The organism is Staphylococcus sp. HMSC072E01, from assembly GCF_001814125.1.
Lineage (GTDB): Bacteria > Bacillota > Bacilli > Staphylococcales > Staphylococcaceae > Staphylococcus > Staphylococcus hominis.
In genome coordinates this window covers 230,686-344,026 of the sequence record NZ_KV814990.1, presented here as the reverse complement: position 1 = coordinate 344,026, position 113,341 = coordinate 230,686, and the positions used below count along the sequence as shown (strand labels likewise).

The following is a 113,341-nucleotide window of genomic DNA, read 5'->3' as shown; positions in this document are numbered from 1 at the left end:
TGTCGAATGGTCGGCTTAATAGCTCACGCTATGCCGACATTCGTCTACAAGTTTAGTTAAGGGTTCTTCTCAACTTCAATAAATTTTCTCGGCATAAATGCGTGTCTAATCTTTTTTAGAACGACTAATCAAAAAATAATCTAAAAAATCACAAACCAAAATTAAAAAAATAAAAAAGCCTAAATACTCTCTCGATTTGTGAGAAAGTATTTAGGCTTTTTGAATTAATAAATTTCTTACTTCTTATGTTTATTTAACAATTAGTACTGGGACAGAACTTCTTTTAGCAATCTTATGTGTAACATCTCCTAAAACATGTTTAATATTCAAATCGACTCTATGATTACTCATAATTACTAAATCAAATTCACCATTATTTATATCTTTAGAAGTAATTTTTTCTAAGATTGTATCTTTAATATGCCCAAAATCTACATCTATTTTATATTGAATATCTCTTTTTTCTAATTCACGTAAAAATGGAGTGAGTTTTTTTTCTTTTTCTCTAATAATATCTTCTTTATGCTTATTATAATACTTGACACTAATTGCAAGATCATTTTCTGTTACAACGTGATAAATTACAACAACTGAATCTTCATCGGTGACTTTTTCTAAATAGTCAGGGATAGCACTAAAATCATTTTCGAAATCATAGGGTAATAATATATTTTTGAACATCTACACCAGCCTCCTATTACTTATTATTTAGATGTCTATTACTTATATACCCTAAATATATATGCTTATTCTGATTCTGTTGCAAAGTAAAAAATATAGCTAACCACTATTTGAAATTTTAGGATACTTTTTTAGAGCATTTAGAGAGATTTATAGAATAATAAACAGGTTAAAAAGTAATAGGAAAAATAGGATTTGAATAAAAAAATCAATCCTATTTATAGGATTGACGTCGACTGAAGCCTATGAAATCAACTAAAATAATAGTATTCAGACAATTTAAAGTGGTCTTGTAACAATTGTAAATAGTATGCAATATTAGAGGTTATAGTATCGATCAATTCTTATTCAATATTAACTATAAGTATTGTTATATCAGCGTTTATGATAATTTTAAAAAGAGCACTTAATTAAAAGAAAATAGAGATATAGATGTATTCTAATATTGATTGGACCATTTCAATTAATATTATTAAATAAGCAGTTAACATAAGTGATAATTATCAGAAGTTCCGTCACTATAACACTAATTATTATCCTTTCTTTAAGATTGAGAGATAGTAAAAAAGTTAACTACACTTGTAGCTAACTTTTTTTGTTCGAAGAAAATAAAAATGCACCTAAGAATAATAAAGGGAAAATAATGAATAGACGAGTGATAAAAAGGTTTTTGCCAATAATGATAGGTAAAAATATATAAATAATAAAAGATAATATGAAACAAAGAAAATATATTTTTTTATTTGTACTCATGTCATCACACCTCCAGTATTATTGTATTATAACTTTTTTAATTGTTCTTTAAGTTGCCAATCTCCGCTATTAGTTCAGAACATTACCTAAAGATTGCTACCAATCTAAAAATATAATACTAATGTAGGAGGCTAATAGATAAATGATAACTTTTATATACCAACTTATTTTATTTTTTATAATTATAGGAACGTATGCTTTAATGCGTGGAGGATATATGGATATTGAATGGAATTTTTTATTATCTATGTATGGCATGTTCGTTGGATACTTGGTAATGTTCTATTTTTCGATTTATACTAATACTGACTTTAGTAGAAGAACAATAAAAATAATAACAACAATCAGTATTATTTTAACATCTATTATCTTAGTTATTTTGGGACATTTACTGTTTATTTTACTAACAGAATAAAGATACAAAATAAGAATATTCTTCTTAATATAGCTAATACAGATAAGATTAATCAAATAACAGCTAACGATTTTACTTTATTATTCTAATCACTTATTTGAAAAATGGGAGTTTTTTTAATGAAAAAAACAAAAAAGTAACCATTAATACTACCTTTCATGTAATTAACTGTATAATGATCTTTATCGTAGCCGCATTGTTTAAAAAAATAAGTTTTATCAAACACCATGATATTTTATGTACGATACTTTATATAATAATTATGCTAATAAGCGCAGTAGTGATATACAATGTTCATTTATACTTTTTAAAAAAATTAAAAAATAATTCATGAAGAAAGCTCTTTTTTGTTAAATTTATACCATTGTATAAATATCATTTGAAATAAAAAACGCTTGAATTCTTTTCATCGTCTCTTTCCAATAATATGGATGAATAGAAAATTCCATTTTGCTATATGAGACCTTATCAATACGTCTATTTTCATTATTACTTTCTTGTTATTGTTTTTTATTTGTTTTTTGTCTCTGTGTACACGCGACCATACAGTAAATAATAAATAGTTACTAAAAAATTGCAGGCAAAAATATACAATATTGATATTAAAAATATAAAATGGGAATCGGCTATGTTTGGAATTGTTATATATTCTATAATTTTTTGTATATATATCAACGAAGCAATAGCCTTCAAAATAATAATGACGATTCTTTTATCATATTTTAACCACTTGGGAGAGAATCTCATTAGTAATACACTTAATATATGCATAGTTGTACAAACAAGTAATGTTATAAAACCGATATACCAATATTTATCTAAATAATATTGATGTTCAGCGGCTACAAAAAAATATAAATTATAAAAAGTTAGATACGAGACATAGAGACTTAATATATTTACTATTAAATATCGCTTCGCTTTATTTATGGGATTATCAATTTTCTTTTCAAAAAATTGGAATAGTCCAAGCAAATTAACAACTAATGCAAGACCTGTAGTAATGATTAGATAATTAGGTGTTCTTTCAAGTGTAAGATCAAATTGATATTGTATATATGAGAAAAATATAAACAATAATGAGAATATATTTACTACTTGTATTGCTGGTTTTCTTAAACGATTTAATGATTCTTCCAATTTATTTAGCCACCTTTATGAAAATATTGAACTGATGGATGTCCCAAAATGTTTTACATTATTAATGCTATCAGACATTAAATTTTTGAAACTCTTCAACATAACAAAATTTCTTATGACGCTCACTTTTTCATTAGCTTTATCCTTAACAATATCAGTAGCAGATTTACCACTGAAAAATTTCTATTCAGACAAGAGTAATATGCCTGTAACGACTACTAAATCTAATCCCGCTCCTATTGGTCTAGCAATATTTGCTCCTATAGAAGTTGAGAACTATGTTGATACATTTGAGAATCTTTTAATTAATATATATAACATTTTGATAATATGAATTTATGAATAATTAAAAAGGAGCATTTTAGGTATGAAGCAATATATGTTATCAAAAGTATTGTTAAGTGTATCTATTGTAACAGAGTCTGTTGTAGCTCCAATAGTAGTATCTAATGCTAATCAAATTCATGCAGCTGACAAACAAGATGGTATTAGTAACTTAACTCAAAAAAATAAAAGTGTTCTACATTTATCTATTACCGATAGTAATATTACTGGTAAAATAAATGATAATGAAATCTTAACACTATCAGATGGTAAGACGACAAAACAAATTGGTATAAATGTACTTTAGGTACAGCTACTGATGCTGTTATTGACGGCATATCTGGTGGCGTTACTGGTGCTACAGCTTACATGTTCTTTCTCAATTAAGGAAAAATGAAGTAGTTCAGTTCTAGGTAGCGGCAATGCTAAAAATGAAGAAATATATTTAGATATTGAAGAGAATGGCAATATTTTAGAAGTAAAAGAGTCTCTTACAATTTAAAAATTGTAGAGACTCTGAATATAAACTTGAGTTTAGTTAGCATATCTACTAAATAGTAATTGATTTGTGAAATATTCTTTAGGTTCGATTGTTTTTTTAATTTTACCTGTTTCTTTTAACCATAATTGTAAATCATTGTAAAAGTCAGAACTCATTGATAAATCGTTAGTGAAACATTTTGCTGTGGCTTGTATTGTGGATTTGTTTAAATCTTCACTTACGTCTGTATTCGTATATGAAGAATAGATATTAATTGCTTCTTCAAGGTTAGTCTTAATGTATTGAATTGCTTTTTGTATAACTTTAATAAATGTTTTGATTTTTTCTTCTTCAGAGTGTAACTTATCAGGGGTAGTGATAAAAATTAATTGGCAAAAGTCAGGAACATTGTAATCTTTTAATGCGAAATAATCGACATTTAATCCTTTACTTTTTGCTTCTAAAATTTCAAAGTTTTCAAAGATAAGTGTTGCTGCATCTGCTTTATCATTTAACAATGCATCAGTATGATAAAAACTATTATTTACTGGTATAATATCACCATCTGTATATTGAGCACCATCAGTTTCAATCATGGTTTTTGCAATAGCAATACCACCAAGACCTGTAGCTCCTGGATACTGGAGACGTTTGCTAATTAAATCTTTTGGTGTTTTAATACCTTTATCTTTTTTATACATTATACTGCCATTGGTATGTAAGAATCTTGCGAAGCCTACAACATTTTGGTTGGATGCTTTATCTTCTACTAAATGGATAGGTTCTGTAATTGCGATATCCATTGTACCTTTTTCGATTTCATCTAAAGCATCAAAATGTTCTTCAGGTTCAATCATCTCAATCTCTAAATTTTGTTCCTTAAACCATCCTTTTTCTATACCTAAAATTAATGGCATGTGATCAGGATTTAAAAACCATTCTAAACCAACTCTTAATTTTTCCATAAAAAAATCCTCCAATAACTCAATTTTCTACGCAAAAAAGTGAATACTGAAAGACGTCAAGTAATATGTAAGTCACTTTCCTACGATGGTACTAACCAACAGGTTTAAGGGTTGAAAGTAAGTACTTTCTCTCAGCAATCAATCGCACCCCTAGTGAATATGTTGTTATATACATTAACATAATATATATTCTAGGTTAATTAAATCTGATATTTTGTTTACATTTACTTTATCAGATTATTTCATTTGTATATTTATATCATTTTGTCGATCATTTCATAATGTATAAGATAGATATATTTTGAAGTAATTAAGTAAAAAATAAACGAATTTTTCAATTTAATTTAAAAATTTAAAAAATTCCGTGAAATATATTTCGTTTTTTAGTAAACTGTCTACTAAGGAAGAAAGTAAGTAGTGAGATATTGTTTGATTTGAAGCCATACCTCACATCTAAATTAAATATAAGGGGATGACAGTAGACTATGGATTTATTAATTGGTACGTTGTTTTTAGTTTTAGTCTTAGTGATTTTTACGTTATTTACATATAAAGCACCTAGTGGTATGCGTGCGATGGGAGCTTTAGCTAATGCAGCCATTGCGACATTTTTAGTAGAAGCTTTTAACAAATATGTAGGTGGAGAAGTATTTGGTATTAAATTTTTAGAACAACTAGGTGACGCTGCGGGAGGTCTTGGTGGTGTCGCTGCTGCTGGGTTAACGGCCTTAGCTATTGGTGTTTCACCTGTGTATGCATTAGTTATCGGAGCTGCTTGTGGTGGTTTAGACTTACTTCCAGGGTTCTTTGCTGGATATATTGTAGGTTATCTTATGAAATATACAGAAAAATATGTTCCAGATGGTGTGGATCTTATTGGTTCAATCGTTCTTCTTGCACCACTTGCACGTTTAATTGCGACGGGTTTAACGCCTGTAGTGAATAATACATTACTAAAAATTGGTGATATTATTAAAAGTAGTACAGACACAAATCCGATTATTATGGGGATTATTCTTGGAGGCATTATTACTGTTGTAGGTACAGCGCCGTTAAGTTCAATGGCTTTAACCGCCTTACTTGGTTTAACTGGCGTGCCAATGGCCATTGGTGCTATGGCTGCATTTAGTTCGGCATTTATGAATGGTACGCTGTTCCATCGTTTAAAATTAGGAGATCGTAAGTCAACGATTTCAGTAAGTATTGAACCGTTATCTCAAGCTGATATTGTCTCTGCGAACCCGATACCAGTGTATGTGACAAACTTCTTTGGAGGAGCTGTTGCAGGTTTAATTATCGCTTTATCTGGTATGATCAATGACGCAACAGGTACAGCAACACCCATTGCAGGATTCTTAGTGATGTTTGGTTTTAATAGTCCAATGAAAGTGATTATCTATGGTGTTGTAGTGGCCATTGTAGGTGGTTTAGCAGGCTTCCTTGGTTCTCTTGCATTCAAAAAATATCCAATTGTTACAAAACAAGATATGATAGATCGTGAAGCAAAAAGAAAAGTTAAAACAGCATAAATATGAGTGACTTCTTTGTCGAAATATGGCAAAGAAGTTTTTTTGTTGTACGTTTTAAATTTTCTATCTCATATTTTTTGTGTAATAATATAATAAAAAGTTACACATATTGTAACGTTCATACACATGATGTGTATTGAATTTTCAATACTAAACCTCTGACAAAGGAGTGGGCTAAGATGCAAAATTTAAGAAATAGAAATTTTTTAACATTACTTGATTTTTCAAAAAAAGAAATGGAATTCTTACTTAATCTCTCTGAAGATTTAAAACGTGCAAAATATGCTGGTATTGAACAACAAAAACTTAAAGGTAAAAATATCGCTTTAATTTTCGAAAAAAATTCTACACGCACACGTTGTGCGTTTGAAACAGCAGCTTATGATCAAGGTGCTCATGTGACGTATCTTGGGCCTACAGGTACACAAATGGGAGTAAAAGAAACGGCTAAAGATACAGCTCGTGTTTTAGGTGGGATGTATGACGGTATCGAATATCGCGGATTTTCTCAACGTACTATTGAAGAAATTGCAGAATATGCTGGTGTTCCGGTTTGGAATGGTTTAACGAATGAAGATCATCCAACACAAGTGCTTGCTGATTTTTTAACTGCAAAAGAAGTATTAAAAAAACCTTATGAAGATATTCATTTCACATATATTGGTGATGGACGCAATAATATGGCAAATGCATTGATGCAAGGCGCAGCTATTATGGGAATGACATTCCATCTTGTGTGTCCGAAAGAGTTGAGACCTAAAGATGAGTTACTAAAAACATGTCAGTCATGGGCTGATAAAAACAGCGGTACTATTTTAGTGACTGACAATATTGACCAAGGGGTGAAAGGATCTGATGTGATTGCTACAGATGTGTGGGTATCGATGGGTGAACCTGACGATACTTGGGAAGAACGTATTAAATTATTAGAACCTTATCGTGTAACAAAAGAATTAATAGAAAAAACAGGCAATCCACATACCATTTTTGAACACTGTTTACCTGCTTTCCATAATGCAGAAACAGAAATTGGTAAACAAATTAAAGAAAAATATGGTTTGAATGAAATGGAAGTCACAGATGAGGTCTTCGAAAGTGATCGTTCTGTTGTCTTTCAAGAAGCCGAAAACAGAGCACATACGATTAAAGCAGTAATGGTGGCAACTTTAGGCGAATAGAGAAAAAAGGGGGACCTATGGATGTCTAAAATCGTGGTCGCATTAGGTGGCAATGCTTTAGGGGAATCACCGAAAGAACAATTAGAGCTTGTAAAAGGAACAGCTCAATCATTAGTTGGTTTAATAAACAAAGGATATGAAGTTGTCATTAGTCATGGGAATGGACCACAAGTGGGAAGTATTAATTTAGGATTAAATTATGCAGCAGAACATGAACAAGGCCCGCCTTTCCCATTCCCTGAATGTGGCGCAATGAGTCAGGCGTATATTGGCTATCAAATGCAAGAAAGCTTACTTAACGAACTCCATACTTTAGGTATCAATAAAGAAGTTGTAACACTCGTAACACAAGTCGAAGTAGCGAGCGATGATCCAGCGTTTCAACATCCAACGAAACCTATTGGCTTATTTTATACAGAAGAACAAGCAGATAAAATGAGACAAGAAAAAGGATATACATTTATGGAGGATGCAGGACGTGGGTATCGTCGCGTTGTGCCTTCTCCTCAACCTATTAATATTGTTGAACTTGATAGTATTGAAACACTCATTAAACATGGCACGCTTGTCATTGCAGCTGGTGGTGGCGGTATCCCAGTTGTTAAGGAACAAAGTGGTCGTTATCAAGGTGTCGATGCAGTCATTGATAAAGATAAGACAAGTGCATTACTTGCAGCTCATTTACAATCGGATCAATTAATTATTTTAACAGCTGTTGATTATGTTTATATTAATTATGGAAAAGACAATCAAGAAGGACTAGGTGACGTCACAGTCGATGATATGAAAGGATATATTGCCGATAATCAATTTGCGAAAGGCAGTATGTTGCCAAAAGTAGAAGCAGCTCTTCAATTTATTGAAAAGAATCCCAAAGGTAGTGTGTTGATTACTTCTTTATCAGGTTTAAATGATGCGCTAGAAGGTAAAATTGGTACACGTATTACAAAATAAATAGTTATATTAAATCGCTTGAGCCTAATATATGTATTTTACATATGTAGGCTCAAGTTTTTTTATGAGTTACTCAAATATCTAATAGTTACAAGTTCTACTTCGGATTGTCTGAGGTTATATTCATAGACCATTTCATTTTAAAACATCCTTTGATTTAATTAAAGAATAATGTAAACTTATTATTATATAAAGTTTACAATTATGAGTTTTATTAGTGTATTTTAAAAGATAGGAGTGACAAACATCATGACATTAAATCTAGCAGAACGTGTATTGAATGGAGAAGCGTTAACTAAAGAAGAGTGTCTAAGTCTATTTCAAGACGAGACGATTGATACGTTTGAATTATTAAATGAAGCCTATATAGTAAGAAAACATTATTACGGTAAAAAAGTAAAACTGAATATGATTTTAAACGCGAAAAGTGGCATATGTCCGGAAGATTGTGGTTACTGTGGTCAATCTGTCAAAATGAAAGAAAAACAACGTTATGCTTTAGTGGACCAAGAACAAATTAAAGCAGGAGCAAAAGTCGCCACTGACCATAAAATTGGAACGTATTGTATTGTAATGAGTGGACGTGGTCCTTCGAATAAAGAAGTAAATCATATTTGTGATACGGTAGAAGATATTAAAGCTATTCATCCACAACTTAAAATTTGTGCGTGTTTAGGTTTAGTCGATGATGAACAAGCGACACAATTAAAAGAAGCCGGTGTTGATCGTTATAACCATAATTTAAATACAAGTGAACGTTACCACGATGAAGTTGTGACAACACATACATATGAAGACCGCGTGAATACGGTTGAAATTATGAAAGAACATAATATTTCACCATGTTCTGGTGTGATTTGTGGCATGGGAGAAACAGATGAAGATATTATCGATATGGCATTTGCGTTAAAAGAGATTGATGCAGACAGTATTCCAGTAAACTTCTTACATCCGATTAAAGGTACCAAGTTTGGTGGGTTAGACTTATTATCTCCAACAAAGTGTCTACGTATCTTGGCTCTGTTTAGATTAATCAATCCTACTAAAGAAATTCGAATTGCGGGTGGTCGCGAAGTCAATTTACGTTCACTTCAAGCAACTGCACTTCAAGCAGCTAACTCTATCTTTGTAGGTGATTACTTAGTAACAGGCGGACAACCTAATGAGCTTGATTACCAAATGATTGAAGATATGGGATTTGAGATAGATGGGTAGTGATATATAGATAAAAAAACGTTCTCACTAAAAAATAGGGAGAACGTTTTTATTTTTGTTATTACAGTTTAATACTACATAGTAATGCGTCAGTTAAATGCATATAAATGTATGTTTATGATTTTTCCGAATGATCATTATTTAGGGTTTTACTATCTTTTTCACGTTTTTCAAGAGGAATAGAGTAATCTTTATCGTCATTAACATATGACATTTGGAAATGTTTTGTATGTTCTCGTCGTAACGCACGCATCATAGATATCGTCATCAATAATAAAATAATTGAAAATGGTAAGCCAGTTACAACAGATGCTGTTTGTAGACTTGTGAGTCCACCTGCAATGGTCATTGCGACTGAAATCGCACCAATTAATAAACCCCAAATGACTTTATGTTTTATTTTTGGATTCTCACTACCCCCTGTTGCCATTCCTGCAACAATATGTGTTGTTGAGTCAGCACTTGTGACAATGAATAAAAAGATTAACAAAATGGCAAGACCGCTTGTAATATCAGATAATGGAAATTTTGATAATAATTCAAATAAAGCAACCGTATAATCTTTATCTACAAGACTAGCAATTTTATCGCCACCCATAGCAAATTTGACAGCCATACCACCGAAGCCACAAATCCAAACGAATGAAATGAGTGGAGGTACTATAAGCACACACATAATAAATTCTCGAATGGTGCGACCGCGTGATACACGTGCCACGAAACCTCCAATAAATGGTGACCAAGAAATAACCCATGCCCAATAGAAGACAGTCCATTGTTGAATCCAAGCATTGTTATTTGTATACGGATCAATACGTAAACTATATTCGACAAAGTGTCTTATGTAGTCTCCGATAGCAAGTGTGTAAGATTCAAAGATAAATTTTAAATCCCCGAAGATAAGCATAAAGACAAGTAATAAAGCGCCTAATATAATATTAAGGTTACTCAGCCATTTTACACCTCGTCCTAGACCTGTAATACCAGATCCAATGAAAATAATCATCATTAATACTGTAATCGAAATTTTAGTGATATTGTTATTTGGTACCTGGAAGACATGATTTAATCCACCACTAATTTGCATAATACCAAGTCCAATTGATGTTGCTATCCCCATTACGGTAGCAATAATTGCTAAAATATCAATGACATTTCGAAAAGGACGTTTGTAGGCTTCACCGAAGACAGGTTCCATAGCAGTAGAAATTAAACCATCTCGTTTTTTACGAAATTGAAAGTATGCGACGATAAGCCCAGCCATTGCAAAAATAGACCATTGTGAGATTCCCCAATGAAAAAAGGTATAACCCATAGCAAGTCTTGCGGATTCAGGAGATTGATCTGGCGCTTTTCCAGGAAACGGTGAGTGAAGATAATGTGTGAGTGGTTCAGCTCCCCCCCAAAAGACTATGCCTACACCCAAACCCGCAGAGAATAACATACCAAGCCATGACATGAAAGAAAATTCTGGTTCTTCATTATCGTCTCCTAATTTGAACCGACCATATCTAGAAGCAGCTAAAGAAATTAGAAAAATATCTAAAATAAATATAATAAGTAAGAAAAGCCAACCAAAAGTATTTGAAATAAAATCGTACATCGTTTGAGCATGTGTACCAAATGTTTTAGGAAATATACCAGCAATTGCAGTGATAATAATAATAATAGACACTGAAATGATATAAACCAGTCTGTTATTTCTTTTACGTTTGTCATTCATGAATCAATTAAGTCATCCCTTTATAAATTAGTTGTTTTGATTATACATATAATTATGAATATTTTCAAAATTCATTTTAATCGTTTATATATTATTTTAAAGAAAGTTAACATTAAATTTGAAAATTTTTTCCAAAAGAAGAAATTGCCTAATGATGACAATATGAAATGATATAATATCTTTGAAATGATAAGAAATTTTATAGAAAAGAAGGGGTATCATGTCTCAATATGTCATTACAAATGGAAGAATTTATACGGAAGCACAAGTTATTGAAAAAGGGTATCTTGTCGTAGAAAATGGCAAAATTAGTGATATTCAAAAAGGTGATTATAAAGGCCATTTAAATCAAATAGATGTAGCAGGAAAGCATGTGTTACCAGGTTTTATTGATATTCATATTCATGGTGGCTATGGAGAAGATGCGATGGATGCATCGTATGATGGCCTAAATCATTTAGCTAAGCAATTATTGTCTGAAGGTACAACAACATTTTTAGCAACAACGATGACGCAATCTGATGAGAATATTGAAAAAGCATTGAACAATATTGTCGCTTGTTATGAAAATCAAACGCTAGGTGAAGCGGCTGAAATCGGTGGTGTACATTTAGAAGGACCATTTATTTCTGAACACAAAGTAGGGGCACAAAATCCTAAATATGTACAACGTCCCACTGTTGAAAAAATTCGACATTTTCAAAAAGTAGCGAAAGGTTTAATTAAAATCATTACTTTTGCGCCAGAAGTCGAAGGTGCGCATGAGATGTTAAATGAATTGCGTGATGATATCATCTTTTCAATGGGACATACTGTCGCCACATTTGAAGAAGCAAATGAAGCAGTAGAACGAGGTGCGAAACATGTAACGCATCTTTACAATGCTGCAACACCTTTTGAACATCGGAATCCAGGTGTGTTTGGTGCCGCATGGACCAATCAAAGTTTAAACACTGAAATTATTGGTGATGGGATTCATTCACATCCTGCTGCTGTAGATATTGCATATAAGCAAAAAGGACATACTCACATGTATTTAATTACAGATGCCATGCGTGCCAAAGGTATGAAAGATGGTGAGTATGATTTAGGTGGACAAAATGTGATTGTTAAAGGGAAAGAAGCACGTTTAGAAAATGGCGCACTTGCAGGCAGTATTTTAAAAATGAATGAAGGACTGCATAATTTAATTCAATTTACGCATGATAGTTTAGATCACTTATGGCGAGTGACAAGTTTAAATCAGGCCATTGCGCTTAATATTGATAAGCAAAAAGGAAGCTTAAGCATAGGAAAAGATGCAGATATCGTAATTGTAGACGACCATATACAAGTGGATACAACGATTAAATCAGGTACCATTCATCATTTTTAAGACTACTCGCATGGTAAAAAATGAATAATTTAGTATCTCTTTATCTTTTTAGGTTTATATATATGAAGTTTAGTGTATATACATAGTAAATCTACATAATATATGAATTCGAAGTAAAGGAGGGATAGATAATGCAAAATGATTTGAGATTTCCAAGTGCCAAAAATTTCTTTACTACTTTAGGGTGGTTATCAGTCATTGCTTTATTAGCAGTTGTAGTGGTCAATGCGCTTTATAATAGTTCTTTTAAAAGTTGGTCAGATATCAGTGTGAAATTCACTCAAACGGATTTAATTTTCTTAATTACTTTCGCAATTATTGCGATAGTTTGTATTATTATTTCATTGCTTTTAAAATTATTTAAACATCCGTAGGACGTAAAGTTAAAATATTAAAAAGGACAGAACTCGAGCGTTCTGTCCTTTTTAGTGGTTTAAATAATTAAATATGACATCATCAATGATAATGTCTACATTCGGATGCGTTTGTAAAATAGAGGCAGGTAATGTTTCAGTTTTCGGTCCATTCATTAAACGCTCAATAGCTTCTTGTTTACGTTCTCCAAAAGCTAATAAAATGATACGTTTTGCGCGCATAATAGATTGTAATCCCATAGAAATGGCTTGTTTTGGAACATCATCAATCGTATCAAAATGAATACTATTTGCTTTAATCGTAGAATCAGTTAAATCTACAACTCGTGTTTGACTATCAAAAGATGTACCTGGTTCGTTGAAACCGATATGGCCATTTTCTCCAATACCTAATAATTGAATATCGGGTTGTCCTATAGAGAATAGACGCTGTTCATAAGCATATGCTTCGTCTTCAAGATCAGGTGCGTCTCCTCTTGGAATGTAGATATGATCTTCATTCCATTCGTTATGATTAAATAAAAGTTCATGCATATATGTGTAGTAGCTTTGAGGGTGTGATGAATTAAGACCCACATACTCATCTAAGTTAAATGTTTTAATATCATTTAAATTCACACGATTTGCCGTTAATAATTCAGATAATCGTGGATAGATTTCTGTCATCGTATTACCTGTCGCTAATCCAAGAGTAGCTGTCGGCGTACTTTGTATTAACTTTAATAACTCAACTGCTACATAATCACTTGCGATAGATTTGTTTTTTAAATTGATCAATTTCATCATCTAAACGCCTCCATATGTTTATGAATGATTTTTTACTGCTTCAACAAATCGTTCGGTAATTTGTTTAGGTCGTGTGATCGCACCACCAACTACTGTACAATGAACTCCAAGTTCGCTCACTTTTTTATACATTTCAGGTGTGATGACATTACCCTCTGCAATGACTTTTGTGTTTACTTGATTAAGTACTTCTTTTAAAAATTCAAAGTCATTTTCATATAATATGTGACCCTTTGTATAAGATGTATACCCTCTTAGAGTGGTTCCAATATAGTCAAAACCTAATTGATCTGCATAAATAGCTTCTTCAGTCGTTGAGATATCAGCCATAATTTCAATACCAGGCGCTTTTTCTCTAATATATTTCACAAGTTCTTCAAGAGATTCTTTTGGACGTTTTTGTTTAGTGGCATCTAAAGCAATAACTTCACAACCGCTTTCAATGAGTTCATTTACCTCTTTTGACGTTGCAGTTATAAATACACTTGAGTTAGTGTAATCTCGTTTAACAATTCCGATAACTGGTAAATTGATCTCCTTGCGAATAGCTACAATATCTTCTATAGAGTTAGCACGTATACCTACTGCACCGCCTTGATAAGCAGCTAAAGCCATTTTTGACATAATGAACGAAGAATGTAAAGGTTCTTCAGGTAAAGCTTGGCAAGAAACGATTAATCCTTGTGGTAACATATCATTCACTCCGTAACATTTATATTTATAAATAGAATATATCGAGTTTGTGGTTATTTATACAATACTGTTGAATTGATTTACTCATATCATAACATTAAGAAAATTATTATCAATTTAAAATTATAAATTGAAAAATATTTTCATTTATAATAAATTAGATATAAGCTATTTAATTGAGTAAAGAGGATGATTGTAAAATGAAATTTGAAAATAGAGTTCAGCGTTGTCGTCATTTATTAACAAAAACAGATAAACGAATTATAGAATATATACAAAAGCATCCACTTGATGATAGTTTCTCAACAATTAATTCGTTGGCTTATGCAATTGAAACATCGCCAGCTACAATAACGCGTTTCAGTAACAAATTAAATTACGATAATTTTCAAGATATGAAGTTTAGTTTGCAACATGAAAAATCAGAGAAATCTGTAGAAAATGCACCATTAGTACAACTTATACATCGTTATCATCAAAATATCATTCAACAAACTGGAGAGTTTATTTCTGAGGAAAAAATTAAACGCTTAGCACATAATTTAAAAACATGTAGACAGGTGAATTTCGCAGGTTTAGGGAGTTCAGGTTTAACAGCAAGTGAATTTTATTATCGTGCCATGCGTATGGGTATAAAAGGTTTAGTATCCACAGATGCTCATCAAATGAAGATTTCTGCATCATTATTATCATCGAATGATATGTTTGTAGCAATTTCAAATAGTGGGGAAACAAGTGAGCTTATCGATGCGGCTAAAATAGCACGAAATCAAGGCGCTTATGTTGTTGTAATTACTAATTTTGAAGGAAGCACAATTACTAAAAATGCAGATTTAGTGCTGATTACGTCTGCGCAGTCCAATAATAATGATTCAAGATTTATTAATTCACAGATTGCAACTCACTTTTTATTAGATCTTGTGAGTTACATTCTTCTTGGAGATCCTTACATGCATAAACTCTATCAACAAACACGTCAAGTTGTTCTAAACCATGGGAGCAAATAAATAAGAGGACTAGAATGCGTAGTCCTCCATGTTTATAACTACTATTGTATTGCACCGTACAAAGCTGCATTATTACCACTTCGAGTCGTCTGAAGACGTGCTATTCCATAATGAGGCGGAAGGTAATAATGAATTTTAGGCTTAATATATTTTAATAGTTTATCTTTTTGAGAAGAGATACCTCCACCAATCAAGATAAGTTCAGGATCATAGATAATTTGTAATTGAGCGATACCTTCAGCTACTGAATGGCTCCACTCTTCTAAAATATTGATTGCTACAGTGTCACTTTCTTCAGCTAATTCAAATAATTTTGGTACGTTAGTGTCATACTTAAAGTGATGTAATAGCATTAAATCTTTTAGCGCTGAAGTTGAAGCCCTTTGTTCAAATGTTTTGTCATCGGAAGAACGATAAAGCAAATAACCAATTTCATTTGCTCGATGACGTGCACCTTGATAGATTCCAATAGATTTATTATAAAATGCACCGCCAATTCCTGTTCCTAAAGTAAGACAAAAGATGTTATTTTCTTCATAATTATGCAAAGAAAGTTCCCCAAGTAATGCTGCATCTACATCGTTGTAAACAGTTATATTTGAGGACAATTCCTTGAAAACATTTAAAAAATTTGTGCCATCAAAATTTTGAATAGTTGGTCCAGTGTAAACAATTTCTCCACGAGTTGAATCTACAACGCCAGCACTTGAGATACCAATGTGAGGATTTTTAAGCTGATATTTTTTTATAAATGCATCAATGATTAAGTATATTTCGTTCGTTATTAAAATGTGAATATTGTCTGGAGTAGCAATTGTTTTATAATCAATAATGTTTAATTCATTGTTAATTACTGCAAGTTTTATATTAGTGCCCCCGATATCAACTGCAATTTTATACATATAAAAAACCTCCTCAGTTTTCTTTATAACTACTATAAATCATTTTTAGTACTCTAGTTTTAATTTGAAAATTATTTTCATCAAATTTAGAATTATTTGTTAATATTTTTCATATAGTATTGTATAAAAATATGATAGCGTTTACAATTCGAAATATAAATAGAATATATTGCTGTTGAATTAATAATAAAATTATAAAAAATTCAGATCATATATTGGAGGATTTCGAATGGAAGAACAATTAAAAGGATTATATGCAGCGTTACTTGTCCCATTTGATGAAAATGGTCAAGTTAAAGAAGAAGGATTAAAACAAATCGCAAAGAATGCAATAGAAGTTGAACAATTAGACGGTTTATATGTAAATGGAAGTTCTGGAGAAAATTTCTTAATTAGTAAAGAACAAAAGAAACAAATCTTTAAAGTTGTAAAAGAAGCGGTTGGAAATGATGTGAAATTAATTGCTCAAGTAGGCTCACTAGATTTAAATGAGGCCATTGAACTTGGAAAGTATGCCACAGATTTAGGATATGACGCATTATCAGCAGTAACACCATTCTATTATCCATTTTCTTTTGAAGAGATTAAGCAATATTACTTCGATATTATTGAAGCAACGCAAAATAAAATGATAATTTATGCCATCCCAGATTTGACTGGTGTAAATATTAGTATCAATCAATTTAAAGAATTGTTTAATAATGAAAAAATTGTAGGAGTAAAATATACTGCGCCAAATTTCTTCTTACTTGAAAGAATTAGAAAAGCATTTCCAGATAAGTTGATTTTGTCAGGATTTGATGAAATGTTAGTTCAAGCAGTTATTTCTGGAGTAGATGGTGCAATTGGTTCTACATATAATGTGAATGGTCGTCGTGCACGTCAAATTTATGAGTTAGCTCGTGAAGGTAAAGTTGAAGAAGCTTATAAAATTCAACATGATACTAATAATATTATTGAAACAGTTTTAAGCATGGGTATTTACCCTACTTTAAAAGAAATATTAAAAACACGAGGCATCGATGGTGGAGTACCTAAACGTCCATTTTCACCATTTAATGAAGCAAATCGTAAAGAATTAAATCAATTAATTGAAACTTATAGCTTGTAATTACGACACAATTTAAACGACAGAATATAAACAAGGGGTGATCCTTATGCAACATATAGGATTTGGGTTATGGAATTGGATAGCAGTTATCGTCTATCTTGTAGCAATGTTATTAGTAGGTGCCTATTTTACTAAACGTGCAAGTCAAGATACTGATAGTTTCTTTAAAGCAAGCGGACGTTTACCATCGTGGGCAATTGGCTTTTCTATTTATGCGACTACATTAAGTGCAATTACGTTTATGTCTACACCTGAAAAAGCTTTTTTAACTGATTGGGCCTATATAGCAGGAAATATTGCAATTGTAGCAATCATTCCAATATTAATTGCTTTTTATGTTCCATTCTTTAAAAAATTACATGTAACTTCAGCTTATGAATATTTAGAAGCACGATTTGGACCAAGTATACGTTTAATTGGATCATTATTATTTATTATTTTTCACTTAGGTCGTATCGCAATCGTTATTTATTTACCAACTTTAGCAATAACTGCTGTATCTGATATTAATCCATATCTTGTAGCAAGTTTAGTAGGTATTTTATGTATTTTATATACATTTTTAGGTGGGTTCGAAGGAGTCGTTTGGAGCGATTTTATCCAAGGTGTCATTTTACTTGGTGGAGCACTGCTTATCATTATCATCGGTGCTTTTGAAATAAAAGGTGGATTTGGCACAATTGTACATGATGCTATTGCGAATAAAAAAATTCTTAGCGTAGATAATTGGAAACTTAACTCAGCAGCAGCGACGCTCCCAATTATTTTCCTAGGAAATATTTTTAATAATTTACATCAATATACAGCGAGCCAAGATGTAGTACAACGTTATCAAGCATCAGAATCTATGGAAGAAACCAAAAAATCACTATGGACAAATGGTGTCTTAGCATTAATTTCAGCGCCTATTTTCTATGGCATGGGTACGATGATGTATTCATTTTATCAGCATCAAGAAACATTGCCTAAAGGTTTTAATACATCATCAATTGTTCCATATTTTATTTTGACTGAAATGCCCCCATTTATTGGTGGATTACTTATTGCAGCAATATTCGCTGCAGCACAATCAACAATTTCATCGAGTTTAAATTCAATTTCAGCATGTACTTCTGAAGATATTAAACATCGCTTCTTTGGAAAAAGGGATGATAAATCAGAAGTGAAATTTGCTCGATTAATTATTGTGATAGCAGGTTTATTAAGCTATGGTATTTCGATGTATTTAATTGCAGCAGATTCTAATAATTTATGGGATTTATTCTTACTTATTACTGGATTATTTGGTGTGCCGTTAGCTGGAATATTTGCAGTTGGGATATTCACAAGACGTGCAAATACATTTGGTGTCATTGTTGGACTATTTGCAGGAGTAATTATCGCTTATTTACTTCATGGAATAGGTGGAGGAAACTCACCATTTTACGTATCAATTATTTCATTTTTAGTTGCTTTTATTTTAGGTTATATCGTAAGCTTGCTTGTACCATCTAAAAATGTAAAAGATATTACTGGTTTAACGATTTACGACAAAAATAAACCTTCTACATATATATCTAAAATAGCAAAAAGAAATTGATTTTTAATATTAAGAGAGTAGGAAAATGAATTCATTGTCAATTCAATCTTACTCTTTTTTCTATGCTATGATAAATTTATATACATCACTTATATTGGAGAATAACAATGAAAATAATAAAAATTGTTGGTATGTTTCTTTTAGCGATAATCATTATGGTTATTTCTCAAACAATCGCGCTATTATTTGATACATTGATACCATTTTATGGAATTGGTACGATTTTATCGAGTATCACTTATATTTTACTTACATTTTTCGTCGTAAGATGGATAATTACTCATGTATTTAAAGGAGCGTTATCTTCATATCGAATTACAAAACCTGTATTTCATCCGATTTATTTGATTTTAGGAATTGCATTACCGTGTGTAGTATATGCGATTTACTTTATTTTTATACCGGGAGATTTTAAAGTACATCATTTTAACTCAATCAGTAAGACGATACACGACTTGAGTTACATTATTTTTATGCAAGCTGCAGCTGGTGCTATTGTCGAGGAAATAGTGTGTCGAGGCCTTTTAATGGGCTATATTGAAAAGAAAACGAACATTCGAATAGCAATCGTTGTTACTTCACTGTTCTTTGGTGTGATTCATTTATTGAATGGTGCTTTAAATGTTACAAGTTTCCTTTTATTGTTAGCTAGTGGCACTTTAGTTGGTGTGATGTTTGGTATAGCAACATATCGATTTAACACCATTTGGGCGAGTATCACCTTACATTTCTTTTGGAATGTCTTTCAAGTCGTTTATATCACTACAAAAGAAACTGACTATAACGTCTTTCAATATGTTTTACGTTTTAAAAATATGGTGCTTACGGGAGGACAGTTTGGTTTTGAAACATCTATCGTCTCTACCATAGGCTATACCATTGTGATTATTATTCTGTTAATGTGCCGTAGTCCATATAAAGAACGCATTCAAAAGTAGTCGTAATTGTTCTATACTTAAAGTAAAGATAAATAAACGTAGTTAAGGAGAAAAGTTATGAAAAAGATAGTGATAGTAACGCTTATTCTCATATTATCTATTGGCTTAGTGGGATGTAATCGATTGTCTAAAGAGAATAGTGACCATTCGGACAAAGCGGATACACAAGAAGAACATTCAACAGAGGAAAATAAAAGTTCTGATGATCAAGATATCAGTCTAGAACCAGATACAAAGATACCAGATCATGTTTTTGAAAAAACATCAGTACGACATACACAGATTTCTGAAAAAACGATTAAAAAAGATATTAAAACGTATATTAACATTGATAAAAAAATTAATGATACGATGAATACATATAAAATGAAATTATATTCCAATCAAAAGTTATCCAATACAGAAGTAAATAAATTAAAAAAACTTGTTCAATTAGAGACTGAGAATGATACAAATTTTGGACAATACATTCAAAGTAATCAGATGCCAAATAATGACTATGTAATCTATACTGATAAAATAAGTCGTTATATTTCAACAGCCAATCGCATAGAGCAAAAAAGTTTAGAAATATCATTAAAATCGGATGATGATACATCTATTTTTAATGATATTGAGCAAGTGAATAAAGATCAAGACATTGTAAATGATCGAGAAAAACAAGATATTGCAAATTTCTTGGAAGATAAAAATATTAAAACTGAAGCGTTTAATGAGGATTCAAATCATATTGATATAGATTAATCGAATGAATTAAAAAAGGAGTGGGCCGACGAATTCAAAATGAATTCCGTTCCACTCCTTTTTTGGCGAGATAGTTGTCGACTTCATTTAACTGGTATACTTTTTTAGCTAAACATTGCGATAAAGTAACTCACAATAATCACAATACCCGTCACGCCATTATGAATCATATGAACCATCATACTATCTCTAACGTTATGACGACGATGATAAGCGAGATAAAAAATCATCGCCATTGTGATATACATTAAAACAGCTATCCAATTTGAAATACCATGTTGAGAAGCGAAAATAAGTGAAGATAAAATAAATGGTAACCAAAAACTGCTACGTTTAAATAGTGTCTCTTTAAAGATACCTCGATAAATTAATTCTTCTAAATAGGGAGCTACAAACGTAAGGGTAAGTGCAAATACAATGACAGGAAACGCTTGCCCAAGTTGATCGGGAGAAGGTTTCGCGCTTTGAAAGTTACCAAGTAATGCCTTATCATTTTCTGTTTGTGCTTGACCTGTTATTGCCATCATTAGAAAACTCATTCCAATGACAACAACGCGAAGTAATAGTGCCCATCCAATATTAATCATAATATCTTTGCGTTTAAACGGTTTAATTGGCTCATATGTATGCCGTTGATAATAACGTCTAACCAGCCAAATAACGACAGCGGCTAACATCATAAATAATAGTGTTGCTAGTGTTCCACTTGTAATATCCATTTTTGCAGAAAAGTTAGTAATAAATAAAATAAGAACAATAGGAATCTGAGCAAGTAACATCCATCCTATAAAAATAAGAACATTTAAGAAGCGATTTCCTTTAGGATAGTGTTCATCATTTTTATGGTGGTGAGAGTCGATGTTTGAATCTGAATGCATACGTGTTTCTGTAATACCTTGTTGAGTCATGGTTGTATCACCTCTAATGTTTTTATTTGAACGACGTATACTACAACTTGAACATAACATACTCTGATTTCAACCTACAACTCACTTTGTAAAAGAATTGAACTATTTATGAAAAGAGTGAGATAAAACGCATTATGAATTTGTTGTCCCACTCTTTATTTTGAACTAACCAATATTTAAATGTTTACCAGGCAAAGCTTGTAATACATATGAATCATGCGTAATGATAATTAACTGTAAATGTTGAAATTCTCGTAACATTTGTAAGATGATATCTTCGTTCACCACATCTAAATTTGTTGTTGCTTCATCTAAAATCAAGACATCTGGTTCTACAAGCAATGCTTTTGCTATCCATAGCCTTTGGAATTGGCCACCACTTAAAGTACTCACTTTTTTACCAAGTAATTGTGATTCTAACTTACATTGCAACATGACTTCTTTTATTCTGTCCTCATGTATAGCCTTAGGATAATGAAAATGAATTAAAGGTTGTTTTAATATCCAATGAACAGTTTTATTTGGATCAAGTGTACTCGAATGATATTGAGGCACATATTGGATATGTTTCATCCATTTGTGTTGTGAAATATGGCCAAGTTCTAAATCGTTATATATGAGTGTACCTTGATAATTTGAATCTAATCCTGCAATAATTTGAGCCAAAGTAGACTTTCCGCTTCCACTTACGCCACTTATCAATAAATGATCGTGTGTCTCTAATGTATAATTAAAATTTTTAAATATCTGTTTATTAGAAAAAGCTTTATTTAACTGTTTAATCTGTAACATATTGATATCTCCTATTAGCTAGTTCAATCAATTGCTTCGTGTAAGCATGCTGAGGATCACGTAAAATATCAGAAGCACGCCCTGTTTCTACAATGTTTCCGTTTAGCATGACACTAATATGCGTTGCATAGTTTAAGACTAAGTTTAAATCATGAGTTACAAATAGCACTGTCATATCATGTTCTGTCACTACATGATGTAGTAGAGCCATTAAACTATGACGATTGTGTTGATCTAGCGCACTAGTCGGTTCATCTGTAATTAAAAACTTTGCTTCTCTTACAATAGCCATGACAAGTGCAACTCGTTGTGCCATACCACCACTCAATTCAAAAGGATACTGATAATAAATGGATTCAGGTTGGTCCAATCCGAGATGTTTAAATTGACGTAATACAAATGCTTTTTGCTGATCACGTGTTAATGAAGATGACATAGAGTCAAACAATGCATCAAAGTGGCGGTTGATACGAACATTTTGGAAAAAATTGCGATTCGCATCTTGGAACATTGCATCCGTTTGTGTTAAATCGAGATGAATCTCACCACGATAGGTTAAATCATCTTCTTTCATATTCAGTACAGTACGTGTAAGTAAAGATTTACCACTCCCACTTTCTCCAATTAAACAATGAAAGCTTCCTTTTTCAATCTTTAAATGTATCTGTTTAAGTAATGGTTCATGTTTGTGATAAACAGATACATCATTGATATAAAGGACTGTATCTAATGAATGTGACGACGATTGAGTATTTGACATATGAGTGCGAACCCTCCTAATAAGACACCTGGAAAGATAAATAACCAGGGCGCAGAATAGAAATAACTTTTACCGTCATGTAAAATGGCGCCTAATTCAGGAATAGGGGGTTTTACTCCTAAACCAATAAAGGCGAGACCGGAAATACTTAACATTAACTTACCAAAATCTGCAGTAACAAGTGCCATAATGTCGCTGATGAGATGTGGCACAATGTGATGTATTGTAACTTGGAACTTCGACATCCCACTAAGTGGCGCAAATTTAACGAACGGTTGTGTCATCGTGTCACGTGCTAAATTTCTGAAATACCGCAAATAGCGACCGAGCCAGCCGATGATGAGTGCAAGACATAATCCTACTACAGAATTATTAATAAAACCAAGGACGACAAGCGCGATAATGATAGCTGGTAAAGCGATTAACATATCTGCAAGTGCCATAATGATAGAATCTAACCATTTACCTACTATAGCTGAAATAAGACCAATAATCAGTCCAAGCACGATTGTCCCTATCATAATGAATGCAGTAAGACCAAGTGTAATCAAGCTACCTACAAATAGTCGTGTTAGAAAATCTCTACCCAAATCATCCGTACCAAGTAAATGATGTAAACTTGGGGGACGTAATGCTTGAGATTGATGAATTTGATTTGCTTTATCATATAGGACATGAGCGAGTATAACTAAAATGACTATCGTAATAGGCCATATGAAACGCTTAATCTTCATACGTTACTCGCCCTCCTAACGTTTTCGACATATTCAAACGAGGGTCACTTTTTTCTAGTAAAATATCACCCAGGAAATTCAATATCATAATGATTGTAATCATCATCATTAGAATACCTAGAATGAGTGGATAATCCCGAAGATTAATACTAATAATAAGCAATTTTCCTAACCCTGAAATACTAAAAATGACTTCTAAAATAATGACTCGACTGAATAAACGAATAAAATTATTAATTGTAATCGTAAGTAATGGCGCTAAGATGTCTTTAACTTGTACGTAAATACGATCTTTTAATTTAAACTGACGTAATGAGGCAAGTTGGTATGCTTCCTTACGAAGTGTACGTTTAAATAGATGACTGCTAAGTAAAACCATATGACTCCCTTCAACTAAGACTAAAATAGCGATAGGTAGAATAAAGTATTCAAAGCTATAACTTCCAACAAATGGTAGAAGATGCCATTTCACACCGAAATAGTAAATAAAAATAATGGCTAACCAATATTCTGGTAGTGATGTCACCACTTGAGACGCATGTAATATGAATGTAGACCACTTTTTCTTAGGATAATTTCCACAGAGATAGCCAATAATATAGCCAAGTGGAAATAAGATGATGGCTGAGATAAAAATAAGTTTCAAGGTAGGAGCAACGGCTTTAGCAATACGATCAGTGACAGGCTCGCCGTTACTAAAGCTCGTGCCTAAATCTCCTGTAAATGCATGACCTAGCCATTGTAAATAACGAATAGGCAATGCTTGGCTTAACCCAAGTTTATCTTGAGCCATCTTAATTCGTTCATCTGTAATTTGTGCCACACCATGTTCATGTAGATATTGAATCGCTGGATTTCCAGTTGTATGTTCAAGTAGCACAAATAAGATAAACGAAATAATAATGAAATATAATATAAGTTTAAGTAAATGTTTAATCATACTAATCATGATGAGATACCTTCAATTTATCGTAATTAATGGGTGCATCCGTTTGTCCCGAGAATTCGAATTGCTTAATCTTAGGACTTGTAACAAACACTTCGTTTGGATAAGCAATCGGCACTTCAAGATATTGTTGATCGATGCGATGTGAGATGTGATTAAATGCACGTTGTTGATCATCCTTATTGGTAATGGTTGAGAAGCGGTTAAGCATTGTTGTTAACTGAACATCGTTTGCGAACATGCCGGGCTTATTTCCGTCTTGCTTAAAGCGTGCATTTAAAAAGTTATATGGCATGAGCGCATTCGTATAAGAACGATAGAAAATAAGATCATAATCTTTTCGGATAGTGAGTGTTTCATAATACGTTTGGGCATCTAAAACGTTAATATCCAAATGAATACCTACGTTTTTCAAATCTTGTTGCATAATTTCTGCTTTTGTTTTCCATTCAGGAAATTCATCAGTTTGAAGCGCTAATTTTAAAGAAAGGTCTCGTCCATTTTTTTCAAAGTAGCCCCGATCATTTTTTTTATAGCCTAATTGTTCTAATAAGCGTGTCGCTTGAGTGGGATTATATGAATGGGTTTGTTGATTTGTGTCATTCACGAATTCTACGCCGTCTTGGAATAATCCTTTAAGCTGCTTATTTGATGATAAATGATCAGTATTAATCGCTTTACTAATTGCTTCACGTATTGTTTTATTTTTTAGGAACATGACTTCTGGATTAAAGGCCATGAACTGTGTTTCTGTACTTGGATATTGTTTTACCTTTAAATCTTGATTACGGTATGATTCCTTGATTTGTTGAGGAGTCAAATGTCCTAGAGATCCCCCAGTAATATCGATAGAGTGACTTTCAATCGCAAGATGTCGTGAATCGCTATCTTCAATAGTTTGAAATATTAAGTCATAATCCAGTGGATGATGGTTGCGATAATATGGATTTGGTTTAAAAGACACAGTCTCATTTGTTGAATTTGCTACTTTGAATGGACCTGTACCAATCGCTTTTTCAAATTGACCTGTCGTTTTACCATCTTTGACGGCATTTGGACTCATGATACGAAGGGGGCGGACTTGTGATAACTCATTTAATACCTGATTAGATGGTGTTTTTAAATGAATGTCTACGGTATAGTTATCTTTAAGAGTGACCGATTTCAGTTTATCCAAGGTTTCCATAGGATTCGTTTTATCGGTTGCTTTCGCACGTTCAATTGAAAATTTGACTGCTTTTGCGTTAAAAGTTGACCCATCATTAAATTTAATGTTGTGTTTTAAATGGAATGTATAATCTTTTCCATTATTAGATACTTCCCAAGATTTAGCTAAACCAGGCTCAATCTTTCCATTTTCTCCATATGTAACAAGAGGTTGATATATTGCACTGTAGACAGGCATCGGAACATCAAACGCTTGTGCATCTAACTGGGTCGGGTTAAATTCTCGTGCAAGAGATACTTTCACTTCTTTGTGTTGATGTTGATCATGTGTACATCCAGTTAATAGTAGGGAGGCACACATTGCGAATGACAAAAGCAGATGCTTTTTCAAATTTAAAACCTCTTTCAATTTATATTCGTCACTTATTAATGATACATGGAAACATTTATTTTGAAAATAAAAATGTCTACAAAATTATATGTTTTGTAGACAAATAAAATCGTTTTAATTATAGAAATTGTATCTTACATATCACTAATCATCTTATTTTCTAATGTGTTTCTCCTAAAGCTACTTTAACATCAGGGTGGTCTGAAATCGCATTGATTGCTGCTGTAAGTCCTTTTGTAATCGTATCTAAAGACATCGAAGGTGTATTAGGTTTATCTATGACTTGTTCTGGAATAAAGGGCACATGGATAAAGCCAAATCGTAAGTTAGGATAATACTTATCTGCAAGGTAGCCTAATTGATAAAGCACATGATTGCAGACAAATGTGCCTGCGGTATTCGATAAACTTGCTGGAACACCCGCTTTTTTAATTGCTTCGGTCATTGCCTTAACAGGATGATTTGAAAAGTAAGCTGGCGCTCCATCTGGATGAATGGCAACATCAATGGGTTGATGTCCTTTATTATCTGCAATACGTGCATCATCAATATTAATGCCTACACGTTCAGGTGTAATATTGAAACGTCCCCCTGCTTGTCCAATCGATAATACCACGTCGTAATGATGATGTTCTAATTCATGTTGAATCACATCTTTTGATTTGTGAAATACAGTTGGGATTTCTAATGTTGTAATGGTATGTGCCCCAATAGTAGGGTCCAGTTGTCTAACCGCTTCTAATGCCGGATTTACCTTTTCTCCGCCAAACGGATCAAATGCAGTAACTAAAATATTCATAAGAAAACATCTCCTTTAATTTTTTACAGTTTAATACGTAAGGTATAAACACTTATTTACATCATTAAACAGATGATGATATAAGGCAACGTAAAAGATATATGAACAGTTTGTGAATCATTTAAAATTAAGAATAAAATTAAACTATAAGGGTAAAATAATTATGTAAAAGGAGTGGTATTATGACAAAAACAGCAGTCATTACAGGTTCAGCAGCAGGATTAGGAAAAGGAATTGCTCAACGTTTAGCCAATGATGGATTTAATATTGTGATTCAAGATATTAATCAAAAAGCTCTAGAAAAAACAGAACAAGAATTTAAAGAGAATGGATATAACGTGGTAGCATTTCATAGTGATGTTTCTAAGAAAAAAGAGCAAGAAGAATTAGTTCAATTTGCAGTGGCAGAATTTGGTCAAATTGATGTATTTGTAAATAATGCTGGTGTAGATGCGGTATCACCTATTTTAGATATTACAGAAGATGAATTGGATAAATTATTCCATATAAATGTATATGGCACGTTATTTGGAATTCAAGCGGCAGCAAAACAGTTTATTAAGCAAAATAGTAAAGGTAAAATCATTAACGCATGCAGTATTGCAGGACATGAATCTTATGAGGTATTAGGTACATACTGTGCTACTAAACATTCAGTACGTTCTCTCACTCAAACTGCAGCGAAAGAATTAGCTGAAAAAGGGATCACGGTGAATGCATATTGTCCTGGAGTTGCTAAAACTGAAATGTGGGATCGTATTGATGCTGAAATGGTTAAACTAGACAGTAATCTAAAACCAGGTGAAGCATTTGAACAGTTCTCATCAGCAATTAAACTCGGACGTTATCAAGAACCACAAGATGTGGCTTCTTTAGTGTCATTCTTAGCATCATCAGATTCAGATTATATTACTGGACAAGCCATTTTAACTGATGGTGGACTAGTTTATAGATAAAATAAAGAATGATAAAAGTGAAAAAATAATAAGCCTCTCTTACAATTTAATGTAAGAGAGGTACTTTATTAGATTTAAAAATATGTTAGTCATTCACTTTTTCAGTATATAACCCTTTGTTCTTTCTCGAAAAGACTATCAAATCGTCACTATGTATTAAGTCATTGGTGAGTTGTAATTCTGTAATGGTATTCGAGTCATAATATTTAATATAGAGGGTTTTTGTCGTTAAATTAAAAACAGTTTGATATAACGTATAATAAAATCTATTGTCTGAAGGACGAACAGCGCCTTTTGGTACACTCACATGGTCTAAAATTCTAAATGCATCTAAGATAGGATGGTCATCGCTATTTGGTAATAAGTGATGAACAAGATAAGCTGCGCGAACAAAGCGTTCGCCAGATGTATAACCTCCAGGTAAACCGAATGTGCCATTCATATTCCCTAAGTTCAATTGTTTTGAAAATGTATTGTCAATGTTATATGGTGTCACATGCATATAGTGTTTCAAATTTTCATAATGCCAATTTAAATCTGGGTTATTTGTGAGCACGCCAATTGGATTATCAATCACGACGATGCGACCATCATTAAATGTCACTTCCACAGTGCGCCCTGTCGCATCAGATAAATGATAATGTAATGGAGGAACTTCGTTAATATCACTATATGAATAGGCTACAACGTTAACTTGTTCCGCATTTTCAATAAATTCTTCAATCGTTTTGTTATAGCCAAGCGCCCAGACAAGCACTTCTGTTTGAGAAATATTGATATAGCCGTCACGAATGTCTGTCGCATATGACGCATATCCACGATCGTATTGATTGGACATGGCAAGTCCATGTTCATTGACGCCATCTCCAAAAACAAACCCCTCCATATCAGAACCAGCACCTGCAAAGGCATATAACGTTTCTCCTTTATAGTCGACATGCGATTTAAAGGAGTATCCTCGAGGTTGAACTGCAGGAAAGCCGTTCAAAGGATAATCGTAATCCATCGTTCTTCCAAAAATAACATCTCCATTGCTGGCTTGAAATGTAATGCCTGTACACATATCGTCGTCTCCTCGTAAATTAATTTTTAATTGCTGTTTTAAAATATAAACCTAAAACAAATGTTAACACATAAGCAACGCTACTAATTACATATGCCCACATCACTCCTTGATTATCTACAACAAGAGAAATACCTAAAGTACCAAGTGAGAAAAATACACTGTTTAATAAATTATTCAGTATATAGGTGGATGTTAGGGCTTCTTTTGGTACTTCACGTTGTACAACTGAGTTTAAAGAAATATAGCGTGAATCTTCGAAAATTCCCATTAATAATGAAATTAGTAAAGCAAGTAACACAGATTTATGTAGGATAAAACTGGCATTAATCAAAGCTAATATGAGCGGAATATAAATAATAATAGGGTAACTTATTTTTGTGAAAAATTGATCTTTATCATTCATCCATAACCCAGCAATAATTGTCCCACTAAAGAAGGCAGCATTGATGAGTCCAAACCAAAAATCATCGACATGTAAAAATGTTCTCGTATATGTAAGAATAATTGCAGCAACCCAAATGGACGTTGCGACAGATTCGAAAATTATAGATAGATTTAGATATAAACTCAGTTTATTGGAATAGTTATGACGTAATACAGTTTTAAAGCTATTTAATATATTTTCTTTTTCATTATTATAAATATGCCGTTCTGAAAGTTGAATAATAAAGAAGTAGGATAGGATTTCTAGTACAAGCGCAAATAAAAATAAATATTTAGCGCCAATCAGACTCATCAGAAATCCACCTAATGCCCATGTCGACAATTGAACCATACTACTCATCATATTCATTAAAGCGTTCGCCGAAGTTATGTATTCTTTCTTTTCAATAAAAGGAATCATCGCGTTCTTAATTGGATTGGTAAATCCATCAAATAGAGCATTTATAAATAATAGAATAAAAATAAATATTGGAGATCGTTCGAACATAAGTAGACTTGCGATGATGGATAGACTCACAAGTTTAAGCCCTTGGAAAATCCATAATACTTGTTTTTGAGTAAAATATTGATAAATATAATTTGAAATAAAGCTACTAATAAAGAGACCAGAAGTAAAAATAATTGGAATCATAGAAGCGGCAGTCGTTTTTGAGGTCATACTATATACTACCGAAATTAAGCCGACAATGGTTAACACGTCTCCAGTATTTGCGAATAGCTGACTATAAAAAAGATGGAAGTAATCTTTACTGTGCTTCTTCATAACAATCACCTTATGTAAGTTTCAATTTAAGTTATTATAGCACAGTGGGTATGTAAAAGTACCCTTTAAAAGTAGGTTGATACTTATAAAGGGTACATGTCATTATGCGTGAATATGTTCAGGAACATCTATAAAGTTTTCTAAACGACGATTCCATTTCTCATCACTAATATGGTGTTTTGCAACGTAGCGATTACGCTCATGTTTGGCACAGTCATATGAACATGCGCCAAGATATTTTGCTTCATTTTCTTCGGATACTAAAATTTGTTTATTACATTCTGGATTTGCACAGTTAATATAACGTTCGCATGGAGTGCCATCAAAGTGTTCTTTACCAATCACAGTTTTATCTACATGGTTCACATCGACACTAATACGTTCATCGAAGACGTACATTTTGCCATCCCAGTACTCACCTTTTGTTTCTGGGTCTTTACCATACGTAGCAATACCGCCATGTAATTGTCCTACATTTTCAAAGCCTTCTTTTACAAGCCAGCCTGAGAATTTTTCACAACGGATACCACCCGTACAATACGTCACAATGTTTTTACCATCTAATTTTTCTTTATTTTCACGAATCCAATCTGGTAAATCTCTGAAGCGTGTAATATCTGGGCGAATGGCACCGCGGAAATGACCTAAGTCAAATTCATAATCATTACGTGCATCTAAAATAACAGTATCGTCATCTTCTAATGCAGCTTTAAACTCACTAGGTGAGTAATATTTACCAGTTGTCACACGTGGATCTACATCATCTTCTAAACCTAAAGCAACAATTTCTTTTCTAGGACGTACGTGCATTTTTTTGAATGCATGTCCCTCAGCTTCATCAATTTTGAACGTCATATCTTTAAAACGTTCATCTGCATGCATATGTTCAATATATTGATCTGTATCTTCTTTTGTACCAGATAATGTACCGTTGATACCTTCTGTAGATACTAAGATTCTACCTTTTAAGTTATGCTCTTTACAAAATGCTAAATGTTCGGTAGCAAATGTGTCAGGGTCATCAATTGTTGTATATTTGTAATACAATAACACTCTATAATCCATTTTCTGATTCTCCTCTAAAAGTTAATTTATCTGTATGTTAAACGTATCTAAATTGTTATTTATATAAAAATCGACATTATAATATTTTAACAAAATTATAACTTCTTTCAATATTTGCGCTCATAAATCAGTCAATTGACCTATACAAGGAGAATCATTTTACTTATTGAAATCGATTACATATAGTAAGCTTAAGTTTAGAATGTTTCAAGCGTATAATAAACTATGTAAATGAATGACATAAGGAGGCTTATTTAATATGTTGGATAATAAATTACCTAAATTAACGTATAGTGGTAAATCTAAAAGTGTGGTTCCTATTGTTTCTGAAAGTGAATTACAAACAGTTACAGCTGAACCATGGTTAAAAATTTCAGATGAAGGACTTCAACTTGAAGGACTTATTTTTGATAGAGCACATAACTTATTTTTATGTGAAGTATTTGGTGGAAAGATTTTTAAAGTTAATCTGCCAAGTAAAGATATTTCTGTAGCGTTTCAATCAGAAAAACAAAATCCAGCCGCAGTAAAAATTCATAAAGATGGACGACTGTTTACATGTTACTTAGGTGACTTTGAATCTACAGGTGGTATTTTCGCAACAGATGAACATGGAGAACACTTTGAAGACATTATTTCAGACATCAATACAGATTATTGTATTGATGATATGGTATTTGATAGTAAAGGTGGTTTTTATTTCACCGACTTTAGAGGGTATTCAACGAATCCTAAAGGTGGCGTCTACTACGTTTCTCCTGATTTTAAAACGGTGACACCCGTGATACAAAATATTTCTGTTGCTAATGGTATCGCACTTAGTACTGATGAAAAAGTACTGTGGATAACTGAAACAACGACGAATCGACTTCACCGTATTCAATTAGAAGATGATGGTGTGACTATTGCACCGTTTGGAGCAACCATACCGTATTATTTTACTGGTCATGAAGGACCTGATTCTGTTTGTATTGATAGTGATGACAACTTATATGTTGCAATGTATGGACAAGGCCGAGTTCTTGTCTTTAATAAAAGAGGGTATCCTATTGGTCAAATCTTGATGCCAGGTCGTGATGAAGGGAAAATGTTGCGTTCTACGCATCCGCAATTTATTCCAGGTACAAATCAATTGTTAATATGTACCAATGATATTGAGAATAATTCAGAAGGTGGATCAATGATTTATACAGTAGAAGGTTTCGCTAAAGGACATGAAAGCTATCAATTTCAATCGTAAATAGCTATAAATTACAATTAAAAACATCCTTACTTATCGTAGTGAGGGTGTTTTTGAATTGTATTATTGTAGATAGGATTTTAATTAAAAAAAGATAAGTATCATGTGAAACATAAATAGATATCGATTATACTAAAGAAAAGAATAGGACATACATCATGTATGAGAGGAGTATTGGATGAAAGACAATTGGATAACACATAAAGCAGATAGTCTCGTAGGATCATTCTATGACCAACAATCATCTCAATTTCAACAAGAAGGGTTTGAAACGACACTTTCCTTTGGAACAGCAGGTATTCGTGGTCAATTTGGTTTAGGTCCAGGACGTTTAAATCGATATACCATTCAACGTCTAGCTTTAGGAATTGCATATTATTTACAAGATAATATGACACAACCTTCCATTGTCATTCATTATGACATTCGTCATTTATCAGCAGAATTTGCAGACATTATCGCGCATATTTTAGCGTCTCATCATATTAAAGTATATGTATCGGATACATATCAAACGACTCCGCAGTTATCTTATGCAGTGAGATATCTTCAAACGTCTGCAGGCATTATGATTACAGCTAGTCACAATCCTAAAGATTATAATGGCATTAAAGTATATGGTGCTGATGGAGCACAGCTCGACGATGTCGCCTCACTTGAAGTGGCTAAGTATATTGAACAATTAGATGATCCACTTCATTTAGACATTGAATTAAATGAGACGTTAATTAAAGAAAATATTTTACCTTTACCAAAAGATATTAATCAGTACTATTTTGCGGAAATTAACCAATTGATTGGTGACATACCTCCATCAAACTTAAATGTGGTGTATACGAGTTTACATGGTACAGGAACACCTATTATTCCGAAGTTGCTAAGCCATCTTCACTTTAATAAGATTGAACTTGTTGACGCACAATGTAAAATTGATCCTGATTTTAGTTCTGTAAAAAGTGCCAATCCAGAAGAACATGAAGCGTTTGATTTAGCTATCAAACAAGCCCAATACTCTAAAGCGGATTTAATCATTGCGACAGACCCTGATGTGGATCGAATGGGATTCGTTGAACGAGATCATGATGGTCATATTCACTATTTTAATGGCAGTGAGATTGGTGCGTTAATGATTAAATATTTAGTCGATCATACGACGCTTCCTAAACATCCAATCATGATTCAATCCATTGTAAGTGGTGAACTAGGGAAACGTTTCGCAAAGCAACATGGGGTTACTGTGAAGGAAGTCTTAATTGGTTTTAAATTTATTGCTAAGGCGATTCGTGAATTACGTGAGGATGAAACATTTATTTTCGCTTATGAAGAAAGTTATGGTTACCTTGCGGGTGAATTTGTAAGAGATAAAGATGCGATTCAAGTTGTTCCGTTAGTCATTAAATATGCGTCTATTTTAAAAAATGAAGGTAAAACATTACACGATGCCTTAACGGATATATATGAGGAAGTAGGATATTATCGCGATCAACCTACATCTAAAATATTTGAAGGAAAAAAGGGGCAACAAGAAATTGCAACGTTAATGGAACACCTTCGTCAACACATTCCAGATACGTTGGGCGGATTAAAAGTGATCGCAGTTGAAGATTATCAAAGCCAAGAGAGAATAAATAAAGATGATGGTACTACTGAGTCGATAGCTTTACCAAAGTCAAATGTGATTCGGTTAATCTTTGATGAAGGATTTGTCGCATTACGTCCTTCAGGAACAGAGCCTAAACTCAAATTCTATCTTTCACTTAATGTTGATGATTTTGAACAAGTGTCGCATGATATCTATCAATATATATTTAATGATAATAAATAAAAATAGAAAAATAAGTGTAAAAGAATAACACCTTATATCGAGTCTTTATACTCAAGATATAAGGTGTATTTTAATTAATTTATTAATATTTTCTTAAAAAGTCGAGTTGGCGATGATACAATTTATCTGCAATATAAGCTTGGACGCGTGTAAGCACTTCTTCAATTTCTTGTGTCAGATTAGATAATACACGTACTGTAAAACCATGTGTAGGTAATTGTGTAATACCAATACGGCAATCGTATTGTTTTGTATAATCTTTAATTTCATCATACACATCTTCAATGAATTTTTGCGTTATATCAGGGTGTATACAATAAGCCGAACCAAGATGGGTATAATTTTCCATATAGCCAACCGAACTCATTTTTGTTTCACTTGGATGCATGCGTAAATTATCATAAGTGATAAGCGCATCGTCTACATAGATTTCATTAATTAAATGCATGTAGTCGTAAGTGAATGGTGTGTCTTTTTCAGAATAGCCTGGGGTTAAAATATCGGTATAGAACATGGATGCACATTTATCTAAATTAAAAATGTTATGTTGGAAAAACTTTGCTCTTTCATAAGCAATAATAGGGTCTCCTACATATTCCATATAACCATCTTTTGCTATATTGAATGTTTGATATTGTTTCACGCAATCGTTTAACGTCTTATAAATTTTAGTTGCACCTTGAGAGGTCAAAGTGACTTTAGCCTCTTCTTCGACATTAATATTCATACGATAACGATCGCCATCTAAATAACCACCGCCAACATTGACGATATAAAATGTTGGAATCTTAGAGAAATTTAAATAAACTGGACGAATAACCTTTAACGCTTTTTCGAAAAAGATATTACGAGCAACAGAACGCTCACCATTATTAAAAACAGTGAGATCCAATTGTCCAGTCCAAGAAGGTTTCGAATCGAATTGATGTTGTACCATTAAGCTAATCCTTTAAGTAATGCATCACGTTCAATCCATTCAATGACATTATCTAAACCATCGTCGGTTTTTAAATTTGTAAATGTGAAGGGACGATTGCCACGAAATGTTTTAGTATCTTCTGCCATTTGGTCAAGTGATGCGCCAACAAATTCTGCTAAATCTGTTTTATTAATGATAAAGTAATCAGATTTAATCATACCTTGTCCACCTTTACGTGGAATTTTTTCACCTTGAGCTACATCGATGATATAAATAGAGAAATCTACTAATTCAGGACTGAAAGTAGCAGCTAAGTTATCGCCACCTGATTCGATGAAAATAAGTTCAATATCCTCATGACGATCTAATAATTCATCGATTGCAGCAAAGTTCATTGATGCATCTTCACGAATTGCTGTATGTGGACAGCCACCCGTTTCCACACCGATAATTCTATCTTCTGGTAAAACACCAGTATTCACTAAGATTTTTTGGTCTTCTTTTGTGTAAATATCGTTTGTAATCACGCCAATACTCATATCTTTTGATAGACGACGTACAAGTTTTTCAATTAATTGTGTTTTACCTGCACCTACAGGACCGCCTACACCAATTTTAATTGGATTTGCCATGTATATTACCTCCTATGAAATAAAGATTCTCACGTTTACGTTTTCATGCTCCATTTGATTCAGTTCTAAGCCAGGAGCTGTTAAACCGAAATCATCTTCGCTTAATGTGAGAATGTGTTGTCGTGTCCGTTCGATATGTGGAATCATCTCCGTCACAACTTGTTGTCCTATTGTTTGACCTAAGGGAATTGCACGTACTGCATTTTGCGTTAAACTGGAAACGTTCTGATATAGATAGTAATCAATAATCGTTTCAATATCGACGCCTAAATAATGTCCTAGCATTGTAAAACAAATAGCTGGATGCAGTTTTGCACGTTTATCTTTCATTTGTTGATGATACCAATTAATCCATGGACTATCATAAAGTTCTATAGCAAGTTTTACCATACGTGTACCCATTTGTTTAGTACCTACACGTGTTTCTCTTGGTAAACTTTGGACATAAATTAATTGATCAAGGTGTAATACTTTTTCTGTATCACCATTATTTAAAGCGTTATAAACTAAACGCATTGTAAGGCCATCTGAATAGGTTAACTGCTCATTTAGAAAGAGTTCTAACCATTCTCTAAATGATGTAGCATCATGAACTGTCTGACGTTGAATATACGTTTCTAGTCCAAATGAATGACTAAATGCGCCAGTAGGGAATTGTGAATCACAGAACTGAAATAGTCGTAAATGTGAATGATCAATCATGTGAATGACCTATATGTCTGAAGGCTTTATTCACTTTTCGATCTTCATGGCTATAGGGAATACCTAGCGTTTTTAATAAATCTTCTACTAGGTAGTCATATTGTACAAGCATTTCAGTTTCTGTGAATTGCGCAGGTAAATGACGATTACCTAATTGATGCGCAATATCTCCCATTTCTTGTATGTTACGTGGCTTAATGACAAGTAAATCTTCCGAGTTTACATCTACTACAATCATATTGTTGTCATCTTGATATAAAATATCGCCATATTGTAAATCGATAGGTTGTTTTAAACGAATACCGATTTCATTACCGTGATCGGTTGTAACACGTTGAATACGTTTAACCAAATCAGAGTTTTCAAGGTATACTTTTTCGATATGTTTTTGTTTTTCTTCTTCAGAAAGATTAGCGATATTGCCTTGAATTTCTTCTACTATCATTTAAGTGCCTCCTAGAATAAGAAGTATCTTTGTGCTAATGGTAGTTCAGTTGCAGGTTCACTTGTAATTTTTTCACCATCTACAAATACTTCATATGTTTGTGGGTCAACATCTAGTTTAGGTGTTGCATCATTATTTTTCATGTCTTTTTTAGTAAGATTACGGATACCGTGAACAGGGCGAACCATACGTTCTAAATTAAGTTGGTTATAAATACCATTTTCGTATGCTGTTTTAGAAACGAATGTAATCGCAGTGTGTTGTTTATTTGCACCATATTGACCATACATTTTACGATATTTCATAGGTTCTGATGTCGGAATAGAAGCATTCGCATCACCATTCACTGCTGAGTTAATCAATCCACCTTTAACAACAAGTTCAGGTTTTACACCGAAGAAAGCTGGATTCCATAGAACTAAGTCAGCTAATTTACCTTTTTCGATTGAACCAACATAGTCAGAAATACCATGTGTAATCGCAGGGTTAATTGTATATTTTGCGATATAACGTTTAATACGATTGTTATCGTTATAGTCAGTATCACCTTCTAGAGCACCACGTTGTTCTTTCATACGATGTGCAACTTGCCATGTACGTGTGATAACTTCACCAACACGACCCATCGCTTGAGAGTCAGAACTTACCATGCTAAACACACCCATATCTTGTAATACGTCTTCAGCTGCAATCGTTTCTTTACGAATACGTGAGTCTGCGAAAGCAATATCTTCAGGGATAGATGCATTTAAATGGTGTGTAATCATAACCATATCTAAGTGTTCGTCTACAGTATTGTGTGTATAAGGTAAGGTTGGATTTGTAGATGACGGTAAAATATTAGGATATGAGGCAGATTTAATTAAATCTGGAGCATGTCCACCACCAGCACCTTCTGTATGGTACATGTGTAAAACACGGTCTTTTACAGCGGCCATTGTATCTTCCATGAACCCAGCTTCATTTAATGTATCAGCATGTAATGCAATTTGTACATCAAATTCATCTGCTACATCCAATGCATGACTTAACGCTGAAGGAGTTGCACCCCAGTCTTCATGTACTTTTAAACCGATCACACCAGCATGAATTTGTTCAATTAATGCAGTGTGGTTTACAGCTTGTCCTTTACCAGTGAAACCAACATTAATTGGTAAATCTTCAGCAGCTTCTAGCATACGATGGATATGCCAAGGTCCAGGTGTAACGGTTGTAGCTTTAGCGCCTTCTGATGCACCCGTACCACCACCGATATGTGTTGTCACACCACTTTCAAGCGCAACTTCTGCTTGTTCGGGGTTAATAAAGTGAACGTGTGTATCGATACCACCAGCTGTTACGATTTTACCTTCAGCAGAGATAATATCAGTTGTTGAACCAATAATAATATCTACGTTATCCATGATATCAGGGTTACCTGCTTTACCAATTGCAAAGATATAACCATTTTTAACACCGATATCTGCTTTAACAATTTTGTCATAATCTATAATTAATGCATTTGTTAATACTAAGTCAGCTACTTTGCGGTCATCACGTGTAACGTTAGGGTTTTGAGCCATGCCATCACGAATAGATTTACCGCCACCAAACGTTGCTTCTTCACCGTAATTTGCATAATCTTTTTCAACAGTTGCAAATAAGTTAGTGTCACCTAGTCGTACTGCATCGCCAACAGTTGGACCATATAAACTTGTATACTGAGATTGAGTCATTTTAAAGCTCATTACTGTTTACCTCCCATTTTGTTCACATTTTTTTCGCCATTATCACCTTTTGGCGCAGCATATTCATCATTTTCACCAGTTGGACGATAAACGCGATCTTCGTCAATTTCACCGTTAACTAAACCTCTGAAACCATAAATTTTACGGTTACCAGCATATTCAACAAGTTGAACTTTTTTCTCATCACCAGGTTCAAAACGAACAGCAGCACCAGCAGGAATATCTAAGTGTTTGCCATATGCTTTTTCCCGATCAAATTTTAAACCTTCATTGACTTCAAAGAAATGAAAATGTGAACCAACTTGAATTGGACGATCTCCAGTATTTTTAACATTGATCACTGTTGCAAAATGACCTTGATTAATTTCAATTTCTGTATTTTTTATTTTAATTTCACCAGGTTTCATTTATAAATCCTCCTTACACGATTGGATGATGGATAGTGATTAATTTAGTTCCATCTGGGAATGTTGCTTCAATTTCAATATCAGTCAACATGCTATCGACGCCTTCCATGACATCATCTTTATTTAAAATTTGTTTACCGTAACTCATTAAATCAGCTACAGTTTTACCATCACGTGCACCTTCTAGTAATTCATCACTAATAAGTGCTAATGCTTCTGGATAATTTAATTTTAAGCCACGTGCTTTACGTCGACGCGCTACTTCAGCAGCTACCACGATCATTAATTTATCTTGTTCCCGTTGAGTAAAATGCACTGTTATGCCTTCTTTCTTTTAAAAATAAGTACTGCAACATTAATCATAAAACTGTAGAATATTTTTAACAAGTAATTTATCTTTTAACTTTATTTAAAATTACTTTTTAAATTAAATTTCTATATATTTTTAATGTTACAAAAGTGTTTAAAAGGTATAATAATTAGAAAGGAAATGAATAAAATAATAAAGGTGAGTTTATGAAATATGTAGAGATTTTCTTAAAAAATATTGCTCAAGTCGTATTTATGAATAATAAATGGTCAGGGCTGTGTATTCTTATAGGATTATTTATTGCAAATTGGAAAGTTGGATTAGGAGCAGCAGTGGGAAGTCTCATTGCACTTATCCTAGCGCCGTACTTTAATTATAGTGAGGATGAAATCCATGATGGATTAGCTGGATACAATTCAGTATTAACAGCAATCGGGTTAGCATTATTCTTAGAAGTATCTTTAATGAACTGGATTGTACTTATTGTGGCGACGATTCTTACTTTACCAGTTGGAGCTGCAATCCGAGAAATTTTAAAACCATATGGTCTACCTATGTTAACTTTTCCATTTGTTTTCATGACTTGGTTAATTTTAGCAATGGGCACGCAATTTTCAAAAATGCATATTACAATAGATATTTTGCCTACTAAAATTAAACATCCAGACATCAGTCATTCACATGTGAATTTTATTAGTGGTATCATTACAAATTTTAGTGAAATTTTCTTAGTGACATCAATCATTGGTAGTCTGTTAATTATGATTGGTATTTTTATTGGCTCAGTAAAAGGTGGGATCTATGCGATAGTATCAAGTATTTTAGCAGTGGTATGTATTACATTACTAGGTGGAGACCATCCCACTATTACGGATGGATTGTACGGCTATAACTCAATATTAACGGGTATTGCGTTGGGTGCGACGTTTAAAACAAAATTCAATCGGATTCTTGCAGTGATTACTGGTTTATTATTAACAGTAGTGATGCATGGTGCATTAGCTACAACATTAGCTCCAATTGGTCTTCCTATTTTAACCGCTCCATTTATTTTTGCAACGTGGCTAGTGATGTTTGCAGGTAAAGAGCAGCATGAAGTTAAAAGCTAGAACATATTAATAAGAGTGAGACCGCATTTCTTTTTGAATGTGTTGTCTCACTCTTTTTTTATTATTTATGCTAATTTAGATATGATATGGATGAGAAAGAAAAAGGAGAGGGTTAATATGAAACGTATTTATGTTGTGGGAAGTATGTCGATGGATTTGGTTGTGTCGACTGACCAAGTGCCAAGTAAAGGTGAAACTGTATTAGGAAATACATTTTTCACTACACCAGGAGGTAAAGGCGCGAATCAAGCAGTGGCAGCAGCAAGATTAGGTGACCATGTTCACATGGTAGGGTGTATTGGCGATGATACGTTAGGTAAACAAATTCTTGAAAATCTAAAGCATAATCATGTAAATGTTGAATATGTAAAAAAAGTAAAAGGACCTTCAGGTACCGCACACATTACACTAGCTGATAATGACAAAAGTATTATTGTTGTACCTTCAGCAAATCATAAAGTTACAGTCTCTTTGGTAGACTCAGCTTTGTCAAAAGCAAATAAAGGAGATATTGTGTTACTTCAACAAGAGATTCCAGCTGATGTTGTTGCTCACACTGTTCATTATTGCTATGAACATGAACTCACTTCTATTTTAAATCCAGCTCCATATAGAGACATTTCAGATGATATATTGGAACAAGTGACATATTTAACACCAAATGAAACTGAAAGTGAAAATATGTTTGAAGGAGACATTGAACAAGCTTTAGAACGTTATCCTGATAAATTGATTGTGACACAAGGTGCTTTGGGCGCTGTATTTTATGATGGTTTAGAACAAGTTGAAATTCAAGGTATTGAACGAGAAGTAAAAGATACAACAGGCGCAGGGGATACATTTAATGGTGCGCTTGCAGTCGGATTACAAAAAGACGATTCACTTGCTAAAGCTATTGCATTTGCTAATGTCGCTGCCAGTCATTCAGTTACAGCACTTGGCGCACAAGGTGGTATGCCTACAATAAATGATATCGCTAAAGATTTAGATATGTAGTTGTTGTATATAAACGTGTTAAGTTAATTTTAAAATAAGTGTATTCAAAAGTTGATCAACATCTATTATAAATAATATAAAATTATTATATAATGTTGAAAGGTATTATAATATTTCTATAAATTAAAGGAGTAACTATATGACTAAGACATATTTACTTAGCACGCTTATTGTTTTAATATCTATAGTTTTATGTGCATGTCAATTTTCAACATTGTCATCATCACAGAAAGACACTAAAAAGGATAAAGAAAATATCGAAAATATGTATGCGAAAAAAAGTACTCAGAATAAAAAAGATTGGCAAGTGTATCAAGGTGATATTGCACATGTATTTTATCATCCAGTGATTACTGAACCTAAAGTAGCTTTTACACAAGAGAAGAATCAAGCTAAGGGTAATTTCGATTGGATGATTACAGCTGATGAGTTTAAGCGTTCATTAAATGAACTCTATAAACACCATTACATATTAATAGATCCACATGAGGCTTATGATTTAAAAGGAAAGACAGTTACTAGAAAAGAATTAAAATTACCTAAAGGTAAGAAACCATTAATTTTATCCATTGATGATATGAATTATTATGAGTACATGAGAGGTCATGGATATGCAGATCGTTTAGTGTTAGATCAGAAACAACATGTCGTTTCTGAAACTAAAGATAAAAATGGTAAGGTAACAACAAGTGAAACAAATGATATTGTACCTATATTGAATCAATTCGTGAAAGACCATCCTGACTTTTCACTCAATGGTCAAAAAGGCGTCGTTGCGCTAACAGGATACAATGGCGTGTTAGGTTATCGAACAAATGAGTTAAATAATAAAGATTATCTAAAACGTAAAGAAGATGCTAAAAAAGTTGTCAAAGCAATGAAACGAGATGGTTGGACATTTGCAAGTCATTCATGGGGACATATCGATTTTGCAAATAGTTCATATGATCAAATTATTCGTGATACGAAACGTTGGAAAAACGAAGTAGAGCCCATTATAGGAAAAACAGACTTATTTATATATCCACACGGTGCTCAAGATAGAGGGTCTAAAGCATATCAATACCTTGTTCATGATGAAGGATTTAAATTTTTAGCAGGTGTAGGACCAAATAATTTTACAGATATCGGCAATGATAGTGTCTATCAAGATCGTGTTGCGATTGATGGATTAAATTTATATGATTTTAAATATAAATTAAAGCCATTTTTAGATCCAAGTAAGGTGTATAGTGAGAAAGATCGTCAATATTTTAAAGGAGATAAATCCTATCAATAGTATGCTATAAACAAAAGAGTTGGACAAAATTCATAAGACCATTTGTTCAACTCTTCTTTATTTTATAATTAAAGAATATATATTAGATACTTAGTTGTAATTCGCCTATAAAGTTGTTATAAAATATATTATACAATATTATAAAAATAAAAGTAGGTAATATAATGTTTTTGAAAGTAACACAAAATATTGGAATACTTAGTTTATTTACATTATTAGGAACTTCAATCTCTCATGCAGCAGAAACACCCGTTGATATTACAAATAAAGAAGGTAATGTCGCAGTAAGTTCAAATTATGAACCTGATGGTGTAACGCTTACGACACAACAAGGCCAAATATTATATAATTTCCAAGGAAATAAAGAAGCGGATCCTGCTTCTTTGTCTAAAATGATGACCCTCTATTTAACATTAGAAGCAGTTCATCAAGGAAAACTTAAGTTAGACGATAAAGTTAAAATCACGAGCGCGTATGATCAATTATCTAAAAAGCCAAATTTAACATCTGTCCCTTTAAATCAAGGTCAAATATATACTATTAAAGATTTATTAACACAGGCAACCTTACCTTCAAGCAATTCAGCCGCAATGATTTTAGGAGAACAAGTGAGCGGCAATACGTCAACGTTCACAGACAAAATGAATGCACAAGCTAAGGCTTTTCATATGAAACATACACATTTTGTGAATCCAGCAGGTGCTGCTAATGATTTACTTGGACAACAAGCACCAAAGAAATATAGAAAAGATATTTATCCTAAAAGTACGTCAGAAGATATTGCGATATTATCTCATCACTTAATCGCCAAACATTCGCAAATTTTAAACATAACGCAACTTAGTCAAGATACTCAAAAAGGTTATACTTTTAACAATACTAATTTATCAATTAAACATGAGCCCCTTTACTTAAAAGGTACAGATGGATTGAAAACGGGTACGAGTGATAAAGGATATAATATTGCTTTAACTAACCAACAGAATCACCTTCGACTCAATGAAGTGGTTATGAATGTGGCACCGTATATGGATAATAATGCTAAATACAATCGTAATCGAATAGGGAATGCGATTTTTAAACATTATCGCAAAGAATATGAATACAAAAAAGTATTATCTAAAGGAGAACATAAGATTGGCGGTAAGACATATAAAGTAGATAAAAATTTATATGATACCGTTCCTAAAGATAATAAAAAATGGGATATACGAATCAATAAAGATGGAAAAGCCTATGTGCACTATAAACGTGATTTTTTACCAGAAACGACGTATCCACGAGTAAATGCTAAAAAAGTATGGAAATGGTTCTAAATAAAAGCGGGATACACTTTACCGTACTATTAAATGTGAGATGAATATCAAACAATTTAATAAATCATTACGATATTTGTTTCCCGCTCTCGTTTTATTTTAATAACTTTAAATGAACTTCTCTCGCTCCACAAATCATGGTAACGATATCTGAAGACACGTCATCAATGGATTGTTGACCATACTGAATCCAGTTTAGAATAACGCTTAAAATGCCTCCAGTTAGAAATTCTCCATAAATGAACTCATCTATGTAAAATTGTCCAATTTGTTTATCAAATTCAATTTGTCGTTTAACCACTGCATAAATTTGATTATATAAAATTTGATAAACTTCACTATAAATATTGATAGAAATGACACTTTTTACCATTGCTTTGTTATCACTAATGAAAAGTAAAATATCTTTCATAAATTTATTGAAAAATTGTCTCGGATCTTTTGGATCAATTTCAGGCAAATGTAACGTTCGAAAATATTCAATTAATGTACCAACAATATGATTAAGTAAATCATACTTATCATTGAAATGACGGTAAAATGTAGAACGACGTACATTTGCTTTTTCGCATAAATCTTGAATCGTGATATTGTCAAAAGATTTTGTTTCAAGCAAATCTGAGAATGTAGTAATGAGTGCTTTTTTTGTTCGTTGTACACGTAAATCTTGATTATTCATGTTGTTCACCTCTCATTTAGGACATTTTATCAAAAATGTCACTTAAGTTACATTTTCATTTAACTGACTCACAATAATATTTTATAAAATGATTATAATATAAACGAAGGGTAGATTAATTTCTAAAGCATTTACTTATAGTTTACTACTTTTCATAGATAACTAAAAAAATATAAATTGGGAAGTGAATCATATGTACTATAGTAATGGAAATTATGAAGCATTTGCACGTCCGAAGAAACCTGAACATGTAGAACAAAAGTCTGCTTATTTAATCGGCTCTGGATTGGCTTCTTTAGCTGCTGCATGTTTCTTGATTAGAGATGGGCAAATGGATGGGTCAAACATCCACATTTTAGAAGAATGATCTAAATCTGGTGGAAGTTTGGATGGTACTGAACTTCCAATGAAAGGCTACGTTATGCGTGGTGGTAGAGAAATGGAAAATCATTTTGAGTGTTTATGGGATTTATTTCGCTCCATCCCATCACTTGAAATTGAAGATGCTTCAGTTTTAGATGAGTTTTATTGGTTAAATAAAGAAGATCCAAACGACTCACGATGTCGTGTTATTGAAGAAAGGGGTCAACGCTTGCCTACAGACGGAGACTTTACTTTAACGAAACAAGCAATGAAAGACATACTTCAATTATGTTTGATGAAAGAAGAAGATTTAAATGATGTAACAATTTCAGATGTCTTGTCAGAGGATTTCATGAATTCGAACTTTTGGATTTATTGGAAAACGATGTTCGCATTTGAACCTTGGCATTCTGCGATGGAAATGCGTCGTTATTTAATGAGATTTGTGCATCATATTGGAGGATTAGCTGATTTTAGTGCTTTAAAATTTATTAAATACAATCAATACGAATCACTCGTACGCCCTATGGTTGCATACTTAACGTCCCATGGTGTGCAATTTGAATATAATGTCCAAGTGCTTGACGTTAAAGTAGATGTTACTACCAAAGACAAAGTTGCTAAAACAATTGAACTAAAACGAAATGGTAATAAAGAAACGATTCAGCTCACACCCGATGATCTCGTATTTATTACTAATGGTAGTATCACAGAAAGTTCAACATATGGTGATAATGACACACCCGCACCTCCTACAAAAGATATTGGCGGAAGTTGGAACTTATGGCGTAACTTAGCCAAACAAAGCCCTGAGTTTGGTAACCCTGAAAAGTTTTATAAAGATTTACCAGATAAAAGTTGGTTCGTCTCAGCAACGGTAACGACAAATAACAAGACGGTCATTGAAGCTATCGAACGTTTATGTAAACGGGATCCATTAGCTGGAAAAACAGTTACAGGTGGGATTATCACAGTGAACGATTCTAAATGACAAATGAGTTTTACTGTGAATCGTCAACAACAATTCAAACAACAACCTAAAGATGAAGTGAGTGTATGGGTATACGCTTTATATTCAGATGAGAAGGGCGATTATATCCATAAACCGATTGTTGAATGTAGTGGTCATGAAATATGTCAAGAATGGTTATATCATATGGGATTACCTATTGATCAAATAGAATGCCTCGCAACACAACATTGTAATACGATTCCTGTATATATGCCTTATATTTGTTCATATTTCATGCCAAGAGCGATTGGCGATCGACCACTTGTTGTCCCTCAGCACTCTCGTAACTTAGCCTTCATTGGTAACTTCGCAGAGACAGAAAGAGATACAGTGTTTACTACAGAATATTCTGTAAGAACAGCGATGGAAGCAGTTTATCAATTACTGGACATAGATAGAGGTGTTCCAGAAGTCATGGCGACAGAATTTGATATTCGTGTCTTATTAGATGCGATGTATGAACTTAATGATCGTAAAGACTTGAAAACATTAGCCGAGCAAAATAAAATACAACAAGTTGCATTACACACGTTCTTGAAAAAAATAAAAGGTACGTTTGTAGAAGAACTCTTGACGCAACATCAATTATTATAATAGTGTGTAGGTAAATGTTAACCCCCGCGTGTTTGAGGGCATGCGGGGGTTAAATCATTATTATTCAATATATCGTCTTAAATGTTTTGCTGTAACAGAGTTGTTAATATCTAGGAGTCCTTTAGCTTCTCCAGCATACAATAATTGTCCTCCATGTTTACCAGCAAATGGTCCAATGTCAATAAACCCATCTGCTTCTGTCATCATTGTTAAATGATGTTCGATTAAAATGACAGTATTCCCTTCATCAATCAAATGATTAAAGTAGTCAACGAGAATAGGTAAATCGTCTTCATGAAGTTTTGTTGTAGGTTCATCAAAGATAAATATTTTTTAAGTTATTTTGTTTTGCCCAATAATTTCGATATCAGACATAGTTTTCACCTCATTGTTGTTATTACGCGACAGTAGTAAATTTATTCACTTTTCTAAAGGAAGAATAGTAACGTCAAGATTAAAATAGGTCTTTAAAAAATCTTTATAATTTTCACATGTGACAGCGAATTGCTCTTTTTTATATCTTTTAGTAAGGGTAAGGTGATGATAAGACATCGTAGCTCGACCAAAATTTTGTGGTTTTGTAATCATGAGTTGCTTTACAAATATAGATTCAGGATGTGAGGTATTGTAGTTAATCATTTCATCAAAATCATGAATATCATGAGAAATAAACTCTGCTTTATAACGTGTTACCCACGTTGTTTCTTCCAGTTTTTGAAGAAGATACGTCGTAGGGGTTTCAAAAATGGCACGAAATTGACCTGTCTTTTCAAACACAATTTGTGTCGCTTCAATTGAAGTTATTGGGAGTGCTTGTAATGGTAAATCGCCAAATCCCACATCAGCAATATAGTAACCATTATTAATAAGCACAACCAGTGATAAATGAGAGCCTTTAGGACTGTAGTTGCCATTAGGCTGATGAACGGTTGCTGACATTCGAAACACTTTAAAACCTTTAGCTTCTAAGTAGCTACCGAAGAAGTGGTTCATTTCATAGCAAAACCCACCCCGATGTTGATATATAAATTTATTAAATAAATAATCTAAATCAACTGAAATCTTTTCTTTATTTTGAACACTAATATTTTCAAAAGGAACGGTTAGCATAAAGCGTTCCATATAATAGTTAAGTGCATCTAAAGTAGGGTGAGGATAACGTTGAGACTCAATATTTAAATAATCTTCAATTGCTTTAATATCCATAGTTTTTCCTCCTTAATTGTTATATATTCAAAATATAAAATAGAACAAACGTGTGTTCTTAAACGAACACACGTTTGTGATTATAGTTCTTGTTTCTTAAAAATAGATAGTGATGAAAAATAAGAAATGACAAAAATAATAACACCAAGCAATGCATAACTACCAGTTGCTACTAAAACGAGGGGGTTTGAAGCGATTTTACTCATTGAACCTGCTTTTATGAGTATTGGCATAACTGCAAAGAACCACATGGATAAAAATAACGCAACAGCAACAACTGCTGTAGTAAGCATAATGACATTTGAATTCTCAGGACCAAATTTAAATGTGAGTGGAAACATTAATGCATACGTACAAGCCATCCCAATACCTATGAATGCTGAAAATAATGTAACCATAATATCTTGAGTCACGATAAGACAAATGATGGCGCCAATCATTAAACCAAGTAAAATGAGTAAACCATAAAAAGCAAAGTATGCTTTTACATAAGTATGTCTATGTGTAGGAAGGGTAGATACATAGTACATCCATTTAGAATCTTTTTCACGTTTTAAGTTATCTGATACGGGAGATAATAACATGACCATTAGCATGAAACAACACATCATTGGACTAAAAAACGCAAACACAATACTTAATACGATACCAATAATTAAATAAGTTATGAGCGATTTTTTAGAAGCATAAAAACTACTAAGCATAAGTCCTTTCATTATTTATCACCTCGCATAATTAATTTTGTAGCATCATCAATATTTTGAAGCGGGCGTGCTTGTTCAAAGTGTTGACGTTGCTTAACTAACGTTTGACGTTGACCTTGACGTATTCGTGAAGCAATGATTACCTCTTGAGGTAAGTCTAAAGGAGAAGTTTCATCTGTTTCGATAATGCCATAATCAGTTAGTAATATATGTTTGTCTTCTTGTAAAAGAATATGACCATCGCGCATAAAAATAAGTTTTGTAGCAAGTTGTTCCATATCCTCTGAAATATGAGATGAAAGTAAAATACCATGCCCCTTTGATACATAATCTTCGAGAATTTCTAATACTTCTTCTCGTCCTGAAACATCCATACCAGCTGTCGCTTCATCTAAGATTAATAATTTAGTATCATGCGAAAGGGCGATGGCTAATGCTGCTTTCATGCGCATCCCTCTAGAAAAAGTAGAAATTTGATTATTTTTAGGTAATTCAAATGTTTGAATAAGATTGAAAAATTGATCACTATTCCAATGTTTAAAAATATTTAAAAATACTTTATCGATCTCTGTTATTGTCAATTTATTCGGTACACGTAAATCATCAAAAACTACACCTACGTGCTCTTTATAATTTTTATCGTTTTCGGAAATAATTTGATTAAAAAAAGAAATCTCTCCTGAATCTTTAAATCGATTACCCACTAATGTGTTAATAAGTGTGGATTTACCTGACCCATTTTTACCAATTAAGCCAATGACCTCTCCTGGATTTAAAGTAAATGAAATATCATTTAATTCGAAATTTGAATTCTTATACGATTTATTAAGTTGTTGTACTTGAAGTAAATGTGTCATCTAATGATCCTTTCTTTATAGAAATGAAAACTATGAATGATAAAATTTATATGTTTTTAATAAATGACTAAATCCATTATAAATAAACAAAATGATTAAAATAAAGATTCCTAACGTTTGGGAATGACCAGTTTCTAACGAATAAAAACCTAAAAATATTGCACCAACCATAATTAAAGATAGGTTAATATAGAATGTTTTGAACAAAGAGTTAAAGTAAATATGTCGTTCTCCTTCATCTAAAATATTAATTAATTTCTCAGAATAATTTTTTCTCCTACTTTGGGGTAGCGAGAATCAAATTTACGATAAAACAATCCTGTAATTACCGAGGAAATAATCGTTGTCATAAAAGGGAGTAAGGCCCAACTACTAGCACTAGAATTTCCATTTCCTAAGACAATGATAAAAAGAGCAGTAAAGCTAATTGTTAATTCTAGATAATAAATAAATGAATTTTGCATATATGCTAAATTAGCTTTCTTATCATATGAATCTGCTTCATCTTCATCAATATGTGTTTCGGATAAACGTTTGTAATGAATGGCTTTTTTTTGAATCATAATTAAATACATACTTAAGACTAGAATAAGCGCTACACAGATTAATGAGATTAAAATGACATTCGAATGCGTAGCATAATGATAATTTCCAAAGAAGTGAAAAGTATGGTTGTAGTTAATGAATAGAGCTATACATCCTCCAACCAGTCCACCCATTAACAAAGTGATTATAAAACGACCTATTTTCATAAATCTTCCTCCTCAATCATAAAGATAGATTCAACAGGTTCATTAAAAATACGAGCTATTTTCATAGCAGTTAAAATAGAAGGTGTAAAGTCATTTCTTTCAATGAGAGATACAGTTTGACGTGAGATGCCTGCTTTTTTAGCAAGTTGCGTTTGATTATAACCTTCTCTCGCTCGTAATTCTTTCAATCGATTTCGCAATCATCATCATCTCCTCACAATTAGTGTATATTATTATAGTCATTTTGACAAATGTATTTGTCAAAAAGTATATAAAGTAAATTATGGGTAAGACTAACGATTGTCTGATGTTAGACATCCGGATGTCTAAAGCATCTTACTATTTAATCTTATCCACTGTGTAATGTCTTCAAGATTATAAAGCTTGATAATATCTTGATATATATCGTCTAAATTTATATTAGAAAGTGTAGAAATCAATGTATGTTCAATATGAGTTAAAGCGATACTGATGTTACATTGTTGTGCTTTGTGTCCTTCTTTTTCTCCTAAAAAGTTGGTAAGTAAATGTTGACTTGAGAAGATATTGCCACGACCTTCAATAGCTAAAAAGACATCGTAAAAAGTAATATCTTTGAGTTTTTTTCTAAGTGTAAATCCTCCATTTTTACCAGTTGTTGAATATACCAAATTTTCTTTTACTAATGCTTTTACTATTTTTTTTAAGTAAGAATCAGAAACTTTAAGTCGCTTGCTTAAAGCGGTAGATGTCATTACTGACTGACGAGGGAGCTGGTTTAAAATTAATAAGACATATATTGCTTGTTCCCAACCGGTAGATAATTTCATATATAAGCCTCCTATCAAACCTATTATATAATATTTTTATATTATATTTAAAAAATAAAGTAGTTCCTATATAATTGTATTTAAAGACAAAATATATCTCAATTATCTTTAATTGAAAATAAGGAGACGACAGCAGTGAAAAAACATTTAAATACTTCAATAACATTTTATATGTCCATTCTTTTTACGACTATTTTTATGGGATCATCTTTTCCAACTGGCAAATATTTAATTTCAAATGAACATGTTCCACCTATGCTTCTTGGTGGATGGCGATTTGTTATCGCAGGATGTATGATGTTAATCCTTACATTTATGAGAAATGGGAAAAGAGGCATTCTACCCACAAGTAAAGGGAATAGTTATAAAGGATTTATATTAGTGTTCGTTATTGGACTTTTACAAACAGCAGGGACGATGGGATTATTAAATTTTGCAATGGCATTTGGCGTGTCTTCTTCTATATCATCTATTCTATTATTTACGAACCCGCTATGGCTAGCCTTTTTAGCGCATTTTATTTTAGATGAAAGGTTAACAAAAATTAAAATTATTTCACTTATACTTGGCGTGTTTGGAGTAGGAATATGTCTCGGATTAGATGAAACATTATTTGGATGGGGAACGCTTTTTGCACTAGCTGGTTCATTATGTTGGTCAATCAATACAATAGTGACAAAAAAGGTAGTGTTTGATAAAGGGCCCTGGGTTTTAACAGGATGGCAACTATTATTCGGTGGTATGTTTATGCTGATAATGAGTCTCGTTTTAAAAGAACATTATACACTTAGTTCGCTTAATCATTGGGGATGGATATGGTTCTTTTGGCTTATTATTCCAGCTTCTGTAGGTTCATTTGGATTATGGTTTTATAGCTTAAGCCAACGAGGGGCAACTACGGCGAGTAGTTTCTTATTTTTAGTACCACTATTTTCGACACTATTTTCAATTATAGGATTAAGAGAGCCCTTCACGCTTCATTTAATTTTAGGAGGTTTATGCGTTGTTGTGGCATTAATGTTAATTCATCGTCAACCGAGGAAAAATATTTTATAAAATACAATATTCAATACATTGAATATAAATATATATATTAATAGAAATTAGGTTATATAAAACGTTAGTTAAGCCTTTTGAAGTTGTCTTAATTTTAACATAATGAAAAAATATGAAAACTTGTCATTACTATATTTTTGAGAAATAAAAAATTTTAAAAAATCTCTTCACAGAGAATATAATTTTGTGTAGTATATCTTTCATATGATTTTTAGAGAGAAAAAGGAGGAAACAATAATGAAAGATAACAGAATGATGTTCTTCATATTTATGTTAGGTACATTTACAGTTGGAATGGCAGAATATGTTGTTACCGGATTGTTAACTCAAATTGCAAGCGATATGAAAGTGTCTATTTCGAGTGCAGGATTATTAATTAGTGTGTATGCAATTAGTGTTGCATTAATCGGTCCATTAATGCGTGTATTTACTTTAAAAGTGCGCGCACAACGTTTACTCCCAGTACTGATGGCCATTTTTATTATAAGTAATGTAATAGGGATGTTAGCACCGAATTTTCCAATATTACTGTTATCTCGATTATTGTCAGCCTCTATGCACGCGCCTTTCTTTGGCGTATGTATGAGCGTAGCTGCAGCTGTTGCGCCTCGTGGTAAAAAACCACAAGCGATTGCTCTCGTTCAAGCCGGATTAACAATTGCAGTGATGATTGGCGTGCCATTCGGTTCATTTTTAGGTGGATTTGCGAATTGGCGCTTTGTCTTTGGCGTCATGATTTTGTTAGCTATCATTACTATGTTAGGAATGATGAAGTTTGTACCTCATGTCGCTTTGAGTACAGAAGCGAGTGTGAAAAAAGAATTAAAAATATTTAAAAATCCACATATCTTAATTGTAATGGCAATTATTGTCTTTGGTTATTCAGGCGTATTCACAACTTATACGTTTATGGAACCAATGATTCATAAATATGCACCATTTGGAATTGTTGGTTTAACTGTATGTTTATTTATGTTTGGCCTTGGCGGTGTGGTTGGTAACTTGCTTACAGGTAATGTACCAGAACATAAACTTACACAGTACTTGTTCTATACCTTTGTGTTATTATTTATAACGATTGTTGTATTTGTAACAGCAGTGCATAGTGCGATTTTAGCAATTATTATTTGTTTCTTATTTGGTTTCGGCACTTTCGGTACAACGCCTCTATTAAATAGTAAAGTGATTTTAAGTGCACATGAGGCACCGTTACTTGCAAGTACACTTGCAGCTTCAGTCTTTAATATTGCAAACTTTTTAGGTGCCATTGTGGGATCAATACTATTATCAATGGGATTTCCATATCTTACGATTACATTTGTATCAGGCGGGATCATTATCTTAGGAATTATAATTAATACAATTAATCATTTTTATGAAAAAAAGTATGTTACATTTGATCATTAATCAAAAGCGTTCTAAATTGAATTCACTCAATTTAGAACGCTTTTTTATAAAATGTAAAATGAATGTTAAATAATTACCTTAAAATTGACAACTTGAGGAATATGAGATACGTCGTGTTGTGTCATATAATCAATTAATACTTGTGCGCCTTCCTCTTGAATATCTTTAACGACTGGCGCTTCTGCAAACATTTTATAATCTCCGCCTCCAACTGCACGATAGTTGTTCATACATATGGTATACGTTTTTGTGTCTTCTAAAGGTGAAGCGCCGACTCTAATATCTGAAACACGTTGTCCTACAGGTGCACCAGCATGAATGGTATAAGAGATTCCTCCATACATATCATAATTAAAATGTTGAGGTTTTGGAGATAAAAATGTGTCACTGACTGTGATTTCATTATTGTCATTTACACTAAAATAACTTGCTGATTTTTCTAAAGCAGCTTTAATTCCTTTGCCATTAAGTTCTAAAACTTGGAATGTATTAGGAAAAGGATAGTTATTAATGATATCTCGCATTGTGACTTGTTGATTAAAGCCTTTAGCTGAATCAAATAGCGCAGTGCTTGCTATATCTGCACCACTTTTTTCTAACAAAATATAATTTATCAGATTAATAAGTGAATGAGGGTGTGTTCGAGCTTCGAACTGATGAGTGATTAGCATTGGTTCTGATAATGTTGTAATGTCTGTATCAAGCCAATCTTCAAGTTTATTTAAAAGTGAATGATCGTTGTTAGATAATGTTAATGAAAGATGAGAAGGCACAGATACAAGAGTGCTCTGTTTGTCTGTAATTCGATGTTCATGATCTAAAGTTAATGTCACCTTACCAAATTCTGTACCTCGTGTACCTGGTTGGATAATAGCGGTATCATTTTTTATCATTGCAATATCACGATGTTGGTGTCCTGTTATAAGCACGTCAATATCTTTATGGAAACGTTCTAGTATATCAGATCCTTCATTTTCTCCAGTTAATTCTTCAGTAGGTATATCAGTATCAAGACTTCTTTCAAAACCGCCATGATAAGACACAACGACAACATCTGATTTTTTACGAACGTCTGGTAAAATACATTTTAATGTTTCAACTGCACTGTTGAACGTTAATCCTTTAATATGGGCAGGTTGTTCCCAATTTGGAATGAATTGTGTTGTTAATCCAATGACGCCAATAGTTATATCGCCACGTTTAAAATAATTTACGCCTTGACCAGTCAAAGGTGCGTTATTGTGATCAAAAATATTTGCACACAAGATAGGGTGATGAAGATGGTTTAAAGTATTTTGTAAATAAGGTAATCCATAATTAAATTCATGATTACCTAATGTACCAAAGTCAAAATTAAGACGATTATAAATATCAGTAAGAGGTTGACTTGATTGTTCTTCAGTTGCTAGGTAATGGCATAAGGGAGAACCTTGTAAAAAATCACCATTATCAATTTTAAAACTATAGTCATCGTGTTGACGTTCTTGTTCGATCAGTTGATTTACTTTTAATAATCCCATAGGAAGATTTTGGTTTCTTTTTGAAAAGTCAGTGGGAAAAATGTAGCCATGTATATCACTTACGATATAAAAAGAGAGTTGTGTCATAGGTCATTTCCTTTCATAAATAAAGAGATAAAAAGGGAAGTAGTTTATTGAACGCCACATACCTTTATTATCTCTTATGTGTTGTATTACTATTATAAATTATTGAATTGAACCTGTAGCAAGCGTTTTACTACCTTGTTTTAAACGAATATTCGCACCTGAAATAGATTCAGATGTTTTAGCTGTAAAAGTTAATGTTGCGTTACCTTGGTCGTCAGTGGTTACACTTTGTTCTTGACTATAGCCTACCGTATCATAAGTTTGCCCATCTTGAGAAAAACGTGCAAGCTGTCTACCACCATCTTGATAAACACCTAATTTTAAATGATCAATAGTTGTATTTTTAGCCATGTCAGTAGGGATGTTAGGTAAATTATTTATAGAGGATATTGAAAGTTTAGACTTCTCATCAGCAGAGGCTTTAAAAGCAAGTGGTGCGAATAAAACTAAAACACTTGTCTTTGCAGTGATTCCTCAAATTTTACCTTCATTCTTATCCCTTATTTTATATCGTTTTGAATTAAACTTACGTTCAGCATCTATTTTAGGTTTAATCGGTGCTGGTGGTATTGGTACACCACTGATCTTTGCACTTCAAACACGTTCATGGGATCGAGTAGGGATTATCTTAATCGGCTTAGTGATTATGGTAGCCATTGTTGACTTTATCTCAGGAGCTATTCGTAAACGTATTGTGTAATAGAAAATATAATTTGAACATTTTTATAAACAAATAGAGCTATTGCCAGAACTTAGAAAACTGGACAATAGCTCTTTTATAATGCATGAAAGAAATGTTGTTACAGTATTAGTAACAGATACTTAGAAAAATACAGTTAATGTTTTTTAGGAATAACGCGTCTAAAGCTAATACTTCTAAGGCTAGTATAAGAGTGAATATGCTAAAATCATTATATTTTGAAGTATTAGTGTCATATTCTTTAGTAAGGGGCGTTACTAAAGAATATGTAACGTTATTTAAGGATTGTGAATGATGATAACTAAGTGTAGGTTCTGTTTTTAAATAATGTGGTTATTCATTGATGTGTGATTCGATACATAAGTCGTGTTGTCAGAGTAACGTGTTGTTTGAATAGCATTTAATTTAGTATCAGGGGTTGAATCGTCGTTGTTCGCTGTTTCATTAAGCTCTGTTTTTCAACATAACTATTAAAATCGTTGTCATTATTTTCTAGGGTGTCTTTACTTTATTCATTTTTCTATACAAGATCATTGAAACCGATACCTTGTCTTCAGATAGATTTCACTGTGGCGCTGAAACATGATAAAAACGTGTGTGTTGATTCTAACGGATGACGGGAACGTTATTCATGTTATAGTTAATCTTGATTTATTTTGTAATCATTTCTAAGTGTAATGAGTCATTTGTTTTGGTCATGATTAATTGGTATCGTTCTCTGAAGCAATAAGCTGATGAGGTATACGATCATTATATTGTTAATCAATATTCTGCTAGGATGTGAGAAAAAATGAATGAAGATGCTATAAGTGTTGTACCAAATATCTATTTAAAATGATGTATAGTCAAAGATAGTTAGTTCTTAGTAATGATCATTCTATATACATAAAGATAATGATTTTATTTTTTCAAAAATAATCATAACTATGTACATTTATAAACTAACATATTTATAAAAAAACAACCTTAATATTCCCTATCATCTATATGACAGTTTTGTCATACACTTAAAAGTTGATAGGATAAATCGCTATTAAATAAAACTATATGATGACATTGAAAGGATGTAGAAGATGAATTTTCGAAATGTAGTGGCAGATGATTTAGAAAGTTTAATTCAATTAGAAAATGAAGGGTTTACTAAAGAAGAAGCAGCAACAACTCAAGCTTTAAAACAGCGTATTGAAATCATTCCGGATACGTTTATTGTTGCAGAAGAAAACAATCAAATCGTTGGCTATATTAATGGTCCAGCTATTTCGAATAAGTTTATTACAGATGATTTATTTGCATCGATTAGACCTAACCCCAATATGGGTGGTTATTTAAGTGTACTCGGTTTAGTTGTAGCGAAAGATTTTCAACATCAAGGCATTGCAGGACAACTGTTAAATAATTTTGAGAATATAGCAAGGCAACATGCACGTTTTGGAGTCACTCTCACTTGTCGTGATACTTTAGTAAGTTTTTATGAATCGCATGGATATATTAATAAAAGATTATCAGATTCTAATCATGCAAATGTAGCTTGGTATAATTTAGTAAAAAAATTATAAAAATAGGGGTGATACATTGGAAACAGTATATCTAGCTGGAGGGTGTTTGTGGGGTGTACAAGCATTTATTAAAACATTGCCAGGTGTTATGGCTACTGAAGCAGGACGTGCGAATGGAACGACGCAGCGACTTGATGATGAATATGATGGCTATGTAGAATGCGTTAAAACAATTTTTAATCCTGACATCACTTCAATTCATGATTTAATGCATTATTTATTTGAAATCATAGACCCATACAGTCTGAATAAGCAAGGCGTAGATAAAGGACCTAAATATCGTACAGGTGTTTATAGTGAAAATGAGAACCATCTTAAAGAAGCACAACAATTCATTCAACAACGTTCAGATAGAGATAAAATCGTTGTGGAAGTACGTCCTTTAGAAAATTATGTTAAAAGTGCAGACGAACATCAAGATAGATTAGATAAACATCCTGAAGATATATCATTATGTCACCTCTCTAAAAGTATATTAAATAAATACAACTAAAAGGAATGGGACAGCATTCACATCGTATTCGTTGTCCCATGTGCGCTTTATTATTTCTTAGAAAATGTATCGATAAGACTAAGTGCAGCTAAACCTAATAAATCTAAAGCATGTTGTGCGCCAACCTTACCATGACCTGCTTCAAGGCGTTTGTATACTGCAACACTTAATACACTAAACGTGACAAGTGATCCTAAGCGAGAAATATTTTTATGCAAGACACTTGTGGCAAACAAACCCGATGCAATGAACTCAATCACACCTGCTAATTTCATTGCACGTTCCGATAATTTAAAATCTTGTGTAAACAGTTGTTTAGTATAAGGGTTACCGGTAAGTTTACGTTTTGAAGCGGCATACAAATCTTTAGCGAGTTTTAAATTGGTAGCATAACGTAATATCATTATCTAAACGCTCTTTTATATTATATTTTTTAGTTAAACTAAGTATAAAAGTCGCGTTAAAAAAAGTTAAATAAAAACGTTCAGCATAAATGTGTAATGCATTCACGCTGAACGTTTTTATTTATATAGTTATTGAATTAGTTTTTACCGAATGTATCAGCAAAACTTAAAGCAGCTAAGCCAAGTAAATCTAAAGCGTGTTGTGCGCCTTCTTTACCGTGACCAGCTTCAAAGTGTTTGTAAGCTGCAACGCCTAATACGCCAAATGTTGCAATAGAACCTAAACGAGAAATATTTTTGTTTAAGAAACTTGCAGCAAATAATGCAGCAGCAGTAGCTTCTACTGTACCTGCTAATTTAACTGATTTTTCTGGTAAACCAAATACATTTTTAAATGTATCAATCATTTCTTGGCTACCTTGTAATTTTGGTTTTGATGAATCATATAATTCTTTTGCAAGTTTTAAATTTGCAGCATAACGTAAGATCATTAATAAGTACTCCTTTTTTAGTTAAATTATTTTATTATAAAATAAGTATAATTTTTATACTAGAAATTATATGATTATTGGTAAGTAAAGTCAATAAAAAGCGTTAGATATTACCTTTTTATAAGAAAGTGTTAATCAGTACACTTTAGAAACTATATTGAACGTGTCATAATAATATTGTTGTGAAAAAATCTATGAAAGGAGTTATATTATGGAAACATCGATGAATTATAATCGAATGACTACAATTTTCTTTATTTCGGGTATTATTGTTATGGCAAGTTTATACACTGCTTTACCCCTTACTTCTGTATTCGCAAAAGATTTTGACATTTCAAATGCTGTTGCCTCTCTAAATGGTGTGATCTTTTCAATTACGTATTCAATCAGTTGTCTATTTTATGGTACAATTTCTGAAAAATTTGGACGTATTCGTACGATTTTATTTGGACTTATTGGACTCGTCATCATATGTTTACTTATAGGCTTCATTCATTCGTTCACACTACTTATTATTCTTCGTGCAATTCAAGGTATATGTGCGGCAGCTTTTTCGCCTGTATCTATTACTTATGTCACTGAAACGTATTCCCCAGTAAAACGTGTGACTGCGATTAGTTTTATTAGTACAAGTTTTATGTTATCTGGTGTCATTGGCCAAAACTTGAGTGAAATTGTAGTACGTTATACTAATTGGCATATGGTTTATTTTATATTAACGTTACTTTACATCTTTATAGCAGTACTTATATATAAATATATTCCAGAAAGTCCAGTGAAAAATCCTCAAATCAAACTAGTAGGTTTCTTTACAAACTTTAAAGATTTTAAAGATAATAAAATAGTCATATTATGTTATCTTATTTCTTTATCTTTACTTACCATGTTTATTAGTATGTATACAATCTTTAATCATTATATTACTTCTGATATTGTGGGTGGCTCGGAAGCAACAGCCATTAATGCTAAACTCTTTGGTATTATTGGGATGTTACTTTCATTATTAGCAGGACGTATGAGTGATCGTATAGGAGTTAAACATGTTATCGTAGGCGCATTAATTGTTAGTATCGTTTCTCTTATTTTAATGGGCTTCACTACAAATGTTATTTTATTAGTGATATGGAGTGTATTATTTGTGGGAGGTATTGCGTTTGCAATTCCATCTACGATTTCAAAAGTAGGTATGGTTGTCAATCGAAATCAAGGTTTCTTCTTATCTGTTAATACATTTATTCTGTTTTTAGGAACAGCCATTGCGCCATTATTGATGATTCTTATTCAACCATTATCTAATTTTACATTACAATTTATAATGATTGCGACCATCGGCATCATCGCTCTTATAGTCGCTTTACTTTTACCAGGTAGAAAAAATGAAATACGATAATATATATGATATATAAAAGAATGACCAATGAAAAAATACAGGGAGTGTGACAACACTCATTTAGGATCTATTGACATACTCCCTATAACTTATGTATAAACTTAAGCTACGAAATATCCGATCAGACAAATTGCACCAATGAGTACAAATAAAACGCCAGGTAAATATATTTTTTCTCTAAGATCAATATCTTGTCTATATGCGACGAAGCTACTAATAGAGATGAGTATGATACCAACTACTAGTAAAATAATAGAAAGTATAAGCATCAACTCAGCCTCCTTCATATCAAAATTGATGAAAACGGGGTTCTCTTAATTTTATTATATTAGGAACAGACAAATTTTTATAGCGATTTATTAATATAATGTAAAAATGTTATCATTTTTATAGTTATTTATTAATAAAATTTATAATAAATTTACATTTAATAAAATAATTAAAAGGAGTAGAAAATGAATTCTACAAGAATTGTTTTCTACTCCTTTGGTTATATAAATGATCTTTTCATCTCATTGACGTCTAAATACTTTCATTTTTTAAAGAATAGATTAATGTCATAAAGTTTTGAATAAGAGCAGTGAGATGATGATCTGCCCGGTAAACGATAGAGATATAACTTGAAGGTGGGCCTTCTTTTAATGACTTGCCAATAATATTAGGATGATGGAATAAGGTGCTTTGACTTACAAGACTCAGATAATTAGAATCTTTAATAATGGTTAATATACTACTAATACTATTTGATTCCATATGAACATTTAAATCAATAAAATTGTTTTTTCGCCAATCATCAATACTTTCTCGTGTTGAACCACTACTATGAATAATGAAACGATACGCATTTAAATCTTCTAATGAAATATCTGTTTTTGAAGCCAAAGGATGTCTTTTATCCATTGCGATAACAAGTGGATTTTCTTGAAGACGTTTCACTTTCAATTCTTTTTCATTGAATCCTTTTTCTGAAATAACGCCGATATCAATCTCTCTATCTTTTATTTTCTTTAGTATCATAGGAGCAGTATCTACAATTAAATTCATATCAATATTTGGATAATCATGCATATATTTTTTTAAAGTGGTAGGAAGAATACTATAAATAGGTGCATGACTTGCTCCAACGCGTAAAGTCCCACGTTTGGATTGTTTGAATTCTTCAATCATATGTGTTGTTTCATCAATTAAATTTAGCATTTTATTAGAATTACGATAAAGTAAGTCTCCAGCATCTGTTAAATTGAAACATTTCCCTTTTTTAAAATATAAGGGTATTCCAAGTTCGTTATTTAAATTTTTTAGATGAAATGTTACAGTTGGTTGCGTTATCCCCAGTTTTTCAGCAACAGCATTTTCATTCTGCAATTCAACAAAATTTTTAAAAATCATCATTTGTTTTGTATTCATAAATTAATTCCCCAAAATATATAAATTTTTTCTATTCTATTGTTTATATTAAAGAAAGAATTTTGAGGTTACGTTAATAAATTGTTTAAAGTTAGTTAATGTTGATACATTATAATGGAATATACAGTATTATCAGTAGAGGATTGAATAAAAATTTTGTTACGCTCTCATGTATTAAATTAAAAATTGAGGGTAATAACAATGTTGCTTAACAAATCTTACAACATAAAGCATTTACATTTAAGGAGAGATTTACATGTCAGAAAGACTACTTGTGATTTCTGATATTCATGGACATCGAAAAGCCCTTTCCATACTTTTAAAACGAGCAAAATATAATCCCAAAAAAGATCAACTCGTACTTATGGGGGATTACGTCAATAATGGGCCGGATTCATTTGGAACATTAAAATTGGTTAAAAGGTTAAAACGACGTGGTGCGCTTGCTTTAGCAGGTAATCATGAAATGCGCTGGTTAAATAGTAAAGATAAAAAGATTAAGCGTTGGCATCCGTTCTTACGTGAATTATCTGCTGTTGAAGTGATTGGTAATTATATTTTTGCACATGCAGGAATAGATACCAATAAACCTTTGAATAAGCAGATTAAAGAATATACTACTGGACATTATTCACATTCGCTTAATCGTCAGATTCCTAAAAATAAATATTTAGTTCATGGTCATGTACCGAATGATCGCTATGGATTAAAGAAAGACGAGATTTATAAAAATAAAAATGAATTATCTATAGATACAGGCGCAGGACACAATAAGTTTTTATCGCTGATTGATTTAACAGGTCAATATCAGTATTCAGTAGAGGTAACGAATATTCGAAAAATGAATATAAAACGCTTAAAAATATAATAGTTAATGATGTTTAATCTTTGATTAAAACGAATAAATAAAAATATAATAAGACATTCAAGTTTTATGTAAAATGTTATATAATGAAATGGAATATCACTAAAAAAGGGTGGCATTAATGAATAAAAATACGCAAAACAAAAATCGTAAAATGTCGAAGCTAAGTTCGTATTTAAAAGTGTCATGTTCAGCTTTAATATTAAGTAGTTCACTTGTAGGTTACGGGTTTACTAAAGATGCATTTGCAGCAACACAAGATGCAGAAACAGCAACTTCTGAAACTACAACACATGTTCAAAAAGATTTACAAGATGCAATGAATAAAGCGAAAAAAGACATTAAGCAACTAAAACATTTAAGTGCAGTTGAGTTAAAAAGTTATAAAGAAGATATTGAAAGTGCTAAAAATCAGAATGAAATTAAAAATATAATCAAAGAAGCGAAAAAAGAAAATAAAGTAACAGCACAAGAAAACACAACTGACGTTTCAAACAAGGATAATAGCACTGAATCATCTAGCACTCAAGATGCTTCAACAGAAGAAGAAAAGGCTACAACAAGTAACGACACTTCTGCTGATAATACATCTAATATATCAAATGAATTAGATAACATCGTATCAGATCTAGATACTTTATCTAATAAAGTTGATAGCGGTCAACAAAAAGATGCAACAACATCAAATGAATCTTCGTCTTCTGAATCAAATACTTCTGAAAACACAACTGATGAAGTAACGAAAGAGGAACCTACTACGGAAGAATCACCAAAAGAAGTGCCAACAACAGAGAAACCTTCAAACCAAACAACCTCTTCTAAATCAGAAACTTCTATTGTTGATAAATTAGATAGTATTAAAAATGATATTGATAGTGCTAAAAAAGACATCGAAAGTTCAAAAGAAAACGATTCAAATCAATTACCAAGTGATGAAAATAGTACAGAAGAGGAAACAACTGAATCATCTAGCACTCAAAATGCGCCAACAACAGAAGACACAACAAATTCTAATTCCAACCATCATGTATTAGATGGATTAGCTAAATTAAACGATACTCATAAAGATCAAGACTTAGATACAGATGCACGATATCATCAATTTGATAAAGTGAATCGCCAATTATCTGAAGCTGAAAAAATTAATCAAGCTATTGCTAAAATTGAAAATAGTAAAGATGATGCCAGTCATTTATATATCAATCGTAAATTAGATCAATTATCTGATTTACGTGATAACATTCAACATCAAGCTGATTTAGCGAAAAAAGATAAACAAGCTATTGATAATGACATTGAAACTGTACGTAAAAATATAGAGAATAACCGTGATATTATTCTTAATCGTTTGCAACAAGTCTCTGACAAACAACGTGCAGCTGAAGATGTATTAAACAGTGTGTTTAGCAAAAATGAAGCGCAACACATATTGAAAAATATTAAAACAAAAGGACAATCTGATAAACAAATTGCAGATCAGATTATGAAACAGATTGATGGATTGACTTCAACAACGAGTGATGACATCTTAAAATCTATGTTAGAACAAGCACCTAATAAAGAAGATTTATTAAAAACAATCTTATCTACACGTTTAGGACAAAATGAAGCGGCTACTATTGCGAAACGATTAGTAAATGACCATTTAACAAATTCACAAATTGTTGATCGCTTAAAACAAGCATTTAATCAACATGGTCTTGTGTCTAGTGATGATATTTTAAATGATATTTTAGATAAAACGTCTAATCGTAAACAAGCCATTGAAACAATGTTAGCAACAAAATTAAACCAAGCAAAAGCGAACGCTTTAGCTGATATTATTTCAAGAGTACAATCTGATAAAGCGAATGCTTTGGATTTAGTGAAAAGTACAATTAATGGTAAAGCCAATGACTTATTACAACTTCAAAATAGCTTAGGTCAAGCCAAAAATAGATTAAACTATATTCTTGATCCAATTGTAAATCGACCATCATTATTAGATCGTATTACGGGTAACACAAGTGGTTCCAATCTCGGTTCAAATCTATTAGGTAATGGATTAGATTTACTAGGTGGTTTAACTGGAAGTCATTTATTAGGCAATCTTCCTTCAGGTAGTAGTTTGCTTGATGGATTAACAAATGGAAACAGCTTACTTGACGGTATAAGTGATATTCCTAATCCAACACAAGGCTTATCATTAGGTCATTTAGGCGATGATGGTTTACTTAGCGGTTTATTTAATAGTGATGGAAATTTATCATTACCTGCAACAGGTGAAGCCATTAAGAAAAACTGGATTCCGATTGCAGCAGTGATTGCTATTGCAGGTGGGGCACTTGTATGGTTCAGTCGTCGTAAACATCACCAATCTAATAACTAAACCAAATAAATAGGAGTAAATAATTAATGCCATTGAACATTAATTATTTACTCTATTTTTATATATTGAGTTGTTGCACTTAAATGGACAACTCAACATATGTAAAAGATGTATCCAAAGTATGAATAATAATCTATTTACTTTACATCATCATTGAGTGTCATATGCATTAGACATAAACTTAAAGTATGAAAAAACAATTTGAAAATGACTCAATTGTAATTATGACGTAGTACATGTTGAAGTGATTAAGATTAAAGGGGTGGGGAGCATGGAACACAGTGAAGGTGTATCTCATACAGTATCTGATAACAAAGAGAAAAAACGGTTTCGATTAAAAATGCCTGGTGCATTTACAATTTTATTTATTTTAACCATTATTGCAGTGTTAGCAACTTGGATTGTGCCAGCAGGTGCGTATTCTAAGCTTTCTTATCATGCAGGAGCGCATGAATTTAAGATTGTCGATGCACATAATAAAACAACGACAGTCCCAGGGACACAAGATCAACTTGACAAATTAGGTGTCAAGATTGATGTGAACCAATTTAAATCAGGTGCTATCAATAAACCGATATCGATTCCTGGAACTTACGAGCGCTTGAAACAAAAGCCAGCGGGTCCCGATCAAATTACGACAAGTATGGTAAATGGAACGATTGAAGCTGTCGATGTCATGGTATTTATTCTTGTGCTTGGTGGTTTAATAGGCGTCGTACAAACGAGTGGTGCTTTTGAATCGGGATTATTAGCATTAACTAAAAAAACTAAAGGACATGAATTTTTACTGGTCTTTATGGTATCCATCTTAATGATTTTAGGTGGAACGTTATGTGGCATTGAAGAAGAAGCGGTCGCTTTCTATCCAGTGTTGGTACCTATCTTTATAGCGATGGGCTATGATTCCATTATATGTGTAGGGTCTATTTTCCTGGCGAGTTCTATTGGGAGTACGTTTTCAACAGTTAACCCTTTTTCAGTAGTCATCGCCTCTAATGCTGCAGGAACAACCTTTGTAGATGGATTATATTGGCGTATTGCTGGACTTATTGTAGCAACCATCTTTACGATAGGATATTTATATTGGTATGCAAAACGCATTAAAAAAAATCCGAAACGATCATACACTTATGATGATAAAGTGAAGTTTGAACGACAATGGTCAGTGATTAAGAATAATAGTGAAGACAGTATCTTTACCTTACGTGAAAAAATTATTTTAATACTCTTTATCTTGCCCTTCCCAATTATGGTTTGGGGCGTCATGACTCAGGGATGGTGGTTCCCGATTATGGCGTCTATGTTTTTAGCCTTTACCATTGTGATTATGCTTATTGTCGCATTAGGTAAGAATGGATTAGGTGAGAAAAAAGTGGTCGATGCATTTGTTAATGGTGCATCAAGCTTAGTAGGCGTATCATTAATCATTGGTCTTGCACGTGGTATTAATAGGATTATGAATGATGGACTGATTTCAGATACAGTGTTAAATTTTTCATCATCACTCGTAAAACATGCGAATGGCCCACTGTTTATTCTTGTATTATTGATTATCTTTTTCTTCCTAGGATTTATTATTCCTTCATCATCAGGATTGGCTGTACTTGCCATGCCAATATTTGCACCACTTGCTGATACAGTAGGTATTCCTCGATTTGTGATTGTTACAGCGTATCAATTTGGACAATATGCGATGCTATTTTTAGCACCAACAGGATTGATTATGGCTACATTACAAATGTTGGATATGAAATATTCACATTGGTTTAAATTTGTATGGCCAATTGTCGTTTTTGTATTTATCTTTGGCGGTGGCTTATTAGTTGCCCAAGTATTAGTATATTCATAATAAAAAGCCATTGAGTTTCAAATTTTTGAAACTCAATGGCTTTTTTATGCATTTATTTAGGTTGAATGTAGTGTAAAGATGAGGCAGTATCCGCATCAATTTGACGATAGGATACAATACCCAATCCTTTTACATTTGATTCTGAAATAATGATTGAGCCATCATCATTGACTTTTTCAACGAAAGCAACGTGGCCATATAACGCACTTGCTCCAGATTGGCCTGCTTCAAATACAACTGCTGTATGATTTTTAGGGGTTGTACTTACATTATACCCTGCGTCTTCAGCGCTATTATCCCAGTTATGTGCATCGCCCCAATGACCGCCTACATGTTTATCAAATTGTTGAACACGTTCGTACACATACCAAGTACATTGACCATATGGATACGGTGAAGCAACATCTGAAATTGAAAATGGCTTAAATGCACTTCCTGAAACATCTGTGCCACTACTTCCTGTTGATGTTGAGTATTTATCTAAATCAGGCATGTGTTTTTTATCAAAATCAGTTAAATTGTAATGTTCAATTAAGCTATTTAATTTCGTTGCATAGTTTGGATCAGTCGCATAAGTTTGGCTTAAATGACGTGTTGCTGAACGATAACTTGGTGCAATATTTTTCCAAGATGATTTATAAATTGTAGGATTACCGTCAATACCATGTTTGATTAAATCAGCATAATCTTTTAATGAAGCTTTAAGATTTGGATATTTACGGAAACTAGCATTAATACTAAAAATATTATTATTACTACTAGCTTCAAGTGTATTGAAGTTAACTGAAGCACCTTTATAACTACCTTTCATACCGAATAAATTGTAGTTTGGTGCTTGTGCAAGAGCGCTATTACCTGAACTTGATTCTAAAATAGCCTGCGCAATCATAACAGAAGCATAAATATCATTATCTTGCCCAATTTTATGCGCATCTTTAGCAATAGATGTAATAAATTCACGTGTTGCTTTATTTTCTACTACTGCAATATCTCCATTAGTAACATTGTTCCCATCTAATTGTGGTACATCTTGGAATAAACTTATAGCGCGTGTATTACTTTGTTTAAAATCATTTTCAAATGATTGTGGTGCTTCTTGTTTATGTTTTAGTTGTTTCTCCGTTGGCAATTGCGGATTGTCTTTATTTGTGTCTAGTTGGTCTTGAGTTGTTGATGTATCTTTTTTTGAATCTTCACTTTGTGATGCTTGAGATGTGCTGTCTTTTTTAGATGATGTATAGTCTTTATGTGTTTGTGTTGCTTTATCACTATATTTATCAAGAAGTGCATCTAGTACATCCTCTGATTGTTGACGATCTTTATTAGGTGTTGCTTGCTCTTCTTGAGAGGTTTGAGATGTTGTATTTTTTGTTGTTTGCTGTGATGTTGATTGATTGCTATTTTCAGATGTCGAGGACTCATTAGTATTAGAATCATTTAAATCTGAAGCTAATTGATTCAATGAATCTAAGGCTTTGCTTACGCTAGAATCATCAGTTGAATGATTGTCATTACTGTTACTATATTTAAATGATGACTCAGACGATTGATCTGACTGATTATTTTCTGTTAGTACCTCAGATTGATTTGATGGTGTGGTATGACTATTTGACTTATCAGATGAGTCTTGAGGTGATGGATCAATTGTTGTGTGTTGATGTGATGATTCAGTACGATCTTCATCTGAAGAAGTTGTATTCGTTGCATTTTTGTCATCATTAGTATTAGATGAAGATGAATCACTTTCAACATGTTCATATTTAGAAATATCATCATCAAAATGGAATAAAGATGAAATCAAACTTGTTAAACTAAAGCCATTTTCAAAGTGACTAGGATCTAAAAAGTTTGATGAGAATGAATGATTTGAACCATTCATGTTAAATACAGATAATGGTGTATGATACGTGTCTTCATCTTTAGTATGAGATGAACGATTATTTTTCGAATGTGTTGATGATGGTTTAGAATGAGAAGCGGCATCTTCATTTGAAACTGTGTCTGATTGACTTTCTTTTGACTGAGAGTCTTGCTTTTTATTATTATCAGAGCTATCAGAAGTTGGATCTTCTGAAGATGGAGTTTCATTGCTTTCAGTACGTGTTGTTTCTGATGTAGAAGTTGAATCCTCATTATTTGATTCAGATGTTTTAGTTTGTTTTGTAGTCTCTTCAGCTTGAGCAACACTAGACGTAAATGTTGGTAAAACCAGAGTTGTAGTTAGCAAATATATCATGAATTTTTGCTTCGACATCAATAAACGCTCCTTACTTTTGTATAATATATTTTATAAATCCGTCTTAAGTCAGACGATTTCTATCGTATTTTAACGTAGCATTAGCTTTGTCGCTAAAATTATTTTCTGCTATAATGCATGAGTACCATTTTAATTGTTGACGTATATCAACTAATTATGGCATTCGTGATAAAAGTATTATACTAATTCTACGATATAAAAAACAATGTTTTAAATCATATTGATATAAATTCTTAATATTTCATTTTTAGGAGAGTGAAAATGAAGAACGCGTTTAAACTATTTTTGACAGACTTAAAGCGTGTCGCTAAAACACCTGCTGCTTGGGTAATTCTAGGCGGTTTGGCAATTTTACCTTCATTTTACGCATGGTTTAATTTATGGGCAATGTGGGATCCATATAGTAATACAGGTCATATTAAAGTGGCAGTTGTAAACGAAGACCAAGGCGATAAAATTCGAGGTAAGAAAATTAATGTAGGTAATACGCTCGAAGACACATTGAAGAACAATGATAAATTTGATTGGCAATTTGTCAGTCGGGAGAAAGCAGATCATGAAATACGAATGGGTAAATATTATGCAGGAATTTATATACCTAAGAAATTTACACATCAAATTACGGGAACACTTCGTAAACATCCGGAAAAAGCAGATATTACATATAAAGTGAACCAAAAAATTAATGCTGTCGCCCCTAAAATGACTGATACCGGTTCGACAATTATTGTTGATGAAGCCAATAAACAATTTAATACTACTGTAACGAAAGCATTATTGAAAGAAGCAAATAAAGTAGGTCTTCAAATTGAAGACGAAGTACCAACTATCGATAAAATTAAAAATGCAGTCTATGCTGCCCATCAATCTTTACCTAAATTGAATAAAATTGCAGATAGAATTGTTTATCTTAATGATCATCAAGATCAGCTTGATCAATATGCGAATCAATTCCGTGATTTAGATAACTATAAAGATGATATTTTAAATGCTCAACAAAAATTAAATGACGTCAATGCAGCGATTCCTTCTTTAAATCAAAAAGCGAAACTAATTCTCGCATTGAATGAATATATGCCTAACATTCAGAAATTAGTGAATGTAGCAGCAGATGATATTCCTCAGACATTCCCTAAAATTAATAGAGGGGTAGAGATTGCGAGTCAAGGATTAGACTTAGCGAATCAACAACTTAACGATGCACAAGGTTATTTAGGTATGGCTAAACAACGTGTTGGGGATTATCAAGAGGCAACTAGGCGAGCACAAGCCGTTAATGGTAATGTGAATAATAATTTACGACAACAAAGTGCGACAACTAATGACAACGGTATGCCTCAATATACGATTCAAAAACTAAGTAATAGTTCGAATAATGATCAATTACCTAATGGTCAGATTCTTTCGAATGAAGATGTTAAATCAATGAATAGTGGACTTGCTGAAGCATTACTTGCATTATCTTCAAATGCGGATAAGCAAGCTAAGGCATCACAATCTGATGTAAAAGCATTAAGAGATATAACGTATGGTGTTATTGCCTCTAATCGTCCAACAGAATATAATGACATGCTTCGAAATATTAAAGGACGTTTAGAAAACACTTCAAAATACAATCAACAATTGATTGATGTATTAAAAGAATTACAACAACGTGAACATGTGAATTTAGCACCACAAATTAAACGAATCGAAAGTACCAATAACCGTATTAATGATACGTTACGTTCTACTAACCAATTGATTGATGCATTATCAAGTGGTGGTAAAGGTAGTGCGGAGTCTATTAATGTATTAAGAAGCTTGCCAGCTTTAAATTCTGGTTTAGGTAGTTATAGAGATTACATTAAAGATAATTTAAATCATCGTTTACTTGTAGTTTCTAATGATATTACAAAACAATTAAGTGAAGGCCAAGTTGTATTATCAGATGTGCAATCTAAATTAAATACGATTAATCAAGTGATTCAAGCAGGTCAAGATATTGTAGGTAATGGTCAAACTCGTATTGCAACACTTCAAAGTGAATTACCATCACTTGAAGCGGGATATATTGAAGCAACTCAAACTGCTAAAAATTACTTCCCAACAGTAAGAAAAAATGTAGCAAAAGCTGCAGACTTTGTACGTAATGATTTACCTGATTTAGAACAACGTCTTGCGAATGCAACAGCTACTGTTAATGCTAACTTACCAACATTATTTGATAAGTATGATAATGCAGTAGATTTATTAGATGAGAATCAACCAAAAGCAAAAGAAGCTTTAGCGAATTTAGCGAACTTTGCACAAACAAAATTACCTGGCATCGAAAGAGATTTAAATAAGGCTAATGATATATTCAATCAATTGGACGATGACGATGCAGTAGATAAGCTGGTTAATAGTCTAAAAAATGATTTGAAAAAACAAGCAGATGTTATCGCAAACCCAATTAATAAGAAAACTGTTGATGTTTTCCCAGTCAGAGATTATGGTTCAGGGATGACACCATTCTATACAGCATTATCTATTTGGGTAGGTGCCTTATTATTAGTAAGTTTATTAACTGTGCATAACAAACATGAAGAATTAGCAGATCAGTTAACGAAACGGCAAGAATATCTTGGTAAAGGAATGTTCTTTATCTTGATGGGTGTATTACAAACCCTCATTGTTACAACAGGTGACTTATTCTTACTTCATGCGCAAGTAGAATCACCATTGCTCTTTGTACTCGTTGCATTATTTGGTGCAATTGTGTTTAATACCATTGTTTATACGTGTGTATCTATATTGGGTAACCCAGGTAAAGCGGTAGCCATCATTCTTTTAGTATTACAAATTGCAGGCGGTGGCGGTACCTTCCCAGTAGTTACACTACCTAAGTTCTTCCAAAACATTTCACCTTACTTACCATTTACGTACTTAATTGATTGTTTACGTGAAGTTGTAGGTGGTATTGTACCAGAAATCTTAATTACAAAATTAATTATATTTGGGCTCTTCGGTCTTGGTTTCTTCTTAATTGGATTTATTGCTAAACCATTCTTAGATCCAATTATGACTAAAATTGCAAAACGTGTAGAAGAAAGTAAAGTAACAGAATAGAAAATAAAAGAGCCTGATTGATAATGAAACATCATTATCAGTCAGGCTATTATTTTTAATTAGATTTGTTATTAGATTCACTACTACGATTAGTGTGACTTTCAGTTGAAGACTGCGTGCTTTGTTGTGATGAAGGTTTTTGTTCTGTTGAGGGTTGTTCAGTTGATGTTTGCTCTGAAGATGGTTTTTCTTCTGTGCTTTGAGATGTGGGTTGTTTTGACGTGTTACTTTCTGAACGATGTTGTGATTGTGACGTAGTTGATGATTCACTTGTTTTTGGCTGTGTAGTTTGAACAGTAGAGTGACGTTGTGTCGCTTGTTGGTCCTCTTGTATTGATTGACTTGTTGACTCAGATTGCGCAGTGGTGCCATTGTCAGACTGACTTGTTTCATTAGATTGAACTGTATGACTTTCAGCAGTAGTTTCTTTTTTATCTTTCTTTTTAGTAGATTGTGTTTGATTTGAGTCGGATTGATTGGAATGAGTGGCTGCAAAAAAGATTGAGCATCCTAATGCCACAACAAGTAATATAATGACTATAGTTGCTAATATTTTTTTCAAATGATAGTCCTCCATTTTTAATTCATTTCTTTAGTTTATTATAATCAAAGTTCAACAAATAGGAAGTATTTATATAACCCAATCATATTACATTTTATTCACATAATTCTGTGATAGATACATCTAAAGTACAGTGAATTAAGATAAAGAGTATGAGATAATAATAGTGAAATAAAAATCCATTAGAGAAAGAAGGACAATCATGAATAAAATAGTTAAATCTATAGCATCAGTTACTTTAGCATTTGGGACAGTGTTAGGCGTAAGTACAACTGTTTTACCAATCGAGGATACAGCGCATGCAGCTACAAAACCATATTATGTATATAACGGGTATGTAGATAAAGACGCAAAATTTGTAACAAATAAACAGTTTATTAAAGCAGTTAAATATGGAAATGTAACAATGAATGGAATCAAATTTGAAAAAGTGCATAGTAATAAAAAACTTGAAAAATATAACCAAACATTTACTGGTGTAAGTAAAGATGGCAAGAAGGCGAATAAAGTTCAATTTAGTGTTAAAGGGGATTTGACATATAATCAATTGAAAAAAGCGTATGGCTCAGATTTTAAAAAAGTAAAAGGTACTCCAAGTGATAAAAAAAGTGGTATTTTCGAATATCAACCTAAGAAAGATGGATTAATTGTTTCTTTTGTTATCACACATGGAAGAACAGTAGAAGTAGATATTGGGTATGAAGGTGTCACAACAAGTAAATAAATGATAAATACGAGCGGAATTGAGTTCAATTTCCGCTCTTTTTTATTATTCAATGTAACATAATACTGCAAATTTGAGTTGCATTGTTTGTGAGCCATTTTCATTACTAATTGTAATATACCGCTTTAAAGTATCAATACGTTTAATATAAGCTGCAATAGAATGAATCGTACCATTTCTAAAATAACTAATCATAGCGAGTTGATGCGTTGTATATTTTTCAATTAATCGTTGATTCAGAATATTGAATTGATCATCCGACAAAGAGGGCATTGTTATTTTATTTTGATTTTCTATAAAAGCATTTATGCGTTCATACTGTTCAGGCATCACTGCAAAAGGTGCCCACTTAATCATGCCACGTCCTTGTGGGATGTTAGTGTCTAAATATTCTCTAGGAATGTTGCGATAATCTGTTTCATGTTTGTATTGATCAGGAATCATTAAAACCACCTCGATTATATTATAGAACATACGTTCGCGTTTTTGAAGTGATTTCTTATAATATAAATAAATTTTATATTTAAAAATTAAAATAATGAATTTATATATCATAAGACCACAAGTTTAACAAAGGGGAAGTAAACTCGTGGCCTAGTATTGTTATGTAATATAACATTTTGTGAAGGAGTGAATAGGACTATTACTCCTAATTATAGTATACCACAATTTTATAAAAAAATATTTAAATAGATAGCTAATTACTATAAAGATTGTATAGATAAGAGTAATGAAGTATGATATGAGTAGTTTAAAGAGAAAGAGGAAGACGCATATGAAAAAGATAACAAAAGTATGTATAGCTACGACAATAGCGTTTAGTACACTATTAGGTGCTAGCGTCACAGGTGCACTTGTTCAACAACCGACTGCCCACGCAGCAACGTCATCATATTACAACTATGATGGTTATGCGGGTCAAAATGCTTCATTCGTATTAGATAAACATTTTAAAAATGCGATTAAAGCTGAAAATGTTAAATTTAATGGCATTAAAATTAAATCGACAACATCTAATAAATCGGTATTGAAATATGATCAATACTTCAGAAATGTATCTAAAGATGGTAAAACTGCCTCGTTATTAGATATGGAAGTCAAAGGTCAACTTTCATTAACACAACTTAAAAAAGTATATAGTAAAGAGCTACAAAAAATTGATAATGGTAACAACAACACAACAGGTATTTATTACTATCAACCTAAACAAAATGGTATGACAGTTTGGTTTGATGTTAATAAAGGTAAAGTAGATAGAGTCGTATTAGGCTATAGTACAGTACAACAAGCAATGAATTAAATGGGTGATTGAAGTGAACGTATTCGCTTCAATCATTTTTTATACACATAGGCGAATAAATATTAAATGATTATATAAAGCTATTTCAAGTTGAAATTTTAAAATCCTCTTTTAATCAATAATTAAAAGATTTTATTATTGGAAATTAACATTTAATGCTACGATAGAACTATATACATGAAATGTATATTTTGAACCGCTACTCCATGATAATGACATATCAATATACCATTTACTTGAAGGAGGAATACAAATGACAAAGGGGCCAATTCAAGTTAATAATGAAATCGGTACATTAAAAACAGTACTTTTAAAACGTCCAGGTAAAGAATTAGAAAATTTAGTGCCTGACCATTTAAGTGGACTATTATTCGATGATATTCCGTATTTAAAAGTGGCGCAAGAAGAGCATGATCAATTTGCAGAAACACTTAGAAGTGAAGGGGTAGAAGTCGTTTATCTAGAACAACTTGCTGCTGAAGCGATTGAAAATGAAGATATAAGACAGCAATTGATTGATGATATTTTATCAGAATCTCAAAAAACAATTTTAGGTCATGAGAAAGAAATTAAAGATTATTTTTCAAAGCTATCCAATCAAGCACTGATTGAAAAAGTAATGGCAGGTATAAGAAAAGAAGAAATTCAACTTGAAACAACGCATCTCGTTGAATATTTAAACGATCGTTATCCATTTTATTTAGATCCAATGCCTAATCTATATTTTACACGTGATCCACAAGCGAGTATTGGTAGAGGTATGTCGATCAATCGTATGTATTGGCGCGCAAGACGTCGTGAATCTATTTTTATGACATATATTCTAAAATATCATCCACGTTTTAAAGATGCAGATATACCAGTGTGGCTTGATCGTACATCACCGTTTAACATCGAAGGCGGAGACGAGCTTGTGCTTTCTAAAGACGTATTAGCTATCGGTATTTCAGAACGTACATCAGCTGAAGCCATTGAGCGACTAGCAAGAAATATATTTAAAGACGACTATACTACATTTAAAAAAGTACTTGCGATTGAAATACCTAATAGTCGTACATTTATGCATCTAGATACTGTATTTACAATGATTGATTATGACAAATTTACAGTGCATGCAGCTATTTTTAAAGAAGAGAATCACATGAATATCTTTACAATTGAGCAAGATGAAATGAAAGATGATATTAAAATTACACACTCTAGACAGCTACGAGAAACGTTAGCCAATGCATTAGGTGTAGATAACGTAGAATTGATACCTACTGGCAATGGAGATGTCATAGACGGTGCTAGAGAACAGTGGAACGATGGATCTAATACATTATGTATTCGCCCAGGCGTTGTGGTGACATACGATAGAAACTATGTCTCTAATCAATTATTACGTGACAAAGGTATTAAAGTGATTGAAATTAAAGGCAGTGAATTAGTACGTGGTCGCGGAGGTCCAAGATGTATGAGTCAACCTTTATTTAGAGAAGATATATAATGTTTTCACGTGAAACAAGTTATAATCAAAAACGTTAGTCATTTGGCTAGCGTCTTTTTATATTAAAAAACATTCCATTAGTCTACAAAAAGTGTAAAATAGATATCATACTTATAAATTGGAAGGACGAAACAATATGGCATTTATGACTATTAATTATAAATCACCTACGATTGGGATGAATCAATCGTTTACAGCCATCGTTCCAGAAGACGATAGCTTTTTTAAACAACATGAACCTGTAAAACCATTAAAAATGTTATTACTGCTCCATGGTCTATCAAGTGATGCGACATCGTATATGCGACTAACGAGTATTGAACGTTATGCAGAAGCACATCAGTTAGCAGTGATTATGCCGAATGCAGATCACAGTGGCTATGCGAATATGGCTTTTGGTCATAGCTACTATGACTATATATTAGAAATTTACAATTATGCACATCAAGTGTTACCAGTATCTAAAAAAAGAGAAGATAATTTTATTGCAGGTCATTCAATGGGGGGTTACGGAACAATAAAATTCGCTTTAACTCAAAGTCATTTATTTTCTAAAGCAGCGCCATTGTCAGCGGTATGTGATATACAATCATTACTCGATATTGAGTGGAATGACTTTGATCCCAAAGCCATTGCCGGTGAAGCTTTAAAAATTAAAGGTACAGAGTTAGATACCTATCACTTAGTGGATGAAGCGGTTGATAAAGACGCAACACTTCCAGAACTCTTTATTCAATGTGGCACAGAAGACTTCTTATATGATGATAATCAACGATTTATGAAATATTTAGATGAAAAAGGTATCAATTATAAATATGAAGAAGGACCTGGGGAACATGATTATGCTTTTTGGGACAAAGCCATTGCACGTACCATTGAATGGTTAGTAGAGGAATAAAAAAATATCCCTTTGTGATGATACGTCACAAAGGGATATTTCGTTTTATTTAATGATTTCAATCGTAAATGGAACAACAAAATCTTCGCCTTTATTCATTGCAAGAATAGCTAAAATGGTATAGACAAAACCAGCAATACCTACAACGAATAAAGTTAAGTAACCAATTAACACTACAGTTAAAACTAAACTTTCAAATTAGCGAATGCCATCGATCAACCCATCAAACATGTTGATACATCTAGTAAGGATAGATAACCAAAAAGTAAGAAATAGATACTTTTTCTATTTCTTACTTTTTTTAATTCATAAACTAATTTGAGTTATTATTTTGAGTATTTTAAAATAATGACAAGTATTAATTATTTTAGGTTTTTCGTGAATATAAAAGAAGCTACTCTAAATCAATAAGGAGCGTAAGTTTAGTGTACAGATATTACATAACCTCGATCGTTATTTTTCTAGTATTTTCGCTGATATGTGGCATGGCGCTTGTTGAGGACAATAGTACAAAAGTTTCCGTTGTGGCAGTAGGAGATAATTTAATTCATCCTGTCGTCTATCATGATGCACAATATTCAGATGGTACATATAACTTTAAACCAATGTATTCTAATATAAAGAAAGACATAGCTAGGCCTGACTTAGCTTTTGTCAATCAAGAGTCTCCACTTGGTGGGGATGATATTCCATTTTCAGGATTTAAACGATTCAACACACCTAGTCAGGTAGCAAGTGACATTGTTGCAACAGGGTTCGATGTGATTAATGGTGCAAATAATCACTCCTTAGATCAAGGAGATCAAGGGGTTACAAATCATATACAGACTTGGGAAAAATTTGATCATAACGTATTGTTTACAGGAATATACAATTCGAAAAAAGAGGCGAATCGTGTACATACCATTTCTAAAAATGGCGTGAAAATCAGTGTATTAAGTTATACATATGGAACAAATGATATGGTCTCAAATTATCCATATACAGTAAAAACGTTTGACGAAGCAACTATTAAACGGGATATACGAAAGGCAAAACAACAAAGCGATGTAGTGATGGTGTCGGCACATTGGGGAAATGAAAATCACCATACACCAAATAAAACACAGAAAAAGTACGCTCAATTATTTGCAGATGAAGGCGTAGACGTCGTTATTGGTACGCATCCACATGTGATTCAACCAGTAAAGTGGGTTAAAGCAAAAAACCATCATCATAAAACGTTGGTAGTCTATTCTTTAGGTAATTTTTTAAATGGACAGTATAGTGGAGATGAAAATAATCAATTGTTAGGAAGGATAAACTTCGATGTAGTAAAAGAACCTAAAGGTGTACATTTAGACAATGTTAAATGGACAAGCATGGTCAATCATTACGAACAAGCACGTCCTACCAATAAACAAACACGACAACATTTTAATATTTACAATCTAGATGATTACACACCACAATTAGCACAGAAACATGGACTACAGTATGATTCAGACAGTGAATGGAATATCAAACATTTACAGGATATTACAAAAGATGTAATCGATCGAACATTTTTAAATGAAAAAAGTTTATAAAAAAAAGCGACTGTACATGTGTAAATGACACATACAGTCGCTTTTGATTTATCTATATAAAAGCTTTTCTGTTATACAGTTTATTTATTTTGATTTGCAAAAGCTTTGGAAATATCTCGCAATGTTTGTGGTGCATCATCCCACTTCATCGTCACTTCAGTGAAGTGCATGTGTTCTTGATCTTCGTTTATTTCATCGAAGACAGCCTTTAAATCTTTTGAAGTTTTAACATCATGGACTTTCACGCTATCTCCACCAAATACGTTGGGTAATGCTTTGTAATCCCACATGTTGATATCATTATAGGACTCTTCCATACCATGAATGAGACGTTCAACAGTATAACCATCATTATTAATTAAGAACATCACAGGTTTAATATCTTGGCGAATCATTGTTGATAATTCTTGAACAGTTAATTGGAATGACCCATCACCAATTAATAAGATATGACGACGGTGTGGGTTAGCTAATTGGGCACCTAATGTAGCTGGTAATGTGTAACCAATTGACCCCCATAAAGGTTGACCAATAAATGACATGTTTTTAGGTAAAGCTAAACTGTAAGCCCCAAAGAAGGATGTCCCTTGTTCAGCGATTAATACGTCATTGTTGCCAATAAAATCTTGCATCATTTTAAAGTAAATATCTTGAGTTAACGTATCATCAGTTAATTCATAGTTACCTAATTTTGGTTGTTGATAAGAAGGGAATGACTGTTTATTTGTATAATCTATCGTACTTAACGCTTCTAAGAATTCAGGCAATGCAATTTCTGTATCACTCGTATCGTTTAATTTAAATAGACGATGATTAATCATGACCACGTCGTTAATATCAAATTGATATGAAAAGCCTGCAGTGGCTGAATCAGTTAATTTGGCACCAATATTTAAAATAGCATCGCTATGATTGACATAATCTTTAATGTCATCTTTAGCAATTTCCCCATCATACATACCCATATAGTGTGGGTTTTCTTCATTAAATGCCCCTTTACCTAACGATAATTGAACAACTGGAATATTCGTTTTATTGACAAATTGTTCTAATTCATCATGTAGATGAAAACTATTGATTTCATGACCTGCAATAATTAATGGTTGTTGAGCTGAACGTAATTTATCAGCCACCATATCTATATATTGAGATACATCTTGTTGAGGTGCGTTTTCAACTTTGAATGGTTGTTCAACTTCAATGTCTGACATAGCCACATCAATAGGTAAGTGAATGTGTACTGGACGACGTTCTTGAAGCGCTGCATTGATTACTCTAGGGATTTCAGTTGTTGCATTTTCAAGCGTGATATAGGCTTGTGCTGTTGTAATCGGTTCAAACATGTGTCGATAGCTATCAAAGCGTCCTTCACCTAAAGAGTGATGCACATATTTGCCTGCCTTTTCAACAGCTCTTGTTGGTGCGCCTGTGATAGCAATGACTGGAACACGTTCTGCATATGAACCTGCAATACCATTGACGGCACTTAATTCTCCAACACCAAATGTTGTTACGAGTACGCCTAGTCCGTTCATACGTGCGTAACCATCAGCGGTATAAGCGCCATTTAGTTCATTCGTTGTTCCAACCCATTCAACGCCTTCGTGACTTACGATGTCATCTAAAAATGCTAGGTTAAAATCTCCTGGCACACCAAATATTTTATTGACTCCTGCTTCATGTACTGCATCCATTAAATATTGTCCTACACGTTGTTTCATATTCAAATCCACCTTTATATTGCTTTTGTTTACATATATAGGATAAGCCTGGTTATAAATAAAGTCAATATTATTGACCTTTTGATGAAAGTCGTTAGAAAATTTACTATAATAATTAATAATGTCTTTGAAAAGGAACGAATGAATATGGATCGAAATAAAAATGATTATGAGCACATGCTATTTTATTTCGCTTATAAAACGTTTGTGACGACTGCAGATGAAATTATCGAAAAATATGATATGAGTCGACAACACCATCGCTTTTTATTTTTTATCAATAAATTGCCTGGTATTACGATTAAGCAGTTACTAAACACGTTAGAAATATCAAAGCAAGGGTCTCACGCGACATTGAAGAAGTTAAAAGAAGAAGGCTTAATCATTGAACAACAATCTGAAGAAGATCGCAGAGTAAAACAATTATTTCCAACACCTAAAGGAAGTAAATTAGTAGAGAAATTAAATAAAGCACAAGATAAATTAATGCAACAAACGTTCCAAAAAGTTGGAAAAGATTGGTATGCGATTATGGAAGAATTATCGAATTATCGAGAAGGCTTTCAAGATATTAAACATTTAAAAGATGAAAAAGAATCTTAAAAAAGAAGCTGAACTGATGTACATCGACAGTTCAGCTGTTTCTATACAATTTTAAGGAGAAAATATACTGTCTATGATCAATAAAGATGAAAAGTTAATTCAACTTATTTCAAAAGAATTAAAGATATTTACAGTTAATGTACAACGTACGATAGGATATTTGACAGTAATAAAACCCAATAATATTGTAGATTACAATATAAAATATTAAGGCGTTCAATTAGAATTAATACTAGACTGTTAATAAATATTTTTCACTCATAACGGTTATTTATTAAAAGCACGTAAAAAATGAAAAAATTGGACATCAACAATGGATCATTTTGCGATAGCCATAAATAATGCAATTCGAAAGTATATGTTTTAATATAGAAGAGGTTAGAGTAAAGTAGAATGTTAAGATATCACATGTTAGCGTTTTAATTTTCTAACCTTATTTCATTTATAGAAAGAAAGTAGTGTAGAATGTGGCACCACGTTATATCGCAAGAATTTATTTTATAGTGCTTTTTATTATTTCATTGTTTGTACCGCGAATACTTAACTTTATGATATTAAATCTATTCTTAGCCTATATTCCTCTAGAGCTTTGCTTGCTTTTAAAGTTATTTAAACCAAAGGAAACTAAAGAGTGGCCTTTATTTATTGTATTTGCATTTATTTTTATACTATTAGTTCCCAATACGTTCTATATGGTTACAGACTTAATCCATCTTAATAATTTTAAATTCAATTTCTTAGTCAGTTTAAATTTAATTGAATGGTTTGCGTTTGCGTATTTACTGGCAGGTGTCTTTTTTGCAATCTATTGTATGATCATTATATTTATCAGCTTAGAACATTTTACTTCTAATATATGGCTTAATCGATGCTTAGTACTGAGTTTAATGTTTCTAAATGGGATAGGCATATATGTTGGACGTTTTTTAAGATTCCATACAGTTTATCTGATTACACGACCATTAACGATTACGCATCAAGTGTTTGATGCCATCGATTTAAAAAGTGTTATTTTTATTATGCTTATGGTATTATTACAAGCCATTCTTATATTATTTGTGAAAGGAGTACGATTAATAAAATGATTCGCATACTACTCCTCTTAGTCATTGTGATTATATTACAAGTAATAATTAAGTATTTTCTTAGTGACATAGAGTTAGATTCAAAGTATAAAAATATGATTACTTATGTACCATTAGGTTTAGGAATGTTTTTTGTTCAAAATGTATATTATGAACGTAAGTATCCACATTGGGAGGTACCACTTAAAGAAAAGCTAAATTTAAAATATATTTATCTTTTTACTTTCTTAGAGTTTGTTGCGATATATATTTGTGTATTTGTGATGAAAAATTAAATATTATTGTCAATCCCTTCTCTAAAATGACATAAATATAACGCAATTTGTTCGATTGACTTTAAAAATAATACCAAATGAGTGTATAATAGATTTAGTCTAGACTTGTTTTTTGACAAAACAAATCTAATGTATGCTAAAAATTAAAAGGAGTGACAATAATGAAAAAACTTTTAGTTACAACTATTATTGGTTTTGTAGGCTATATTGCTTTCAAAAAATATCAAAACAAAGTAAACGAAATGCCAAATATTGAATATTAATAAATGTAGCCAAGAGGTTTTCTTAAATGAAAATCTCTTGGCTTTTTATATGTCTTAAATAGACATAAAAATTATTAAATTTTAATAAATGAAGTTGAATATAATTTATTTAATGCGAAGCAAATCATTACTGAGGACAAATAATGTCTGATCTGTAATATATAATAGTTTTGATTGTCAAGAAAAATACAATCATTCATATGATACTTACATCATATTAAATATTTATTTAAATTAAAGTAATAATATGGAACGTAAGGATTTATTTAAAAATTATGAAAAAATAGAAAATACTTTTATATAATATTGTAAAAAGCTTTTTAAAAATATAAAATGATTAATGAATTAAAAAAATGGAGGATGTTATGGAAAATACATTAGATTTTACAAGAATATGGGAAATAATAAAAAAGAATTGGATGATATTTTTGATTTTACCAATAATTTTTTTGTTATTGAGTTTAACTTACACATTTTTGATAGCTCAACCGAAATATGAAGCTTCGACACAAGTACTTGTAAATCAAAAAGAAAAAGATAAAGATATGATGGCTCAACAAGTGCAAAGTAATATTCAATTAGTTAATACATATTCAGAAATTTTAAAAAGTCCAAGAATTCTAGATAAAGTTGCAAAAAAAGAAAAAGATTACTCGTCTACTAAATTAAGTAAGATGATTTCAGTTAATACGGAAGCAGAATCGCAAATTTTAAATGTTAGTGTGAGAGCAAATAGTGAAAAGAAATCGGAAAAAATTGCTAATGATGTAGCTAATGTTTTCAAAAAAGAAATACCAAAAATTATGAGTGTTGATAATGTAACGATTCTTTCAAAAGCAAATGGAACTTCAAAGAAAGTATCTCCTAAAACGACTACTAATATAGTAGGTGGATTGTTATTAGGACTAGTTATAGCAATAGTAATAGTTGTTTTAAAAGAAATATTAGATAAACGTATTAAATCTGAAGAAGATGTGGAAAAAGAATTGAATGTTCCTGTACTAGGTTCTATTCCAAAACTAAAATAAGGAGAAAGATTTATGGCTAAGCGAAAAGAAGAGAAAAGAAAGGCTTTAAATACACCTTTGTATGTTGAAGATAAACCTAAGTCGATTGTGAGTGAGAAATTAAGGGGTATACGTTCTAATATTATGTTCTCAAATGCTGAAGAAATTAAAAGTGTATTGATTACTTCAGAAAAACCGGCAGCTGGGAAAAGTATTGTGTCTGCGAATGTTGCGATCACTTATGCGCAAGCTGGATATAAAACATTAATTATCGATGGAGATATGCGTAAACCTACGCAACATTATCACTTTCAAGAGTCAAATTATGATGGGTTATCAAATTTAATTATTGGCAACTCAGATTATGATAAATCAATTCGATCAACAAGGGTGAAGAATTTAGATTTATTGTCATCTGGTCCTGTTCCACCAAATCCTTCAGAATTAATAGCTTCTGAAAGGTTTAAAAAGATTTTTGAACATTTACAAAAGGAATACGATTTTATTTTAATTGATACGCCACCAATCATTTCTGTTACAGATGCACAAGTATTTTTACAATATGTGCCAAATTGTGTGTTAATTATTGATGCTCAGAAAAACAATCGAAATGAAGTTAAAAAGGCTAAACAACTCGTTGAACAGGCAGACGGACACGTTATTGGTGCAATTTTAAATAAAACCGCTCAAGAAAAATCTTCTAATTATTATTATTATTATGGAGAGGATTCTAAATCATGATTGATATACATAATCATATCCTTATAGGTTTAGATGATGGATCTCAAAGCAAAGAAGAGACACTTGCCTTATTAAAGCAGGCTAAAGATGAAGGGGTTACAGATATTATCGCAACTCCTCATCATTTAAGTCCACAATTTGATAATTATTATGAAGACATCGTACCTAAAATGGATGAAGTATTGAGTATCGATGAATTTAAAGATATAGGAATTAATATCTATCCTGGACAAGAGGTAAGAATAAGTGACCAAATTTTACCACAACTAGAGAATAACCAAATTATTGGTTTGAATCATTCTAAGTACTTACTTATCGAATTACCGTCAGGGCACGTGCCTCATTATACTGGACGTTTATTCTTTGAATTACAATCGAAAGGCTATGTGCCAATCATTGCGCATCCTGAACGAAATAAAGAAATTAGTGCCAATTTAGATGTTCTTTACGAATTAATTAATGCAGGAGCGTTAAGTCAGTTAACAACGGCTTCACTAATGGGGCATCATGGGAAGAAGACGCAAAAAAAATGTATAGATATGATTGAAAATAACTTAACACATTTTGTTGCCTCAGATGCACACCATGTGGAAAAAAGACCTTTCATTATGAATCGTCTATTTGAAGAAAGAAAGTTGAAAAAATATCATGAAGACATTCATAATTTAATGAATAATGCGAAATTTATTATAGATAATGAAGATGTACCAAAAAAACAGCCAACTCAAGAATATACACAGAAAAAATTTTTTAATTTATTTTAATCAAATTTCACATTCTAAGTGAGGAGAGTTAAGTTGGATAAATTAAGTGCAAGAGGACGGCTTTTAACTTTAATTATTATAGATTCAATTATTGTAACATTGTCTGTATTTATTTGTTACAGCATATTAGAGCCATATTTTGAAGGCTATTCAAAGAAAATTTTAATATTTACTTCAATTATATTACTGATTTCACATCATGTATTTGCATACATATTTAACCTTTACCATCGCGCTTGGGAATATGCGAGCGTGAATGAATTATTGATTATCGTTGAAGCGGTAACATGTTCAATTGTTGCCACAATAATTATTGTACCTCTTTTTACAGGGCATCCACCATTTTTTAGATTGTATTTAATCACATGGATGATGCACCTGATTCTTATAGGAGGATCGAGAATTTCATGGAGAATCGCACGTGGTTTTTTAGTAGGAAAACGGAAAAAGAAAAAACCAACACTAATTGTAGGCGCAGGTCGCGGTGGATCACTATTAATAAGACAAATGTTACGAAGTCCCGATATGGGATTAGAACCTGTCTTAGCTGTAGATGATGATCCACAAAAGCGTAATTTAGCTATTACTGGAGGAGTTAAAGTACAGGGCACAATTGAAGATATTCCTAATCTAGTAGAAAAGTATCGAATTAAAAGAATTATCATTGCTATACCTACGCTTTCACCATCTAGATTGAAAGAAATCACTGATCTATGTAACAGTACTGGGGTTGATATCTTCAAAATGCCAAGTATAGAGTCTGTATTATCTGGAGAATTAGAGGTTAACCAATTAAAACGTGTAGAAGTTGAAGATTTACTAGGAAGAGAACCAGTAGAGTTAGATATGGCCATGATTTCAAAAGAATTAACGCATAAAACCATATTAGTCACTGGAGCCGGCGGGTCTATAGGTTCTGAAATTTGTCGACAAGTATGTAAATTTGAACCAGAAAGAATGATATTACTTGGACACGGTGAAAATAGTATTTATTTAATTTATCAAGAGCTAACGAAATTGTATAAAGATAATATTGAAATTATTCCAGTCATTGCAGATGTACAAGATGGAGAACGTATTCAAGATATTATTGATAAGTATCATCCCTATGCGATTTATCATGCAGCTGCACATAAACATGTGCCACTCATGGAATACAATCCAACTGAAGCATTTAAAAATAATGTGCTTGGGACTAGAAATGTAGCAACAGCAGCTAAAAAAACTGGTGTAAGAAAATTTGTCATGATTTCAACTGATAAAGCTGTAAATCCTCCAAATGTCATGGGAGCATCTAAACGTATGGCTGAAATGGTCGTACAAAGTCTCAATGATGAAAATAGTAAGACAGATTTTGTAGCTGTGCGATTTGGAAATGTTTTAGGTTCAAGAGGATCTGTTATTCCATTATTTAAAAAACAAATTGCAGCTGGAGGACCTGTCACAGTGACGCATCCAGATATGACTCGTTATTTTATGACGATTCCTGAAGCATCACGACTAGTACTACAAGCTGGTGCATTAGCACAAGGTGGAGAAGTCTTCGTACTTGATATGGGAGAACCAGTAAAGATAGTTGATTTAGCGCGAAATTTAATCCGATTAAGTGGTAAATCTGAAGATGAAATAAAAATTGAATTTTCGGGAATTCGTCCAGGAGAAAAATTATATGAAGAATTACTAAACGAAAACGAAATTCATTCGGAACAAGTGTATGAAAAAATTTATAGAGGAAAAACAACGACGCCTCCAAAAGGAGAGCTTGAGAAAACTATTAACTATTTATGTTTACATCAAAATAGCATTAAAGATACTTTAATTAATCTAGCGAATAGGAAGTATTAGTTATGATAAAGTTTTATAGAAGCGTAATAATATTTTTATCTTTTATAAGTATAGTTTCAGTATTAGGAACTAAAGAGCATATTCCTAATAACTTAATACTTCTACCTTTAATTTTTCTTTGTTTATTTTTAATTTTTCCGTCTTTTAGTAGATATATGTTTAATAACTTAGGTATAACAGTACTAAATTTTACAATGTTGTTAAGATATATCGTGTCGCCCTTGCTCATGTCAATATATGGATCTAATATTCAAATTGGTACACCAATAGGGTTGTCAACGCAAAGTCACGCAATATATTTAATGATATATGAAATGATTATTTTATTTATGATATTTGGTATATTTCATAAATACTTTTATTCTAATAAAGTAGAATTTGATAATGTAAAATCAAAATCCAACCTATTTGGATGGTTATTTGTAATTTTAGTATTAGCATTAGCATTAAGAGATCCATCTTCTATTGGAAGATATTCATTCATTTGGTCTGCTTCGCAATTAAATAATGATGAATTAGCAAATGTCAGTCTAGTAGCTTTATTAGTACAGTTAGCACAAATTGTTTTAACTATTGGAATATTAAATATTGTTTATAAATTTTATGAAAAACGACCGAACATTTTCTATTTATTTGTATCTCTAATTATAATTATGATATCAGCATCATTTATTGTAGGTACAAGTCGGTCTAGTATTATTATTCCTTTAATAACAGGATTATTCACTATTTATATATTATATAAAAATTATAGAAAGATAATTACTGCTTTATCTTCGGTCTTAGTTTTATTAATTGTGATAGTATCAACATTATTAAAGCAAAGTACGAACATTGTAACAGGACGAGGTTTGTATCATTCTGCTGGAACACTTGAAAACTTTAATACAGATATACAGATTTATTTTTCAGGTCTTTCAAATATTGCTCATTCTGTGGAGACTTCGCATATTTATGAACCTTTTAGCTATTATGCAATATTAGGAGATTTAACTCATTCGGTAGTATTTATAAATCAATATTTTACAAATTTTCAGAGTGCTATCGAAAGTTTCAACAATATGTTTTATAAACGAGTAGGAATGAACGATCAAATTTTACCTCTTTTAGGACAAGGCTATTTATATTTTGGACCAATATTGGCGCCAATATTTTCAGTTATAACTTTATTTATAGTGATGTTACTGGATAAGAATATTTATAAAAGTACATCTGTGTTTAGCCTATATGTGTATGCATATTTATGTGTTAAATTTTCATTATTCTTTATGTCTAATGCAACTATTTTACTTTCATTCTTTACAAACTTCTTCCTTGTGCTATTAGTAATTAAGCTCTTAAATCAAAAAATTATAATTAAGAGGAGAAAGTAATGAATATAGGTAAAAAAGACGTTATATGGAGTTATATAAGTTTATTAATGGTACAAGGAATAAATGTTATTTTATTACCAGTCATTTTAAGATATTTAAATTCCGCAGAGTTAGGAGTTTGGTACACATTTACTTCTTTGTACGGTTTAGCAATGTTAATAGATTTTGGTTTCCAAACGATTATAACTAGAAATATAAGTTATTTATGGTCGGGGGCACAGAGTATTAAAAGTACAGGTTTTGAAGTATTAGGAGATAAAAATGTTGAAGTAAATATTCCATATTTTATTAAAGTGATTTCAGCCGTAAGATTTATTTATACTTCAATGGGTACAATTATATTTACATTATTTATAACTGTTGGCACTTGGTATATGATTAGTATTAATAATGGAGAAATAAGTATGAAAACTATGCTTATTTCTTGGTTTTTTTACATGTTATCCATTGTTTTAAATATTAGCTTTTCTTATTGGAATTCGGTATTAAAAGGCATAGGTGCTATTAAAACGTATAATCAAATATTAATAATAACTAAAAGTACACAACTGGTACTATCTATTATTCTATTAATTTTTGGATTAGGATTAATAGGGGTTTCAATTGCCTACTTTGCTTCAGTAATAGTAAACCGTATTTTACAATCAATAGCGTACTATAATTATTCTAATGAAACGAAACAAACTAAAAGAAAACTAAAAATTAAATTTGATAAAATAATATTAAAAAATTTATTGCCTAATACACTAAGAACTGGATCTTTATCGATTTCAAATTATTTAATCATTAATTTTCCAATAATTTTAAGCTCATACTTTTTATCTTTAAAGGTGTCTGGTCAATTTGGTTTTATCAATCAAATTGTTACCTTAATCATAATGTTATCCAATTCTTATTACAATACTTATTTAGCTAAACTAAATTATTTAAGAGTGAAGAATAAATACGATGAATTAATTCAATTATTTAAAAAAGCGCTGGTAACGAGTTCTATATTTAATATTGTAGCATTTATACTATTTGTACTATTAGGCAACCCTATTTTAAGTATTATTGGTGCAAATTATAAGTTATTAAATTTATTACCGTTATTAGTTATTATTATTTATCGATTTTTATATAATATTCAGATGCTTTTCACTAATTTTTTAGCGACTAAAAATTTAATTCCACACCACAAGTCATTTTTAGTGTCGGCAATTATAACAGTATTATTACAATTAGTCTTATTAGAATTCGTAGATAATAAATTGATTTACTTATTGTTGCCTCTTCTTCTAGTTCAACTATTGTACAATAATTGGTACTGGATATGGTATGTGATAAAAGATATAAAAAAAGATAAAAATCTATATCAATCAACTCAAATATAGATTAAGGAGTATATTATGAAAATATTATTTGTTGTCAACAACTTTAATTTTGGAGGTCCTCAAAAAAGTTTGTTGAACTTAATTTATGAATTGAAAGATACAAACACTGAAATTGACATAATTATATTAAACCAAGAAGACACCTTAACAAAATATTTACCTAAATATGTTAATGTAAAAACAATTAGTTCTAAATTTTCTATACTTATGTTGAACAAAAATAATTTAATTCGGAATATGCTTAAAAATTTAATTTCTCCTAAATTAGTTTTTAATGCTTTTATTTTTATGATTAAAAGTCAATTGAATTTGCATAATAATACGAAAGCCAAGCAAAAATTTTGGATAAATAATAAATGGCAAGAAATAGTTAATCAAGAGACTTATGATTATGCTATCGGCGTTTCAGGAGGTCATTCTGTCTACTTCATCGAAGACTATGTTAATGCAAAGAAAAAAATTGGTTGGATACGAACGGACTATAGAGTGCTAAAAAGAGATCTTTCAATTGATCGTTTTTATTTTAAAAAGATGAATGGTATGTTATCTGTTTCTAAAATGTGTTCTGATATTTTTGAAGATATATTTGATATAAAGCCAGTTACTTATTACAATAGTTTGCCAATAAAGCTGTATGAAAATATTCCAAGTGAAGAAATTAATTTAGATACTAATCACTTTAACTTATGCACTATTTGTCGATTGGATAATGGTAAAGGATTAGATTTAATGATTGAAGCCGCTAAAATTCTAAAATCTAAAAACTTAAATATTAAATGGTATTTAGTTGGCAAAGGTAAATTAGGTGAATGGTTACAAGATGAAATTATAAAAAATGACTTGCAAGATATGTTGATACCATTAGGATTTAAATTTAATACAGGAAGTATTGTGAAAAATATGGATGTATTAGTTCATCCATCAAGGTTTGAAGGTAAATCCAATACTATTGATGAAGCTTTACACTATAACATTCCAGTTGTTGCAACTAATTTTTCAACTGTATATGAACAGATAAAAGACAATGAAAATGGTTTTATTGTAAACATGAGTGGTAATGACATTGCTACTAAAATTGACCATTTATATAACAATCGAGATGTTTATCATAAAATTCAAAAAAACTTAAAACGTGAGCATCAAGAAATAACAAATAAAGGTCAAGAATTTTTAGAAACTATACTAAATATTGGAGGTTAGCATAATGTTAACTATTTTTACTCCGACTTATAATAGAGCACATACATTACCGAGACTATATAACTCATTACTTGAACAAACTGATTATAATTTTGAGTGGCTTATTGTAGATGATGGATCCACTGATAATACATATCAAATGATTGAAACATTTGATACAAAAAAATTTAATATCCGTTACATTAAACAAAAAAATGGTGGTAAGCATATAGCATCAAATGTAGGTTTAAAGGCAGCTAAAGGTGAGATATTTGTTGTTTTAGATAGTGATGATTGGTTTTATCCCAATGCTGTAGAAGTTTTTAATACAAAGTTTAAAGAAAACAAAGATATGAAAGCTTTAATTACTTTAGATACATATGAAAATGGAGAAGTAATTGGAGAAAAATTACCAAATATTGAAAAGGTGAATTGGGTAGATTTAAGATATAAATATAAGGTTAGACACGATAAGTGTTATGTATTCTCAACAAGTATAATTAGAAATATGACTTTTCCACAATATGGTACATCAAAGCATATGCCTCCTTCATATCAGTGGTTTGAATTTAGTGAACTTTATGACTGCTACTTAGCTAATATTAATACTAAGTACGTAGAATACCAAGAGGATGGAATTAGTAGTAAAGTTAAAACTAATTACTTTAAATCTGCCGAGAATTATTGTGAGTATAGAAAATTAGCTCATAAACAATTACCGACTGTAAAAGATAAGTTAATTAATTATCTTTTATATGATATATCTTGGATTGATACAGGTCTAAATTCTAAATATAAATTTAAAAATATTGAAAATTTTTTAATTTCTGTAGTATTAACTCCTGTGGCTTCAATATTATATATATATTATAAATTGAAATTTAAAAGGAGGGGGTTAATTGAGTAATATAACGTTAAATAATTTTCTTAAACTTGTGCAAATTCCATATAAAATTGTACCTAAATCAATTTGTAATCTTATATGGGAAGTTTTCTCAGTAAGTGATTCTTTGTTAGCTATTATTTATAGAAGACTTTACATGCAAAAGTATGCGAAAAAAGTTGGATCAAATATTTATATTGGTAAATATGTTGTTATAAAAAATATTCACAATCTAATAATTGGAAATAATGTAAGTATTCATTCGTTTAGCTATGTTGATGCTTATGGTGAAATTGATATCGGCAATAATGTATCGATAGCAAATCATACTATGTTAATTTCTTCAAATCATACTTGGCAAGATAATGACAAACCTATCAAATATAATCAAGTGACACCTAAGAAAATTATAATAGAAGATGATATTTGGATAGCTGCTGGTGTTAGAGTGCTTGGTGGAAGTCATATTAGAAGACGTTGTGTTATTGGGGCAGGGGCAGTTGTTAATAAAGATACAGAAGCTAATAGTTTATATGTTGGTGTCCCAATAAAAAAAGTTAAGGAGGTAAGTAGTTAATGAAAGTTTTAATCACAGGTGTTGCAGGATTTATTGGTTCAACATTAGCAAAGAAATTACTTAGTCAAGGGTACGATGTTATTGGTATTGATAACATCAATGATTATTATTCAGTAGAATTGAAAGAAGACAGACTAAAATCAATTGGTGAAGATCATTTTACTTTTTATAAAACTGATTTAGAAAATTATGAGAAGGTAAATAAAATTTTTGAAGATGAAAAGCCAGAAGTAGTAGTTAATTTAGCTGCCCAAGCTGGAGTAAGATATAGTTTAGAAAATCCAAGAGCATATATTGATTCTAATATTGTTGGATTTATGAATATATTAGAAGGTTGCCGTCATCACGAAGTAAAACATTTAATTTATGCTTCTTCAAGTTCAGTATATGGAGCAAATACAAATAAGCCATTTAAAACTTCAGATAATATTGACCACCCATTAAGCTTATATGCTGCCACTAAAAAATCAAACGAACTTATGGCGCATACTTATAGCCACCTTTATAACTTGCCAACAACAGGGTTACGCTTCTTCACAGTTTATGGGCCATGGGGTAGACCTGACATGGCACTTTTCAAATTCACTAAAGCAGTAGTAAATGATGAAACAATTGATGTATATAATCACGGTAACATGATGCGTGACTTTACTTATGTTGATGATATCGTAGAAGCAATTAGTCGCTTAATTCAAAAACCAGCTCAACCAAATCCTGAATGGTCTGGTGCTAATCCAGACCCAAGTTCTTCATATGCACCTTATAAAATTTATAATATTGGTAATAACAGTCCAGTTCGATTAATGGAATTCGTTGAAGCAATTGAGAATAAACTTGGTAAAACAGCGAAGAAAAATTATATGGATTTACAACCTGGAGATGTACCAGAAACATATGCAAATGTAGATGACTTATTTAAAAATATTGATTTTAAACCACAAACATCTATACAAGATGGTGTGAATAAATTTATAGATTGGTATTTAGATTACTATAAACATTAATTATTATTAAAATTATTTTTATATATAAAGGAGCAATTTAAAATGAATAGAAAAATAGCAGTTGTAGGTTTAGGATATGTAGGTTTACCCGTAGCAGTCACTTTTGGAAAAAAACATGAAGTCATTGGTTTTGATATTAATGAAAACAGAATTAAAGAATTAAAAGAAAATCACGATAGAACAAATGAAGTTACATCAGAAGATTTAAAAGCAACAAATATTTATTTTACTTCTAATTCAGAAGATTTGAAAAAAGCTGATTTTATCATCGTGGCAGTTCCAACACCAATTGATAAAAATAATAAGCCAGACTTAACCCCACTACTTAAAGCGAGTGAAACGGTTGGTCAAGTGTTAACACCTGATACAATCATTGTATATGAATCAACAGTATATCCTGGAGCGACAGAAGAAGACTGTGTTCCAGTATTAGAAAGAGAGTCTGGCTTAACTTGTGGCAAAGATTTCTTTGTTGGTTATTCACCTGAAAGAATTAATCCAGGCGATAAAGTGCATACATTTGAAACGATTACTAAAGTTGTTTCAGGTCAAACACCAAAAGTGTTAGACATCGTTGCTGACGTATATGGTTCTGTAGTTACTGCAGGTGTGCATAAAGCATCATCAATTAAAGTAGCAGAAGCAGCTAAAGTAATTGAAAATACACAACGTGACGTAAATATCGCCCTAATGAATGAATTGGCATTAATTTTTGATAAATTAGATATCGACACGAATGAAGTTTTACGTGCTTCAGGTACAAAATGGAACTTCTTAAACTTCAAGCCAGGCTTAGTTGGTGGACACTGTATCGGAGTAGATCCATATTATTTAACTCATAAAGCTCAAGAAGTTGGTCATCATCCAGAAGTGATTTTAGCAGGACGTCGTATTAATGATAATATGTCTAAATTTATTGCCTCTAATGTCATTAAAGGCTTACTAAAACAAGGTTTAGAAGTTCAAGGGGCAACAGTAAATGTATTAGGCTTAACATTTAAAGAAAATTGTCCAGATTTAAGAAATACAAAAGTAATTCATATCATTGAAGAACTAAAAGAGTACGGTTTAGATGTACACGTAAATGATGTAGAAGCAGATAAAGAAGAAGCGAAAAAATTCTATAATATCGACTTAGAAGATAAACAAAATTTACCTAAGGCTGATGCAATTATTTTTGCTGTAGCACATAAAGATTATGTAGAAAATAAAAAAGACTATCTAGATTTGGTGAAAGATAATGGTGTAGTACTTGATATTAAAGGTATTATTGAAGATGGTGAAATCGGAAACAAAGGATTATGGAGACTATAAACTAAATGTGTTCTATAAATAAGGGTGAATGACATTGTCAAATAAAAAAATCTTTCAATTAGTAACTGTTTCAAAGAGTATTCCATTAATGAAAGGGCAAATTGAATATTTAAGAGATAAGGGACTCGACGTGCATGTTGTATCCTCAGAGGGACCAGAACAAAACACATATTCTTCTGATATTACACATGTAGTTAACATGGAAAGAGAGATTTCTTTAAAGAATGATTTAAAATCATTAATGAATATGATTAGATTATTTAAAAAAGAAAAACCTCACATTGTTAACTCTGGAACTCCTAAAGCTGGATTAATAGGTACATTAGCAGCCTTTATTACAAGAAGGCCGGTACGTATTTATACAGTGAGAGGTCTCAGATTAGAGACCGTTACTGGTCTCAAATACAAAATTCTACATGCTATGGAAAAATTAGCTATGTTTTGTGCTACAGATATAATAGCAATATCTGAAAGTTTAAAAGATAAAATCGTAGAATTAGGTTTAGAGAAAAAAGAACATATTAAAGTTCTAGGTCATGGAAGTTCTAATGGTATTAATCTTGATAATTTTACAAAAGACAAAATAACAATTCCCTATGAATTAAAAGAAAAATTGGCTGGTCATTTTGTGATTGGTTATGTAGGACGAATTGTCAAAGATAAAGGGATTCATGAAATAATAGAAGCATTTAAAATAATACAAAAAAATTATAAGAAAGTGAAATTATTAATTGTTGGTCCAATTGAAAAAGATGATTCAATTAGTGAAGAGGATTATCAATACTTACAAAATAATTTGAATATAATAATGACAGGTCATGTTAATGATACAGTAAATTATTATAATCATATGGATGTCTTAGTTTTTCCTACGTATAGAGAAGGATTTGGAAATGTAAGTATCGAAGCACAAGCTGTTGAAGTACCAGTAATTGTCAATAATGTTACAGGTGCAAAAGATACTCTTATTAATAACGTTACTGGATATCTAGTCGAAAAAGGTAATTATAATCAAATTGCTCAAAAGTTAGAATTTTTGATTGATAATCCAGCGATAAAAAAACAACTCGGAATTAATGGTAGGGAAAATGTAGAAAGTAAATTTAGAAATGAAATTGTTTGGAAACATTTAGAAACAATATATAAAAATAATCTTCCTATTTAAAAATAAAAAGGAGGGGTGTATAATGTTAAAACGTTTATTTGATATTGCAGTGAGCGCGACAGGATTAATTATTTCAGCGCCGATTACTTTAACTGCAGCCGCTGTTATTGCTAAAAAATTAGGCAAACCTGTACTTTTTAGACAAGTACGACCTGGTCAAGATGGTAAACCATTTGAAATCTATAAATTTCGGACAATGTCTGATAAAAGAGATGAGAATGGAGAGTTATTGCCAGATGATCAACGTATGACACCAGTAGGGACATTTATTAGAAAGTCTAGCATTGATGAATTACCGCAATTAATCAATGTATTAAAAGGTGATATCAGTTTAGTAGGGCCTAGACCATTATTAATGGAGTATTTACCTTTGTATAATGATGAACAGAAAAAAAGACATAACGTTAAACCAGGTATAACTGGATGGGCTCAAGTGAATGGACGTAATGCGATTAGTTGGGATGAAAAATTTAAATTAGATGTTTGGTATGCAGAGAATCAATCATTTAAATTAGATATGTATATTATCTATAAAACAATTATTAATATCTTACAACGTAAAGATATTAATGCGCCTAACCATGTCACAGCTGAGAAATTCAAGGGGAATAAAGTATGAGCCACCCCATTGTTCTAATCGGAAAAGGTGGACATTCAAAAGTGATTAAAGATATTATAGAAGCGGATAAACAATACTATGTAGCTGGATATCTTGATCATGCAATTAATGAATATTACATGGATGAAGACAAATTTTATGATAATTTAGATAATATAGAGAAGTATAAAGATGAATGTTTCTTTGTCATTGCTATCGGTAACAATTATGTGCGCCAAAAATTATTTAACTCGCTAGATATTCCTGTTAATCAATACGCGACGTTAGTTCATCCATCGGCTATTGTAAGTTCTAGTGCAAAAATTGAATGTGGTACAGTTGTTATGCCACATGCAGTGATTAATGCCGATACCACAATAGGTAAACATGTCATTATTAACACAGGCGCAATTATTGAACATGATAATAACATTGCAGATTATGTTCATGTATCACCCAATGCCACTTTAGCGGGTGGCGTCACTGTAGGAGAAGCTTCTCATATTGCAATTAATGCTGGTGTATTACCATTAGTCGAAATAGGTAGTCATTGCATAGTAGGGGCAGGCGCTACAGTAATCAATCATGTAAAATCAGAATCAACAGTTATTGGAACACCAGCTAAAACTAAGGAGTGAATAAAAGTGGAAGAGGAAAGAATTTTCTTATCTAGACCACATATGGGCGGAACAGAATTGAATTATATTAATGATGCATTCGATAAGAACTGGATTGCACCATTAGGTGAAAATGTAACAGAGTTTGAGAATAGTATGAAAGATTATGTCGGTGTAGATGCAGCAGTTGCTGTCGGTAGTGGGACATCAGCAATACATTTAGCTTTAATTGAAAGTGGCGTTCAAAAAGATGATGTTGTTTTTTGTAGTTCATTAACATTTAGTGCTTCAGCCAATCCAATCATTTATCAAGGAGCAACTCCCGTCTTTATAGACTCAGAAATGAGCTCTTGGAATATGTCTCCAGATGCATTACGTAAAGCGTTCGAAACATATTCTGAAAAAGGTATTACACCTAAAGCAGTCGTGGCTGTTAATTTATATGGTCAATCAGCTAGAATGGATGAAATTAAAGACATTTGTGATCAATATGGTGTGACTTTAGTTGAAGATGCTGCAGAATCTTTAGGTGCTGAATATCATGGCCAAAAAAGTGGAACATTCGGTAAATTTGGAATCTTTTCATTTAATGGTAATAAAATTATTACTACCAGTGGTGGCGGTATGCTTATTTCTAATGATAAAGAACATATCGAACATGCCCTTTTCTTAGCAACACAAGCTCGAGATAAAGCGTTACATTATCAACATAGTCAATTAGGATATAATTATCGTTTGAGTAATATCTCTGCTGGTATTGGTAGAGGACAAATGGAAGTATTAGATCAACGTATTGAACGTCGCAGAGAAATCTTTGACCGATATAATCAAGAATTTGGTAATGTGGATGGATTTGATTTCCAACCAGAGCTACCAAATTCTAAATCAAATCGTTGGTTAACTGCTTTAACAATTGATGAAAATAAAACAGGCTTTACAGCATTAGATTTAATTGATGCACTACAAAAAAACAATATTGAAGCACGTCCAGTTTGGAAACCGATGCATTTACAACCGTTCTTTGAATCATATGATTATTTTAAAGAAAATGAAGATAATAGTGCTTATTTATTTGAACATGGTGTTTGCTTACCTTCTGGATCAGACATGACTGATGAACAACAAGCACGTGTAATCGAAATTATTAAAAGTTTGCAGAATGAGTGATGATGAATGAAAAAGAAAAAATCAACGACATTTAAAATTATCATAACAATTTTAATTTTATTGTTAGTATTGATTATTGGGCTCGTTATCTTTGCATTTGCTAAATTCCATTCGCTGAACAATTCAATTAAAGAACCATTAGATAGAGATCACTCACAACTAAGACAAAAAAATTTAAAAGATGGCGATCCAATGACCGTTGTGTTATATGGTATTGACGATGATGCACAACGTCATCAAGAAAATTTAGGACAGCGTAGTGATTCGATTGTACTCATGTCGATTAATCCAAAAGATAACAAGACAGTAATGGTAAGTGTACCACGTGATACGAGAACTGAAATTGTGGGTCACGATTCAACGGAGAAAATCAATCATGCGTATGCGTATGGTGGCCCTAAAATGGCAGTGAATTCGCTTGAAAAATTAATGGATGTACCTGTTGATCACTATATTGCAATAAATATGGATGGGGTAAAAACCGTTGTAGATGAAATAGGTGGTGTAGATATTGTCAGTGATGCTACATTTAAATTCCATAATTATCAATTCGAAAAGGGTAAAAAATACCATATGGATGGAGATCAAGCTCTAACATATATGAGAAGTCGTAAAGAAGAAGGCGCTGGCGGTGATGGTGGACGTCAATTACGTCAGCAACAAGTCATCACAGCTGTTGCTAAAGAAGCGTTCTCAATGAATTCAGTAACAAAATTAAACAGTATATTTAAAGCAGCACAAGATAATTTAAGAACAGATTTAAGTTTTATCGAATTAAATAAATTTAGATCTGATTATAATAAAGCCGATAATAATGTAGAACGTTTAATCATTGATGGTCAAGATGACAAAGGTGACGACGGATTGTACTATTTCTATCCCAATAAAGATAGCTTAAACGAAGTAAAACAAAAAATTAAAGATAATTTAGAAATGAACTAATGATGTAAAAAAGCACTTTAGCAGTTTTTTACTTGCTAAAGTGCTTTTTTGACCATAAAACAAGACACGCTTCAATTATAGAGAGCGTCTTATCTATGAGCTAAATATTATTGTTGATTTTGGTTAGACGTGACATCTTGACTAAAGAAGTCGAAGATGTTTTTCGCACTATCCGTGTTATCAATGTTACCACGGAATTTATCAGCACCTGGACCATATGCATAAGTATTTACATCTTCACCAGTGTGACCATATGTTGTCCAACCAGTATGAGATGCATCGTTAATTGGTTTTTGAATTGCATCTTGTAATTGAGTTGTTGCTTCTGCAATTTTTGGATCATCGTCATTTTTAGCTTTATCTTTAACGTCTTTTAATTCTTTCGCTGCATCTTTAACTTTATCTAATTGTTTTTTAGGGAAGTCGACACCATAACCTTCATTGATCACTGTTTCAGGGTCTTTACCTTTAGCAATTTGTTCAGTCATGTAACTTCCAGAATGTTTCATTTTATGAATAGCGTCTGGATTCCATACATAATCTTTGCCTTTAGCGATGGATAAACCGCCAGTTGAGTGGTCAGCAGTTGCGACAACTAATGTATCTTTATGATTTTTTGCATAGTCGATAGCGTTTTGGAATGCTTTATCGAAACCGCTCATTTCTGACATGACACCAGTGATATCATTAGGATGACCAGATTTATCAATTGACGCGCCTTCTACCATTAAGAAGAATCCTTTATCATTTTTTTCTAATTTAGATAATGCACTCTCTTCCATATCTGCTAATAATGGATTTTGTTGTGGTGCATCAATTTGTAACGGCATATTTTTTTCAGCAAATAAACCTAATACTTGGTCACTTTTTGAGTTAGCTAAGTCAGTTTTATTGGTTACATAGTCGTAACCATCTTTTTGAAATTTCTCAGTTAAATGACCATTTTCTTTACCGAAGTATTTAGAGCCACCACCTAAGATAACATCTACTTTATGTTGGCCATTAATTTTATCGTTATAAAATTGTTGTGCAATGTCATCTTTTTTATCACGACTATCTACATGTGCAGCATACACAGCTGGGGTTGCATCAGTGACTTCTGCTGTTGTCACTAAACCAGTTGATTTACCTTGTTCTTTAGCATATTCTAATACTGACTTTAAAGGTTTTTTATCATTATCTACAGAGATTGAACCATTATATGTTTTATGACCTGTAGCGAAAGCTGTGCCACCTGCAGCTGAGTCAGTGACATTTTCTTTAGGATCATTAGGGTTAGTACGGTTAGTCCCTTTTAAATATTTATCAAAAGCAGTTTGATCTAATGCTTTGGTATTAGGATTATCTGCATAATAACGGTAAGCTGAATTATAAGAAGGACCCATACCATCTCCAACCATGAAAATCACATTTTTAGGATTTTTAGTGTTACCGATGGCCATGTAATCGCCATTTTGACCTTGTTGATCTTGAGCACCTTGTCCAGCACCAGATGCGAATGACACATGTGTTGTACCTAATACTGAAGCAGCTAGAATTGAAGTTGCTACTGTGGTTTTTCCGAATTTATTGATGAAACTCATCATTAAAAAAGCCCCCTAATATGTAAAATATAGATTACTTACATCTTTATATTAAGAAACTTTATTTGATTTGAAGTAAGTATTTAGTAAACTTTAGTTTAAGGTATTGTAAAAAACTATTAACTTATCATATTCTATAATTTAATAAATCAATTTAATATAAAGAATTGAAAATGTATGTTACAATAGTATTAAATAAAATAGTTTGATCTTATTAAGAGTAAGTGGAGGGAATTGGCCCTATGAAACTTCAGCAACTGCGCTTTGCGTGAGGTGCTACATCCAACAGGATTTCCTGAAAGATAAGAAGATGTCGACAAGCGCTTCTTATTTAAGGAGGGCTATTTTATTTACCCAAATTAAAAAAGGTGGTAAACATATGACAACATTACAAGAACTATTTAAAGAATTAGATGATTGGGAACAGCATAGTCCTAAAAGTTGGGCAGGAAGTATGGGAAGAACAGCAAAAATCAATGATATCAAAAGACAAATTAAAGAAGCGATCACCATAGAAGATATTAGAAAGTATATTTTAAATAAAGAAGATTAAAAGTAAAAGAAGCATGGGAGTGAGACGGCGTATTCAAAATGAATTCGAATCTCGCTCCTTACTTTTTTATGAAACAGTTAATCTCGAATATATTCAATTTAAAGAAAAAGCGTTAAAATAAAGTTAAAGAAATCATGTCATGAATAAATATATAGAGGTGAATCAATAATGATATTCGTAATGTTATCTCCTTTACTGATAGTTGTATTTATCGCATTATCTATTATGGAAGAAAGAAAACGTAAGAAAAAAACGAAACATAAAGAAAATAAATTTGAACAAGAAAAAAATAAAATGTCTAATCCTAATGACAATAATGATCATGACGCAAAATAAAGGATGAAAAAAATGAAAGTATTGATTGTCGAAGATGATGTCGTCATTGCAGAAAGTCTAGGGAATGAACTCTCACATTGGAACTATGAAGTGAGTATTGCTAAGCAGTTTGATAATATTCTTGAAGAATTTAAAACTGCAGAACCTGAACTTGTGTTATTAGATATTAATTTACCTACATTTAATGGTTATCATTGGTGCCAAGAGATACGTAAAGTATCTAATGTCCCAATTATTTTCATTAGTTCGCGTACTGACAATATGGATCAAATTATGGCAATTCAAATGGGGGGAGATGACTTTATTGAAAAGCCATTTAATTTGTCACTTACTATAGCGAAAATTCAAGCATTGCTACGTAGAACATATGATTTAACGGTTTCAAATAATGAGATGACTGTTAAAGGGTGTAAGCTCGTTGTTGATGAAGCCACACTATATTACAACAATGACTCTGTACAACTTTCGTTTACTGAATTACAAATTTTGAATAAATTATTTCAAAATGCAGGGAAATATGTCAGTCGTACAGCAATCATTGAAAAATGTTGGGAATCGGAGAATTTTATTGATGATAATACGTTAGCAGTAAATATGACACGTTTACGAAAAAAACTGCAATCTATCGGTATTGTTGATTTCATTGAGACAAAGAAAAATGTAGGATATAAGGTGTAAATATGATGTTAAAAGCGTTTATAAAATCGATACGTCATCAAATGATGATAGTAGCTTTATTTCTATTACTTTTCTTGGTGATTTTCTTTCTTTTTAATTTGCCTTTTAATGCATTCTTTCTAGGTATGGCAATTATTCTTTTCATAATGATTATTTTTTGGTTGATTCAACTTAGTGGATTTCAAGAAGCAGTGTCTTTAAAAGAAGAAGTTGCTGACTTAGAAGATGAATTACAACGTGTAAAAAATGAACAAGCTGCATACCAAGTCAATGTTGAGAACTATTTTTTAACATGGGTGCATCAAATGAAGACACCTATTACCGCTTCAAAACTTCTTCTAGAAAGAAATGAAGATAATGTAGTGAATCGCGTGCGTCAAGAAATTATACAAATTGATAACTACACGAGTCTTGCACTCAGCTATTTAAAATTAATGAATCAAGAAACGGATATGTCTTTTTCGAAAGTGACCATTAACGATCTCGTTAAACCGCTTATTATGAAATACTCGATTCAATTCATCGACCAAAAAACAAACATTCATTACACACGTTGTGAAGATGAAGTACTGACTGATGTTCAATGGTGTACGATCATGATAGAACAAATTCTTAATAATGCCTTGAAATATGCACGAGGTAAAGATATTTGGATGACGTTTAACAACGAAAATCATGTGCTATCTATACGAGATAACGGTGTAGGAATTAGTAAAGCCGATCTTCCCAAAATCTTTGATAAAGGCTACTCGGGCTATAACGGAAGACTTCATCAACACTCAAGTGGCATTGGATTATTTATTGTTAAACATATATCGGCACATTTACATCATAAAGTAGAAGTGTCTTCAACGCTCCATGAAGGAACTACATTTGACATACATTTCCCAGAAAATAATTAAACTTTCAATAATGTAAGGACAACTAGTAACATTTTTAAGAAATGATTAATGTTACTGGTTTCTTTTTGTTTTATGATAGAAGTAAGTGATAAATTAAAGAGTTCAATGAAAAGAAAGGAAGCATGGATATCATGTTGTTAGACGTGAATAATGTAAAAAAAATATTTGGAAGAGGCCTGAATGCTACGACCGCATTAAATGGCATTTCATTTAATGTGGATAGGGGTGAATTTGTAGCAATTATGGGTGAATCTGGATCTGGGAAATCCACTTTACTCAATTTAATTGCAACTTATGATAAAGCTACTGAAGGTACGATAACAATTGACGAGCAAAATATCCGTCAATTGCGTAATAAAGAAATCGCATATTTCCGTCGAGATCATTTAGGTTTTGTCTTTCAAAATTTTAACATTTTACCGACGATGACAAATAAAGATAATATCTTAATGCCGCTTGTACTTGCGAATCGCTCACATCAAACGATGCGTCATCGTCTTTATCGCTTAAGTTATCAGTTACATATTGAACCACTTCTTAATAAGTATCCTTTTGAAATATCAGGAGGAGAACAACAACGCGTGGCTATCTGTCGAGCACTGATTAATGAACCAGATTTGTTACTCGCAGATGAGCCTACAGGTGCACTTGATTCTAAAACTTCTAAAACGATTATGGAACTATTTAGAGACATTAATAAAAATGAGCAAACCATTTTAATGGTGACACATTCGGCTGTGGATGCTTCCTATGCCAAACGTATTTTGTTCATTAAAGATGGCCGTTTATATCATGAAATTTATCGAGGGGAGGAACTACAATCAGAGTTTCAAAAACGTATTGCTGATAGTTTAGCAATGCTTCACGAAAGTGGTGATTAAAATGACTTTTCGCTTGGTTTGGACGTTAGTCATTCAGAATTTTAAGACACAGCGTCATATTATAATTCCATTTATTCTAGTCATCAGTACATTATTTGGTATTGAATTTATTTTATTATCCTTAAACATGAATACTTCGATTCATAAGCATAGTGATGTAATTCCGGTTTTTATTAGTATAGGAAATTTTTTTATGTGTCTATTTGGCCTCCTTTTTATTCTTTATGCTAATCGTTTTATTATGCGACGTCGTCAAAAAGAGCTGGCCATGAATATGATTTTGGGTATGGAAAAAAAGCATTTTAGGTTAATGCTGTTTATAGAAGGAATATATCAATATATTATCATTGGGTGTCTGAGTATTATAGGTGGTTATTTATTTGGTGCATTAACTTATATGTCGTTAAATAGAATATTAGGTTATACGCAGGTCTCTTTAAAAAAATATCCATTTGATATAAGTGCAATGAGATACACCTTGTTGATGTTAGCAATAATGATGCTATTTTTATTTATTCTCAACAATATAAAAATCACTTTTCAAAGTCCTATCAAGTTAATACAACAACAACATCCAACGGAAAAACAATGGTCCAAACCTTTACTCTATATCTTATTGATTGTTGGGATCATAACTGTTGTTGACAGTTATATGATTGCCTTAAAAGATACACTCATTTTGGTTTCACTACGTAATATTTTTATTGCCCTTATTTTAGTGACAATAGGAACGTATTGCTTATTTATATCACTGAGTGTTTTAGTGATAGATTGGCTTCAAAAGATTCCGAGTGTTTATTATCGACCTAAATATTTTTTTACTATTTCTGGTTTACGTTCAAGAATGAATTCTAATTCTATCGGTTTGGCTAGTTTAACCATGCTATGTACTTTTCTTATTGTGACTCTAGGAATGAGCGTCGCCACATATCGTAGTGTAGACCAACGTGCGAATCATTTAATGCCAACACAATATCGTATTGAATTGAGTGGAGATGTGCATCATAGTACTACGAGTAAACACAAAGTACATCAGCTAGAAAATGAGATTAAGAGACATGCTGATGTTGATGCTTTCAGAGAATATACAAGTGGAAGTGTTGCAGTCACTTATAAGAAGGGTGCATTTGTAAAGCGAGATAATGAGAACAGTCCATTAGATTTAAATAGTGTATATTTAATTGTAATGAATCAGAAAGATTACAATACAATCAATCATACGCACCTGCGACTTAAACATAATGAAACGGGAATATTAGCGAATCATTTCATGTTTCAAAAGTTAGACCATATCAAATTAATGAATCAAACATTTAAAACAAATCAGTTAAAAGGTGATCATTTTTCATTTCCAGTTCCAGGTGCAGTCACACTTGTTACTCATAATGTAAATCAACAACGTCAATTGATTCATTATTATCAAACAACAGCAGATATTAACTCATACATTGCTTTTAATCTTAAAACAAAAGATACACAATCCATAGACCATATTGAGTCTCAATTAATGAAACAATATGATATTCAAATTGATAAAAAAGATGAATTAAATAAGGAAATGTTTGATATTTATGGTGGTCTCATTTTTGTTGGAACTATTGTTTCTTTAGTCTTAATGATTGGCACATTTACGATGATGTATTATAAGAATATTGCTGAGGGATATGAAGATCGAAAAAACTATCGAATTATGCGTCAAGTAGGTTTAGAAGAAGAACGAATTAAATCTGTTATTAATGACCAAGTAGTTATTATTTTTACTTTACCTATTATAATATCTATGATACATGTACTATGTGCTTCTAAAATGATTTATACTTTGCTTGGTATTTTAGATGTTAATGATATAAAATTATTTTTAACAACTTATATCGGTGTCTTAGTGTTTGTAATGATAATCTATGCTTTGATGTATGTAATGACGTCTCGTGTATATTATCGTCTTATTCATCATTGATATAATACTGAAAATAAATCATCATTATATCAATGAGTGTAAAATTTTAGACAGTAGGGTATAAGGATAAAAAAAGGAGGCGGAATAATGGCGAAACAATATGATGATGCAACAATTAGAAATAGTAACAATAACATTAAACGTACTGGTGAACACGTTCTTACTTGGATAGGTGTTGCGATTCAAGCATTAGTTGCAATTATATTTTTAATGATTAAACCCTTTATTGGTAATGCTGATTTTAAAGAACAAATTATTAATGAAGCTCAAAAACAAGACAATCAGGTTTCTATAACAGAAATAAATAATGGTATGGATGCATTAGGTGGTTTATTTAATTTCTTTACATGGGGTGCGTTCATCCCATTAATTCTTGCAATTATTGGCGGTATTTTAATTAATAAAAAACCTAAACTTGCAGGTATCTTATTAATTATTGCAGGTATTTTAGCGATTGCTACAAACTGGATTAGTTTAATTTTATGGTTAATTGCTGGTATTATGTTACTTGTTCGTAAACCTAAGCATGACATGTATGGCAATGGCGGTTATAATGATTATTACAGAAGAGACTATCATGATGTAAATGCAAATAATAATGCATTCATTTTGAATGAAGAAGAAGAAAGACAACAACAACGTTATATTAAAGATCATTATTCAAATAAAGATCAAGAAGCGGACAATAATAATGAAAGATACCGCGATACACGCGTAAATGATTCAAATGATGACGACTATCGTGATCAACGTTATTCAAATCATAAAACGAATCAACAAAGTAATGATTTTATTCAAGATGAAGCAAGAAAGCTTCAAGAAGAAAAAGATAATGATCCATACAAATATTAATAATATGATATATAAAAGCGATGGTATTCCTAAGTTAATACCATCGCTTTTTACGTTAATTTCTACTATATGGTTTGGATAAAAATATATTAGATAAATGATTTTAATATTAAATTAAATCTAAGTGTTCTCTTAGTGTAGAACCTTTATACTGATGTCGATATAAGCCACGACGTTGTAATTCAGGTACAATGAGTGTAACCACATCGTCTAAACTATCTGGTAAAGAAGGTGGCATTAAGTTAAATCCATCTGCAACACCTGCATTAAACCAGCGTTCCATTTCATCTACAATTTCTTTTGGCGTACCTATGAGTGTCAGATGTCCACCCCCCGCATTAAGGTAACTTAGCAGTTCTCTGACAGTAGGTTGCTTATCTTGAATAATTTCTAAGATGGTTTCATATCGACCGACGGGACCGTTAAACTCTTCTAAAGAAGGTAGTTTAGGCACAGGAGCATCTAATTCCCACTGACTACAGTCTTGTTGAATGAAAAAACTGAGTTGCTTTAAAGCGGCTTTGATAGGAAGTCGTTGATCAAGTTCTGCTTTCTTTTTCAATGCTTCTTCATGTGTATGACCTACATAAGTGACTAGTCCAGGAAAGACTTTAATATAACGCTGATGGTCACGTTGTGCCATTTCACTATCTAAGCGCTCGCGATACCGTTTTGCTTGCTTCATATTCCAAGAAACAGAATATACTGCATCTGCATATTTTGTAGCTAATGCAATACCTTGTTTAGATGCACCTGCTTGCATGGCCACAGGTTTTCCCTGAATGCTACTTGGTGTTGTCAATGGTCCATGAACTTGAAAATATTTGCCATTGTGGTGAAGCGGTTTGATGTTGCGATTGATCATTGTACGGTGATGCCGGTTGGGTTTGAAATCTTCAGTATGCCAAGAATCAAACAATCCATTCATGACTTGAGCAAACTCTTCAGCCTTCTTATAGCGTTCATCATGATTAGGTAGATGGTCCATGCTGTGATTTTGAGCTTCGGCATCTGTCATGGAAGTGACTAAATTCCATCCCACTCGTCCACCACTAATATGATCTAAACTAAGTAACTGACGTGCTGCAGTGAATGGATTAGAAAATGTACTTGAAATCGTAGGAACTAATCCAATATGTTGTGTGACTTGAGATATAGCAGTTAAGTTAATCAGTGGATCAAACCAAAAACTTGGCATCGACGTATAGCTAGGGATAAAAGACTGGTTATCTGCGAAAAAAACTACGTCTAACAATCCTTTTTCAGATAACTGGGCTAATTCTTGATAGTAATGAATATCACCGAGACGTTCAATACTTGAATTGGGAAGTTGCCAAGCAGCTTGATGATGACCACATCCATAGATTAATACACCGAGATGAAGTTGATGTTGATGAGTCAATTTAATTTCTCACTCCAATGTTCATTTTATTTCTATTCTAAGCTAAGGAAGACCAGTCCTATATTAATTCATGGTTAAACCACCATCGACAGTAATATTTTGACCAGTCATACCATTTGCTGCTTCGCTACTTAAATAAGCGACCATATTAGCAACATCTTGTGGGGTAGTCACTTTACGTAATGGAGTCGTCTGTGCAATTAAATCAAAAACATCTGGTGTAGTGACAGCACTAGCATCAGTTGTTTTAAGCAATCCTCCTGACACTACATTAGCAGTAATACCATATTGCCCTAATTCGGCTGCAACATTACGCGTAAATCCAATCAACCCAGCTTTAGCTGTTGTGTATTCATGATATGGTACAACGGGATGTTGATATAAATTTGTGCCAATACTTACAATGGCACCAGAACCACGCTCTATAAATTGCGGAATGACACTTTGAGTAACATTAAAAGCGCCTTTTAGGGTACCATCAATTTGCTGTTGGTAGTCTTCCCATGCTAAGTCTTTAAATGCCTTTTGCGCATTAGGATCGAATTTAAAATTAACTAATGCGTTATTGACCACAACGTCAATTTTTCCAAAATGATGTGTTGCCTCATCAACTAAACGATCAACTTCATCACGCTGTGTGACATCTGCTTGAATTGAGATAGCTTTGTCACCAAGCTCCTCTGCAAGTGCCTCAGCTGCTTCACGACTTTGATTGTAATTAATGATCACTTCAAATCCTTGTGTAGCTAATGTTTTTGCAATGACCGCACCTAAACCACGGCTACTTCCCGTTACTAATACTGTTCTCGTCATAAATATCGTGCCTCCATTTACTTCATTTACAGCAAAAAAATATGCAACCTTCACATTAGGAAAGTTGCATTAAAATAAATCTGTCATTATTGAGAACAGTTTGACACATCTCAACAGGTCATCTTATTTTATACGACACTTTCCTACGCTAGTATAAGCTAGTTCAGGTTCAAAGGGTTTGAGGTTACACCTCATCTCAGTTTTAAAACACCCCTAGTGCATATGATTTAACTATAGTTTCACTTTATGACTTCTATTATCAGAAGTCAAGCGCTTCCATTAAAGAATATATTGATTACTTTTTTATTTGAATATAAAAATAAAAATTTATATAATTTATTTTTATAATAATTTTCAATTATATGATTGAAAATCAAATATACCGTGGTTAAAATAGAAGTTACACTAAATAGGTGCTTTATAGGATAAGTAATAAACAGTTTAACGTTGAATGAAGATTTAACGTTTTTATTTTTTACAAATAAAATATTGAGGAGAGCGACACGTATTATGAATTGGCTAGCAATTATTTTATTTTTAGCCGTTGTTATGGGGGTCAGTCTTTATGCGTTTTGGCGTTCAAGAAAAATAAAGACTGATAGTGCAGACGGCTATTTTATGGGAGGCAATAGTTTAACAGGATTTACGATTGCCTCAACGATTATTATGACTAATCTATCTACAGAACAAATTGTAGGACAGAATGGTCAAAGTTATGGTAAGGGTATGGAAGTGATGGCTTGGGAAGTCACAGCTGCTGTAGCAGTTGTCTTACTTGCATGGATATTCTTACCAAAATATTTAAGGTACGGTGTGGATACCATTTCTGAATTACTTGAAATGCGTTATGGTACCTTTACTAAACGTTTCGTTTCTATATTATTTATTTTCACTTATGTTGTATCATTTTTACCAGTTGTCTTATACTCTGGTTCATTAGTATTTAATAAAATGTTTAGTATTGGGGAATACTTAGGAGTAAGTGATGCAACAGCAACAATTATTATTGCATTTGTCATTGGTGCAGTAGGTGTTATCTATTTATTTATCGGTGGTTTGTCACTGAGCGCATTTAGTGATTCAATCTATGGTGTCGGATTAATTATAGGTGGTTTGATTATTACAATTTTAGGTTTACATCATTTAGGTGATGGGAATTTTGTAAAAGGATTCGACCACATGGTCCAACGTACGCCTGAAAAACTAAACGCTTTTGGGGCCATTGATTCAGATGTTGTTCCATGGCCAACATTATTCTTTGGTATGTTCTTTAATAATTTATTCTTTTGGTGTGCGAACCAAATGATTGTACAAAAAGCCTTAGCTGGTAAGAATTTAAAAGAAGCACAAAAAGGTGCGATATATTTAAGTTTATTCAAGGTATTTGGTCCTATTTTTACAGTGATTCCTGGTGTTATTGCATATAATTATTTCAATGGGGGTATAACATCTAATGATAATGCTTATCCTGCATTGATTCAGGCGATTTTACCTGATTGGGGCTATGGTTTATTCGGAGCAGTTATTTTTGGAGCCATATTAAGTTCATTTGTTGGATCATTAAACAGTACAACAACACTCTTTACTTTAGACTTTTATAAACCTATTTTTGGTAAGCGTGCTTCAGAACAACATATTGCACGTGTCGGTCATATCGCGACAGTTGTGATTGGCATTATTGTAGTAGGTATATCTCCACTTATTGCCCTTTTCCCAAGTGGATTATATGCGATTGTGCAACAGTTCAATGGTGTATATAGTATGCCAGTACTTGCATTGGTCTTAGTTGCATTTTATTCTAAGCACACATCTAAACTAGGCGCTAAAGTGGCTTTAGTTACACACATTGTGTTATATGCTGCAATTAGTTTTATGGTGCCACAATTAAATTATCTATATACTTTTAGTTTTATGTTCTTTATTGATTTAGCTATTATACTTGTCTTTAATAAATTAAAACCTTCTAATACGTTTGACTTAAATACTAATAAAGCTAAAGTGGATCTTACACCTTGGAAATATCGTTATGTTACAGGCGGTATTGTTCTAGGTTTAGTAGTACTTGCTTACATTATTTTTTCACCACTTGTACTTGCTAAATAATTATTTATAAATAGGTGTACGTTTGAAAAGAGTAGACTTTTTCGACGTACACCTTACTTTATATATTTATAAAGAAAGGAGGATAACACAATGCACAAAATCGGTTTGATACCTTCACCGGGTGTGTCTCGTAAACACGTAGAAGCTGTTATTCCAGATATAAAAGAACAGCTGAATCAACGTGTGAATGATCAACAAGAATGGGTATTTCAACTACACGTTGATTTAATGATTGGCTCAGCTGAAGATGTACATGAAAGTATTGATAAAGCAGCAAAAATGAAAGATCAACATGATTGGGATTTTGTTGTATGTATTACAGATTTACCAAGTGTTTCTGGAAATAAAGTAGTGATCAGTGATTTTAATAATGATAAACAAGTAGCGATGCTATCTTTACCTTCATTAGGTTGGATAGACCTACGACGAAAATTAAGAAATAGTTTAACTTCTATTATTGAACAATTGTATTATTCAACTTCGAGAGTGGCTCCCAAGATTCATCCTCTTATACAGCCTAAAGCAGTAGAACCAAATGAAGATGAAACGCCAAAGCAACGTTATATTCATCGATGGTTTATTCTCAGTTGGATTCAACTTATTTTAGGGTTAACACGTGCAAATGAACCATGGAAAAATATTTTTAATTTCAAAAAGATTATTTCAGTTGCTTTTGCAACTGGGACTTATGTATCGATTTTCTCCATGCCTTGGGAGCTGAGTATACAGTACTCCATAATAAGATTTATTATACTTATGCTTATTGCTATTCTAGGTATGACAGGCTGGTTACTCTATGCACATCAATTGATTGAACGTAAAACAGCTAAATCACAGCGTGTGTATCGCTATATTTATAATTTTACTACCATATTCACATTATTTATTATTACATTTTTAAATTATATTATTTTATATCTTTTATTAGCGATAAGTGTTTCATTGTTTGTTCCACCAAGTTTATTTAATCAATGGACCAGCGCACATCCTCATTTTACATTTATAAATTATGTAAAATTAGTATGGTTTGTATCTTCACTAGGTTTACTTGCTGGGGCAATGGGGTCTACTGTAGAGAATGAAGAAAAAATCCGTCAGATTACTTATTCGTATCGACAATATCATCGTTATAAAGAAGCAGAACAAGAGAAGAAAGAAAAAGAGCAAGCTCAATCATCTTCTCATGATGCATCAAATCAACAAGTTAAAGAAAGTGCATCCAATAAACAAAATAATGATAATCAACAAGATGAACATAAAAAACAAGATCATAGAGAGGAGGAGACAACATGAGTGAAGAAAAAATAATTGGTCTCGTTGTGGCACCAGGAGTGACAGAGAAATTAGCACAAAGTTTAATTAATGACATACCCAATATATTATCAGAACAAGATAATCATCAACGTGACTGGAAAGTTGATCTCGTGGTGGATCCTCTTACTGGTTTTGCGGAAAGTGTGGAAGAAATATTCAAAAAAATTCAAGATTATCATAATAAAAGAGAATGGGATTATGTTGTAGGAATTACAGACTTACCTATGTTCTATCATCAAAACGTACTTGCTTTAGATATTAATAAAAAAAATGGCGCTGCAATATTTTCGTATCCTGCATTTGGATGGCGTCCTGTAAAGAATCGCTTTAAACATGCTATCGTAACCATTATTAATGAACTTCATTATTCTGAAAGAGCGCATGTGGGTTATGATGACAATAATAGGGTTAAGAAAGAAATCAATAAACAATTTCCTTTTTCACGTATT

At 32.1% G+C, this 113,341-nt stretch carries 109 protein-coding genes, 5 pseudogenes and 3 riboswitches (1 of these 117 cut by a window edge); of the genes and pseudogenes, 66 read left to right on the top strand and 48 right to left on the bottom strand.

Features of this window, described 5'->3' with window-relative positions; translation table 11 throughout:
- Nucleotides 1–249 precede the first annotated feature (249 nt).
- Nucleotides 250–681 (bottom strand): universal stress protein, encoded by a 432-nt coding sequence (locus tag HMPREF2953_RS10125; protein WP_048680008.1) that lies wholly within the window; start codon nt 679–681, stop codon nt 250–252.
- Between the two features lie 895 nt (nt 682–1,576).
- Here HMPREF2953_RS10125 and HMPREF2953_RS10120 point away from each other — a divergent pair.
- A complete protein-coding gene (locus tag HMPREF2953_RS10120) occupies nt 1,577–1,849 on the top strand; it encodes a hypothetical protein (protein ID WP_049334859.1) in 273 nt (90 codons plus the stop codon).
- Between the two features lie 510 nt (nt 1,850–2,359).
- Here HMPREF2953_RS10120 and HMPREF2953_RS10115 read toward each other — a convergent pair.
- Entirely contained in the window at nt 2,360–2,989 is a 630-nt protein-coding gene (locus HMPREF2953_RS10115) for a DUF5079 family protein (RefSeq protein ID WP_070673207.1), read from the bottom strand.
- A gap of 367 nt (nt 2,990–3,356) precedes the next feature.
- Between HMPREF2953_RS10115 and HMPREF2953_RS10105 the strand changes: the two genes are divergently transcribed.
- Nucleotides 3,357–3,620, top strand: a complete 264-nt coding sequence (locus HMPREF2953_RS10105; RefSeq protein ID WP_048680341.1) for a hypothetical protein — start codon at nt 3,357–3,359, stop codon at nt 3,618–3,620.
- 227 nt (nt 3,621–3,847) lie between these two features.
- On the opposite strand, the gene HMPREF2953_RS10100 is transcribed toward HMPREF2953_RS10105, so the two are convergent.
- On the bottom strand, nt 3,848–4,759 hold the full coding sequence (locus tag HMPREF2953_RS10100; protein ID WP_070673203.1) for an ABC transporter substrate-binding protein: 912 nt from the start codon (nt 4,757–4,759) through the stop codon (nt 3,848–3,850).
- 60 nt (nt 4,760–4,819) lie between these two features.
- A riboswitch (TPP riboswitch) is annotated at nt 4,820–4,921 on the bottom strand.
- Nucleotides 4,922–5,243: 322 nt separating this feature from the next.
- A pseudogene (locus HMPREF2953_RS11710) lies at nt 5,244–5,327 on the bottom strand (hypothetical protein); the annotation flags it as partial.
- Here HMPREF2953_RS11710 and HMPREF2953_RS10095 point away from each other — a divergent pair.
- The 4 genes from HMPREF2953_RS10095 (at nt 5,287) to bioB (ending at nt 9,635) form a co-directional block, all read left to right on the top strand.
- Nucleotides 5,287–6,288: a PTS sugar transporter subunit IIC gene (locus tag HMPREF2953_RS10095; RefSeq protein WP_239666075.1), complete on the top strand. Its 1,002-nt coding sequence runs from the start codon at nt 5,287–5,289 to the stop codon at nt 6,286–6,288. The pseudogene HMPREF2953_RS11710 and the gene HMPREF2953_RS10095 overlap by 41 nt on opposite strands.
- 179 nt (nt 6,289–6,467) lie before the next feature.
- Nucleotides 6,468–7,466, top strand: a complete 999-nt coding sequence (gene argF, locus HMPREF2953_RS10090; protein ID WP_070673201.1) for an ornithine carbamoyltransferase — start codon at nt 6,468–6,470, stop codon at nt 7,464–7,466.
- Nucleotides 7,467–7,487: 21 nt separating this feature from the next.
- A complete protein-coding gene (gene arcC, locus HMPREF2953_RS10085; protein WP_017175585.1) occupies nt 7,488–8,420 on the top strand; it encodes a carbamate kinase in 933 nt (310 codons plus the stop codon).
- A 249-nt stretch (nt 8,421–8,669) separates the two neighbouring features.
- A complete protein-coding gene (gene bioB, locus HMPREF2953_RS10080; RefSeq protein ID WP_049334873.1) occupies nt 8,670–9,635 on the top strand; it encodes a biotin synthase BioB in 966 nt (321 codons plus the stop codon).
- A 115-nt stretch (nt 9,636–9,750) separates the two neighbouring features.
- Here the strand turns inward: bioB and HMPREF2953_RS10075 are convergent, their stop codons facing one another.
- On the bottom strand, nt 9,751–11,358 hold the full coding sequence (locus HMPREF2953_RS10075; protein WP_070673199.1) for a BCCT family transporter: 1,608 nt from the start codon (nt 11,356–11,358) through the stop codon (nt 9,751–9,753).
- A 220-nt stretch (nt 11,359–11,578) separates the two neighbouring features.
- On the opposite strand from HMPREF2953_RS10075, the gene nagA reads away from it, so the two are divergent.
- Together nagA and HMPREF2953_RS10065 are read left to right on the top strand one after the other, a co-directional pair.
- Nucleotides 11,579–12,733 carry an N-acetylglucosamine-6-phosphate deacetylase gene (gene nagA, locus HMPREF2953_RS10070; RefSeq protein ID WP_049334875.1) on the top strand — a complete coding sequence of 385 codons (1,155 nt, stop codon included), beginning with the start codon at nt 11,579–11,581 and terminating at the stop codon, nt 12,731–12,733.
- A gap of 131 nt (nt 12,734–12,864) precedes the next feature.
- Nucleotides 12,865–13,107 (top strand): hypothetical protein, encoded by a 243-nt coding sequence (locus tag HMPREF2953_RS10065; RefSeq protein WP_002449323.1) that lies wholly within the window; start codon nt 12,865–12,867, stop codon nt 13,105–13,107.
- Between the two features lie 51 nt (nt 13,108–13,158).
- On the opposite strand, the gene nagB is transcribed toward HMPREF2953_RS10065, so the two are convergent.
- On the bottom strand, nt 13,159–13,890 hold the full coding sequence (nagB, locus tag HMPREF2953_RS10060) for a glucosamine-6-phosphate deaminase (RefSeq protein ID WP_049334913.1): 732 nt from the start codon (nt 13,888–13,890) through the stop codon (nt 13,159–13,161).
- Nucleotides 13,891–13,911: 21 nt separating this feature from the next.
- Nucleotides 13,912–14,586 carry an N-acetylmannosamine-6-phosphate 2-epimerase gene (locus HMPREF2953_RS10055; RefSeq protein ID WP_017175533.1) on the bottom strand — a complete coding sequence of 225 codons (675 nt, stop codon included), beginning with the start codon at nt 14,584–14,586 and terminating at the stop codon, nt 13,912–13,914.
- A gap of 200 nt (nt 14,587–14,786) precedes the next feature.
- Between HMPREF2953_RS10055 and HMPREF2953_RS10050 the strand changes: the two genes are divergently transcribed.
- Nucleotides 14,787–15,593, top strand: a complete 807-nt coding sequence (locus HMPREF2953_RS10050) for a MurR/RpiR family transcriptional regulator (protein WP_049334876.1) — start codon at nt 14,787–14,789, stop codon at nt 15,591–15,593.
- Nucleotides 15,594–15,634: 41 nt separating this feature from the next.
- Here the strand turns inward: HMPREF2953_RS10050 and HMPREF2953_RS10045 are convergent, their stop codons facing one another.
- Entirely contained in the window at nt 15,635–16,495 is an 861-nt protein-coding gene (locus HMPREF2953_RS10045; protein ID WP_049334877.1) for an ROK family protein, read from the bottom strand.
- Nucleotides 16,496–16,724: 229 nt separating this feature from the next.
- On the opposite strand from HMPREF2953_RS10045, the gene HMPREF2953_RS10040 reads away from it, so the two are divergent.
- The 4 genes from HMPREF2953_RS10040 to HMPREF2953_RS10025 all read left to right on the top strand — a co-directional run bounded on the left by HMPREF2953_RS10040 (nt 16,725) and on the right by HMPREF2953_RS10025 (nt 20,867).
- Nucleotides 16,725–17,606, top strand: a complete 882-nt coding sequence (locus HMPREF2953_RS10040) for an N-acetylneuraminate lyase (RefSeq protein ID WP_049334878.1) — start codon at nt 16,725–16,727, stop codon at nt 17,604–17,606.
- Nucleotides 17,607–17,652: 46 nt separating this feature from the next.
- Nucleotides 17,653–19,185 (top strand): sodium:solute symporter family protein, encoded by a 1,533-nt coding sequence (locus tag HMPREF2953_RS10035; RefSeq protein ID WP_070673197.1) that lies wholly within the window; start codon nt 17,653–17,655, stop codon nt 19,183–19,185.
- A 107-nt stretch (nt 19,186–19,292) separates the two neighbouring features.
- Nucleotides 19,293–20,123, top strand: a complete 831-nt coding sequence (locus HMPREF2953_RS10030; protein WP_070673195.1) for a CPBP family intramembrane glutamic endopeptidase — start codon at nt 19,293–19,295, stop codon at nt 20,121–20,123.
- Nucleotides 20,124–20,180: 57 nt separating this feature from the next.
- Entirely contained in the window at nt 20,181–20,867 is a 687-nt protein-coding gene (locus HMPREF2953_RS10025) for an NDxxF motif lipoprotein (protein WP_070673193.1), read from the top strand.
- A 104-nt stretch (nt 20,868–20,971) separates the two neighbouring features.
- Here HMPREF2953_RS10025 and HMPREF2953_RS10020 read toward each other — a convergent pair whose 3' ends face one another.
- From HMPREF2953_RS10020 to pcp, 7 genes are all read right to left on the bottom strand, one after another.
- Nucleotides 20,972–21,775 carry a CPBP family intramembrane glutamic endopeptidase gene (locus HMPREF2953_RS10020; protein ID WP_070673191.1) on the bottom strand — a complete coding sequence of 268 codons (804 nt, stop codon included), beginning with the start codon at nt 21,773–21,775 and terminating at the stop codon, nt 20,972–20,974.
- Between the two features lie 165 nt (nt 21,776–21,940).
- The gene (locus HMPREF2953_RS10015; protein WP_070673189.1) at nt 21,941–22,567 is read right to left on the bottom strand and encodes an ATP-binding cassette domain-containing protein; all 627 of its coding nucleotides are present in this window, start codon (nt 22,565–22,567) and stop codon (nt 21,941–21,943) included.
- Entirely contained in the window at nt 22,554–23,327 is a 774-nt protein-coding gene (locus HMPREF2953_RS10010) for an ATP-binding cassette domain-containing protein (protein ID WP_070673187.1), read from the bottom strand. The genes HMPREF2953_RS10015 and HMPREF2953_RS10010 overlap by 14 nt, the downstream gene beginning before the upstream one ends.
- Nucleotides 23,294–24,061 (bottom strand): ABC transporter permease, encoded by a 768-nt coding sequence (locus HMPREF2953_RS10005; protein ID WP_070673185.1) that lies wholly within the window; start codon nt 24,059–24,061, stop codon nt 23,294–23,296. Before HMPREF2953_RS10005 ends, HMPREF2953_RS10010 begins: the two co-directional genes overlap by 34 nt.
- The gene (locus tag HMPREF2953_RS10000) at nt 24,051–25,010 is read right to left on the bottom strand and encodes an ABC transporter permease (protein ID WP_048679943.1); all 960 of its coding nucleotides are present in this window, start codon (nt 25,008–25,010) and stop codon (nt 24,051–24,053) included. Before HMPREF2953_RS10000 ends, HMPREF2953_RS10005 begins: the two co-directional genes overlap by 11 nt.
- Complete coding sequence (locus HMPREF2953_RS09995; RefSeq protein WP_070673183.1) at nt 25,003–26,565, bottom strand: nickel ABC transporter substrate-binding protein; 1,563 nt, start codon at nt 26,563–26,565, stop codon at nt 25,003–25,005. Before HMPREF2953_RS09995 ends, HMPREF2953_RS10000 begins: the two co-directional genes overlap by 8 nt.
- 160 nt (nt 26,566–26,725) lie before the next feature.
- The gene (pcp, locus tag HMPREF2953_RS09990) at nt 26,726–27,364 is read right to left on the bottom strand and encodes a pyroglutamyl-peptidase I (RefSeq protein ID WP_070673181.1); all 639 of its coding nucleotides are present in this window, start codon (nt 27,362–27,364) and stop codon (nt 26,726–26,728) included.
- Between the two features lie 182 nt (nt 27,365–27,546).
- Here pcp and HMPREF2953_RS09985 point away from each other — a divergent pair, with 182 nt between their 5' ends.
- A complete protein-coding gene (locus HMPREF2953_RS09985) occupies nt 27,547–28,320 on the top strand; it encodes an acetoin reductase (RefSeq protein ID WP_002449443.1) in 774 nt (257 codons plus the stop codon).
- A gap of 85 nt (nt 28,321–28,405) precedes the next feature.
- Here HMPREF2953_RS09985 and HMPREF2953_RS09980 read toward each other — a convergent pair whose 3' ends face one another.
- From HMPREF2953_RS09980 to HMPREF2953_RS09970, 3 genes are all read right to left on the bottom strand, one after another.
- Nucleotides 28,406–29,383, bottom strand: a complete 978-nt coding sequence (locus HMPREF2953_RS09980; RefSeq protein ID WP_070673179.1) for a choloylglycine hydrolase family protein — start codon at nt 29,381–29,383, stop codon at nt 28,406–28,408.
- A 19-nt stretch (nt 29,384–29,402) separates the two neighbouring features.
- On the bottom strand, nt 29,403–30,593 hold the full coding sequence (locus tag HMPREF2953_RS09975; RefSeq protein WP_070673177.1) for an MFS transporter: 1,191 nt from the start codon (nt 30,591–30,593) through the stop codon (nt 29,403–29,405).
- Nucleotides 30,594–30,695: 102 nt separating this feature from the next.
- Nucleotides 30,696–31,658 carry an oxygen-dependent tRNA uridine(34) hydroxylase TrhO gene (locus tag HMPREF2953_RS09970; RefSeq protein ID WP_070673175.1) on the bottom strand — a complete coding sequence of 321 codons (963 nt, stop codon included), beginning with the start codon at nt 31,656–31,658 and terminating at the stop codon, nt 30,696–30,698.
- A 259-nt stretch (nt 31,659–31,917) separates the two neighbouring features.
- Between HMPREF2953_RS09970 and HMPREF2953_RS09965 the strand changes: the two genes are divergently transcribed.
- Together HMPREF2953_RS09965 and HMPREF2953_RS09960 are read left to right on the top strand one after the other, a co-directional pair.
- The gene (locus HMPREF2953_RS09965) at nt 31,918–32,898 is read left to right on the top strand and encodes an SMP-30/gluconolactonase/LRE family protein (RefSeq protein WP_049418084.1); all 981 of its coding nucleotides are present in this window, start codon (nt 31,918–31,920) and stop codon (nt 32,896–32,898) included.
- A 178-nt stretch (nt 32,899–33,076) separates the two neighbouring features.
- Nucleotides 33,077–34,723, top strand: coding sequence for a phospho-sugar mutase (locus HMPREF2953_RS09960; protein WP_070673173.1), 1,647 nt, complete (start codon nt 33,077–33,079; stop codon nt 34,721–34,723).
- A gap of 82 nt (nt 34,724–34,805) precedes the next feature.
- On the opposite strand, the gene HMPREF2953_RS09955 is transcribed toward HMPREF2953_RS09960, so the two are convergent.
- From HMPREF2953_RS09955 to HMPREF2953_RS09925, 7 genes are read right to left on the bottom strand one after another with little or no spacing between them, the layout of a single operon-like run.
- Nucleotides 34,806–35,660 (bottom strand): urease accessory protein UreD, encoded by an 855-nt coding sequence (locus HMPREF2953_RS09955; protein WP_049418080.1) that lies wholly within the window; start codon nt 35,658–35,660, stop codon nt 34,806–34,808.
- Nucleotides 35,660–36,274: an urease accessory protein UreG gene (gene ureG / locus HMPREF2953_RS09950; protein WP_002449460.1), complete on the bottom strand. Its 615-nt coding sequence runs from the start codon at nt 36,272–36,274 to the stop codon at nt 35,660–35,662. The genes HMPREF2953_RS09955 and ureG overlap by 1 nt, the downstream gene beginning before the upstream one ends.
- A gap of 12 nt (nt 36,275–36,286) precedes the next feature.
- Nucleotides 36,287–36,976 carry an urease accessory protein UreF gene (locus HMPREF2953_RS09945; protein ID WP_070673171.1) on the bottom strand — a complete coding sequence of 230 codons (690 nt, stop codon included), beginning with the start codon at nt 36,974–36,976 and terminating at the stop codon, nt 36,287–36,289.
- The gene (ureE, locus tag HMPREF2953_RS09940) at nt 36,969–37,421 is read right to left on the bottom strand and encodes an urease accessory protein UreE (protein ID WP_070673168.1); all 453 of its coding nucleotides are present in this window, start codon (nt 37,419–37,421) and stop codon (nt 36,969–36,971) included. The genes HMPREF2953_RS09945 and ureE overlap by 8 nt, the downstream gene beginning before the upstream one ends.
- A gap of 11 nt (nt 37,422–37,432) precedes the next feature.
- Nucleotides 37,433–39,148: an urease subunit alpha gene (ureC, locus tag HMPREF2953_RS09935; protein ID WP_049415848.1), complete on the bottom strand. Its 1,716-nt coding sequence runs from the start codon at nt 39,146–39,148 to the stop codon at nt 37,433–37,435.
- Nucleotides 39,148–39,555 carry an urease subunit beta gene (ureB, locus tag HMPREF2953_RS09930; protein WP_070673166.1) on the bottom strand — a complete coding sequence of 136 codons (408 nt, stop codon included), beginning with the start codon at nt 39,553–39,555 and terminating at the stop codon, nt 39,148–39,150. Before ureB ends, ureC begins: the two co-directional genes overlap by 1 nt.
- Nucleotides 39,556–39,568: 13 nt before the next feature.
- Nucleotides 39,569–39,871 (bottom strand): urease subunit gamma, encoded by a 303-nt coding sequence (locus HMPREF2953_RS09925; RefSeq protein WP_002449337.1) that lies wholly within the window; start codon nt 39,869–39,871, stop codon nt 39,569–39,571.
- Nucleotides 39,872–40,071: 200 nt separating this feature from the next.
- On the opposite strand from HMPREF2953_RS09925, the gene yut reads away from it, so the two are divergent.
- The 4 genes from yut (at nt 40,072) to pbp4 (ending at nt 44,565) form a co-directional block, all read left to right on the top strand.
- Nucleotides 40,072–40,974, top strand: a complete 903-nt coding sequence (gene yut, locus HMPREF2953_RS09920) for an urea transporter (RefSeq protein ID WP_070673165.1) — start codon at nt 40,072–40,074, stop codon at nt 40,972–40,974.
- Nucleotides 40,975–41,091: 117 nt separating this feature from the next.
- A complete protein-coding gene (locus HMPREF2953_RS09915) occupies nt 41,092–41,970 on the top strand; it encodes a ribokinase (protein WP_070673163.1) in 879 nt (292 codons plus the stop codon).
- A gap of 139 nt (nt 41,971–42,109) precedes the next feature.
- Nucleotides 42,110–43,249, top strand: coding sequence for a polysaccharide deacetylase family protein (locus HMPREF2953_RS09910; RefSeq protein WP_070673161.1), 1,140 nt, complete (start codon nt 42,110–42,112; stop codon nt 43,247–43,249).
- Nucleotides 43,250–43,413: 164 nt separating this feature from the next.
- Complete coding sequence (gene pbp4 / locus HMPREF2953_RS09905) at nt 43,414–44,565, top strand: penicillin-binding protein PBP4 (protein WP_070673159.1); 1,152 nt, start codon at nt 43,414–43,416, stop codon at nt 44,563–44,565.
- 94 nt (nt 44,566–44,659) lie between these two features.
- On the opposite strand, the gene HMPREF2953_RS09900 is transcribed toward pbp4, so the two are convergent.
- Complete coding sequence (locus tag HMPREF2953_RS09900) at nt 44,660–45,244, bottom strand: TetR/AcrR family transcriptional regulator (RefSeq protein WP_049334894.1); 585 nt, start codon at nt 45,242–45,244, stop codon at nt 44,660–44,662.
- 193 nt (nt 45,245–45,437) lie between these two features.
- On the opposite strand from HMPREF2953_RS09900, the pseudogene HMPREF2953_RS09895 reads away from it, so the two are divergent.
- A pseudogene (locus HMPREF2953_RS09895) lies at nt 45,438–47,213 on the top strand (oleate hydratase).
- A 60-nt stretch (nt 47,214–47,273) separates the two neighbouring features.
- Here HMPREF2953_RS09895 and HMPREF2953_RS11150 read toward each other — a convergent pair.
- The 8 genes and pseudogenes from HMPREF2953_RS11150 to HMPREF2953_RS09860 all read right to left on the bottom strand — a co-directional run.
- Nucleotides 47,274–47,543, bottom strand: a pseudogene (locus tag HMPREF2953_RS11150) (excinuclease ABC subunit UvrA); the annotation flags it as partial.
- A gap of 90 nt (nt 47,544–47,633) precedes the next feature.
- Nucleotides 47,634–48,419, bottom strand: coding sequence for an arylamine N-acetyltransferase (locus HMPREF2953_RS09885; protein WP_070673155.1), 786 nt, complete (start codon nt 48,417–48,419; stop codon nt 47,634–47,636).
- A gap of 80 nt (nt 48,420–48,499) precedes the next feature.
- Entirely contained in the window at nt 48,500–49,135 is a 636-nt protein-coding gene (locus HMPREF2953_RS09880; protein WP_070673153.1) for an ABC-2 transporter permease, read from the bottom strand.
- On the bottom strand, nt 49,135–49,980 hold the full coding sequence (locus tag HMPREF2953_RS09875; protein WP_049334898.1) for an ABC transporter ATP-binding protein: 846 nt from the start codon (nt 49,978–49,980) through the stop codon (nt 49,135–49,137). The genes HMPREF2953_RS09880 and HMPREF2953_RS09875 overlap by 1 nt, the downstream gene beginning before the upstream one ends.
- 30 nt (nt 49,981–50,010) lie before the next feature.
- Entirely contained in the window at nt 50,011–50,202 is a 192-nt protein-coding gene (locus tag HMPREF2953_RS11705; RefSeq protein WP_256263339.1) for a DUF3169 family protein, read from the bottom strand.
- A 29-nt stretch (nt 50,203–50,231) separates the two neighbouring features.
- Nucleotides 50,232–50,732, bottom strand: coding sequence for a DUF3169 family protein (locus HMPREF2953_RS09870; RefSeq protein ID WP_256263332.1), 501 nt, complete (start codon nt 50,730–50,732; stop codon nt 50,232–50,234).
- Nucleotides 50,729–50,932, bottom strand: a complete 204-nt coding sequence (locus tag HMPREF2953_RS09865) for a helix-turn-helix transcriptional regulator (RefSeq protein WP_049334900.1) — start codon at nt 50,930–50,932, stop codon at nt 50,729–50,731. The genes HMPREF2953_RS09870 and HMPREF2953_RS09865 overlap by 4 nt, the downstream gene beginning before the upstream one ends.
- A gap of 126 nt (nt 50,933–51,058) precedes the next feature.
- Nucleotides 51,059–51,541: an RrF2 family transcriptional regulator gene (locus HMPREF2953_RS09860; RefSeq protein ID WP_070673151.1), complete on the bottom strand. Its 483-nt coding sequence runs from the start codon at nt 51,539–51,541 to the stop codon at nt 51,059–51,061.
- A 135-nt stretch (nt 51,542–51,676) separates the two neighbouring features.
- Here HMPREF2953_RS09860 and HMPREF2953_RS09855 point away from each other — a divergent pair, with 135 nt between their 5' ends.
- Together HMPREF2953_RS09855 and HMPREF2953_RS09850 are read left to right on the top strand one after the other, a co-directional pair.
- Nucleotides 51,677–52,597, top strand: coding sequence for a DMT family transporter (locus HMPREF2953_RS09855; protein ID WP_070673150.1), 921 nt, complete (start codon nt 51,677–51,679; stop codon nt 52,595–52,597).
- Between the two features lie 237 nt (nt 52,598–52,834).
- Entirely contained in the window at nt 52,835–54,004 is a 1,170-nt protein-coding gene (locus HMPREF2953_RS09850) for an MFS transporter (protein ID WP_070673148.1), read from the top strand.
- A gap of 65 nt (nt 54,005–54,069) precedes the next feature.
- On the opposite strand, the gene HMPREF2953_RS09845 is transcribed toward HMPREF2953_RS09850, so the two are convergent.
- Both HMPREF2953_RS09845 and HMPREF2953_RS09840 read right to left on the bottom strand, forming a co-directional pair.
- A complete protein-coding gene (locus tag HMPREF2953_RS09845) occupies nt 54,070–55,611 on the bottom strand; it encodes a bifunctional metallophosphatase/5'-nucleotidase (protein ID WP_070673146.1) in 1,542 nt (513 codons plus the stop codon).
- A 99-nt stretch (nt 55,612–55,710) separates the two neighbouring features.
- Nucleotides 55,711–55,962 (bottom strand): hypothetical protein, encoded by a 252-nt coding sequence (locus HMPREF2953_RS09840; protein ID WP_070673144.1) that lies wholly within the window; start codon nt 55,960–55,962, stop codon nt 55,711–55,713.
- 1 nt (nt 55,963) lies between these two features.
- Between HMPREF2953_RS09840 and HMPREF2953_RS09835 the strand changes: the two are divergent.
- From HMPREF2953_RS09835 to HMPREF2953_RS09825, 3 genes and pseudogenes are all read left to right on the top strand, one after another.
- A pseudogene (locus tag HMPREF2953_RS09835) lies at nt 55,964–56,311 on the top strand (ABC transporter permease subunit); the annotation flags it as partial.
- A 1,073-nt stretch (nt 56,312–57,384) separates the two neighbouring features.
- The gene (locus HMPREF2953_RS09830; protein WP_070673141.1) at nt 57,385–57,867 is read left to right on the top strand and encodes a GNAT family N-acetyltransferase; all 483 of its coding nucleotides are present in this window, start codon (nt 57,385–57,387) and stop codon (nt 57,865–57,867) included.
- A 16-nt stretch (nt 57,868–57,883) separates the two neighbouring features.
- Nucleotides 57,884–58,360, top strand: coding sequence for a peptide-methionine (S)-S-oxide reductase (locus HMPREF2953_RS09825; protein ID WP_070673139.1), 477 nt, complete (start codon nt 57,884–57,886; stop codon nt 58,358–58,360).
- Nucleotides 58,361–58,410: 50 nt separating this feature from the next.
- Here the strand turns inward: HMPREF2953_RS09825 and HMPREF2953_RS09820 are convergent, their stop codons facing one another.
- Together HMPREF2953_RS09820 and HMPREF2953_RS09815 are read right to left on the bottom strand one after the other, a co-directional pair.
- Nucleotides 58,411–58,764: a hypothetical protein gene (locus HMPREF2953_RS09820; RefSeq protein ID WP_002449196.1), complete on the bottom strand. Its 354-nt coding sequence runs from the start codon at nt 58,762–58,764 to the stop codon at nt 58,411–58,413.
- A gap of 137 nt (nt 58,765–58,901) precedes the next feature.
- Nucleotides 58,902–59,255: a DoxX family protein gene (locus HMPREF2953_RS09815; RefSeq protein WP_002449545.1), complete on the bottom strand. Its 354-nt coding sequence runs from the start codon at nt 59,253–59,255 to the stop codon at nt 58,902–58,904.
- Between the two features lie 211 nt (nt 59,256–59,466).
- On the opposite strand from HMPREF2953_RS09815, the gene HMPREF2953_RS09810 reads away from it, so the two are divergent.
- On the top strand, nt 59,467–60,645 hold the full coding sequence (locus tag HMPREF2953_RS09810; protein ID WP_070673137.1) for an MFS transporter: 1,179 nt from the start codon (nt 59,467–59,469) through the stop codon (nt 60,643–60,645).
- A gap of 101 nt (nt 60,646–60,746) precedes the next feature.
- Here HMPREF2953_RS09810 and HMPREF2953_RS11530 read toward each other — a convergent pair whose 3' ends face one another.
- On the bottom strand, nt 60,747–60,914 hold the full coding sequence (locus HMPREF2953_RS11530) for a hypothetical protein (RefSeq protein ID WP_002449294.1): 168 nt from the start codon (nt 60,912–60,914) through the stop codon (nt 60,747–60,749).
- Between the two features lie 253 nt (nt 60,915–61,167).
- Complete coding sequence (locus HMPREF2953_RS09805) at nt 61,168–62,052, bottom strand: LysR family transcriptional regulator (RefSeq protein ID WP_002449315.1); 885 nt, start codon at nt 62,050–62,052, stop codon at nt 61,168–61,170.
- Nucleotides 62,053–62,308: 256 nt separating this feature from the next.
- Between HMPREF2953_RS09805 and HMPREF2953_RS09800 the strand changes: the two genes are divergently transcribed.
- From HMPREF2953_RS09800 to HMPREF2953_RS09790, 3 genes are all read left to right on the top strand, one after another.
- Nucleotides 62,309–62,920, top strand: coding sequence for a metallophosphoesterase (locus HMPREF2953_RS09800; RefSeq protein WP_019834763.1), 612 nt, complete (start codon nt 62,309–62,311; stop codon nt 62,918–62,920).
- Between the two features lie 118 nt (nt 62,921–63,038).
- Complete coding sequence (locus HMPREF2953_RS09795; RefSeq protein WP_070673135.1) at nt 63,039–65,285, top strand: LPXTG cell wall anchor domain-containing protein; 2,247 nt, start codon at nt 63,039–63,041, stop codon at nt 65,283–65,285.
- Between the two features lie 271 nt (nt 65,286–65,556).
- Nucleotides 65,557–67,134, top strand: coding sequence for a YfcC family protein (locus HMPREF2953_RS09790; RefSeq protein ID WP_002488275.1), 1,578 nt, complete (start codon nt 65,557–65,559; stop codon nt 67,132–67,134).
- Nucleotides 67,135–67,186: 52 nt separating this feature from the next.
- Here HMPREF2953_RS09790 and HMPREF2953_RS09785 read toward each other — a convergent pair whose 3' ends face one another.
- On the bottom strand, nt 67,187–69,388 hold the full coding sequence (locus tag HMPREF2953_RS09785) for an amidase domain-containing protein (RefSeq protein ID WP_070673133.1): 2,202 nt from the start codon (nt 69,386–69,388) through the stop codon (nt 67,187–67,189).
- A 264-nt stretch (nt 69,389–69,652) separates the two neighbouring features.
- On the opposite strand from HMPREF2953_RS09785, the gene HMPREF2953_RS09780 reads away from it, so the two are divergent.
- The gene (locus tag HMPREF2953_RS09780) at nt 69,653–72,481 is read left to right on the top strand and encodes a YhgE/Pip domain-containing protein (protein ID WP_002488243.1); all 2,829 of its coding nucleotides are present in this window, start codon (nt 69,653–69,655) and stop codon (nt 72,479–72,481) included.
- A 55-nt stretch (nt 72,482–72,536) separates the two neighbouring features.
- On the opposite strand, the gene HMPREF2953_RS09775 is transcribed toward HMPREF2953_RS09780, so the two are convergent.
- Entirely contained in the window at nt 72,537–73,043 is a 507-nt protein-coding gene (locus tag HMPREF2953_RS09775; protein ID WP_070673131.1) for a hypothetical protein, read from the bottom strand.
- Between the two features lie 202 nt (nt 73,044–73,245).
- On the opposite strand from HMPREF2953_RS09775, the gene HMPREF2953_RS09770 reads away from it, so the two are divergent.
- Entirely contained in the window at nt 73,246–73,767 is a 522-nt protein-coding gene (locus HMPREF2953_RS09770; protein ID WP_070673129.1) for an immunodominant staphylococcal antigen IsaB family protein, read from the top strand.
- 45 nt (nt 73,768–73,812) lie between these two features.
- Here the strand turns inward: HMPREF2953_RS09770 and HMPREF2953_RS09765 are convergent, their stop codons facing one another.
- Nucleotides 73,813–74,211, bottom strand: coding sequence for a YolD-like family protein (locus tag HMPREF2953_RS09765; protein WP_070673127.1), 399 nt, complete (start codon nt 74,209–74,211; stop codon nt 73,813–73,815).
- Nucleotides 74,212–74,542: 331 nt separating this feature from the next.
- Between HMPREF2953_RS09765 and HMPREF2953_RS09760 the strand changes: the two genes are divergently transcribed.
- From HMPREF2953_RS09760 to HMPREF2953_RS09750, 3 genes are all read left to right on the top strand, one after another.
- On the top strand, nt 74,543–75,067 hold the full coding sequence (locus tag HMPREF2953_RS09760; protein ID WP_070673125.1) for an immunodominant staphylococcal antigen IsaB family protein: 525 nt from the start codon (nt 74,543–74,545) through the stop codon (nt 75,065–75,067).
- Nucleotides 75,068–75,320: 253 nt separating this feature from the next.
- On the top strand, nt 75,321–76,556 hold the full coding sequence (gene arcA / locus HMPREF2953_RS09755; RefSeq protein ID WP_070673123.1) for an arginine deiminase: 1,236 nt from the start codon (nt 75,321–75,323) through the stop codon (nt 76,554–76,556).
- A 136-nt stretch (nt 76,557–76,692) separates the two neighbouring features.
- Nucleotides 76,693–77,454 carry an alpha/beta hydrolase gene (locus HMPREF2953_RS09750; RefSeq protein WP_070673121.1) on the top strand — a complete coding sequence of 254 codons (762 nt, stop codon included), beginning with the start codon at nt 76,693–76,695 and terminating at the stop codon, nt 77,452–77,454.
- A 45-nt stretch (nt 77,455–77,499) separates the two neighbouring features.
- Here HMPREF2953_RS09750 and HMPREF2953_RS09745 read toward each other — a convergent pair.
- Nucleotides 77,500–77,634, bottom strand: a pseudogene (locus HMPREF2953_RS09745) (DUF4870 domain-containing protein); the annotation flags it as partial.
- A gap of 305 nt (nt 77,635–77,939) precedes the next feature.
- On the opposite strand from HMPREF2953_RS09745, the gene HMPREF2953_RS09740 reads away from it, so the two are divergent.
- Nucleotides 77,940–79,022, top strand: coding sequence for a CapA family protein (locus tag HMPREF2953_RS09740; protein ID WP_083310600.1), 1,083 nt, complete (start codon nt 77,940–77,942; stop codon nt 79,020–79,022).
- An 80-nt stretch (nt 79,023–79,102) separates the two neighbouring features.
- On the opposite strand, the gene HMPREF2953_RS09735 is transcribed toward HMPREF2953_RS09740, so the two are convergent.
- Nucleotides 79,103–80,743 carry an alpha-keto acid decarboxylase family protein gene (locus tag HMPREF2953_RS09735; RefSeq protein WP_070673116.1) on the bottom strand — a complete coding sequence of 547 codons (1,641 nt, stop codon included), beginning with the start codon at nt 80,741–80,743 and terminating at the stop codon, nt 79,103–79,105.
- Nucleotides 80,744–80,890: 147 nt separating this feature from the next.
- Between HMPREF2953_RS09735 and HMPREF2953_RS09730 the strand changes: the two genes are divergently transcribed.
- The 20 genes from HMPREF2953_RS09730 (at nt 80,891) to HMPREF2953_RS09640 (ending at nt 99,518) form a co-directional block, all read left to right on the top strand.
- Entirely contained in the window at nt 80,891–81,346 is a 456-nt protein-coding gene (locus tag HMPREF2953_RS09730; protein ID WP_002488195.1) for a MarR family winged helix-turn-helix transcriptional regulator, read from the top strand.
- Nucleotides 81,347–81,419: 73 nt separating this feature from the next.
- On the top strand, nt 81,420–81,557 hold the full coding sequence (locus HMPREF2953_RS11525) for a hypothetical protein (RefSeq protein WP_176746049.1): 138 nt from the start codon (nt 81,420–81,422) through the stop codon (nt 81,555–81,557).
- Between the two features lie 256 nt (nt 81,558–81,813).
- Nucleotides 81,814–82,431 (top strand): DUF1361 domain-containing protein, encoded by a 618-nt coding sequence (locus HMPREF2953_RS09725; protein ID WP_070673114.1) that lies wholly within the window; start codon nt 81,814–81,816, stop codon nt 82,429–82,431.
- Nucleotides 82,432–82,867: 436 nt separating this feature from the next.
- Nucleotides 82,868–82,969 (top strand): SE2200 family small protein, encoded by a 102-nt coding sequence (locus tag HMPREF2953_RS11145; protein ID WP_017175470.1) that lies wholly within the window; start codon nt 82,868–82,870, stop codon nt 82,967–82,969.
- Nucleotides 82,970–83,334: 365 nt separating this feature from the next.
- A complete protein-coding gene (locus tag HMPREF2953_RS09715) occupies nt 83,335–83,997 on the top strand; it encodes a Wzz/FepE/Etk N-terminal domain-containing protein (RefSeq protein ID WP_070673110.1) in 663 nt (220 codons plus the stop codon).
- A gap of 12 nt (nt 83,998–84,009) precedes the next feature.
- The gene (locus HMPREF2953_RS09710; protein WP_070673107.1) at nt 84,010–84,717 is read left to right on the top strand and encodes a polysaccharide biosynthesis tyrosine autokinase; all 708 of its coding nucleotides are present in this window, start codon (nt 84,010–84,012) and stop codon (nt 84,715–84,717) included.
- A complete protein-coding gene (locus HMPREF2953_RS09705) occupies nt 84,714–85,481 on the top strand; it encodes a tyrosine-protein phosphatase (RefSeq protein ID WP_070673105.1) in 768 nt (255 codons plus the stop codon). Before HMPREF2953_RS09710 ends, HMPREF2953_RS09705 begins: the two co-directional genes overlap by 4 nt.
- A gap of 33 nt (nt 85,482–85,514) precedes the next feature.
- On the top strand, nt 85,515–87,326 hold the full coding sequence (locus HMPREF2953_RS09700) for a polysaccharide biosynthesis protein (protein ID WP_070673103.1): 1,812 nt from the start codon (nt 85,515–85,517) through the stop codon (nt 87,324–87,326).
- Nucleotides 87,327–87,553: 227 nt separating this feature from the next.
- The gene (locus HMPREF2953_RS09695; RefSeq protein WP_141754105.1) at nt 87,554–88,699 is read left to right on the top strand and encodes an O-antigen polymerase; all 1,146 of its coding nucleotides are present in this window, start codon (nt 87,554–87,556) and stop codon (nt 88,697–88,699) included.
- Nucleotides 88,699–90,072, top strand: coding sequence for an O-unit flippase-like protein (gene wzx, locus HMPREF2953_RS09690; protein WP_070673099.1), 1,374 nt, complete (start codon nt 88,699–88,701; stop codon nt 90,070–90,072). The genes HMPREF2953_RS09695 and wzx overlap by 1 nt, the downstream gene beginning before the upstream one ends.
- Nucleotides 90,073–90,087: 15 nt before the next feature.
- Complete coding sequence (locus HMPREF2953_RS09685; RefSeq protein WP_070673097.1) at nt 90,088–91,272, top strand: glycosyltransferase; 1,185 nt, start codon at nt 90,088–90,090, stop codon at nt 91,270–91,272.
- A 4-nt stretch (nt 91,273–91,276) separates the two neighbouring features.
- Entirely contained in the window at nt 91,277–92,158 is an 882-nt protein-coding gene (locus HMPREF2953_RS09680) for a glycosyltransferase family 2 protein (RefSeq protein ID WP_070673095.1), read from the top strand.
- On the top strand, nt 92,151–92,711 hold the full coding sequence (locus tag HMPREF2953_RS09675) for an acyltransferase (protein WP_083310599.1): 561 nt from the start codon (nt 92,151–92,153) through the stop codon (nt 92,709–92,711). Before HMPREF2953_RS09680 ends, HMPREF2953_RS09675 begins: the two co-directional genes overlap by 8 nt.
- Complete coding sequence (locus tag HMPREF2953_RS09670; protein WP_070673093.1) at nt 92,711–93,715, top strand: NAD-dependent epimerase; 1,005 nt, start codon at nt 92,711–92,713, stop codon at nt 93,713–93,715. Before HMPREF2953_RS09675 ends, HMPREF2953_RS09670 begins: the two co-directional genes overlap by 1 nt.
- A gap of 42 nt (nt 93,716–93,757) precedes the next feature.
- Nucleotides 93,758–95,029, top strand: coding sequence for a nucleotide sugar dehydrogenase (locus HMPREF2953_RS09665; RefSeq protein ID WP_070673091.1), 1,272 nt, complete (start codon nt 93,758–93,760; stop codon nt 95,027–95,029).
- Between the two features lie 28 nt (nt 95,030–95,057).
- Nucleotides 95,058–96,194, top strand: a complete 1,137-nt coding sequence (locus HMPREF2953_RS09660) for a glycosyltransferase family 4 protein (RefSeq protein ID WP_070673089.1) — start codon at nt 95,058–95,060, stop codon at nt 96,192–96,194.
- A 22-nt stretch (nt 96,195–96,216) separates the two neighbouring features.
- Nucleotides 96,217–96,813 (top strand): sugar transferase, encoded by a 597-nt coding sequence (locus tag HMPREF2953_RS09655; RefSeq protein WP_070673087.1) that lies wholly within the window; start codon nt 96,217–96,219, stop codon nt 96,811–96,813.
- Nucleotides 96,810–97,430 carry an acetyltransferase gene (locus HMPREF2953_RS09650; RefSeq protein ID WP_070673085.1) on the top strand — a complete coding sequence of 207 codons (621 nt, stop codon included), beginning with the start codon at nt 96,810–96,812 and terminating at the stop codon, nt 97,428–97,430. Before HMPREF2953_RS09655 ends, HMPREF2953_RS09650 begins: the two co-directional genes overlap by 4 nt.
- A gap of 6 nt (nt 97,431–97,436) precedes the next feature.
- A complete protein-coding gene (locus tag HMPREF2953_RS09645) occupies nt 97,437–98,576 on the top strand; it encodes a DegT/DnrJ/EryC1/StrS family aminotransferase (protein ID WP_275043966.1) in 1,140 nt (379 codons plus the stop codon).
- Between the two features lie 6 nt (nt 98,577–98,582).
- Nucleotides 98,583–99,518 (top strand): LCP family glycopolymer transferase, encoded by a 936-nt coding sequence (locus tag HMPREF2953_RS09640; protein WP_070673084.1) that lies wholly within the window; start codon nt 98,583–98,585, stop codon nt 99,516–99,518.
- Between the two features lie 107 nt (nt 99,519–99,625).
- Here the strand turns inward: HMPREF2953_RS09640 and HMPREF2953_RS09635 are convergent, their stop codons facing one another.
- Complete coding sequence (locus HMPREF2953_RS09635; protein ID WP_070673423.1) at nt 99,626–101,101, bottom strand: alkaline phosphatase; 1,476 nt, start codon at nt 101,099–101,101, stop codon at nt 99,626–99,628.
- A gap of 208 nt (nt 101,102–101,309) precedes the next feature.
- A riboswitch (SAM riboswitch) is annotated at nt 101,310–101,410 on the top strand.
- 70 nt (nt 101,411–101,480) lie between these two features.
- Here HMPREF2953_RS09635 and HMPREF2953_RS11520 point away from each other — a divergent pair.
- From HMPREF2953_RS11520 to HMPREF2953_RS09610, 7 genes are all read left to right on the top strand, one after another.
- Nucleotides 101,481–101,654 carry a hypothetical protein gene (locus HMPREF2953_RS11520; RefSeq protein ID WP_019834604.1) on the top strand — a complete coding sequence of 58 codons (174 nt, stop codon included), beginning with the start codon at nt 101,481–101,483 and terminating at the stop codon, nt 101,652–101,654.
- Between the two features lie 168 nt (nt 101,655–101,822).
- A complete protein-coding gene (locus tag HMPREF2953_RS11515) occupies nt 101,823–101,990 on the top strand; it encodes a hypothetical protein (RefSeq protein WP_002488268.1) in 168 nt (55 codons plus the stop codon).
- 12 nt (nt 101,991–102,002) lie between these two features.
- A complete protein-coding gene (locus HMPREF2953_RS09630) occupies nt 102,003–102,668 on the top strand; it encodes a response regulator transcription factor (protein ID WP_070673082.1) in 666 nt (221 codons plus the stop codon).
- Nucleotides 102,669–102,673: 5 nt separating this feature from the next.
- Nucleotides 102,674–103,570: a sensor histidine kinase gene (locus HMPREF2953_RS09625; RefSeq protein WP_049334815.1), complete on the top strand. Its 897-nt coding sequence runs from the start codon at nt 102,674–102,676 to the stop codon at nt 103,568–103,570.
- A gap of 131 nt (nt 103,571–103,701) precedes the next feature.
- Entirely contained in the window at nt 103,702–104,451 is a 750-nt protein-coding gene (locus HMPREF2953_RS09620) for an ABC transporter ATP-binding protein (protein WP_070673079.1), read from the top strand.
- 1 nt (nt 104,452) lies between these two features.
- Nucleotides 104,453–106,408: an FtsX-like permease family protein gene (locus tag HMPREF2953_RS09615; RefSeq protein WP_070673077.1), complete on the top strand. Its 1,956-nt coding sequence runs from the start codon at nt 104,453–104,455 to the stop codon at nt 106,406–106,408.
- Between the two features lie 87 nt (nt 106,409–106,495).
- A complete protein-coding gene (locus tag HMPREF2953_RS09610) occupies nt 106,496–107,260 on the top strand; it encodes a DUF4064 domain-containing protein (RefSeq protein ID WP_070673074.1) in 765 nt (254 codons plus the stop codon).
- A gap of 109 nt (nt 107,261–107,369) precedes the next feature.
- Here HMPREF2953_RS09610 and HMPREF2953_RS09605 read toward each other — a convergent pair whose 3' ends face one another.
- Both HMPREF2953_RS09605 and HMPREF2953_RS09600 read right to left on the bottom strand, forming a co-directional pair.
- Complete coding sequence (locus HMPREF2953_RS09605; protein ID WP_070673072.1) at nt 107,370–108,662, bottom strand: LLM class flavin-dependent oxidoreductase; 1,293 nt, start codon at nt 108,660–108,662, stop codon at nt 107,370–107,372.
- A gap of 63 nt (nt 108,663–108,725) precedes the next feature.
- Entirely contained in the window at nt 108,726–109,475 is a 750-nt protein-coding gene (locus HMPREF2953_RS09600; protein WP_070673070.1) for a 3-oxoacyl-ACP reductase, read from the bottom strand.
- A 123-nt stretch (nt 109,476–109,598) separates the two neighbouring features.
- Nucleotides 109,599–109,700, bottom strand: a riboswitch (TPP riboswitch).
- A 285-nt stretch (nt 109,701–109,985) separates the two neighbouring features.
- Between HMPREF2953_RS09600 and HMPREF2953_RS09595 the strand changes: the two genes are divergently transcribed.
- The 3 genes from HMPREF2953_RS09595 to HMPREF2953_RS09585 all read left to right on the top strand — a co-directional run.
- Complete coding sequence (locus tag HMPREF2953_RS09595) at nt 109,986–111,578, top strand: solute:sodium symporter family transporter (RefSeq protein WP_070673068.1); 1,593 nt, start codon at nt 109,986–109,988, stop codon at nt 111,576–111,578.
- 90 nt (nt 111,579–111,668) lie between these two features.
- Nucleotides 111,669–112,871: a 5,10-methylene-tetrahydrofolate dehydrogenase gene (locus HMPREF2953_RS09590; protein ID WP_070673066.1), complete on the top strand. Its 1,203-nt coding sequence runs from the start codon at nt 111,669–111,671 to the stop codon at nt 112,869–112,871.
- A protein-coding gene (locus HMPREF2953_RS09585; RefSeq protein ID WP_070673065.1) for a 5,10-methylene-tetrahydrofolate dehydrogenase crosses the window boundary here: on the top strand, nt 112,868–113,341 show its start. Its footprint extends 633 nt past the window's final position; the window shows 474 of its 1,107 coding nt (coding positions 1–474); the start codon lies at nt 112,868–112,870; its stop codon lies beyond the right edge, outside the window. Before HMPREF2953_RS09590 ends, HMPREF2953_RS09585 begins: the two co-directional genes overlap by 4 nt.

Bases quoted from the DNA above. Each gene is read 5' to 3' on its own strand.
- HMPREF2953_RS10050 (WP_049334876.1), top strand. From the start codon at position 14,787: ATGAAATTTGAAAATAGAGTTCAGCGTTGTCGTCATTTATTAACAAAA.
- HMPREF2953_RS09985 (WP_002449443.1), top strand. From the start codon at position 27,547: ATGACAAAAACAGCAGTCATTACAGGTTCAGCAGCAGGATTAGGAAAA.
- HMPREF2953_RS09795 (WP_070673135.1), top strand. From the start codon at position 63,039: ATGAATAAAAATACGCAAAACAAAAATCGTAAAATGTCGAAGCTAAGT.
- HMPREF2953_RS09595 (WP_070673068.1), top strand. From the start codon at position 109,986: ATGAATTGGCTAGCAATTATTTTATTTTTAGCCGTTGTTATGGGGGTC.
- ureE (WP_070673168.1), bottom strand. From the start codon at position 37,421: ATGATAGTAGAAGAAATTCAAGGCAATATCGCTAATCTTTCTGAAGAA.
- HMPREF2953_RS11520 (WP_019834604.1), top strand. From the start codon at position 101,481: ATGACAACATTACAAGAACTATTTAAAGAATTAGATGATTGGGAACAG.
- bioB (WP_049334873.1), top strand. From the start codon at position 8,670: ATGACATTAAATCTAGCAGAACGTGTATTGAATGGAGAAGCGTTAACT.
- HMPREF2953_RS09710 (WP_070673107.1), top strand. From the start codon at position 84,010: ATGGCTAAGCGAAAAGAAGAGAAAAGAAAGGCTTTAAATACACCTTTG.
- HMPREF2953_RS09965 (WP_049418084.1), top strand. From the start codon at position 31,918: ATGTTGGATAATAAATTACCTAAATTAACGTATAGTGGTAAATCTAAA.
- HMPREF2953_RS09610 (WP_070673074.1), top strand. From the start codon at position 106,496: ATGGCGAAACAATATGATGATGCAACAATTAGAAATAGTAACAATAAC.
- HMPREF2953_RS09910 (WP_070673161.1), top strand. From the start codon at position 42,110: ATGACTAAGACATATTTACTTAGCACGCTTATTGTTTTAATATCTATA.
- HMPREF2953_RS10020 (WP_070673191.1), bottom strand. From the start codon at position 21,775: ATGACTCAACAAGGTATTACAGAAACACGTATGCATTCAGATTCAAAC.
- HMPREF2953_RS09770 (WP_070673129.1), top strand. From the start codon at position 73,246: ATGAATAAAATAGTTAAATCTATAGCATCAGTTACTTTAGCATTTGGG.
- HMPREF2953_RS09810 (WP_070673137.1), top strand. From the start codon at position 59,467: ATGGAAACATCGATGAATTATAATCGAATGACTACAATTTTCTTTATT.
- ureC (WP_049415848.1), bottom strand. From the start codon at position 39,148: ATGAGCTTTAAAATGACTCAATCTCAGTATACAAGTTTATATGGTCCA.
- ureG (WP_002449460.1), bottom strand. From the start codon at position 36,274: ATGGCAAATCCAATTAAAATTGGTGTAGGCGGTCCTGTAGGTGCAGGT.
- HMPREF2953_RS10030 (WP_070673195.1), top strand. From the start codon at position 19,293: ATGAAAATAATAAAAATTGTTGGTATGTTTCTTTTAGCGATAATCATT.
- HMPREF2953_RS09670 (WP_070673093.1), top strand. From the start codon at position 92,711: ATGAAAGTTTTAATCACAGGTGTTGCAGGATTTATTGGTTCAACATTA.
- HMPREF2953_RS09630 (WP_070673082.1), top strand. From the start codon at position 102,003: ATGAAAGTATTGATTGTCGAAGATGATGTCGTCATTGCAGAAAGTCTA.
- HMPREF2953_RS09805 (WP_002449315.1), bottom strand. From the start codon at position 62,052: ATGAATACAAAACAAATGATGATTTTTAAAAATTTTGTTGAATTGCAG.
- HMPREF2953_RS09880 (WP_070673153.1), bottom strand. From the start codon at position 49,135: ATGAAAGGACTTATGCTTAGTAGTTTTTATGCTTCTAAAAAATCGCTC.
- HMPREF2953_RS10055 (WP_017175533.1), bottom strand. From the start codon at position 14,586: ATGTTACCACAAGGATTAATCGTTTCTTGCCAAGCTTTACCTGAAGAA.
- HMPREF2953_RS10035 (WP_070673197.1), top strand. From the start codon at position 17,653: ATGCAACATATAGGATTTGGGTTATGGAATTGGATAGCAGTTATCGTC.
- HMPREF2953_RS09980 (WP_070673179.1), bottom strand. From the start codon at position 29,383: ATGTGTACAGGCATTACATTTCAAGCCAGCAATGGAGATGTTATTTTT.
- HMPREF2953_RS11530 (WP_002449294.1), bottom strand. From the start codon at position 60,914: ATGCTTATACTTTCTATTATTTTACTAGTAGTTGGTATCATACTCATC.
- HMPREF2953_RS09800 (WP_019834763.1), top strand. From the start codon at position 62,309: ATGTCAGAAAGACTACTTGTGATTTCTGATATTCATGGACATCGAAAA.
- HMPREF2953_RS09640 (WP_070673084.1), top strand. From the start codon at position 98,583: ATGAAAAAGAAAAAATCAACGACATTTAAAATTATCATAACAATTTTA.
- HMPREF2953_RS10100 (WP_070673203.1), bottom strand. From the start codon at position 4,759: ATGGAAAAATTAAGAGTTGGTTTAGAATGGTTTTTAAATCCTGATCAC.
- HMPREF2953_RS09975 (WP_070673177.1), bottom strand. From the start codon at position 30,593: ATGAAGAAGCACAGTAAAGATTACTTCCATCTTTTTTATAGTCAGCTA.
- HMPREF2953_RS10105 (WP_048680341.1), top strand. From the start codon at position 3,357: ATGAAGCAATATATGTTATCAAAAGTATTGTTAAGTGTATCTATTGTA.
- ureB (WP_070673166.1), bottom strand. From the start codon at position 39,555: ATGAAACCTGGTGAAATTAAAATAAAAAATACAGAAATTGAAATTAAT.
- HMPREF2953_RS09860 (WP_070673151.1), bottom strand. From the start codon at position 51,541: ATGAAATTATCTACCGGTTGGGAACAAGCAATATATGTCTTATTAATT.
- HMPREF2953_RS09740 (WP_083310600.1), top strand. From the start codon at position 77,940: ATGGCGCTTGTTGAGGACAATAGTACAAAAGTTTCCGTTGTGGCAGTA.
- HMPREF2953_RS10040 (WP_049334878.1), top strand. From the start codon at position 16,725: ATGGAAGAACAATTAAAAGGATTATATGCAGCGTTACTTGTCCCATTT.
- HMPREF2953_RS09735 (WP_070673116.1), bottom strand. From the start codon at position 80,743: ATGAAACAACGTGTAGGACAATATTTAATGGATGCAGTACATGAAGCA.
- HMPREF2953_RS09840 (WP_070673144.1), bottom strand. From the start codon at position 55,962: ATGGCTAAAAATACAACTATTGATCATTTAAAATTAGGTGTTTATCAA.
- HMPREF2953_RS09620 (WP_070673079.1), top strand. From the start codon at position 103,702: ATGTTGTTAGACGTGAATAATGTAAAAAAAATATTTGGAAGAGGCCTG.
- arcC (WP_017175585.1), top strand. From the start codon at position 7,488: ATGTCTAAAATCGTGGTCGCATTAGGTGGCAATGCTTTAGGGGAATCA.
- HMPREF2953_RS09760 (WP_070673125.1), top strand. From the start codon at position 74,543: ATGAAAAAGATAACAAAAGTATGTATAGCTACGACAATAGCGTTTAGT.
- nagA (WP_049334875.1), top strand. From the start codon at position 11,579: ATGTCTCAATATGTCATTACAAATGGAAGAATTTATACGGAAGCACAA.
- HMPREF2953_RS09900 (WP_049334894.1), bottom strand. From the start codon at position 45,244: ATGAATAATCAAGATTTACGTGTACAACGAACAAAAAAAGCACTCATT.
- HMPREF2953_RS09625 (WP_049334815.1), top strand. From the start codon at position 102,674: ATGTTAAAAGCGTTTATAAAATCGATACGTCATCAAATGATGATAGTA.
- HMPREF2953_RS09715 (WP_070673110.1), top strand. From the start codon at position 83,335: ATGGAAAATACATTAGATTTTACAAGAATATGGGAAATAATAAAAAAG.
- HMPREF2953_RS09635 (WP_070673423.1), bottom strand. From the start codon at position 101,101: ATGAGTTTCATCAATAAATTCGGAAAAACCACAGTAGCAACTTCAATT.
- HMPREF2953_RS10025 (WP_070673193.1), top strand. From the start codon at position 20,181: ATGAAAAAGATAGTGATAGTAACGCTTATTCTCATATTATCTATTGGC.
- HMPREF2953_RS10005 (WP_070673185.1), bottom strand. From the start codon at position 24,061: ATGAAGATTAAGCGTTTCATATGGCCTATTACGATAGTCATTTTAGTT.
- HMPREF2953_RS10125 (WP_048680008.1), bottom strand. From the start codon at position 681: ATGTTCAAAAATATATTATTACCCTATGATTTCGAAAATGATTTTAGT.
- HMPREF2953_RS10120 (WP_049334859.1), top strand. From the start codon at position 1,577: ATGATAACTTTTATATACCAACTTATTTTATTTTTTATAATTATAGGA.
- HMPREF2953_RS09970 (WP_070673175.1), bottom strand. From the start codon at position 31,658: ATGGATTATAGAGTGTTATTGTATTACAAATATACAACAATTGATGAC.
- argF (WP_070673201.1), top strand. From the start codon at position 6,468: ATGCAAAATTTAAGAAATAGAAATTTTTTAACATTACTTGATTTTTCA.
- HMPREF2953_RS09820 (WP_002449196.1), bottom strand. From the start codon at position 58,764: ATGATATTACGTTATGCTACCAATTTAAAACTCGCTAAAGATTTGTAT.
- HMPREF2953_RS10045 (WP_049334877.1), bottom strand. From the start codon at position 16,495: ATGTATAAAATTGCAGTTGATATCGGGGGCACTAATATAAAACTTGCA.
- HMPREF2953_RS09750 (WP_070673121.1), top strand. From the start codon at position 76,693: ATGGCATTTATGACTATTAATTATAAATCACCTACGATTGGGATGAAT.
- HMPREF2953_RS09790 (WP_002488275.1), top strand. From the start codon at position 65,557: ATGGAACACAGTGAAGGTGTATCTCATACAGTATCTGATAACAAAGAG.
- HMPREF2953_RS10010 (WP_070673187.1), bottom strand. From the start codon at position 23,327: ATGTCAAATACTCAATCGTCGTCACATTCATTAGATACAGTCCTTTAT.
- HMPREF2953_RS09680 (WP_070673095.1), top strand. From the start codon at position 91,277: ATGTTAACTATTTTTACTCCGACTTATAATAGAGCACATACATTACCG.
- HMPREF2953_RS09665 (WP_070673091.1), top strand. From the start codon at position 93,758: ATGAATAGAAAAATAGCAGTTGTAGGTTTAGGATATGTAGGTTTACCC.
- wzx (WP_070673099.1), top strand. From the start codon at position 88,699: ATGAATATAGGTAAAAAAGACGTTATATGGAGTTATATAAGTTTATTA.
- HMPREF2953_RS09660 (WP_070673089.1), top strand. From the start codon at position 95,058: ATGACATTGTCAAATAAAAAAATCTTTCAATTAGTAACTGTTTCAAAG.
- HMPREF2953_RS09830 (WP_070673141.1), top strand. From the start codon at position 57,385: ATGAATTTTCGAAATGTAGTGGCAGATGATTTAGAAAGTTTAATTCAA.
- HMPREF2953_RS09600 (WP_070673070.1), bottom strand. From the start codon at position 109,475: ATGACGAGAACAGTATTAGTAACGGGAAGTAGCCGTGGTTTAGGTGCG.
- nagB (WP_049334913.1), bottom strand. From the start codon at position 13,890: ATGAAATTGATCAATTTAAAAAACAAATCTATCGCAAGTGATTATGTA.
- HMPREF2953_RS09875 (WP_049334898.1), bottom strand. From the start codon at position 49,980: ATGACACATTTACTTCAAGTACAACAACTTAATAAATCGTATAAGAAT.
- pcp (WP_070673181.1), bottom strand. From the start codon at position 27,364: ATGAATATTTTAGTTACTGCATTTGATCCGTTTGGCGGAGAAAAGGTA.
- yut (WP_070673165.1), top strand. From the start codon at position 40,072: ATGAAATATGTAGAGATTTTCTTAAAAAATATTGCTCAAGTCGTATTT.
- HMPREF2953_RS10000 (WP_048679943.1), bottom strand. From the start codon at position 25,010: ATGATTAGTATGATTAAACATTTACTTAAACTTATATTATATTTCATT.
- arcA (WP_070673123.1), top strand. From the start codon at position 75,321: ATGACAAAGGGGCCAATTCAAGTTAATAATGAAATCGGTACATTAAAA.
- HMPREF2953_RS09845 (WP_070673146.1), bottom strand. From the start codon at position 55,611: ATGACACAACTCTCTTTTTATATCGTAAGTGATATACATGGCTACATT.
- HMPREF2953_RS11515 (WP_002488268.1), top strand. From the start codon at position 101,823: ATGATATTCGTAATGTTATCTCCTTTACTGATAGTTGTATTTATCGCA.
- HMPREF2953_RS10015 (WP_070673189.1), bottom strand. From the start codon at position 22,567: ATGTTACAGATTAAACAGTTAAATAAAGCTTTTTCTAATAAACAGATA.
- HMPREF2953_RS09870 (WP_256263332.1), bottom strand. From the start codon at position 50,732: ATGAAAATAGGTCGTTTTATAATCACTTTGTTAATGGGTGGACTGGTT.
- pbp4 (WP_070673159.1), top strand. From the start codon at position 43,414: ATGTTTTTGAAAGTAACACAAAATATTGGAATACTTAGTTTATTTACA.
- HMPREF2953_RS10075 (WP_070673199.1), bottom strand. From the start codon at position 11,358: ATGAATGACAAACGTAAAAGAAATAACAGACTGGTTTATATCATTTCA.
- HMPREF2953_RS09705 (WP_070673105.1), top strand. From the start codon at position 84,714: ATGATTGATATACATAATCATATCCTTATAGGTTTAGATGATGGATCT.
- HMPREF2953_RS09615 (WP_070673077.1), top strand. From the start codon at position 104,453: ATGACTTTTCGCTTGGTTTGGACGTTAGTCATTCAGAATTTTAAGACA.
- HMPREF2953_RS09815 (WP_002449545.1), bottom strand. From the start codon at position 59,255: ATGATCTTACGTTATGCTGCAAATTTAAAACTTGCAAAAGAATTATAT.
- HMPREF2953_RS11525 (WP_176746049.1), top strand. From the start codon at position 81,420: ATGATCAATAAAGATGAAAAGTTAATTCAACTTATTTCAAAAGAATTA.
- HMPREF2953_RS09695 (WP_141754105.1), top strand. From the start codon at position 87,554: ATGTCAATATATGGATCTAATATTCAAATTGGTACACCAATAGGGTTG.
- HMPREF2953_RS09685 (WP_070673097.1), top strand. From the start codon at position 90,088: ATGAAAATATTATTTGTTGTCAACAACTTTAATTTTGGAGGTCCTCAA.
- HMPREF2953_RS09885 (WP_070673155.1), bottom strand. From the start codon at position 48,419: ATGGATATTAAAGCAATTGAAGATTATTTAAATATTGAGTCTCAACGT.
- HMPREF2953_RS10065 (WP_002449323.1), top strand. From the start codon at position 12,865: ATGCAAAATGATTTGAGATTTCCAAGTGCCAAAAATTTCTTTACTACT.
- HMPREF2953_RS11145 (WP_017175470.1), top strand. From the start codon at position 82,868: ATGAAAAAACTTTTAGTTACAACTATTATTGGTTTTGTAGGCTATATT.
- HMPREF2953_RS09650 (WP_070673085.1), top strand. From the start codon at position 96,810: ATGAGCCACCCCATTGTTCTAATCGGAAAAGGTGGACATTCAAAAGTG.
- HMPREF2953_RS09780 (WP_002488243.1), top strand. From the start codon at position 69,653: ATGAAGAACGCGTTTAAACTATTTTTGACAGACTTAAAGCGTGTCGCT.
- HMPREF2953_RS09915 (WP_070673163.1), top strand. From the start codon at position 41,092: ATGAAACGTATTTATGTTGTGGGAAGTATGTCGATGGATTTGGTTGTG.
- HMPREF2953_RS09765 (WP_070673127.1), bottom strand. From the start codon at position 74,211: ATGATTCCTGATCAATACAAACATGAAACAGATTATCGCAACATTCCT.
- HMPREF2953_RS09945 (WP_070673171.1), bottom strand. From the start codon at position 36,976: ATGATTGATCATTCACATTTACGACTATTTCAGTTCTGTGATTCACAA.
- HMPREF2953_RS09730 (WP_002488195.1), top strand. From the start codon at position 80,891: ATGGATCGAAATAAAAATGATTATGAGCACATGCTATTTTATTTCGCT.
- HMPREF2953_RS09960 (WP_070673173.1), top strand. From the start codon at position 33,077: ATGAAAGACAATTGGATAACACATAAAGCAGATAGTCTCGTAGGATCA.
- HMPREF2953_RS09850 (WP_070673148.1), top strand. From the start codon at position 52,835: ATGAAAGATAACAGAATGATGTTCTTCATATTTATGTTAGGTACATTT.
- HMPREF2953_RS09785 (WP_070673133.1), bottom strand. From the start codon at position 69,388: ATGTCGAAGCAAAAATTCATGATATATTTGCTAACTACAACTCTGGTT.
- HMPREF2953_RS09955 (WP_049418080.1), bottom strand. From the start codon at position 35,660: ATGGTACAACATCAATTCGATTCGAAACCTTCTTGGACTGGACAATTG.
- HMPREF2953_RS09590 (WP_070673066.1), top strand. From the start codon at position 111,669: ATGCACAAAATCGGTTTGATACCTTCACCGGGTGTGTCTCGTAAACAC.
- HMPREF2953_RS09655 (WP_070673087.1), top strand. From the start codon at position 96,217: ATGTTAAAACGTTTATTTGATATTGCAGTGAGCGCGACAGGATTAATT.